Here is a 114,230-nt window from a genome sequence, read left to right as displayed (position 1 = left end):
ATGTTGAGGTAGACATGAACAACTGGATCAGCGCCCTCGCCAACCTGCAAAACCAGGGCGAACCCTGCGTGCTGGTGACCATCATCGAAGAGCTCGGCTCCACGCCGCGCAATGCCGGTTCGAAGATGGTCATCAGTGCCGCACACACGTTCGACACCATCGGCGGCGGGCACCTGGAATACAAAGCGATGCAGATCGCCCGCGACATGCTCGCCCGCGGCCAGCAACACAACCATCTGGAGCGTTTCAGCCTCGGCGCGAGCCTGGGCCAGTGCTGCGGCGGCGCGACCGTGCTGCTGTTCGAACCCATGGGCCAGGTGCAGGCACAGATCGCCGTATTTGGCGCCGGCCACGTCGGCCGCGCCCTGGTGCCGTTGCTGGCGAGCCTGCCGTGCCGGGTGCGCTGGATCGATTCGCGCGAGCAAGAGTTCCCGGAACACATCCCACAAGGCGTGCGCAAAATCGTCAGCGAAGAACCGGTCGACGAAATTGCCGACCTGCCCGCAGGCAGTTACTGCATCGTGATGACCCACAATCACGCGCTGGACCTGGAACTCAGCGCCGCCCTGCTCAAGCGCAATGACTTTGCCTACTTCGGCCTGATCGGTTCAAAGACCAAGCGCGTCAAGTTCGAGCACCGCCTGCGGGATCGCGGCGTCGACGCCGCACAACTGCAACGCATGCGCTGTCCCATGGGCCTTAGCGAAGTGAAGGGCAAATTGCCGGCGGAAATCGCCATCTCCATCGCCGGCGAAATCATCGCCACCTATAACGCCCATTTCGGCCAGCACACCGCGAGCGCCGAACCCATTGCCCAACTGCTGCCGGCTTCGCGTCGCAGCCAAGCTATCTAAATTGAGATCACCATGCCTTCGACTCGCAAAGCCTACCGCGCCGCCATCCTGCACAGCCTCGCCGACCCCGCTGAAGTGGGGATCGAGGCGTCCTATGAGTATTTCGAAGACGGCCTGCTGGTCATCGACAACGGCCGGATCAGCGCCCTGGGCCACGCCCACGACCTGCTGCCGCACCTGCCCGCCGAGGTCGAAATCACCCACTACCAGGACGCGCTGATCACCCCCGGGCTGATCGATACGCATATCCACCTGCCGCAAACCGGCATGGTCGGCGCTTATGGCGAACAGTTGCTGGACTGGCTCAACACCTACACCTTCCCCTGCGAACGCCAGTTCGCCGACAAGGCCCATGCCGAGGACGTCGCAGAGATTTTCATCAAGGAACTGCTGCGCAACGGCACCACCACCGCGCTGGTGTTCGGCAGCGTGCATCCGCAATCGGTGCAGGCATTCTTCGAGGCCGCCGAAAAACTCGACCTGCGCATGATCGCCGGCAAGGTGATGATGGACCGCAACGCCCCCGACTACCTGACCGACACCGCCGAATCCGGCTACCAGGAGAGCAAGGCGCTGATCGAACGCTGGCACGGCAAGGGCCGCCTGCACTATGCGGTGACGCCGCGCTTCGCACCCACCAGCACGCCGCAGCAATTGGCGCTGGCCGGGCAACTGCTGGGCGAATACCCCGACCTGTACATGCAGACGCACATCAGTGAGAACAAGCAGGAAGTCGAGTGGGTCAACGAGCTGTTCCCCGAGCGCAGCGGCTACCTGGATGTGTACGACCACTACCAGCTATTGGGCGAACGCTCGGTGTTTGCCCACGGCGTGCATCTGTGCGATGACGAATGCGCGCGGTTGGCGCAGACCGGCTCGGCAGTCGCATTCTGCCCGACCTCGAACCTGTTCCTCGGCAGCGGGCTGTTCAACCTGCCGATGGCCGAGAAGCACAAACTCAACGTGGGCCTGGGCACTGACGTCGGCGGCGGCACCAGCTTCTCGTTGCTGCAGACGTTGAACGAAGCCTACAAGGTCATGCAACTGCAAGGCGCGCGACTGAGCCCGTTCAAGTCGCTGTACCTGGCCACCCTGGGCGGTGCGCGGGCGTTGCGGTTGGAGGACAAGATCGGCACGTTGCAGCCGGGTACCGATGCGGACTTCCTGGTGCTGGACTACAACGCCACGCCACTGCTCAGCTATCGCATGAAGCAGGCCAAGGACATTGCCGAGAGGTTGTTTGTATTGATGACGTTGGGGGATGACCGGGCGGTGTTGCAGACCTATGCGGCCGGTAATCTGGTTCACCAACGCTAATTTCAGATATGCCACAAACCCAAATGTGGGAGGGGGCTTGCCCCCGATTGCAGTGGTTCAGTCAAAGCATCCAGTGACTGATACACCGCAATCGGGGGCAAGCCCCCTCCCACATTTTTTGATCGGGCTTAGAGTTTGACCGAAGAGCGCCCCGGCTTCTTGCTCTGCAACAAATGCGAGAACACCGCATGCAAATCATCCGACGCGCTTTCCTCGTCGAGGTTGAGCTTGCTGTCGATATGATCCATGTGATGCATCATCAAATTCACTGCCAGCGCCGCGTCCCGGGCTTCGATCGCATCGATCAACTGGCTGTGTTCATCGTAGGAACAGTGCGAGCGGTTGCCGCTTTCGTACTGCGCGATGATCAATGAGGTCTGGGACACCAGGCTGCGCTGGAAGCTGATCAGCGGCGCGTTTTTTGCCGCTTCGGCCAGCTTCAGATGGAACTCGCCGGAAAGGCGGATACCGGCACCGCGATCGCCGCGGGAGAAGCTGTCGCGTTCGTCGTTGACCATCTGCCGCAGCTCGGCCAACTGCTCCGCCGTGGCGTGCTGCACCGCCAGTTCCGTGATCGCCCGCTCGACCAGGCGCCGGGCCAGGAACACCTGGCGCGCTTCTTCGACACTCGGGCTGGCCACCACCGCGCCGCGATTGGGCCGCAGCAGTACCACGCCTTCATGGGCCAGGCGCGACAACGCGCGGCGAATGATGGTGCGGCTCACGCCAAAGATTTCGCCGAGTGCCTCTTCGCTCAATTTGGTACCGGGTGCCAGGCGTTGTTCGAGAATCGCCTCGAAGATATGCGCGTAGACGATATCGTCCTGGGTTCCGCTGCGGCCGGTCTTGCTGGCTCGCGGTTGTTTCTTGAGAGGTTGCAACTGTTCGTTCATGGGCACTCGGATCGGGAGAACGGCGGCGAATTAACGGTAATACGGCAACAAAGAGGCGCTGGCAAGTATCAGCTAAAATCAGCGCACATTGTACACAACCCCATGCGCCAACACACTGTACGGCTGTTTGCGAGCCCGGCTGTACTGCAATGAGTCGTTACGTTTGAGTTTAGGCTTGAATCTGCGCCTTCACTGGCAAACTCCCAGGTAAAAGGAACACCTCGCCATGACCGACGCCACCCAAGCGCCCTTGCGCCCACTGGCCGACACTTCTCCCTCGGCCATCGTCGCCGGTTTCATCGCCATGATGACCGGCTATACCAGCTCCCTGGTGCTCATGTTCCAGGCCGGCCAAGCCGCCGGTTTGACCAGCGCGCAGATTTCCTCGTGGATCTGGGCGATTTCCATCGGCATGGCGGTGTGCAGCATCGGCCTGTCCCTGCGCTACCGCACACCGATCACCATTGCCTGGTCGACACCCGGCGCAGCGCTGTTGATCACCAGCCTCGGCGGCGTCAGTTACGGCGAAGCCATCGGCGCCTACATCACCTGCGCGGTGCTGGTGACGCTCTGCGGGCTGACCGGCAGCTTCGAAAAACTGGTCAGACGCATCCCGGCGTCGCTGGCGGCGGCCTTGCTGGCGGGGATTCTGTTCAAGATCGGCAGCGAGATTTTCGTCGCCGCGCAGCATCGCACCGGCCTGGTGCTGGGGATGTTTTTCACCTACCTGCTCATCAAACGCCTGTCGCCGCGGTATGCGGTGCTCGCCGCGCTGGTGATCGGCAGCGTGCTGTCCGGGCTGATGGGGCTCCTGGATTTCAGCGGTTTTCACCTGGAAGTGGCAACGCCGGTCTGGACCACGCCGCACTTCTCGCTGGCGGCGACCATCAGCATCGGCATCCCGCTGTTCGTGGTGGCGATGACCTCGCAGAACATGCCGGGCGTCGCAGTGTTGCGCGCCGACGGCTACAACGTGCCAGCGTCGCCGCTGATCACCGCCACCGGCCTGGCCTCGCTGGTGTTGGCGCCGTTCGGCTCCCACGGCATCAACCTGGCGGCGATCAGTGCGGCGATCTGCACCGGGCCCCACGCCCATGAAGACCGTAACAAGCGCTACACGGCGGCAGTCTGGTGTGGCGTGTTCTACGGCATTGCCGGGGTGTTCGGCGCCACATTGGCGGCCTTGTTCGCAGCCTTGCCCAAGGAACTGGTGCTGTCGATTGCGGCGTTGGCGTTGTTTGGCTCGATCATCAATGGCTTGAGCATCGCCATGAATGAGCCGAAGGAACGGGAAGCGGCGCTGATCACCTTTATGGTCACCGCGTCAGGCTTGACGTTGTTTTCCATCGGGTCGGCGTTCTGGGGGATCGTGGCGGGGGTGTTGACGCTGCTGATTCTGAACTGGCGCAAGGCATAAAAAAACGGCGACCCTCAGGTCGCCGTTTTGTTTAGTATCACTTAGCCGCGTTGATCGGCTTTTCCGGATACCACACGTCCATCAACGGGCTGACTTCAGCCTTGGTCAGCTCGGAACGGGTTTTCAGCCAGGCGTCAACGGCAGCACGCTGCTCTTCGGAGACCGAGCCACGCTTCTGCAGGCAAACCAGACCGTAGTCATCGCCGCCGACATAGCCCAGACCGTTGGCTTCCATGGCTTCTTTGATGAATGCTTCGAGGAAAGCGTCGATAGCTTCTTCACTCAGGCCTTCGTTGAAGTCCAGGTTCAGTTCGAAACCCAGCTCTTGAAATTCATCAACGCACAGTTTTTTGCGCAGACGCTGGGAACGGTTAGTCGCCATTGGAACAATCCTCATAAGTAATAACGGGCGGCACTTTAGCAGCTTAAGGCAGCGATTGCCCGACTCTCTGGGACAGGCGGCGAAATGCCTGGAAAAAAAACCCCGATTAGCAGCTATCGTTCAGCTACAAGTGGTTCCAGCTTGGGGCATAATGCCGACACTTTCATGACTACTGAGGGATTTTCTTACATACCCCTCGCCTTTTTCACCCTCCTCAGCAGTAGGGTTTTATTCCTTATGATCAAATCTTTGCGTCCATTGCTCCTTGCCGGCGTTCTCCTGCCGCTGGCTTTTTCCGCCACCGCCGCCCCGATCAATAACACCCTGCCACCCAACGTCGCACAGGCCCTGCAGAAGGCCAAGTTGCAGAACACCGCATTGTCCCTGGTGATGCTGCCGTTGAACGGCCCCGGCACCCCCACCGTCTTCAATGCCGACGTCTCGGTGAACCCGGCCTCCACCATGAAGCTGGTCACCACCTACGCAGCCCTGGAAATGCTCGGCCCCAACCACCAGTGGAAGACCGAGTTCTACACCGACGGCACCCTCAGCGGTGGCGTATTGCGCGGCAACCTGTACCTCAAGGGCGGCGGCGACCCCAAGCTGAACATGGAAAAACTCTGGCTGCTGATGCGCGACCTGCGGGCCAATGGCGTGCAGCAAGTCACCGGCGATCTGGTGCTGGACCGTGGCTTCTTTATTCCGCCGCAACTGCCGGAGTTCAATGACGACGGCAATGACGAGAACAAACCGTTCCTGGTCAAGCCCGATGCCTTGCTGGTCAACCTCAAGGCCCTGCGCTTCGTGACCCGCAACGATTCCGGACGCGTGATCGTGTCGGTCGAGCCGCCGATCGCCAGCATTCGCATCGACAATCAGGTCAAGGCGTCCAACGCCAAGCAATGTACCGGCGACGTGCGCTACAACCCGGTGACGGCGGCGGATGGCAGCATCACCGTGACCGTCAGCGGCCAGTTGGGCGATGGCTGCAGCTCGCAGACCTACTTGTCGTTGCTCGATCACGCCACGTATACCGCCGGCGCCGTGCGGGCGATCTGGCAGGAATTGGGCGGTACCATCCAGGGCCGTGACATCCAGGCACCGGTGCCCAAGGACGCCAAGGTACTGGCGCGGGCCTTCTCGCCGGACCTGGCGGAAATCATCCGCGACATCAACAAATACAGTAACAACACCATGGCCCAGCAGTTGTTCCTGAGCCTGGGCGCGCAGTTCCGCAACGACGCCGACGGCGACGATGCCAAGGCCGCGCAACGCGTGGTACGCCAGTGGCTGGCGAAAAAAGGCATCACCTCACCGCACCTTGTGATGGAGAACGGTTCGGGCCTGTCCCGTGCCGAACGCGTCAGCGCACGCGAGATGGCGGCCATGTTGCAAGCCGCGTGGAGAAGCCCCTACGCCGCGGAATACATCAGCTCGATGCCAATCGCCGGCACCGACGGCACCATGCGTAAACGCCTGAAGACCACCGCCATGCGCGGTGAAGCCCACGTCAAGACCGGCACCTTGAACACCGTGCGCGCCATCGCCGGGTTCAGCCGCGACAACAACGGCAATACCTGGGTGGTGGTGGCGATCCTCAACGATCCGAAGCCGTGGGGTGCGTCGTCGGTGCTCGACCAGGTGCTGCTGGACCTGTACCGCCAGCCAAAGCTGGCGGCAGCGGCGCCAGTCCTCTAGACACCGCCATAACCTGTGGGCAAGCCCGCGCCCACAGGTTGTGTACGACGTCGACATTCACACCGGCAAGCGTTCCGCTTCGACCCGATCCCTGCCCGCCTGCTTGGCCACGTACACCGCCGAATCCGCGCGCAGCAGTAACCCGTCGATCCCCTCATCGACCCGCCAACTGGCCACCCCGAAGCTGGCGGTGACGACTCCCACCGTCCCCATCGGCGCATCGCGCAGCGCCCGCCAAAGCTCCATCGCCAAACCGTAGGCCTGGGCGCCGTCGGTGTTGGGGCACAACACCATGAACTCCTCGCCACCCAGGCGACAGAACACATCGGTGCGGCGCAAGCGCTGGCTGATGCGCTTGCACAGTTCCTGCAACACCGCGTCGCCAACCGCATGGCCGTACTGGTCGTTGATACGCTTGAAGTGATCGATATCCAGCATGATCACCGACAACGCCCCCGAGGTGCGATTGAGGCGGACCATCTCAGCCTTGAGACGATCCTGGAAATACCGACGGTTATGGATCCCGGTGAGGGCATCGGTGATGGACAGCGCGCGCAGTTCTTCTTCCACGCGCTTGAGATCGGAAATGTCCGACACATAGCCGTGCCACAGCGTACCGCCGCCCGACAGTTCTTCCGGCGTGGCCTCACCGCGAATCCAGCGCAGGCCCCGTTGCGGCAGTTGCACGCGGTACTCTTCGCGCCAGTGGCTCAATTGCAGCGCGGATAAGCGGATCGACGCACGCACTCGCTCGACATCCAGCGGGTGGATGCGCTCCAAGACCTGCGTTGCATCCCGTTGCAGCACCCCTGTGTCGATCTCATAGATATCGCGCATGCCATCGCTGGCGTAGACAAACCGCCACTTGTCCTGGGGTTCCAGAGTGAATTGGAAGATCCCGCCCGGGACATGGGCGCTGAGCTTTTTCAGCAGACGGTCGCGCACGGCCAGGGCCTCATAGGCGCGTTTTTGCTCGGTGACATCCAGGTACATCGCCAGGTGCCCGACCCATAAGCCATGGTCATCCAGCAACACGGTGCCCAACATATTCACCGTCAAACGGCTGCCATCCTCGCGCACCAAGGTCCACTCGCGCGCCTCGTGCGGGCTGCCCGGGCTCTCCACCAGCATCGCCTGGCTCGGCGGGATTCGCCGGCCCAACGCAATGCTCAGACTCGCCGCACGCACATCCAGCTCCGCCGCCACATGCAGGCTCTCCAGGGTCGAGCGGCCGAGTATGTGCTCGGCCTTGAACCCCAGCATCTGCTCGGCACCGGCGTTGAAGGTGTTGATCACGCCGTGCAAGTCGGTGGCAATGATCGCAACCTGCGTCGCGGCGTTCAGCACACTGCGTAACTGGCCATGGGCGCTGCGCAGTTCCTGCTCGCGCAGGCGTAGCTGCACGGTACGCTGCTCCACCAGTTTCAAGGCGCGCTGACGCTGGCTGACCAACATATAGAGCAAGACACTGAGCAACAGGCTGAAGAGCCCGCCCACGGCCAGTATCGGGACCAACGACGAGCCGTTGCCCTGTTCGAACACCTGGCTGGGGCGCAGGTTCAGGGCGTAGACATGATCGCCGAGGGTGAGGCGACGCGCGGCGACCAGATCGCTGTCGGCCAGGGCATTGCTGGATTCGTACAACAGGCGCCCTTGCTGGTCGGAAGTGTCGACGATCTGCGTCACCAGATTATCGCGATCCGACTTGGGCAAGCCGTCGGCCATCAACTGGCGCATGCTGATCACGGCCATCACAAAGCCGTAGGGTTCTGTTCCGCCCGGGGAGACGACCGGCGCGACCAATAACACGCCGGTGGCATAGGCCGGCTCCACCCCCACCAACTGCATGGGCTGGGACACGGCCAGCTTGCCGCTCGCTTGTGCGCGCTCCAGGGTCGAGCGCCGCAGCGGCTGGGCCAGCAGGTCAAAGCCCAGCGGCGAACCGAGCAGGCTTCGGGTCTGGCTGTACAGGACCGGCACGTATTCATCGCGCTCCACCGCCGGGGCCAACTCACCGTGTGAATTCAGTTCCCGTATGCTGAACGGCAGACCGCGCTGGCGCGATACGTCCTGTTCAAACTGAGCGCGCTGATCACGCATAACCCGCGGCGCCCAGGCATAGGCCCGGGAACGCAGCAGCAAAGGCTGGGCGAAACCGTCGAACTCGTCGCGGGACACATTATTGGAATTGACGAAGAAGCGTTGCAGGCTGGTCAGGCGTTGCTCCTGATCCTCGAAACGCTCCTGCAGACGGGTGAATCGCTCATTGACCAACAGCTGGAAACGCTGGCGCCCCTGCTGTTGATAGAGGTCGGATGTCGCCCAGGCGACGATGATCGTCAAGGCGCTACCGCCCAGAAACACCAGCAATGCCATCAACCAAGCCGATACCTGCTCATTGATAAAACCTAGGATCTTCGGGCGAACGGCTTGCAACGGCATAGGCAACACTCACAACGCCAGCGTGTGGGGGGATCACTTTGGCCGGACATTTAGTTATAGCGAGCGGCCCTCCGTTTGACCAGCGTAAAAAAGCCGCAAGACCGGATAATTCCAGGCTTGCGGCTGATGGGTGGAGCAATCAGCGAGCAGTGATTTTCCAGGCCCGATGGATCTTCGCGTTACGCGCAAAATCCGGGTCGAGGGTCTTGTCGCTGATCTCCTCGACCGCGTAGCGTTCGCTGAGGTTGTCCTCAAGCACGAACTTGCGGAAGTTGTTCGAGAAGTACAGCACGCCGCCTGGCGCCAGGCGCGCCATGGCGAGGTCGAGCAGTTGCACGTGGTCGCGCTGCACGTCGAAGATCCCTTCCATGCGCTTGGAGTTGGAGAAGGTCGGCGGGTCGATGAAGATCAGGTCGAACTCATCGCGACTGGCTTCCAACCACGCCATCACATCACCCTGCTCCAGGCGGTTCTTGTCGGAGAAACCGTTGAGGGAGAAGTTGCGGCGCGCCCAGTCCAGGTAGGTCTTGGACAGGTCGACGCTGGTCGTGGTGCGCGCGCCGCCCTTGGCCGCATGCACGCTGGCGGTGGCGGTGTAGCAATACAGGTTGAGGAAACGCTTGCCGGCCGCCTCTTTCTGGATACGCATACGCATCGGCCGGTGGTCGAGGAACAGGCCGGTGTCAAGGTAGTCGGTGAGGTTGACCAGCAGCTTCACGCCGCCTTCGCTGACCTCGGTGAACTTGCCCTGGGCGCTCTGGCGTTCGTACTGCTTGGTGCCGCTCTGACGCTCGCGGCGCTTGACCACCACGCGGCTCTTGTCGATGTTCAGCGCCTGGGGAATGGCCGCCAATGCGTCGAACATGCGCGCGGAGGCTTTTTCCGGGTCGATGGATTTCGGCGCGGCGTATTCCTGCACGTGGACCCAATCGTGATACAGGTCGATGGCCATGGAATATTCCGGCATGTCGGCATCGTAGACGCGGTAGCAATCCACGCCCTCACGCTTGGCCCACTTGCCCAGTTGCTTGAGGTTCTTTTGTAGGCGGTTGGCAAACATCTGCCCGCCTTCGCTCAGGCGCGCCTGTTCGACCACGGGGGCCGGCGCCGGTGCAGGTTTGATCGGGTTGCCGTTCTTGTTGTACTGACGCTCTTGCGGCTCGGTCGGGGCCTGGTCGTAGGCGGCTTGTTCACGTTCGGCCTGGCGCTGCTCCGGGGTGCGGCGCTCGCCGGTGACGAACTGGTCCGGGTTGACCTTGATCAGCAGCAATTTGCACGGCAAGGCGCCGTTCCAGAACGAATACTGCTTGTGACTGCGGATGCCCATGCGCTTGCCCAGGTCCGGCGCGCCGGTGAACACCGCCGCCTCCCAGCCCATGCATGCCTGGCGCAGACGCTCGCCGAGGTTCTGGTAGAGGTACAACAGGCTCGCTTCGTCGCCCAGACGCTCGCCGTAGGGCGGGTTACAGATCACCAGGCCTTTCTGGTTCTGGTCCGGACGCGGCTCGAACGTGCCGACTTCGCCCTGGTACACCTTGATCCAATGGCTGAGACCGGCACGCTCGATGTTGTTGCGAGCAGGCTGGATCAAGCGCGGATCGGCTTCGTAGCCACGAATCCACAACGGCGGCTTGTTCATGCCGATGGCAGCGCGCTCGCTGGCCTCGGTGTGAAGTTTCTTCCACAACGCCGGGACGTGACCGAGCCAGGTGGTGAAACCCCACAGTTCGCGATTGAGGTTGGGCGCCATATCGGCGGCGATCATCGCGCCTTCCACCAGGAAGGTGCCGACGCCGCACATCGGGTCGGTCAACGCGCCGCCTTCCGCGGCGATGCGCGGCCAGCCGGCACGGATCAGGATGGCTGCAGCGAGGTTTTCCTTCAATGGTGCGGCGCCCTGCTGCAGGCGGTAACCGCGCTGGTGCAGGCTGTGGCCGGACAGGTCGAGGGAGAGAATCGCTTCGCCACGGTCCAGGCGCAGGTGGATGCGCAGGTCCGGGTTGATCTTGTCGATGGACGGACGCTCGCCGGTCGGGGTGCGCAGCTTGTCGACAATCGCATCCTTGACCTTCAGCGCGCCGAAGTGGGTGTTGTCGATGCCCGAGCCGTGACCGCTGAACTCCACCGCCAGGCTGCCGTCCGGGACCATGTGATCGGCCCAGTCGATATCCAGCACGCCATGGTAGAGGTCTTCGGCGTCCTTCATCGGGAAGCGCTTGAGGACCAGCAACACGCGGTTGGCCAGGCGCGACCAGAGGCACAGGCGGTAGGCGGTTTCCATGTCGGCCATGCCGCGCACGGCCGAGGTGTGCTCGCGGGCTTCCTCAAGGCCAAGCCCGACGGCTTCCTCGATCAGCAGGCCTTCGAGGCCCTTGGGGCAGGTGAGGAAGAGTTCAAAACGGTCCGACATGGGCAATCCAGGCTTTTCAGCAATAAATGAACGGGCGACGCATCGCCGGCTCGGTTTTCAATCAAGCACTTTTCTTGAAGAGTGCCCGCGTGGCACGAATGTGCCGTCCCACCCCGTCTGGCGGGCCTGTGGGCCTTGATTGACGGGGCAGAGAGATAAGTGATGCAACAAAAAGAAATATTCAGACCCTTCGTCGAATAATAACCGACTGCAACGGGCGGGCTTTTTCAGCAAGGGATTAAGCCATTCTCTTCGTAAGGCACATCATAGCCGGCTTTGCCCAATAAAAGGGGCGAAAAGCCATCCCAGCTTATGGCTATAACATCGTTATTGTTACGTGCTTATGACAAAACGATCATTGAATCCATGTGACCTATTGGTTAGAACTCAACACAGGTCAGCGCCACAACGACGCTGGCACATTGGCTCGCCACGCCGGCAGCGGGCCGCACCAACGGCAGAAAAACTCTGCCCGGCCTCAGACGAGGCCGAAGGATATCAAGACAGTCAACAAGTGAGGGAAACACCCTATGAGAAGACTTAAGCGTGATCCGTTGGAAAGAGCATTTTTACGCGGATATCAATACGGCGTTCATGGCAAATCCCGTGAGCTTTGCCCATTTACTCTACCGTCGGTACGCCAAGCCTGGATCAACGGCTGGCGAGAAGGACGCGGCGACAACTGGGACGGTATGACAGGCACTGCGGGCATCCACAGACTCAACGAACTTCACGCGGTCGGCTAATCAAGGGCATTCAATTCCGACACCAGCACGAATATAGCTAACGACTTAACCACGCACGCCCTATCCAGGCGGCGGGCTTCGGCCCAGGGGCTCCTCTTGAGGAGCCCTTTTTATTGGGCATGTGTCAGGCCTTTTTGGGCAATGCCGCGATCGCGTCCACCGCCTCGCGAATCAGCGCCGGGCCCTTGTAGATAAAGCCGGAATACAGCTGCACCAGGCTCGCACCAGCGGCGATCTTCTCGGCCGCGTGCTTGCCTTCGGTGATACCGCCGACCGCGATGATCGGCAAACGCCCGGCCAGCTCAGCGGCCAGCACCTTGACGATGTGCGTGCTCTTGTCACGCACCGGAGCGCCCGACAAGCCGCCCGTTTCGTCGCCATGGGCCAGGCCTTCAACACCGACACGGCTGAGGGTGGTGTTGGTGGCAATCACCGCATCCATGCCTGACTCCACCAGGGCCTGGGCGACCAGCACGGTTTCTTCATCCGTCATGTCCGGGGCGATCTTGATCGCCAACGGCACACGCTTGCCATGGCGCACGGCGAGGTCTTCCTGGCGCAGGCGCAAGGCTTCGAGCAATTGCTTGAGGGAATCACCGAACTGCAGGCTGCGCAGACCCGGGGTGTTGGGCGAGCTGACGTTCACCGTGACGTAACTGGCGTGGGCGTAGACCTTGTCCAGGCAGATCAGGTAGTCATCCACCGCGCGCTCCACCGGCGTGTCGAAATTCTTGCCGATATTGATCCCGAGGACGCCCTTGTACTTCGCCGCCTGGACCCGCGACAGCAGGTGATCGACACCGAGGTTGTTGAAGCCCATGCGGTTGATGATCGCCTCAGCCTCCGGCAGGCGAAAGATGCGCGGCTTGGGGTTGCCTGGCTGAGGGCGCGGGGTCACGGTGCCGATTTCGACGAAACCAAAACCCAACTGCGCAAAGCCATCGATGGCCGTACCGTTCTTGTCCAGGCCGGCAGCCAGCCCGACTGGGTTGGGAAAGTCGAGCCCCATCACCGAAACCGGCATTTTCGCCGGTGCCTTGCATACCAGGCCATTGAGCCCCAGGCGGCCACCGGCACCGATCAGGTCCAGGGACAGATCATGGGAAGTCTCCGGGGAGAGTTTGAACAACAGCTGGCGGGCCAGGGTATACATGGGCGGGCTAGACTCGGATGGCGGCGATAAGTGGCGGCGATTATAGCCGGGCTGGCGGCCTGCGTGCGAGGCGTGCCGCCCAATCGTCAGTAGCGATGCGCGACCAACGCTTCATAGCGGGCCCAGACCTTCTGTGCGTACTGCAAGCGCAACGCCTCACGCTGTGGACCAGGCCCCGGGCCTGCGTTGTAGGCGCCGATGGCCGTCCAGTTATAGCCGAAGCGCTGAACGAACTCGGCAAGAATCGAGGCCCCGACCTCTACTGACAGGCACGGCTCACTCAACAGTCGGTCTTCGGTGATGCCTCGTTTGAGCAAGCGGGGCAAGTGAATGCTGTTGATCTGCATCAGACCGATATCGCGGGTGCCGTTGCGATTGTTGTAATTCATCGCACCCGCACGGTAACCCGACTCTACGGCGGCAATGGCCTGCAGCAATTCCGGCTCAAGATCGTAGCGACTGGCCACCTCATCCCAACAATACGCCAGCGCCTTATTGCTGCCCATCAGCACTGCCAGTAACAGGCCCTTGCGCCACGCATTGCGCATCCCGGGGCTACCTGCCACAGGCCGAACAAACGGCGATGGGCGGCAACGAGGCGCGCTCGGCTGGCCGCACCGGGCATGTAAAGCGATAGCCCCTGCCATAGATCGTCTTGATAAACCCTTTGTCGGCGCGCAGATGTTTACGCAACGAATAAATGCAGCGCGTCAGCGACTCCTCCGACACCTCTCCCTGGCGCCAAGCCATTTCAAGCAAACAGTCTTTGGTCATCAGCGCACCACCGGACACCAACAACAAGCGCAGCACTTGCCATTCCTTGGGCGGCAACTGGATATCCACGCCCTCGCCGGTCAAGCGTCCATCGCCATGCAGGGTCCAGCGGCCAAAGACCAGGGAAATCGTCATCCCTCCATCATTCACCACGGCCATACACACCTCTGCATCCAACCACTGACATTGAAATCCTGATTTCCAGAAATGGCGCATACGCCGACCGCACGACTATAAAAAAGGCCTCCCCGAGCCACCCTAGGAGAAAGCCCATATCAGCAGGGCTTTCCGGAAGCGCCTTGTAAGAAATCTCACTGGAACTGATAACTAAGGCGATACCCACTCCTGGTAGACCTCAAGCAGCTCAACCCCCAGGCGGTCTTCCAACTGCACCAATTCGCCCAGAGCCAGTAACTGGCCGTTGACGCGCACTTCCACGCAATGGATGACCTCCGGTGCCAGCGGCAGCACTTTCCCCGGTGCAAACAACGCCAGCCGCTTGCGCGTGATCAGTTGTTCCTGCAAAAGAATTTCCAGATGCATGACGAGCGCCTACCTCATTGATCGACATCGCGAATCGACCGCACAAACGCACGTTGCACCCGTTCGTATTGCGGCTGAGTCAGCGGTGGCGGCCCGACGGTGCCATCCAGGGTCTTGAGCTCGTTGCCCACGGCCCGGGCCTGAATCACAAACAGCCGTACTTCGGCACGCTGGCCACGCGCAGTGGCACGCCCCTGCGCATCAACATCCCGGCGAAACCCGCCCAACCACAGGCGTTTCCCCTGCGGCATCCGAACGACACTGCTGACGCTGACCCTCCCGACCGCGGTCATTTTCTGACGCCGCCCCGCCTCGCCCATCTGGCGGTCATCCTCAAGGCTCAGCAGCATCTCGATCTCGTTCGCCTCGGCAAACCGCGGCAACGCGCTGACCTGGGTGCCATAGCGTATGGGTTTCCAGTCGGTGCGAGCGACGGCGGGCCCCGGCACGTAGAGTGTGTGGTTATCCTGGAACACCGCAGGAACGTTCTCCTGGGTGAGAATCACCGGCAGTGTCACCACCCGCGCGCGCCGTCGTCGCTCCAGCACGGCGATCTGCGCCATCAGGCGATTGTCCTCCAACGGCTCCAGCACCCGGGTCGCCGAAGTTGATGTGTGGGTTTCCTCGGCCCAGGCCTGGTCGATTTTCTTCAGTTCGTCACGGTCCACGTCCACCAGCCACAGCGAAACCTCGATCGCGCGCTTGGGCACATCCAGCTCCGCCACCAATTGCTCGATAAAACGCACCTGAGCAGGCTTGCCCTTGATCAGCAGGCTGTTGGTATCCGGGTAAGGAATCACGGCCAGGCTCTTGTCGGCCAGCAAGCCGGGCGGCCGTTGCGCGGGGGCCTGTTGTTCGCGGGAAAGCACGGTCTCGATCAGCGACGCCATGCCCGGCACATTGACCTTTTCCTCGCCCATCACGTACTCGCGGTCCGCCACATGGGTATTGAGCACCTGCACCACGCCAAACGCCTGCTGGCCCACACGGAGCGCGGCCCGCTGGCGGTCCATCAATTGCGTAAGGTGCAGCACCTGGTCGACATAGTTCGCCGGCCCGGACACATAGAACATCCGGCCCCCGCTCTCCCGCAGCGGGTAGCGGGACTCATCGAGCCCCGAGCGACGCATGAACTCGCGCAGCCTTGAGACGGAAATATGCCGCAGCGTCACCGCCGAGCTCTTCGCTTCATCTGCTGCGTAGAGGTAGAGCACCTGCCCGTCGCTGTACCAGATCAGGTGATGCTGCTCGGCTACCGCCTCCAGCACCTGCTGTGCCCGGCTGAAATCGTAGGTTCCGTCAACGCGTTGCCGAGCCGCCGACCGGCTGACAACGACCGGCAGGCCGAGAGGCAGCGACAACGCGCTGAAAAACGTGTGCAGGCTTTCGTCCCGCGCCTGGTAAGTCTCACCCCGGGCAGACGCACAGCCCAGCATCAACACCGCGTAAAACAGCCAGCGGCACAGCCGATGGGCGGCCATCGTTGTCGGAGAATCAGCGTACACCGTGGGGTTTCCTGGGCAGTCTGGCATAGGGAAGCGGCCATACTGAAAGCCTGTGGCGTTTCAATCTTGATGGAAAGTTGACGGCGTAGCGCGCCGTTCCGCCCGTGGCATGTGCCTTGCTATGCACTCTGTATCAGAGCGCGCGCCAACGTCGGAGCGGGCTTACGGACAAAGGCGTCGTTACCCGCAATGGCTCGCGCCGCCATCTGAGGGAGCGACGCTTTTTTTTGAACGAAAAGGTAGGTGTTGATGAACGATTCGGACGGCAACAGCCCGATAAACGACCCGCTGGCTTGGGTCAACGGCAGTGACGCCCCGGAAAAGAGCAGCCTCGACCTGGGCTTCATGGCCTTGAGCGATTGCGCCTCGCTGGTGGTCGCGGCCACCCAGGGCTTCGCGCAACCCTATGGCTTGACACTGAACCTCAAGCGTCAGTCGTCGTGGGCCAACCTGCGCGACAAACTGGTCAGCGGCGAACTGGATGCCGCCCACAGCCTGTATGGGCTGATCTACGCCGTACACCTGGGCATCGGCGGCGTGGCCGCCACCGATATGGCGGTACTGATGGGGCTGAACCAGAACGGGCAGAGCATCAACCTGTCCCACGACCTGCAACAGCAAGGGGTGGTCACTCCTGAGGCACTGGATCGCCACGTGCACCAAAGCCGAACAAAACTGACCTTCGCCCAGACGTTTCCCACAGGCACCCACGCCATGTGGCTGTATTACTGGCTGGCGAGCCAAGGTATCCATCCATTGCAGGATGTGAACAGTGTGGTGGTACCGCCGCCGCAAATGGTGGCGCACCTATTGGCTGGGCGCATCGACGGTTTTTGTGTCGGCGAACCCTGGAGCGCCAGTGCAGTGAAGCAGAACCAGGGCTTCACCCTGGCGACCAGCCAGGCGATCTGGCCGGACCACCCGGAAAAGGTGCTCGGCTGCACCCAAGCGTTCGTCGACCAATACCCCAACACCGCCCGCGTACTGGTGATGGCGATTCTGGAGGCCAGCCGCTTTATCGAGGCGAGCCACGAAAACCGCCGTTCCACCGCGCAGCTGCTCAGCGCCCGCGAGTACCTCGACGCGCCACTCGACTGCATCGAGCCGCGTCTGCTCGGGACTTACGACGATGGGCTTGGCAACCAGTGGCAAGATCCCCACGCACTGCGCTTTTTCGCCGATGGCGAGGTGAACGTGCCCTACCTCTCCGACGGCATGTGGTTCATGACCCAGTTTCGCCGCTGGGGCCTGTTGCGCGAAGACCCGGACTACCTCGGCATTGCCCGCCAAGTACAGCAACTGGAGCTGTATCGCCAGGCAGCCGATGCCGTCGGCGTCACCGCGAACGCCCAGGACATGCGCAGCAGCCAACTGATCGACGGCAAGATCTGGGATGGCTCCGCCCCCGCCGCCTACGCCCGCAGCTTCCGCCTCCATGCCCTGGCCGACCACACCAGCCGCCACGCCTTGCGCTGACAGGAGGACCGATATGTTGCGAATCCTGTTGATCAACGACACACCGCGCAAGGTCGGGCGCCTCAAGGCGGCACTGACCGAGGCCGGGTTTGAGGTGATCGATGAGTCGGGCCTGACCATCGATCTGCCTGCGCGCGTCGAAACGGTGCGGCCGGACGTAATCCTGATCGATACCGAGTCACCCGGCCGCGATGTGATGGAGCAAGTGGTGCTGGTCAGCCGCGACCGACCGCGTCCGATCGTGATGTTTACCGACGAACACGACCCGGACGTCATGCGCCAGGCCATCAAATCCGGCGTCAGCGCCTACATTGTCGAAGGTATCCAGGCCCAACGCCTGCAGCCGATCCTCGACGTGGCCATGGCCCGCTTCGAAAGCGACCAGGCCCTGCGCGCCCAGCTGCAGGCCCGCGATCAACAGCTGGCCGAGCGCAAGCGCATCGAACTGGCCAAAGGCATGCTGATGAAAATGAAGAACTGCAACGAGGAAGAGGCCTACACCCTGATGCGCCGCCAGGCCATGAGCCGCCAGCAGAAACTGATCCAGGTGGCGGAGCAGATCATCGCCATGAGCGAGTTGCTGGGCTAACCCTCCTCGACAGCGGCTACGGCAGATTGGCCCGGGACTTGCTAAGTATTCAACACAGGTAACCAACGGCGGTTGCCCCTTCACGACAAAGACGTCGCACACCCGGTTTGCCCTCGCGGACCCGGTGGCGGCGTTTTTTTGTTTTGGCCCTTTGACACGGGGCCGGTGGGGCGGCCGTAGCCGGCTGTTCCATCACCAGGCCTTCTTACAAGACTCCCAACCGTTGAGGTGCGTGATGAAATCAAGCTTCTGGAAATCCGGGCACACCCCGACCCTGTTTGCCGCGTTCCTGTATTTCGACCTGAGCTTCATGGTCTGGTACCTACTGGGCCCGCTGGCGGTGCAGATCGCCGCCGACCTGCACCTGACCACGCAACAACGCGGCCTGGTGGTGGCGACTCCCATCCTGGCAGGCGCGGTGCTGCGTTTTCTGATGGGCATGCTGGCGGACAGACTCTCGCCCAAGACCGCCGGGCTGATCGGCCAGGTGATTGTGATCGCCGCACTCTTCGGCGCCTGGAAACTCGGCATCCACAGCTATGAACAAGCCCTGTTGCTGGGGTTGTGCCTGGGGATGGCCGGAGCGTCCTTCGCGGTCGCCCTACCGTTGGCGTCCCAGTGGTATCCCGCGGAGCACCAGGGCAAAGCCATGGGCATCGCCGGCGCCGGCAACTCGGGCACTGTGTTCGCAGCCATATTGGCACCGGTGCTTGCAGCGGCGTTCGGCTGGAGCAATGTGTTCGGTTTCGCCCTGATTCCGTTGATCCTGACCCTGATCATCTTCGCCTGGCTTGCGCGCAATGCCCCCGAACGCCCGAAGGCCAAATCCATGGCCGACTACTTCAAGGCCCTCGGCGACCGTGACAGCTGGTGGTTCATGTTTTTCTACAGCGTGACCTTCGGCGGCTTTATCGGCCTGGCCAGCGCCCTGCCCGGCTACTTCAACGACCAATACGGCCTGAGCCCGGTGACCGCCGGCTACTACACCGCCGCCTGCGTGTTCGGCGGTAGCCTGATGCGCCCACTCGGCGGCGCCCTGGCCGACCGTTTCGGCGGGATTCGCACGTTGCTGGGCATGTACAGCGTGGCGGCGATCTGCATCGCTGCGGTGGGTTTCAACTTGCCCAGCTCCTACGCGGCCCTGGCACTGTTCGTCTGCACCATGCTCGGCCTTGGCGCCGGTAATGGCGCGGTGTTCCAGTTGGTGCCCCAGCGTTTCCGCCGTGAGATCGGCGTAATGACCGGCCTGATCGGCATGGCCGGCGGTATCGGCGGTTTCGCCCTGGCAGCAGGCATGGGTGCGATCAAACAAAGCACCGGCAGCTATCAACTGGCCCTGTGGTTGTTCGCCAGCCTTGGCGTACTGGCCTGGTTCGGCCTGCACGGCGTCAAGCGCCGCTGGAGAACCACCTGGGGCTCGGCTGCCGTGACCGCCGCGCGCGTCTGATGAGCCTGCACCTGAGCGTCGCCCAGGCCAGCGCCATCGGCCCGCGCGCCGAGAACCAGGACGCCCTGCGCGTGGTCACGCCCCTGGCGGAGCTGGCCGCGAGCAAGGGTTACCTGTGCGCCATCGCCGACGGTGTCAGCCAATGCGCCGACGGCGGTCTGGCCGCACGCTCGACCTTGCAGGCGTTGGCCCTGGACTACTACGCCACACCGCAAACCTGGGGTGTGGCCCAGGCGCTCGAACGTCTATTGCTGGCGCAGAATCGCTGGCTGCGGGCCAATGGCGGTGGCCAGCCGTTGCTGACCACCCTCAGTGCCCTGGTGTTTCGCGGGCAACGCTTCACCTTGGCCCACGTCGGCGACTGCCGGGCGTATCGCTGGCTGGACGGCGAATTGCAGCGCATCAGCGAAGATCATGTATGGGAACAGCCGGGCATGCAGCATGTGCTCAAGCGCGCGCTCGGCCTGGATCAACACCTGGTGCTGGATTTTCTCGACGGCCAATTGCGCGAGGGCGAATGCTTCCTGCTGCTCAGCGATGGGGTGTGGGCGACTTTGGGTGATCACAGCATCAGTGCGATCCTGCGCGAGCAGACCGACCTCGATCTGGCGGTACACACCCTGGTCACCGCCGCACACCTGGCCGGCAGCCAGGACAACGCCAGTGCCCTGCTGGTACGCATCGATAAACTCGGCGCCGCGACCCTGGGCGACGCGCTGGTGCAATTGCAGCAATGGCCGCTGCCACCCGCGCTGAAAGCCGGGCAACAGTTCGAAGGCTGGCAGGTGGAAAGCGTATTGGCGCAAAGCCGCCAATCGTTGCTGTACCGGGTCCGCGATGCCCAGCAGCAACCCTGGTTGCTGAAAACCCTGCCTCTCAGCCGTGACGACGACAATGACGCCGGTCAAGCCTTGCTGTCGGAGGAATGGTTTCTGCGGCGGGTGGCCGGGCGCGCGTTTCCTGAAGTCCACGCGGCCAGCGGGCGTCAGCACTTGTACTACGTGATGCGTGAATATCCGGGGCAAACCCTGGCGCAATTATTCCTGCAACAGGGCCCATTGCCCCTGGCGCAATGGCAATTCGTGGCCGAACGCTTGCTGCGGGCGGTGGGCCTGTTGCATCGTCGGCAAATACTGCACCGTGACATCAAACCGGAGAACCTGCTGCTAGGTGACGATGGTGAGTTGCGCGTACTGGATTTCGGCCTGGCCTACTGCCCGGGTCTCTCCGAGGATCGCGCGCATATACTGCCCGGCACACCAAGCTTTATCGCGCCCGAAGCGTTCCAGGGCGACCGTCCCACAGCCCAACAAGACTTATACAGCGTAGGTGTCAGCCTCTATTACTTGCTAACTGGGCATTACCCCTACGGTGAAATTGAGGCTTTCCAACGGCCCAGATTCTCCCAACCGGTCAGCGCCAGCCGCTACCGCCCCGACCTGCCGGACTGGTTACCGCTCAGCCTCGAGCGCGCGGTGGCGGCTCAACCTGCACAACGTTATGAAACCGCCGAAGAATGGCTGCTGGTGCTGGAGCAGGCAGACCGACGGGAACTGAGTGTCCGCCCCCGGCCGTTGCTGGAGCGGGAACCCTTGAAGGTCTGGCGCACCCTGGGGTTGCTCTCGATGCTGATCAATCTGGCGCTTCTTTACTTACTCTTTCACCGCTGACGTCATCTCTAGACGAGGGAAAACACATGAACGCAAAAGTCTGGCTGGTGGGCGCGGGCCCTGGCGACCCGGAGCTGTTGACCCTCAAGGCGGTTCGGGCGATGAACTGCGCCGATGTAGTGCTGATCGATGATCTGGTCAACCCGCAGGTACTGGAACACTGCGCGGCAGCGCGGGTGATCACCGTCGGTAAACGTGGGGGCTGCCGCTCAACGCCGCAGGACTTCATCCACCGCCTGATGTTGCGCTACGCCCGCCAGGGCAAGTGCGTGGTACGGCTCAAGGGCGGCGACCCGTGCATTTTCGGGCGCGGTGGCGAAGAGGCGATGTGGCTGCGCGAACGCGGCGTCGAAGTCGAGTTGGTCAACGGGATCACAGCCGGGCTGGCGGGCGCGACGAACTGCGCGATTCCACTGACCTTGCGTGGTGTCAGCCGCGGCGTGACGCTGGTCACAGCGCACACCCAGGACGACAGCAGCCTTAATTGGCGCGCGCTGGCGGAAGGCGGGACGACGCTGGTGATCTATATGGGAGTGGCGAAGCTGGAAGAGCTTCGTCAGCAGTTGCTGGAAGGCGGGATGGCCGCGGATATGCCCGTGGCGATGATCGAAAATGCCTCATTGCCGCAGCAGCGGGAGTGCCGTAGCCATTTGTCGCAGATGCACGAGGATGCGCAGGCGTTCGCCCTGAAGAGCCCGGCGATCCTGGTGATCGGCAGTGTCGCCGCCACCTCGCAAGCAGCGAGCGTCGCAGCGGCAGCCAGCGCCTGAGGCAAACTCCAGGCGAAAAAAACCCGGCCGAAGCCGGGTTTTTTTCTACTACTCAGTAATTACTGAGCAGCTTGAGCTTCAACAGCAGCTTCTACGCGACGGTTGATAGCGCGACCAGCTTCAGTTGCGTTGTCAGCAACTGGGCGGGATTCGCCGTAACCTACCGAGGTGATGCGGCTAGGTGCTACGCCGTCTTTAACCAGAACTTGCTTAACAGCGTCAGCACGACGCTGGGACAGCTTCTGGTTGTAGGCGTCTGGTCCCACGGAGTCAGTGTGACCAGCCACTTCTACGTGGGTAGCTGGGTACTGAGCCATGAAGTCAGCCAGGTTTTTCACGTCGCTGTAGCTGTTAGGCTTAACAACCGACTTGTCGAAGTCGAACTTAACGTCCAGCTCAACACGAACAACCTGAGCAACCGGAGCTTCTGGCTCTGCAACTGGCTCTGGAGCTGGTGCTGGGGTAGGAGCTGGAGCAACTGCGCCAGCGTTACCGCCGAAGTTCACACCCAGGCCGACCAGTGCGGAGTAATCCCACTTGCCGTTGTCCAGTGCGTAGTCAGCTTCAACACCGGCACGAGCGTACAGGTTGTTGGTGAAGTAGTACTTCACGCCAGTACCAGCGATGAGCTGGGTAGTTTGGTCGCGACCGCTGTGGCCATCAGCACGAACGTTGCCACGGCTCTGGTGACCGACACCGCCTTCTACGTATGGACGCAGGGAGTCGACGCCAGCTTGACCGAAGTGATACTGGGCCACGAGGCTGCTGGTATCGCCTTTGATCTTCTGGCTACCGGTACCGTCGTTCGAACGGGTGTGGTTGGTCTTGTCGTAGGACAAGTTCAACGACAGGTCGTCGGTCAGGAAATAACCAATGCGAGCGCCTGGGTTGAAGCCGTCTTCGATATGTTTGACGCTATCGTTGTACTGCTTCTTGTAGAACAGCTCGCCTTCAACTGCGCCTTGGCCTTGTGCCAGAACGCCGAAAGAAGTAGCGGCAATAAGAGAACCAATGGCCAAGCCCAAGGTGTTTTTCAGTTTCATCCGTTAAATCCCCATCTGGTGATTGTAAAGCAGTCCCACAAACCGGGGGACAACTCGGCGACAAGTCTAACAGAACTTGCCTACACGTAAGAGATATTTGCCACGCACTAAGTTTCAGTCTCGCCCGCAAATTTCTCACGTAATTTATCAAGAGCACGTTTGTAACGCATTTTTGTAGCACTCAAACCCATATGCATGATGTCAGCGATTTCCTGAAATTCCAGCTCTGCGACAAAACGTAGCACCAGAATTTCGCGGTCAATCGGGTTCACATGCACCAACCAGCGATCAAGTCCGCCCTTCTCCTCGGGTGCCGGCGTCTTTTCTTCAGACGCCTCCTCAAGGGGGTCCAGACTCAAGGCGTCCATCAAGCGACGCTTTCGCCGTTCCTTACGATACTGCGTGATGCACTCGTTGTACGTGATGCTGTAGAGCCATGTCTTGAACTTCGATTTGCCCTCGAAGTTCTTCAGGCCATACAACACCTTGAGCATCACTTCCTGACAGACATCATCCGCATCTCTATCGTTCCCTAAATACCTTGAACAAACGTTGAACAGAGTGCGTTGATATCTGCGCATCAATTCTTCGTACGCGCGTGTTACGTGAAACAGCTCCGTGTGTGCGCGCGCGACCAACTCCTCATCAGAGAGCTCACGGGGGTCATAGCGCGTGGACAGCGTTTGGGCTTTATTCAAAACAAGTCGTGCCGACAGTCAGGTCAATGTCCGCCACAGCCCGGTCACCCGGGTTCGCGGCGGCGTACATTAGCAGGGTTTGCCGGGTTAGCGGCTACTGACCTGCTGCTCCAGGAGAATCCGATTGGACAGCGACACCAGGTCGCCGTCATCGGTCAGCACAGTTGTCTTGACCGTACCGATCTCCTCGATTTGCCCCTCGACCTCGCCCACACGCACGTGCTGCCCTACCTGATACAACTCACGCACATAGATTCCCGCCAGAATCTGACCGGCAATTTCCCGACTTCCCAGACCCATGGCCAGCGCAACGGCCAGACCAACGGTAATCAAAACAATCACAATCACGTGGTTGAGCAGGTCAGTCTTGACCTCCAACTGGCTGATCGCGACGGAAATACTGATGATGATCACCAGCCCCTGAGCGATTCGCCCCAGGCCTGCTGCGTAGTCCAGCCCGACGCCTTCAGCGGCCCCGCGTACCAGCCCGTTGGCCAATTGCGCAAGCAGAACGCCGACGAGAAGCACCAGCGCGCCGCCGAATACTTTCGGTAGATACAGTGCCAGCATGTCCAGCGTAGCTGAAACTCGCTCAAGGCCAAGGGATTGAGCCGCAGAAACCAGAAAAATCAACAAAACGAACCAGTAAACGATCTTGCCGATCAAGGTCGAGATCGGCACCTGCAGCCCGGCGCGGCCAAGCAGCTTGGTCAGGCCGGTGCCTGCCATCAAGCGGTCCAGACCGAGTTTGGCGAGCAGCTTGGACAGCAGGGTGTCGAGCAGCTTGGCCACGACAAAACCCAGCAATACCAGGACCAGCGCCCCAAACAGGTTGGGAATGAAATTCGCCACCTTGGTCCACAATGCGGTCATCGCGGTGACCAGGCTCTGGGTCCAGAGATCAAGTTCCATATTCAATCAGCCTTATCAGCAGTGCGAGCAAGAGGTTTACGACGGGAAACCGGCGAGACGTGGGCCGAACCATTGTTCAGGGCCATCATCAACGCCGGCAGCCAACGACCGAGCAGACCGAACAGATCCCCCGCCCCGACCTGACGGTTGGCGGTTTTCAACACGCGGCCCAGGCAGGCATCGTCATCCCGGTTGGATGGCGAAGCATTGAGCATGTCACGCAAAGACTGTTCGAACGGATCGTGCATAAAGACCTCTCGCAAGTGTTTTAAAAGACGAGGGTTAAATTCCTGAGGTCACATCGGCCCCTTCCTACGTTCAGGTCATATTCAGCTCAAACCCAGCGCAATCGTCGAAATAGCCACCATTGTCCGAGCGCCACCGAGACCATCAACAGGCAGGCAATCACAAATCCATAAGGACTGGCGGAGAACGGTATGCCCCCCACATTGATACCTAACAAGCCGGTCAGAAAACTCATCGGCAGGAAGATCCCGGTGATGATCCCGAAGCGGTACATTGTACGGTTCATGCGTACGCTCAAGCGCCGATCTTCGGCCTCCAGCACAAGCCCCACGCGCTCCCGGGTCAATTCGAGTTCTTCCAGGTAGCGGGTCAGGCTGTTGTTCAATTCGTTCCAATAGTCGGCATCGTCATCACAGAACCACGACAATTTGATCCGCGTCAGTTGGGCAAAGATATCCCGCTGCGGCGCCAGGAATCGCTTGAGCCCGGCCGCTCGCCGACGGATCTGCAAAATGCTGCCATGCTCCGGGGTATACCGTTCGTCGGTATCGAGTTTTTCTTCCTCTACGTCGACGATTTCAGACAGGTCGGACACCAGGTCCTGGACTTTGTGCGTCAGGTACTGCGCCATATACAGGATGAGTTCAGACGCGGTTTTTGGCCCCTTGCCATCCGCCAACTGCACCAGCAACTCATCGGTGGCGCGCAACGGGCGCAAGCGCAGGGAAATCACCCGGCTGGCAGCGGCGAAGATACGCACCGAAACCATGTCTTCCGGCTCAGCGCCAGGGTTGAGGTTGACCCCGCGCAGGAACAGCAGGAGTTCCGCGTCCGGCAACGGCAACAGGCGCGGGCGGGTGTTCTCCTCCAGCAGCAGGTCACAGGCGAACTCACTCAAGCCACTGGCCTTGCGCAGCCAGGTCTGGGTTTGCGGGTGGCTGCGATCCCAATGCAGCCACAGGCTTTCCTGGGGCTGCAGTTGCAATTGGTCAAGCTCAGTTCGGGCAATCGAACGCGCACCGCCTTTACCATCCAGCACCAGGGCATGCACCAGGCCCCACTGCGCGTTTTCTTCCTCGAACATCCTCACCCCTGTCGGTTATTGCGGTTTATTCGGGCATTTTCAGCGGGCTGGGCGACACGATCACGCCATTATTGTCGGCGTAGATGTATTCACCCGGACGGAATGTCACACCGGCAAAGGTCACTGCCACGTTCAAATCGCCAATGCCGCGCTTGTCAGTCTTCATCGGGTGGCTGGCCAACGCCTGCACGCCGAGGTCGGTCTGGGCGACGACGTCGACATCCCGGATGCAACCGTAGATCACCAGCCCTTCCCAACCGTTTTTCGCGGCTTTCTCGGCGATCATGTCGCCCAGCAGCGCGCGACGCAGGGAGCCACCACCGTCGACCACCAGCACCTTGCCGGCGCCTGGCTGGTCGGCCTGCTCCTTGACCAGGGAGTTATCTTCGAAGCATTTGATGGTGACGATCTCGCCGCCAAAGGAATCGCGGCCGCCGAAGTTGCTGAACATCGGCTCGGCCACCTGCACCAGTTCCGGGTAGGCGTCGCAAAGATCGGGAGTGACGTAGTGGTTCATTGAAAATTTCCTTTCTGTCAAAGACGTGTCTTTCGAAAGAGGCGCCGGCCGAAGCAGCAGCAAAACATCCCATCCGTTTCGCCGTTACGCAATAGCCACTGCGCGACTGAATATGACCAGAAGCATTTAACGCGTCATATCTTAGCCGCAACCAAAGACGAGCGAAACGCCCTTGGCAGAGCGCTGCGTCAAACTACGACCAATGCATCAGCCTGAGCACCCAACAATGGTGTCAGCGGATCTTTCAGCCATTGCGCCACCAACGGCCAGACCTCGGCCTGGGCCGCTTTGCTGACCAACATCTCCACATGCCCGAAATCCCCGGTAAAACCTTGTTGGCGCCCCAGGCGCAGGTATTGCCGCGGCGCCGAGCCGACTTGTTCGTACAGCTTGCGGCAGGCCCAGTCCGGGTCCTGCTGGTCGCCGGCGGCACTGACGACCAGCAGCGGCACGTCGACTTCCGCCAGGCCTTTCCACCAATCACGGCCGGCCTCGCCAAACCGGCCGAAGAGGCCATGCCAGCGCATGCTCTCGATCATCACGCCCACCGGCTCGTCCTCGGGGCCGCGCTTGAGCCGCGGGCCGGACAACTGGCCAAAGCGCTTCAGGAGCAAGCGAGCGCCCCACTCCAGCGGTGGAATTTTCAACGGCCAGTAGGTGCGACTGACCTGGCTGCCGAACAGCGCCACTGAAGCCACCGCCGGCGCACCGAGGTACTGGCCACCCAAGGCCGCCGCCAGGGTGGTGCCGCCAAGGGAATGCCCGATCCAGTGGGGAATCTGCGCGCTCTGTTCGCGCACGAACGCACCGATGGCCGGCAAATCGTAGCGGGCGTAGTCCGCGACCCGATTGCGGGTGTAGTCCTGGTTGCGCTTGGACAGGCCGTGGCCGCGCATTTCCGGTATCCACACATCGAACCCCTGGCGTGCCAGGTAGGCGCCCAGGCCGACACCTTTGGGCGAGTACCAGAAGCGCCGGTTGGAAAAGCTGCCATGTAACAAAATCACAGGGATGCCGCGGTTTTGCGCGACATCGGCCAGGCCCAGACGCGTCACGGCCAGCTCGACGGTGCCGTCGGGGCTGTTGCCGGGTTTGAGCCGGTACACATCTTCACTCAGGTCGCCACGACGTTCAGCGCTGATCAGGGCGACGGGAAACAGGTTGCTGCTGCTTTGCATAATGCTCTTGCACAAAAAAGGGCGGCGTCCGGAAGGAGTTCCGCCCTGTACAGATAAGAATGCCGGCCAACCTGACGATTGACCGGCACTTTTGACGCGTCGACCTTAGGCGGACGCTTGGCCTTCCGCCAGGAAGAACCAGGTTTCCAGCACCGAATCGGGGTTCAGCGAGACGCTTTCGATGCCCTGCTCCATCAGCCATTTGGCCAGGTCAGGGTGATCGGAAGGGCCTTGGCCGCAAATGCCGATGTACTTGCCGGCCTTGTTACAGGCCTGAATGGCGTTGGCCAGCAGCTTCTTGACCGCAGGGTTACGCTCATCGAACAAGTGCGCGATGATCCCCGAGTCGCGGTCCAGGCCCAGGGTCAGCTGGGTCAGGTCGTTGGAGCCGATGGAGAAACCGTCGAAGAACTCCAGGAACTCTTCGGCCAGAATGGCGTTGGATGGCAGCTCGCACATCATGATCACGCGCAGGCCGTTTTCACCACGGGACAAGCCGTTTTCGGCCAACAGGTCCACCACCTGGCTCGCTTCGCCCAGGGTACGGACGAACGGCACCATGATCTCGACGTTGGTCAGGCCCATCTCGTTGCGCACGCGCTTGAGGGCGCGGCACTCGAGTTCGAAGCAATCACGGAACGCTTCGCTGATGTAACGCGAGGCGCCACGGAAGCCCAGCATCGGGTTTTCTTCTTCCGGCTCGTAAAGCTTGCCGCCGATCAGGTTGGCGTATTCGTTGGACTTGAAGTCCGACAGACGCACGATGACCTTTTTCGGGTAGAACGCCGCGGCCAGGGTGCTGATGCCTTCCACCAGCTTCTCGACATAGAAGCCCACCGGGTCGTTGTAGCCGGCGATGCGCTTGTCGACGCTGTCCTTGATTTCCGGCGGCAGGCCGTCGTAGTTCAACAGGGCCTTGGGGTGGACGCCGATCATGCGGTTGATGATGAATTCCAGGCGAGCCAGGCCCACACCAGCGTTCGGCAGTTGCGCGAAGTCGAAGGCACGGTCCGGGTTGCCGACGTTCATCATGATCTTGAACGGCAGGTCAGGCATCGCATCGATGGAGTTTTGCTTGATGTCGAAGCCCAACTCGCCTTCGAAGATAAAGCCGGTATCGCCTTCGGCGCAGGATACGGTCACACCCTGGCCATCCTTGAGCAGTTGGGTGGCGTTGCCGCAACCGACTACCGCAGGAATCCCCAGTTCACGGGCGATGATCGCCGCGTGGCAGGTGCGCCCGCCACGGTTGGTGACGATGGCGCTGGCGCGCTTCATCACGGGTTCCCAGTCCGGGTCGGTCATGTCGGAGACCAGCACGTCACCGGGCTGGACCTTGTCCATCTCGGACACGTCCTTGATGATCCGCACCTTGCCGGCGCCGATGCGCTGACCGATGGCGCGGCCTTCCACCAGCACAGTGCCGGTTTCCTTGAGCAGGTAGCGTTCCATGACGTTGGCCGAAGTGCGGCTCTTCACGGTTTCCGGACGCGCCTGCACGATGTACAGCTTGCCGTCGTCGCCGTCTTTGGCCCACTCGATGTCCATCGGGCACTGGTAGTGCTTCTCGATGATCATCGCCTGTTTCGCCAGCTCGCTGACTTCAGCGTCGGTCAGGCAGAAGCGCGCGCGCTCGGCCTTATCCACGTCGACGGTTTTCACCGAGCGACCGGCCTTGGCCTCGTCGCCGTAGATCATCTTGATGGCCTTGCTGCCCAGGTTACGGCGCAGGATGGCCGGGCGACCCGCTGCGAGGGTGCCCTTGTGTACGTAGAATTCATCCGGGTTTACCGCGCCTTGTACGACGGTTTCGCCGAGGCCGTAGGCACCGGTGATGAACACTACGTCACGAAAGCCCGATTCGGTATCCAGGGTGAACATCACACCGGCGGTGCCGGTTTCCGAACGCACCATGCGCTGCACGCCGGCAGACAGGGCCACCAGCTTGTGGTCGAAACCTTGGTGTACGCGGTAGGAAATGGCGCGATCATTGAACAACGAAGCGAACACTTCCTTGGCTGCGCGGATCACGTTTTCCACGCCGCGGATGTTGAGGAAGGTCTCCTGCTGGCCCGCGAAAGAGGCGTCGGGCAAGTCTTCGGCGGTGGCCGAGGAGCGCACGGCGACAGCCATGTCCGGGTTGCCGGCCGACAGCGTGGCGAACGCCGTGCGGATTTCTTCGTTGAGTTTCTCGGGGAACTCAGCTTCCATGATCCACTGACGGATCTGGGCGCCGGTCTTGGCCAGGGCGTTGACGTCATCGACGTCCAGAGCGTCCAGCGCGGCGTGGATCTGGGCGTTGAGGCCGCTCAGTTCGAGAAAATCACGGTAAGCCTGGGCGGTGGTGGCAAAACCACCTGGCACCGAGACGCCAGCGCCTGCAAGATTACTGATCATCTCGCCGAGGGATGCGTTCTTGCCCCCTACGTGCTCCACATCATGGACGCCGAGCTTATCGAGGGAAACTACGTACTCTACCAAGGTGATCTCTCCACTTTCTGTATTGGAAAAGCTCAGGACGCCGGCTGCTCAGTAGGAGCATTCGCCAGCGCTTGTGGCCTGGACCTGGAAAATAAGTGAGAATGCGGCCCACAGAGGGACGGCAAAATCGCGCCTATCATATCCAAGATTCGCCATCAGCTTAAGGCCCAGGGCTCAAATGAAACGATCTGCTTTCTTTATTTCCGACGGCACCGGCATCACAGCCGAAACACTGGGCCAAAGCCTGCTCGCGCAGTTCGAAAACGTTACTTTCGCCAAATTCACGCGGCCGTATATCGACAACGCGGATAAAGCGCGGGCCATGGTACAACAAATCAATCTGGCGGCAGAAAAAGACGGCTTTCGTCCGATCATTTTCGACACCATCGTCAATCAAGACATTCGTGAGATCCTTGCTACGTCCAATGGTTTCATGATCGACATTTTCTCGAGCTTCCTGGCGCCGCTGGAACAAGAGTTGAGTGAACATTCCTCCTATTCCGTCGGAAAGTCCCATTCCATTGGGCATAACTCCAACTACATGGAGCGTATCGAGGCGGTGAACTTCGCCCTCGACAACGACGACGGAGCCCGCACCCACTACTACGACAAGGCCGACATCATCCTGGTGGGCGTGTCGCGCTGCGGCAAGACCCCGACTTGTCTGTACATGGCCATGCAATTCGGCATCCGCGCGGCCAACTACCCGCTGACCGAAGACGACATGGAACACCTGACGCTGCCGACCGCCCTGCGCACGCATTCGCACAAGCTGTTCGGGCTGACCATAGACCCGGACCGCCTGACGGCCATCCGCAACGAGCGCAAGCCCAACAGCCGCTACTCCAGCTATGCCCAGTGCGAATTCGAAGTGCGCGAAGTGGAAAACCTGTTCCGTCGAGAGAACATTGCGCACATCAATTCCACGCATTTCTCGGTGGAAGAGATCTCGGCGAAAATTCTGGTGGAGAAAGGCGTCGAACGCCGCTTTAAATAATCTGCTTATCTGAACCGACGCCATCGCGAGCAAGCCCGCGCCCACAGGAAAATGCATTCCAAAGGTGGGAGCGGGCTTGCTCACGATGAACGATAATTCGGTGAACGCGCCTAAAGGTGGAAGCGCCCACCGCCCTGCCCCAACGCAGTGGCCAGCGCATCAAACCCCGCCCGCAACAACTGATCATCTCCCGACGTATTGCAGATACTCGCCCGGATAAACTGCGGCACTGCGGTCTGCCCCACGGCAAACGCCTCGGCGGTGGCGATCAGGTAATTATTCTGCTTGAGTTCGGCCTCGATTTCCGACGCTCGCCAAGGCTCCGGGACTTCAATCCAGAAGTGCGGGCTATTGAGGTGCGTGCGGTATTCCAGGCCGGCCAACAGGCCCTGCACCAACGCCTTGCGCCGGCTGATCTCGTTGATCTGCTGGCGCAGCAGGTATTCCGCCGTGCCGTTCTCGATCCACTGGGTCGCCAGTTCCAGGGTCACTGGCGTGGCCATCCAGCAAGTCGAACGCAGCGCCGCCGAAATACGGCTGACCAATGCCGGCGGCGCATGCACATAGCCGACACGCAGCCCCGCCGACACGGCCTTGCTCAAGCTGCTGATCAAAATCGTACGCTCGGGCGCGAAATAGCTCAGGGGCGGCGGTCGGTCTTCCACCAGCACACCGTGGGCTTCATCCTCAAGAATCAGCAGGTTGTGCTCACGACAGACTTTGACCAGCGCCTCGCGGCGTGCGACCGATAACACTGCAGTGGTCGGGTTCTGGATGGTGGGCGTGCAGTACAACGCCGAAACCCGGTGATTGCGACAGACTTCATCGAGTGCCCCGGGAAGCACACCTTCTTCATCCATCTCCAGGCCGATCAGGCGCACACCGAGCATGCGCGCGGCGGTGATCAGCCCTGGATACGTCAGTTGCTCGGTGACCACCGTGTCGCCGGCGCGCAGCAGCGCCATCATCGCGCAGAGCAACCCGTGCTGGCCGCCGTTGACGCAAATGACCTGCTCGGGGATGGGATGAAAATCGCGCTGCACCAGCCACTGCGCGCCCGCTTCGCGGTAACGCGGCAGGCCGGCGTCCGGCGTGTAGGCACTGATGTCCTGGAGAAACTTGGCGTTGGTCGACAGGGTCTGGAAACTCTTCGCCAGGAACACCGTCTCCTGCCCCGGAATATGCATGTTGCGGCTCATGTCGAAGTATTGGCGCGGCTCCTCACTGAAGTTGCGGAAACCTTCATCCCGTTGGCGCTCCATCCCACGCTTGCGCACGAACGTGCCGTCACCTACCCGTGCCACCACCAACCCCAGGCGTTCCAGCTCGCCGTAGGCCCGGCTGATGGTGCCGATGGTCACCCCCAGATTGTCGGAAAGTACCCGATGGGGCGGCAGTTTCCGTCCCGGTTCAATCAAGCCCTCGAGGATGCCCCGTTCCATAACATCGGACAGGCGCTTGTACTTGACGCCCTGCCCATTGGACAACCCCTCACGCATAATTGACACCATGTCAATATTTGTTTTGACAGCCATCTTTAGCCCTAATAGTGTGCTTTTACGGGTTCAATCGCCGAAAAAAATAACTCATTACAAGTTCAATATAGAGTTCAATTCCGGCTCAGGGAAGCAATAAACGATGCCAATGTCCGCCGTTCTCGAAAACGCTGCAAAAACCAAAACTCAAAAACAGTGGTTGGCCGGCCTGGTGACCAGTGTGATGTTTCTCATCGTTTGCCTGAGTTGGGGTACCACTTGGCTCGGCATCAAAATCGCCGTGGAGAGCGTGCCGCCGCTGACCTCCGCCGGCTTGCGCTTCCTGATCGCGTTCCCGCTGTTCCTGTGTTTTGCCATGGTGCGCCGCGAGCCGATCCTGTTCCCCCGGGAAAGCCGTTGGTTCTTCGTGTTCGTGACCCTGTCCTACTTCAGCGTGCCCTATTACCTGCTCAACTACGGCGAAATGCATGTTTCGTCCGGCCTCACCGCGCTGCTGTTCAGTTGCATGCCGGTGTTCATCCTGATTTTCTCCGCGCTGTTCCTGCGCGAGCGCATCTACTTTTCCCAGGTGGTCGGCATCGGTATCGGCTTCGGCAGCCTTTACATGATCATCAGGAGCCAGGGCCTGCACCTGGACCATGCCGAGTTCTTCGGGGTACTGGCGATTCTGAGCGCCGCGATCATGCATGCCTTGTGCTACGTCATTACCAAGCAAAAAGGCAGCGCGATCAGCGTGATCACTTACAACACACTGCCCATCGGGATCGCCGGGCTGATGCTGTTCGTAGCCGGCCTGTGGTTTGAAACACCGACTTTCGAAGCCATCACCCTGCGTTCGTGGGGCGCCCTGTTCTACCTGGGCCTGGTCGCATCGGTGGGCGGGTTCATCGTGTATTTCATGCTGCTCAAGCGCCTGAGCCCGATCATCCTCTCGTTCGTGTTCATCATCTTCCCGGTGTTCGCGGTGATCATCGGCGCCTGGTACGAAGGCGTGGCGATTTCCCGCGACCTCATGCTGTATTCGGCCATTCTGCTGGCCGGTTTTGCGATCACCAAGTTGCCCATCGAAAAACTCATGGCCAAGAAAAATTGAGCCTCTTTGAACGCGAGAGAAACATGGACGTCCTCCGCCCAGAAGCCCTGGAACAGATCTATGCCCACGCCAGCCGCAGCTACCCCGAGGAATGCTGTGGCTTCGTCTTCGCCGACGGCAGCGTGTACCTGGGCCGCAATATCCAGAACGAGCTGCACCGCAAGAACCCCGAGATGTACCCGCGCAGCGCGGCCAATGGCTACACCTTTTCCGTGGCTGACACGCTGCTGCTGAACAAGGCACTTCGCAGCGACAACCCGGTGGTGGTGATCTACCACTCCCACCCTGATGTCGGTGCCTATTTCAGCGACGAAGACCAGGACAAGGCGCTGTTCATGGGCGAGCCGATCTACCCCGTCAGCTACCTGGTGGTGGATGTTCGCCAGGGCCAGGCCCTGGGCTCGAAGCTGTTTGCCTGGGATGGCAAGCATTTCGCCCTTCAACCCCTCAACGACCTGCACACGGAGTTGTCCATGAACGCTGTCTCTTTCCCCGACATTCTGGTTCGCGTGGCCAAGCTGCCGGAATCGACCCTTGAGGGCACCGGATCGACATTGCGCGAAGTCATTGAAAACCTCTGCGACAGCCACCCGCAGTTGCGTATGCACCTGTTCCACGAGAACAACAACCAGCTCAAGGAACACTTCCTGTTTACTGCTGAGGAAGCATTGATCGAGGCGGACGACCGGCTACCGGAAAAGGCCAGAATCGAAGTGTTGCTCGCCACCTCCGGCGGCATTGACGTCGACGGCCTGAGCAATGAAGAAGTGCAGCGCTACGTGCGCCATATCACCCTGCCCGGCGTCGGTCGCGAAGGCCAGTTGAACCTGAAAAAAGCCAAGGTGCTGATCATCGGCACCGGCGGCCTGGGCTCGCCCATCAGCCTGTACCTGGCGGCAGCCGGCATCGGCACCCTGGGGCTGGTGGATTTCGATGTGGTCGAGAGCAGCAACCTGCAACGCCAGATCGTCCACGGCAACAGCACCCTGGGCATGTCCAAGGTCGCGTCCGCCAAGCAACGCTTGCAAGACCTCAACAGCCACATCCAGATCAATGCCCACGACACCGCGCTGACCGCCGACAACGCCCTGGAATTGGTCGGCGCCTACGACCTGGTGATCGATGGCACCGACAATTTCGACACGCGCTACCTGGTCAACGACGCCTGCGTGCAGTTGGGCAAACCCCTGGTGTTCGGCGCCATCTACCGTTTCGACGGGCAGATCAGCGTGCTCAATTACAAAGGCGGGCCCTGCTACCGCTGCCTGTTCCCCAAGGCGCCACCAGCGGAACTGGCGCCCAATTGCAGCGCCGGCGGAGTGATCGGCGTGCTGCCGGGGGTAGTCGGGATGATCCAGGCGACCGAGGCGATCAAGTTGCTGATCGGCATCGGCGAACCCTTGTCCGGCCGCTTGATGCGCTTCGATGCACTGGCGATGAAATTCAGCGAGATCCGCTTCAAGCGCCGCGCCGACTGCCCGTGCTGTTCGGAACTGCGCCACAGCGCCCCCCTCGCGCCGACAGTCTGCGCCGACGCCGTACCGAGCAAGCCCAGCCTGGCCGAAGAGCGCTACATCAAGCCGCGGGTACTCAAACAACTGCTCGAACGCCACAGCAGCGCCGACGTACTGCTGGACGTGCGCGACGCCAGCGAACTGGAGGTCTGCAAGTTGCCGGGCGTGGTGCATATCCCCCTCGCCGAACTGGACGGTCAGCTCGACAGCCTCAGCCGAGACAACACCCACTACCTGATCTGCTACGCCGGAACCCGCGCCGAGCAAGCGGCCAGCACCCTGCTGGCGGCCGGCTTCGCCAACACCAAAGTTCTGCAAGGCGGCATGAAACATTGGGTTCGCGACGTCGAACCCGATATGCCTTTGTACTGATCACGGCCCTGGGTAACGACCTGATGCTGCATAACTCAATTCTCGACGCCATCGGCCACACACCGATCGTGCGCCTGGCGCAGTTTTCCGAAGACCTCGGCATCGAGGTCTACGCCAAACTGGAATCGCTCAACCCCGGCGGCAGCCACAAGGCGCGCATCGCCTTGGGCATGATCCTCGACGCCGAGCGTCGCGGCGTGCTGATGCGCGACTCCGGGCAAACCATTATCGAACCCAGCGGCGGCAACACCGGCATTGGGCTGGTGATGGCTGGCAACGTGCTCGGCTACAAAGTGGTGCTGGTGATCCCGGATAACTACAGCCCCGAAAAGCAGAAACTGCTGCGCCTGTATGGCGCCAAGGTGGTGCTGTCGGACAGCCGCCTCGGCAACAATTCCCATGGCGAGAAATGCATGGAGTTGCAGTTGGAAAACCCCAACTACGTGATGCTCAACCAGCAACGCAACGGCGCCAACCCGCAGACGCACCGCGACACCACCGCGCCGGAGATCCTCAGCGCCTTCGGTGAGCAGCGCGTGGATTACTTCGTCAGCGGCATCGGCACCGGCGGCCATATCACCGGCATCGGCGAAACCCTCAAGGCCGCCTGGCCGGCCCTGCGCGTGATGGGCGTGGAACCGGAGGAATGCGACCTGCTGAAAAACCAGCACGCACCCCACCATATCCAGGGCCTGTCGATCGGCTTGATCCCCAGCATCCTCAACCTGGACGTGCTGGACGGCATGCTCAAGGTGTCGCGCGTGGAATGCCTCGACATGATGAAACGCATCATGCGTACCGATGCCATCAGCCTGGGCCTGTCCTCGGCCGCCAATATGGTGGCCATCGCCAAGCTCGCCCCGGAGTTACCGCCCGAAACGGTGGTGTTGACCATGGTCTACGACAATGCCGACAGCTACCTGCCCAGTTTCGAATAACCGGTTATCCAACCATCCAGAATGCGGGGGTGCCTCCATGGGCGGCTTTATCGACATGCAACATCTGCACGATGAATTGCTTACCCACCTCATCAAGACCCTGACGCCCACGCAGATGAAGCAGCTGGAGCCGCACTTGGCGCCGTTGGTCCAGAGCGCCGCCCAGGCGGTGGCCGAGGACCTGATTGCCTACGCCTACCGCGACCCGGCGTCGCGCGGGCGCGGCGAGTTGATCCTGGAATCCTATGCCTCATTCAAGGCGGTGCTGTTCTACCGGCTGGCGCACCGGGTGTGGCATTTTCCCGACCAGACCAACGGGATGTTTTCGCGCATTGCCCTCAAGCTCAGCAACCAGGGCAAGATCCTCTCCGGCGCGGAGATTCACCCGGCAGCGCGCATCGGTCGGCGCTTTGTGCTCGACCATGGCTACGGCACGGTGATCGGTGAAACCTGCGAGATCGGCAACGACTGCTACATCCTCTGCGGCGTGACCCTCGGCGCTCGCGGCATTGCCAACAACCCCGACGGCAAGCGCCACCCGCGCCTGGGCAACAACGTCGAAATCGGCTCCGGCGCCCGCGTGCTGGGCTACGTGCAGATCGGCGACAACGTGTTCATCAGCCCAGCGTGCGTGATCACCCAGGACGTACCGGCGGGGACCAAGGTCAAGGTGGTCAACCAGATCCAATTGCAAAAGAACGACGAATCGGAGCACAGCAGCTACCTCGGCGCCTTCGCTCTCGATGAGCGCCTGCACGTGGTCGGCGAGATCAATGCCAGCCACAAGGTCACGGTGCTGGACGCCGACTTTCACCCGTTGCAGGGGCTGATGCTCGAACCCACGGTGAAAGAACGCCATCACCTGCAATTTCGCCTGCGCCACATCGAAATGGGCGACCGTCTGCCACGTCTGCCGCTGAACCTGAAAGTCTGCGGGCCGGAATTTGAAATCACCCTGCTCTCCCCCCCTGGCTTGAGCGCAATGGTGCGTCACCTGCTGCAAGCCAGCCCATTGATTGTCGGAGGTTGAACATGTCTGTGCACACCATGGAAACCCTGGCGCTGTTTGACAGCGCGCCCTACCAGAACGCCTTCAGCGCCCGGGTGATTGCCGTCAGCGAACACGGCATCGCCCTGGAGCACACGCTGTTCTACCCTACCGGCGGCGGGCAACCCGGCGACAGCGGCCACTTCACCCTGGACGACGGCACGCGCGTGGACATCCTCGGCACGGTGCGCGACCCGGTGCAGCGCTCGATCATCTGGCACCAGGTGGAACACTGTCCCGAGCAGTTGAGCGCCGGGGTCCAGGTGGATGCCAGCCTCGATTGGGAGCGGCGCTACCAGCACATGAAAATGCACACCTGCCTGCACCTGCTGTGTTCGCTCATCGACGCCCCGGTCACCGGCTGCAGCATCAGCGCCGACAAAGGGCGACTGGATTTCGACCTGCCGGAAATGACCCTGGACAAAGACAGCATCACCCGCGATATCAACGCACTGATCGAACAGGCTCATCAGGTGAAAACCCTGTCGATGCCCGCGTCGGAGTACGCAACCCTGCTGCAGATCACCCGCACCCAAGCGGTAGCTCCGCCCGTGATCCAGGGCTCGGTGCGCGTAATTGAAATTGCCGGAATCGATATCCAGCCATGCGGCGGCACCCATGTGATCAACACCGAAGAAATCGGCCGGGTGTTTTGCGAGAAGATCGAGAAGAAGAGCAAGCATAACCGTCGGGTTATTTTGCGCTTTGAATGAATGTTCAGCAGAACGGGGTCGATGCAGGTGCGGGCTTACCGCCCCACATTGACCCGTTTTTCTATCGCTGAACTTAACCCTTCAGCGCTTTGATCTGGTTATTCAGCTGCTCGATTTGCTTCTGCAGTTCGGAAATCACCTTGGAAAATTCAGCCATCATCTGGTCGATGCGTGTGCGAAGTTGCTCATTGTCGCGTGCGAGATCCTCGAGGGTACGAGGCGCCTGGTTTGATTCATCGGACCGGGCCGACGGGTTGCTTTCGTTGGACTGCGCCGCGCCTTGCTTGCCTTGACCCGAAGAAGCACCTTGATTGGCCTGACCCTGACCCTGCGCCGCACCTTGCTTGCCTTGACCGGAAGAAGCACCCTGATTGGCCTGCCCCTGACCCTGACCCTGCGCTGCGCCTTGCTTGCCCTGGCCGGAAGAAGCACCCTGATTGGCCTGACCCTGACCCTGCGCTGCGCCTTGCTTGCCTTGACCGGAAGAAGCACCCTGATTGGCCTGCCCCTGACCCTGCGCCGCGCCTTGCTTGCCCTGACCGGAAGAAGCTCCCTGATTGGCCTGCCCCTGCCCCTGCCCCTGCGCTGCGGGAGGCATCCGGGTCTGGGGAGTATCCGCGCCCAACCTCTTACTCAAATCACCGATCTGGTCTTGAAGCCCTTTAACGACCGAATTGAAACCGGACTCCAACTTATTGAGCCTATCGCCCAGTTGCTTATTTTCGGCAGTCAAGCGCTCAAGGGAGGGAGGAGCATCCCGCCCGGCCCCTTGTGTATTGTCCATACGGCCGCGCGCTTCAGGCGACGTGCCGTTCTGCTTCGCCGCAGGATCACCACGAGTACTGGGGTTCGACGGTGCCGCCTCTTTTCCAGACGCTGCCTTCACCTTGGGGTGCTGCGCAAGCTGGTTCACTTGCTCCTGAAGCTTCATGATTTGCGGCGTTAACTTGGCGACCATCTGATCATATTTTTCGGCCAACTGTTTGTTCTGGCCAGAGAGGTGTTCCAGATGAGCGGGTACCGCGTTTTTTGCCGCAGACGACGCCTTGGCCAGAGGACTGTCAGGTACTCTGAGGCTCTCGTCGGCGCGACGGAGCCTGGCGTTCGGCGACATGTCATAGCCGACGGTGTTGGGCATTGGCGGGCGATTGTTTACGCTATTCATAAAAGGGCCTTTTCAGATTCAGGTGTTTGATCCACAAGCATCGCTTGCCAGATGACCCGCGCCTGCAGGGCATCTGACACCTGATTGGCTTCTATCTGAAAACGGTTCCGAAGATGTAGGACGCATCAATCGCAAAGTATGTCTGTGTCAAAACCTGCCCTTCGCGAGCGTGCGCAACCACGGCGCGGTCATATCACCCATAAATCCACAAAGCGATTCACCGGCGTGGCTTCAAGCCGCGCCTGATCCTTGCACAACGCAAAAATCTCGGCACTGCGCTGGGCCGTAAAGCGCGTCGCCAGGTTGGCCTTGAACTTGTCTTCCAGCAACGGAATACCGTCCACCCGGCGCCGACGATGCCCAATCGGGTACTCCACCGCGACCTGCTCGGTGTGGGTGCCATCGTTGAAGAACACCTGCACCGCGTTGGCGATGGAACGTTTGTCCGCCTCCAGGTATTCGCGGCTGTAGCGGGGCTCTTCGACGATCACCATCTTTTCGCGCAGCTCGTCGATGATCGGGTGCGCAGCGTGGAACTCATCTTCGTACTGCTCGGCCACCAGCGTGCCGAAGGCCAGCGGCACGGCGGTCATGTATTGCAGGCAGTGATCGCGGTCGGCCGCATTGGCCAATGGGCCGACCTTGGAAATGATCCGAATCGCCGACTCATGGGTGGTGATCACGATGCGTTCGATGTCGTGCAGGCGATCGACAACCTGCGGGTGCAAGGTCACCGCAGCTTCGCAGGCGGTTTGCGCGTGGAACTCGGCGGGAAAGCTGATCTTGAACAGCACGTTTTCCATCACATAGGTGCCGTAGGGTTGGGACAGGCTGAAGGTGCGCTTGCCTTCGGGCTTGAGCGCCAGGTCTTTGTTGGTGTGGCTGAACAGCACATCGTAGAAGCCCCATTGCGGCGCGCTCAACACCCCGGGGATGCCCATCTCGCCGCGCAGCGCGATGTCTGCCAGCCGCACACCGCGACTGGAGGCATCGCCCGCCGCCCAGGATTTGCGCGAACCGGCATTCGGTGCGTGCCGATAGGTGCGCAATGCCTGACCGTCGACAAAGGCGTGGGACAGCGCCGACAGCAGTTGCTCGCGGTTGGCGCCCATCAGCTTGGCGGTGACCGCCGTCGAGGCGACTTTCACCAGCAGCACATGGTCAAGGCCGACACGGTTGAAGGCGTTTTCCAGGGCAATCACACCCTGGATCTCGTGGGCCATGATCATCGCTTCCAGCACTGCGCGCACGGTCAGCGGCGCGTCGCCATTGGCCACGCGTCGTTGCGAGAGGTGATCGGCCACGGCGAGGATGCCGCCGAGGTTATCCGAGGGGTGGCCCCATTCGGCGGCGAGCCAGGTGTCGTTGTAGTCGAGCCAGCGCACGATGCAGCCGATGTCCCAGGCGGCCTTGACCGGGTCGAGCCGGAACGACGTGCCCGGCACCCGCGCGCCGAACGGCACCACCGTGCCCTCGACCAGCGGCCCCAGGTGCTTGGTGCATTCCGGGAACCGCAGCGCCAGCAGGCCGCAACCGAGGGTGTCCATCAGGCAGTTGCGCGCAGTGTCCAGCGCGGCTGGGGAGTCGATCCGGTAGTTGAGGACGTAGTCAGCGATGTCCTGCAAAACCTGATCGTAGTCGGGGCGGGTGTTCTGGTCGACGTTGGCGCTCATGGCTGTTCTCCAAAGTGGGTGGGGGGTCAGTCCTCGGGCTCACGGTTACTGGAAGCAGATCTTCGATGCCTGCCTTGGAATAGAGATCCCTTGTGGGAGGGGGGCTTGCCCCCGATGACGGTGGGTCAGTCAATGAATGTGTCGACTGGTACACCGCTATCGGGGGCAAGCCCCCTCCCACATTGGATGTGTATCGAGCCTTAGAAGGCGTCGCCTGGGACGCGTACAAAGCCTTCCATCAACACCCGCGCGCTATGGCTCATGATAGCCTTCTTCACCACCCATTCGCCGTTGACCTGGGTGGCTTCAGCGCCGACCCGCAAGGTGCCGGACGGATGCCCGAAGCGCACCGCGTTGCGTTCCACGCCGCCAGCGATGTCCTGCAAAACCTGGTCGTAGTCGGGGCGGGTGTTCTGGTCGACGTTGGCGCTCATGGCTGTTCTCCAAAGTGGGTGGGGGGTCAGTCCTCGGGCTCACGGTTACTGGAAGCAGATCTTCGATGCCTGCCTTGGAATAGAGATCCCTTGTGGGAGGGGGCTTGCCCCCGATGACGGCGGGTCAGTCAATGAATGTGTCGACTGGTACACCGCTATCGGGGGCAAGCCCCCTCCCACAGGGGATTGGTGTTGGGTTTTAGAAGGCGTCGCCTGGGACGCGCACGAAGCCTTCCATCAACACCCGCGCGCTACGGCTCATGATGGCCTTCTTCACCACCCATTCGCCGTTGACCTGGGTGGCTTCAGCGCCGACCCGCAAGGTGCCGGACGGATGCCCGAAGCGCACCGCGTTGCGTTCCACGCCGCCCGCCGTCAGCGATGTCCTGCAAAACCTGGTCGTAGTCGGGGCGGGTGTTCTGGTCGACGTTGGCGCTCATGGTTGTTCTCCAAAGTGGGTGGGGGGTCAGTCCTCTGGCTCACGGTTACTGGAAGCAGATCTTCGATGCCTGCCTTGGAATAGAGATCCCTTGTGGGAGGGGGCTTGCCCCCGATGACGGCGGGTCAGTCAATGAATGTGTCGACTGGTACACCGCTATCGGGGGCAAGCCCCCTCCCACATTGGATGTGTATCGAGCCTTAGAACGCGTCGCCTGGGACGCGTACAAAGCCTTCCATCAACACCCGCGCACTACGGCTCATGATGGCCTTCTTCACCACCCATTCGCCGTTGACCTGGGTGGCTTCAGCGCCGACCCGCAAGGTGCCGGACGGATGCCCGAAGCGCACCGCGTTGCGTTCTACGCCGCCCGCCGCGAGGTTGACCAAGGTCCCGGAAATCGCCGCAGCCGTGCCGATCGCCACCGCTGCGGTGCCCATCATCGCGTGGTGCAACTTGCCCATGGACAAGGCACGCACCAGCAGGTCGATATCGCCGGCCTTGATCGCCTTGCCGCTGGAAGCCACGTAGTCCGCAGGCGGCGCCACGAAGGCCACCTTCGGCGTGTGCTGACGCTGGGCGGCTTCGTCCAGATGCTTGATCAGGCCCATGCGCAACGCGCCATAGGCCCGCACCGTCTCGAACATCGCCAGGGCTTTCGGGTCGCCGTTGATTGCGCCTTGCAGCTCGGTACCGGTATAACCCAGGTCTTGCGCGTTGATGAAGATTGTCGGGATACCCGCGTTGATCAGCGTGGCCTTGAAGGTGCCGACGCCCGGCACCTCCAGGTCATCGATCAGGTTGCCGGTGGGGAACATCGAACCGCCGCCGCCCTCTTCTTCAGCGGCCGGGTCCAGGAACTCCAACTGCACTTCGGCGGCCGGGAAGGTCACGCCGTCCAGTTCGAAGTCGCCGGTTTCCTGCACCGCGCCGTCGGTGATCGGTACGTGGGCGATGATGGTCTTGCCGATATTGGCCTGCCAGATCCGCACCACGGCCACGCCGTTGCGGGGCACGCGGGCCGGGTCGACCAGGCCCGCGCTGATGGCGAAGGAACCCACCGCCGCCGACAGGTTGCCGCAGTTGCCGCTCCAGTCGACGAACGGTTTGTCGATGGCGACCTGGCCGAACAGGTAGTCCACGTCATGCTCGGCGCGGCTGCTCTTGGCCAGGATCACGGTTTTGCTGGTGCTCGACGTGGCGCCGCCCATGCCGTCGATCTGCTTGTCGTAGGGATCGGGGCTGCCGATCACCCGCAACAGCAGGGCATCGCGTGCGGCCCCCGGGACCTGCGCCGACTCGGGCAGGTCCTGGACGCTGAAAAACACACCCTTGCTGGTGCCGCCACGCATGTAGGTGGCGGGGATCTTGATTTGCGGTACGTGTGACATGGTTATCCTCTTCAGGCGGTCGCCGCCGATTCCAGGAAGTCCTGGGCAAAACGTTGCAACACGCCGCCCGCCTCGTAGATCGACACTTCTTCGGCGGTGTCCAGGCGGCAGGTCACCGGCACTTCGACACGTTCGCCATTCTTGCGGTTGATCACCAGGGTCAACTGCGCGCGCGGGGTGCGTTCGCCGACCACGTCATAGGTTTCGCTGCCGTCGATCTTCAACGTATGACGGTCGGTGCCCGGCAGGAACTCCAGCGGCAACACGCCCATGCCCACCAGGTTGGTGCGGTGAATGCGTTCGAACCCTTCGGCGGCAATCGCTTCCACACCCGCCAGGCGCACGCCCTTGGCCGCCCAGTCGCGGGACGAACCCTGACCGTAGTCGGCGCCGGCGATGATGATCAGCGGCTGCTTGCGCTCCATGTAGGTTTCGATGGCTTCCCACATGCGCGTGACCTTGCCTTCCGGCTCGATGCGCGCCAGGGAACCCTGCTTGACCTTGCCGTTTTCGACGACCATTTCGTTGAACAGTTTCGGGTTGGCGAAGGTGGCGCGTTGCGCGGTCAGGTGGTCGCCGCGGTGGGTCGCGTAAGAGTTGAAGTCGACTTCCGGCAGGCCCATTTTCGCCAGGTATTCGCCGGCGGCGCTGTCGAGCATGATCGCGTTGGACGGCGACAGGTGGTCGGTGGTGATGTTGTCCGGCAGCACCGCCAGCGGGCGCATGCCCTTGAGCGGCCGCGCACCGGCCAGCGCACCTTCCCAGTACGGCGGACGGCGGATATAGGTGCTTTGCGGGCGCCACTCATACAACGGCGCGACTTTCGGGCCGGTGTCTTCGTGGATCGCGAACATCGGGATATACACTTTGCGGAACTGCTCTGGCTTGACCGACGCCTTGACCACCGCGTCGATTTCTTCGTCGCTCGGCCAGATGTCTTTCAGGCGGATTTCCTTGCCGTTGGCGTCGAGGCCCAGTACGTCCTTCTCGATGTCGAAACGGATGGTGCCGGCAATCGCATAGGCCACCACCAGCGGCGGCGAAGCCAGGAACGCTTGCTTGGCATACGGGTGGATACGCCCGTCGAAGTTGCGGTTACCCGACAACACGGCGGTGGCGTACAAGTCGCGGTCAATGATCTCTTGCTGGATCACCGGGTCGAGCGCACCGGACATACCGTTGCAGGTGGTGCAGGCGAAGGCCACCACACCGAAACCGAGTTTTTCCAGTTCGTGCCCAAGGCCGGCTTCTTCGAGGTACATGGCCACGGTTTTCGAACCGGGCGCCAGGGACGACTTGACCCACGGCTTGCGGCTCAGCCCCAGCTTGTTGGCGTTGCGCGCCAGGAGGCCGGCGGCGATCACGTTGCGCGGGTTGCTGGTGTTGGTGCAGCTGGTGATCGCGGCAATGATGACCGCACCGTCGGGCATTTGCCCCGGTACTTCTTCCCACTGGCCGGAGATGCCTTTGGCGGCGAGGTCGCTGGTGGCGACACGGGCGTGCGGGTTGCTCGGGCCGGCCATGTTGCGCACGACGCTGGACAGGTCGAAGGTCAGGCCGCGCTCGTATTTCGCGCCCTTGAGGTCGTCGGCCCACAGGCCGGTCTGGCGTGCGTATTGCTCGACCAGGGCGACTTGTGCGTCTTCACGGCCGGTGAGTTTCAGGTAGGCGATGGTCTGCTGGTCGATGTAGAACATCGCCGCGGTGGCGCCGTATTCCGGGGCCATGTTGGAGATGGTCGCGCGGTCGCCCAGGGTCAGTGCCGATGCACCTTCGCCGAAGAACTCGAGCCATGCGCCCACCACTTTCTGTTGACGCAGGAACTCGGTCAGCGCCAGCACCATGTCGGTGGCGGTGATACCGGGTTGCAGCTTGCCCGTCAGCTCCACGCCGACGCTTTCCGGCAGGCGCATCCACGAAGCGCGGCCGAGCATCACGCTCTCGGCTTCGAGGCCGCCGACGCCGATGGCGATCACGCCGAGGGCATCCACGTGCGGGGTGTGGCTGTCGGTGCCGACGCAGGTATCGGGGAACGCCACGCCGTCACGCACCTGGATCACCGGAGACATTTTCTCCAGGTTGATCTGGTGCATGATGCCGTTGCCCGGCGGGATCACGTCGACGTTCTTGAAGGCTTTTTTGGTCCACTCGATAAAGTGGAAGCGGTCTTCGTTGCGGCGGTCTTCGATAGCGCGGTTTTTCTCGAACGCGTCCGGGTCGAAACCACCGGCTTCGACGGCCAGGGAGTGGTCGACGATCAGTTGGGTCGGCACCACCGGGTTGACCTGGGCCGGGTCGCCGCCTTGCAGGGCGATGGCATCGCGCAGGCCGGCGAGGTCGACCAGGGCGGTCTGGCCGAGGATGTCATGGCACACCACCCGCGCCGGGAACCAAGGGAAGTCGAGGTCGCGCTTGCGCTCGATCAGTTGGCTCAGGGAAGCATTGAGGGTGGCCGGGTCGCAACGACGCACCAGGTTTTCCGCGAGTACGCGGGAGGTGTAAGGCAAGGTGGCGTAGGCGCCGGGGGTGATTGCATCGACAGCCGCGCGGGCGTCGAAGTAATCGAGGCGGCTGCCGGGGAGCGATTTGCGAAATTCAGTGTTCATCGTCAGGACTCGGTCACGGTGATTACAAAAGGAACCCACTGATCCAGATTTGAAATGCGATTCAAATGTGGGAGGGGGCTTGCCCCCTCCCACCTTTTGACCTCATTTCAATCCTGGAATCGTCGGCCTTCAGCGACGTTCGATTGGCACGAACTTGCGCTGTTCGACGCCGATGTACTCAGCGCTTGGACGGATGATGCGGTTGTTGGCGCGCTGTTCGAACACATGCGCGGCCCAGCCGGTGAGGCGCGAGCACACGAAGATCGGGGTGAACAGCTTGGTCGGGATGCCCATGAAGTGGTACGCCGAGGCGTGGTAGAAGTCGGCGTTGGGGAACAACTTCTTCTGCTCCCACATGACCTTGTCGATGGCTTCGGAGACCGGGAACAACACTTTGTCGTCCACTTCTTCGGCGAGCAGTTTCGACCAGCCCTTGATGACCTCATTGCGCGGGTCGCTGTCTTTGTAGATCGCGTGACCGAAGCCCATGATCTTGTCCTTGCGCGCCAGCATGGCGAGGGTGCCGTCGACGGCGTCCTCGGCCGACAAGAAGCGCTCGATCATTTCCATCGCCGCTTCGTTGGCGCCGCCGTGCAGCGGGCCGCGCAGCGAACCGATGGCGGCGGTGATGCACGAATACAAGTCAGACAGGGTCGACGCACAGACACGCGCGGTAAAGGTCGACGCGTTGAATTCGTGCTCGGCGTACAGGATCAGCGACACGTTCATCACTTTGACGTGCAACTCGCTCGGCGTCTTGCCGTGCAGCAGGTGCAGGAAGTGACCGCCGATGGAAGGTTCGTCGGTCACACAGTCGATGCGTTTGCCGTCATGGCTGAAGCGGTACCAGTAGCACATGATCGCCGGGAAGGCAGCGAGCAGACGGTCGGTGACATCGCGCTGTACGCTGAAGTCCTGCTCCGGCTCGAGATTGCCGAGGAACGAGCAACCGGTACGCATCACGTCCATCGGGTGGGCGTCGGCCGGGATGCGCTCGAGCACTTCCTTGAGCGCCTGGGGCAGGTCACGCAGCTTGCTCAGCTTGGCGCTGTAGGCAGCCAGTTCGGTCTTGGTCGGCAATTCGCCGTACAGCAGCAGGTAGGCGACTTCTTCGAACTGCGCATCAGCGGCCAGTTCGCGCACGTCGTAGCCGCGATAGGTCAGGCCGGCACCGGCCTGGCCCACGGTGGACAGTGCGGTCTGCCCGGCCACCTGGCCACGCAGGCCAGCGCCGCTCAGTACTTTTGCTTCAGCCATGGTTACTCTCCAATTTTGTAGTTATCCGGGAGGCGCGTTCGTTACTTCTTGGCGGCGAACAGCGCGTCGAGCTTCTGCTCGAAGGTGTGGTAGTCGATGCGATCGTAAAGCTCCATGCGGGTTTGCATGGTGTCGATCACGTTCTGTTGGGTGCCGTCGCGACGGATCGCGGTGTAGACGTTTTCGGCGGCCTTGTTCATGGCGCGGAAGGCCGAGAGCGGGTACAGCACGATGGAAACATCGGCAGATTTCAGTTGATCGACGGTGTACAACGGGGTTGCACCGAACTCGGTAATGTTAGCCAGGATCGGCGCCTTTACCTTTGACGCGAACAGCTTGTACATGTCCAGCTCGGTGATGGCTTCCGGGAACACCATGTCGGCGCCGGCCTCGATGCAGGCGGCGGCGCGATCCAGGGCGGATTCCAGGCCTTCGACGGCCAGCGCATCGGTACGCGCCATGATCACGAAGCTGTCATCGGTGCGCGCATCCACGGCGGCCTTGATGCGGTCGACCATTTCCTGCTGGGACACGATTTCTTTGTTCGGGCGATGACCGCAGCGCTTGGCGCCGACCTGGTCTTCGATATGGATGGCAGCGGCGCCGAACTTGATCATCGACTTGACGGTGCGTGCCACGTTGAACGCCGAGGAGCCGAAACCGGTGTCCACGTCCACCAGCAGCGGCAGGTCGCACACGTCGGTGATGCGGCGCACGTCGGTCAGCACGTCATCGAGGCCGGTGATGCCCAGGTCCGGCACGCCGAGGGAGCCCGCGGCCACCCCGCCACCCGACAGGTAGATCGCCTTGAAACCGGCGCGCTTGGCCAGCAGTGCGTGGTTGGCATTGATCGTGCCGACCACCTGCAATGGGTGTTCGCTGGCGACCGCGTCACGGAAACGCTGGCCTGGAGTGCGGTTGTTATTGGAACTCATGACTCACCTCGCTGAGTGGCTGTCTGGGGAGCACCGCCTGGGAAGTGGCGGGCGATATTGCGTTTGGAGGCGCCGATGTGACGACGCATCAACAACTCGGCCAGTTCACCGTCGCGATCGGCGATCGCGTCAAGAATACGGTGATGCTCGGCAAAGGCCTGGCGTGGACGATTGGGGGTTGCGGAGAACTGGATGCGGTACATACGCACCAACTGGTACAGCTCGCCGCAGAGCATTTGGGTCAAGGTGCGGTTGCCCGCGCCCTGGATGATCCGGTAATGAAAGTCGAAGTCGCCTTCCTGCTGGTAATAGCCGACACCCGCCTGGAACGCCGCATCCCGTTCGTGGGTGTGCAGCACCTGGCGCAGTTCTTCGATCTCCGCATCGGTCATGCGCTCGGCGGCCAGGCGGCACGCCATGCCTTCGAGGGATTCGCGGATTTCATAGAGTTCGATCAGTTCGGCGTGGCTCAACGACACCACGCGAGCGCCCACATGGGGCACGCGCACCAGCAGGCGCTGGCCTTCGAGACGGTGGATCGCCTCACGCAACGGGCCGCGGCTGATGCCATAGGTGCGCGCCAGTTCCGGCTCGGAGATCTTGCTGCCGGGGGCGATCTCGCCTTTGACGATAGCGGCCTGTATACGCCTAAAGACATTCTCCGACATTGTCTGGGATTCTTCCGGGGAGACCACCGGAGCTTCCGATTGATCCAGCATATTGTCGACACCTTTAAAAGCAATGCCGCAAAAACTAGCCAATAAGCCCTACTTAGTCAAAGAATAAATCAACATTGTCGACAATCGTCTAATAACCGTCGTTGTAAGCAACAAGGACATGGCCGCCTGCCAGCGCTGGCGCCAAAAAAGCATCATGTTAGAATAGACGCCGCTTTTGCCTGACATCTCTTGATGAAACGGCGCACGAGGGAGCTTGCGCAGCAATGCCAGTCGCCTTGAATTGAACATCGCACTGCACCGCCTCAGGATTTATGAGACTCAAGCCCTTCCCCCGTTTGTTTTGCCTACTGTTCATACCAGGACTTATGCCGGGGCTATGCGCTGCCGCCGAGAAGACCGTGTATGGCCTCAACGAATACGCCAAGCTGGCGGATATCGACCTGGAAGTGGCGGCCAAACTCGACACCGGCGCCAAGACCGCCTCGTTGAGCGCCCGCGATATCAAACGCTTCAAGCGCAACGGCGAATCCTGGGTACGCTTCTACCTGGCCATCGACACCGCCCATTCCCACCCCATCGAACGCCCACTGGCCCGCGTCAGCAAGATCAAGCGCCGCGCCGGTGACTACGACCCCGATGAGGACAAGAACTACACCGCCCGTCCGGTGATTGCCCTGGATATCTGCATGGGCAGCGCTTTACGCAGCATCGAAGTGAACTTGACTGACCGCAGCGCTTTCCAATACCCGCTGCTGATCGGCTCCGAAGCGTTGAAACGCTTTGATGCGCTGGTCGACCCCAGTCTTAAATACGCAGCGGGCAAACCTGCCTGCGCCGCCGACGCTCATACCGCCGAGTAAACCGAATGCGCTCTCTGACCCTGCACCTGAAAATCCTCATCACCCTCCTGGTGGTGCTGGGTATTTCGGTCACCGCCTACCAGATCTTCGTGCTGGGCATTCCCGTCACCGAGGACGCCACCGACGACTTGTGGAACATCGACGCCAAGGTCGAGTTCGTCGCCAACCCGAAAGACCCGGTGAAGATCCAGATGTTCGTGCCGCCCCTGAGCCGCGACTTCGTCAGCCTCAATGAGAGTTTCATCTCGAATAACTACGGGGTCAGCGTCAACCGCATCGATGGCAACCGCAAGGTCACCTGGTCGGCGCGCCGGGCCAAGGGCAAGCAGACCCTGTATTACCGCCTGGTGCTGACCAAGCGTTACAGCGGTGAAAAGGTCAAGATCAAGGGCCCGACCTTCCGCGACAGCATCGCCGTGGAAGGCCCGGAAAAAATCGCCGCCGAAGCCCTGCTCGCGCCGATCCGCCAGCACTCGGCCGATGTGGAAACCTTTATTACCGAAGCCATCAAGCGCACCAACAACCTCAACGACGACAACGTCAAGCTGCTGCTGGCGGGCGACCCCTCGACACCGCACAAGGCCAAGATCGTCGAACTGCTGCTGTCCATCGCCCACGTGCCGGTGGAAAAGGTCCACACCATCCGCCTCGTCGCCGACCAGCCGCAAACCCCGGAACTGTGGCTGCGCAGCTTCAATGGCAATGACTGGCTGTACTTCAACCCGGAAACCGGCGAACCAGGCCTGCCCGCCGACCGCCTGTTGTGGTGGACCGGCGATGAAAACCTGATCACCGTCGATGGCGGCAAGAAAGCCATGGTCACCTTCAGCCTGAACAACAGCGAAATGAACGCGATCCGCCTGGCCAAGCTGACCGACGAAAACACCGACGCCAACTTCCTCGAATACTCGCTGTACGGCCTGCCGCTGCAAACCCAGCAGACCTTCATGATCATGGTGATGATCCCGATCGGCGTGCTGGTGATCCTGATCCTGCGCAACCTGATCGGCCTGCAGACCCTGGGCACGTTTACCCCGGTGCTGATCGCCCTGGCGTTCCGCGAGACTCAGCTGGGCTTCGGGATTGTGCTGTTTACGATCATCACCGCGCTGGGCTTGTCGCTGCGCTCGTACCTGGAACACCTGAAGTTGCAGATGCTGCCGAGGCTGTCGGTGGTGCTGACCTTCGTGGTGGTGCTGATCGCGGCCATCAGCCTGTTCAGCCATAAACTGGGGCTGGAGCGCGGGCTGTCGGTGGCGCTGTTCCCGATGGTGATTCTGACCATGACCATCGAACGCCTGTCGATCACCTGGGAAGAACGCGGCGCCAGCCATGCGCTGAAAGTGGCGATCGGCACGCTGTTCGCGGCGTCCCTGGCGCACCTGATCATGAGCGTGCCGGAGCTGGTCTACTTTGTGTTCACCTTCCCGGCGATCCTGCTGATCCTAGTGGGCTTCATGCTGGCCATGGGGCGTTATCGCGGCTACCGCCTGACCGAGCTGGTGCGCTTCAAGGCCTTCCTCAAGGCTGACTCGTAATGTTCGGCTTCTGGAAGACCTGGAAGGCCCTGGAAGCGCGGGGCATCATGGGCATCAACCGGCGTAATGCGGACTACGTGCTCAAGTACAACAAGCGCAGCCTGTACCCGATCGTGGATGACAAGATCATCACCAAGGAACGCGCGCTGGCGGCTGGCATCCATGTGCCGGAAATGTACGGGGTGATTTCCACCGAGAAGGAAATCGACAAGCTCGACGAGATCATCCAAGGGCGCAGCGACTTCGTGATCAAACCGGCCCAGGGCGCTGGCGGTGACGGCATCCTCGTCATCGCCGACCGCTTTGAGGAGCGTTATCGCACGGTCTCCGGCAAGATCATCAGCCATGAGGAAATCGAGCATCAGATTTCCAGCATCCTCACCGGCCTGTACTCCCTGGGCGGCCACCGCGACCGCGCGCTGATCGAGTACCGCGTGGTGCCCGACCAGATTTTCAAGAGCATCAGCTACGAAGGCGTGCCGGATATCCGCATCATCGTGCTGATGGGCTACCCGGTGATGGCCATGCTGCGCTTGCCGACCCGCCAGTCCGGCGGCAAGGCCAACCTGCACCAGGGCGCGATCGGCGTGGGCGTCGACCTGGCTACCGGCCTGACCCTGCGCGGCACCTGGCTGAACAACATCATCACCAAACACCCTGACACCACCAACGCGGTGGATGGCGTGCAACTGCCCAACTGGGACGGTTTCATGAAGCTCGCCGCCGGCTGCTATGAGCTGTGCGGGCTGGGCTACATCGGCGTGGACATGGTGCTGGACCAGGAAAAAGGCCCACTGATCCTCGAACTGAATGCGCGGCCGGGGCTGAATATCCAGATCGCCAACGACTGCGGCCTGACCCTGCGCACCCATGCGGTCGAGGCACGACTGGAAACCCTGAAAGCTGCCGGCGTGACGGAAACGCCGGAAGAACGGGTGAAGTTCGTGCAGGCCATGTTCGGGCACATCCCCGCCGTCGAAGGCTGAGCCGGCCTTCGATCTGTCTATCCCCGACATCCCCCCTAGGACCAAATCCTACGGGGGTCTACAATCTCCTCCCCCACGCCATCAGCTGATCCACCCCGCATGTCGACCTGTTCCGTACACCCACTGCCCTACCGGGCCAACCCCGCCGAGTATTTTGCGGCGATTCGCCATGCCCCTGGCGCGGTGCTATTGGACAGCGGCCGCCCGACCGCCGAGCGGGGCCGTTATGACCTGCTCAGCGCCTGGCCCGAAGCGACGTTGGCGGTGCGGCCTGACGAGAGCGGCAGCGAGTTCCTGCAACGCCTGCGGGAAAACCTTACACAGTTGGGTGAGGCGGCATTGCCGGCCGGCTACGAGTTACCGTTCGTCGGCGGCCTGATCGGTTACCTGAGCTACGATTTCGGCCGGCACCTGGAACAGTTGCCGCACCGCGCGGTGGACGATCTGCACCTGCCGGACGCACGTTTTGGGCTGTACGCCTGGGCCCTGGTCAGCGATCACCAGGCGCAGACCAGCCAGTTGGTGTTTCACCCGACACTGGCCGATGGCGAGCGGCAGCGACTGATCAAGCTGTTCAGCCAGCCAGCCGCCGAGATAGCCGCCAACTTCAAGCTCCACGGCCCCATGACCCCCGACATCAGCGCCCAGACCTACGCGCAGGCCATCGCCCGCATCCACGACTATATCCGCGCGGGCGACTGCTACCAGGTCAACTTCACCCAGCGCTTTCGCGCAGCGTGCAGCGGCGATCCGTGGGCGGCCTACTGCGCCTTGCGCGAAGCCTGCCCGACGCCATTTTCCGGGTTCCAGAGCCTGCCGGATGACGGCGCGGTACTGAGCCTGTCGCCGGAACGTTTCGTCAGGATCAGCCAGCGCCAGGTCGAAACCCGCCCGATCAAAGGCACCCGCCCGCGCGGCCTGACGCCTGAAGAAGACGCCGCCAACGCCGCCGAACTGCTGGCCAGCCCCAAGGATCGTGCCGAGAACCTGATGATCGTCGATCTGTTGCGCAACGACCTCGGGCGCACCTGCCGCACCGGCTCGGTGAAAGTGCCGGAGTTGTTCAGCCTGGAAAGCTACCCCAACGTGCATCACTTGGTCAGCAGCGTCACCGGCGAATTGGCCGACGACAAGGACGCCCTGGATCTGATCGCCGGCAGCTTCCCTGGCGGCTCCATCACCGGCGCACCGAAGATCCGCGCAATGCAGATCATCGACGAACTGGAGCCAACCCGCCGCGGGCTGTACTGCGGCTCGCTGGTGTACTTGGACGTGCGTGGCGAGATGGACAGTTCCATCGCCATCCGCAGCCTGCTGGTCAAGGACGGCCAGGTGTGCTGCTGGGGCGGCGGCGGGATCGTCGCCGATTCGCAATGGCAGGCGGAATATCAGGAGTCGCTGACCAAGGTGCGGGTATTGTTACAAACCCTGGAAAGCTTGTAACGCAGCGCCCTTCCTGGCGTTGGGAGGCAACCCCGGCCGCGGAAAAAACCTGAATCAGAACCGCTGTGGACGGCCTGTGAATCGGAGGATAGCGTGCGGTTTCGACCGTCCACCCGCCATCTGTGAAGGATCACATGAAGCGATTGCTTACTCGTCAGAAAATATTTCCAAGATTGCATCTGCACTTGCCAGAGCCTAACATCTCCCAAATTGGGAGGTTAGGATCATGCGGATAATCGCGTTCTCGACCTTACGTCTCTTCTGGGAGAGCCACCCAGCTTGTATCGACGCCAAAACACCGCTGGTCGAGTTGTATCGCCATATGGAGAAGGCTGCATACCCAACGCCGCAAGCGCTCAAGGCGGAGCTCGGAACCGCGAGCATCCTCAAAGGCAGCAGGGTTGTATTCAACGTGGGCGGCAACCGGTATCGAGTGATCATGGCGATCAATTATCAGCGTCAGCTTGGGTTCATACGTTTCGTGGGAACCCACGCACAGTACGATCAGATCAACGCGGAGACCGTGTGATGAACATCAAACCCATACATTCCCAAGAAGACCTCACCGCCGCGCTCGCACGCGTCGAACAGATATGGGAAGCGCCAATCGGCTCGCCTGAGGGCGATGAGCTGGAAATTCTTGCGGTCCTCATTGAAAAGTATGAGGCCGAACATTATCCGATGCCGCCGTCGGACCCGGTGGAAGCCATCCGCTTTCGCATGGAGCAACTCGGCATGACGGCGCGCGACCTGGAGGCCTTCATCGGCACCAGCGGCCGGGTGTCCGAAGTGCTCAACCGCAAGCGCAAGCTGAGCCTGTCGATGATCAAGCGCCTGCATGAAGGCTTGAGCATCCCGTATGAGCGGTTGCTGGCAGGGGCTTAAGAACTCAGGCGGCTGTAAGCCCGCGCCCACATTCGACCGCGCTTCCAGAGGATAAACGCGGTCGAATGTGGGAGCGGGCTTGCTCGCGATGGGGCCGCCAACTGCGCGGAACGACTTACAGGCTCAACGGCCGGTTCGAAGCCTTGATGAACTCGTTCTTCAGCTCTTCAAACGTATGCACCGCCGGGAACTGCGGGAACTCGCGGATCACATTCTCCGGCGCATGGAACAGAATCCCGCGGTCGGCCTCGCCCAGCATGCTGGTGTCGTTGTACGAATCGCCGGCAGCGATCACGCGGTAGTACAGGCTCTTGAACGACAGCACCGACTGGCGCTTGGGGTCTTTCTGGCGCAGTTGGTAACTGACCACGCGGTCGGTTTCGTCAGTGATCAGGCGGTGGCACAACAGGGTCGGGAACCCCAGCTGGCGCATCAGCGGCTGGGAGAATTCGTAGAAGGTGTCCGACAGGATCACCACCTGGAAGCGCTCGCGCAGCCAGTTGACGAACTCGATGGCACCGTCCAGCGGCTTGAGGGTAGCGATCACTTCCTGGATATCGGCGAGCTTGAGCCCGTGTTCGTCGAGGATGCGCAGGCGTTGCTTCATCAGCACGTCGTAGTCGGGAATGTCCCGGGTGGTCGCCCGCAGGGATTCAATACCGGTTTTTTCGGCGAAGGCGATCCAGATTTCCGGAACCAATACCCCTTCCAGGTCGAGACAGGCAATTTCCACGAGACACTCCTATTTGTATTGTTCAAGTCGAGCGAGCAAAAAGACTGCCGAACTCTAGCGATTCAAGGCGGCGGCCGCAACGCAGGGCGGATTTTGATACCATCGCTCTCCTATAGAGCGCTCAGCGCCACTGACCTGTAGGAACCGTCCTGATGAACCAAGCCTTCGATGTCGTTGAACTCGCCACGACCTATGCCAACAAATCTGCCCAGGACATTCTCAAGCTGGCGTTCAGCCAGTTCGGCGATGACCTGTGGATTTCCTTCAGCGGTGCAGAGGATGTGGTGCTGGTGGACATGGCCTGGAAGCTGAACAAGAACGTCAAGGTGTTCAGCCTCGACACCGGCCGCCTGCACCCGGAGACCTACCGTTTCATCGAACAGGTGCGCGAGTTCTACAAGATCGACATCGAGCTGATCTCGCCGGACCAGAGCAAACTGGAACCCTTCGTCAAAGAGAAAGGCTTGTTCAGCTTCTACAAAGACGGCCATGGCGAATGCTGCGGTGTGCGCAAGATCGAGCCGCTGCGCCGCAAGCTCTCCGGCGTGCGCGCCTGGGCTACCGGCCAGCGCCGCGATCAGAGCCCCGGCACCCGCAGCCAAGTGGCTGCGCTGGAAATCGACACGGCCTTCTCCACCCCGGAGCGCACCCTGTACAAGTTCAACCCACTGGCGCAGATGACCAGCGAAGAGATCTGGAGTTACATCCGCATGCTGGAGCTGCCGTACAACAGCCTGCACGAGCGCGGTTTTATCAGCATCGGCTGCGAGCCCTGCACCCGCCCGGTGTTGCCGAACCAGCACGAGCGCGAAGGCCGCTGGTGGTGGGAAGAAGCCACGCAGAAGGAATGCGGGCTGCATGCCGGGAATCTCATCAGCAAGGCCTAAGCGCTGACGCAGTCAACCATGTGGGAGGGGGGAGCAAGCCCCCTCCCACATTTGTTTTGTGCCGAGCGTAAAAATGTACACACAAATGTAACCATCGGTGCCATTTATGTGTGCAATCCACCGACCTGCGCACCAAAACGTAACATCTCCTCTCTGCCGCTGTTTATCCTCTAAACAGAGGTTCTGCCCCGTCAAAAATAAATACCTGTTCAAACGGTCAATTTATATCGCTTTGAATTCAGTCAGTTATTTATAGAACCTATAAAAACGAAATTAACCAAGGTTTTCATAGATCGAAAACTGGCACGTATGTGGCTTAAGGTGAAGTACTCTTTGTATACAATAAATACAAAACATACATACACTTTCCCGCTGCGGCTTTGCTGCAGCAGTGCTGGAGCCTGCCGGAATGCGTACACGCCTCTCGAACACCCTCGCACTGGATCTGCCCTCCTCCGCCCTCAACCCCGAGGCCGCGAGCCCCGGCCCGCTGGTACTCAGCCCGCGCCTGCACAACCGGGACCTGGCGCCGACCAAGGTCGAAGGCCGACGCTGGGGGCGCTACAGCATCTTTGCGTTATGGACCAACGACGTACACAACATCGCCAATTACTCGTTCGCCATTGGCTTATATGCGCTGGGCCTGGGTGGCTGGCAGATTCTGTTATCCCTGGGGATCGGCGCGGCGCTGGTGTACTTCTTCATGAATTTGTCGGGTTATATGGGGCAGAAGACCGGGGTGCCGTTTCCGGTGATCAGCCGCATCAGCTTCGGCATTCACGGCGCACAGATTCCGGCCTTGATCCGTGCGGTTATTGCGATTGCCTGGTTTGGTATCCAGACCTACCTGGCCTCGGTGGTGTTCCGAGTATTGCTGACGGCGATTCATCCGGGGTTTGCCGACTATGACCACAACTCGATCCTGGGCCTGTCGAGCCTGGGCTGGGCGTGCTTTGTGACGATCTGGTTCGTGCAACTGGTGATCCTGGCCTACGGCATGGAGACCGTGCGTCGCTACGAAGGCTTCGCCGGGCCGGTGATTTTGCTGACCGTCGCTTCGCTGGCCGGTTGGATGTACTTCCAGGCCGACGGCCACATCGCCTGGTCGATCCGCGAGCCGCTCACCGGTGGCGAGATGTGGCGCAATATCTTTGCCGGCGGCGCGCTGTGGCTGGCGATCTACGGTACGTTGATCCTCAACTTCTGCGACTTCGCGCGCTCTTCGCCGTGCCGCAAGACCATCCAGGTCGGCAACTTCTGGGGCCTGCCAGTGAACATCCTGGTGTTCGCCGCCATCACCGTGCTGCTCTGCGGCGGGCAGTTCCAGCTCAATGGCCGGGTGATCGAAAGCCCGACCGAGATCATCGCGGCGATCCCCAATACGTTCTTCCTGGTACTCGGCTGCCTGGCGTTCCTGATCGTCACCGTGGCGGTGAACATCATGGCCAACTTCGTCGCCCCGGCCTTTGTGCTGAGCAACCTGGCGCCCAAGTACCTGAACTTCCGCCGCGCCGGGTTGATCAGCGCTGCCGTGGCGGTGCTGATCCTGCCGTGGAACCTCTACAACAGCCCGCTGGTGATCGTGTATTTCCTTTCCGGCCTGGGCGCGCTGCTCGGGCCGTTGTACGGGGTGATCATGGTCGATTACTGGCTGATCCGTAAAAGCCAGGTCGATGTGCCGCAACTGTACAGCGAAGACCCGAATGGCGTTTATTACTACAGCCGTGGCGTGAATATGCGCGCGGTGGCGGCATTTATTCCTGCGGCGGTGATCGCCATCCTGCTGGCGCTGTTGCCGGGGTTTGCCAGTGTCTCGCCGTTTTCCTGGTTGTTTGGCGCCGGTATTGCAGGGCTGTTGTACCGGCTGATCGCCAAGCGCCAAGCGTTCTACGCTGATGTCAGCGGTGAAAGCATTGCAGTCGATAACGTCAGTCATTAAAAAGGACATTCCATGCGTATCCTCGTGGTCAACGTCAACACCACCGAATCCATCACCCAGACCATCGCCGAGCAAGCGCGGTCCGTGGCCTCGCCGGGCACCGAGATTGTCGGGCTCACGCCGTACTTCGGCGCCGAATCGGTGGAAGGCAATTTTGAGAGCTACCTGGCGGCCATCGCGGTGATGGACCGCGTGATGGCCTACGACCAGCCGTTCGATGCGGTGATCCAGGCCGGGTATGGCGAACATGGGCGCGAAGGCCTACAGGAATTGTTGAATGTGCCGGTAGTGGACATCACCGAAGCGGCAGCCACCACCGCGATGTTCCTCGGCCACGCCTACTCGGTGGTGACCACCCTGGACCGCACCGTACCGCTGATCGAGGACCGCCTGAAACTCGCCGGCCTGTATCAACGCTGCGCCTCGGTGCGGGCCAGCGGCATGGCGGTGCTGGAGCTGGAAGAACACCCGCTGGCGGCCATGGAGGCCATCGTGCGGCAGGCGGAACTGGCGATCCGCGAGGACAAGGCCGAGGTGATCTGCCTGGGATGCGGCGGCATGGCCGGGCTGGACGAACGCATTCGCCAGCGCACCGGGGTGCCGGTGGTGGACGGGGTAACGGCGGCGGTGACGATTGCCGAAGGGTTGGTGCGATTGGGGTTGTCGACGTCGAAGGTCAGGACCTACGCCACCCCGCGGCCGAAGACTGTCATCGGCTGGCCGCGCAGCCGATAGAACAGGTCGCGGCGATCAAATCGCGCTGAAGCGCTGCGCCAGTCCCGCGATTAAAAACTGCTCGAGGATGAAGTCGACAAACGCCCGGGTCTTGCCGGGCAGCAGTTTGTGTTCGGCGTAGTAGAGGGAGATGTTGCCGTCGTCGACGTACCAGTCGGGCAGCACCCGCACCACCGCGCCACTGTCGAGGAACGGCACTGCCATCGGCATGCTCACCAGCGCAATGCCCATCCCCTGGGCGCTCGCGCAACAGGCGGCCTCCGAGTCGCTCAGGGTCATGCGCGGCTTGAGCGCCAACGGACGCTGTTCGCGCTCGCGGCTGGTCAGTTGCCAGGAACGCACGCGGCCGGTTTGCGGGGAGCGGATCAGGATGCCCAGGCAGCGCGCCAAATCCTCGGGCGCCAGTACCGGCGGGCGTTGCGCCAGGTAATCCGCTGACGCCACCAACACCCGGTGCGCGGGCGTCAGCTTGCGTGCAACCACGCCCTGGGGCAGCTCAAAACCACCGCCGATGGCCGCATCGAAGCCCTGGCCGATCAGGTCGACCTGGCGGTTGTCAAAATGCCAATCCGGGCTGATATCCGGAAAACGCCGGACGAATTCCCCCAGCAACGGCATGACATAACGATTACCGAACACCGTGCCCATACTGACCTTGAGCGTCCCCACCGGCCGCCCCTCGGCGCTGGCCAGGTTGGCCACGGCGTTCTGAATGGTGATCAGGCTGTCGCTGACTTCGGCGAGGAACCGTTTGCCGGCTTCGGTCAGGGTCAGGCGCCGGGTGCTGCGCTGGAACAGCCGCACCCCCAGCCGCGCTTCCAGCTTGGCGACACTTTTGCCCACCGCCGCCGGGGTCAGGCTCAAGCGCCGGGCCGCTTCGGCAAAGCTGCCGCCTTCGGCGCTGCGCACAAAGCATTCGATACTGCCGAAGCTCTCCATATCCGCCCACTCTAAACTTTTGGTTTACACAGACTATAGCAATCCGGGTCTACCGACAGCGGCGGGTGAGGTCGATACTCGGCTGCATCCACAAGGCATCCCGCCTTGAACAGTGAGGAGATCAACATGACTACCCAGAACCTCAGCGGCAAAGTTGCCTTGATTCAAGGCGGCTCACGCGGCATCGGCGCCGCCATCGTCAAGCGTCTTGCAGCACAAGGTGCGGCCGTCGCCTTTACCTACGTCAGTTCCGCCGCCAAGGCCGCAGAACTGCAGAACAGCGTGATCAGCGCCGGCGGCAAAGCCCTGGCGATTCAGGCCGACAGCGCCGATGCCACGGCGATTCGCAACGCGGTCAACGCCACGGTCCAAGCCTTTGGGCGCCTGGATATCCTGGTGAACAACGCCGGCGTGCTGGCCATCGCGCCGCTGGAAGACTTCAAACTGGAGGACTTCGACCAGACCCTGGCAATCAACGTGCGCAGCGTATTCATCGCCACTCAGGAAGCGGCCAAGCACATGGGCGAAGGCGGCCGCGTGATCAACATCGGCAGCACCAACGCCGAACGCATGCCCTTTGGCGGCGGCGGGCCGTATGCGATGAGCAAGGCGGCGCTGGTCGGCCTGACCAAGGGCCTGGCGCGGGACCTGGGGCCACGTGGCATCACCATTAACAACGTGCAGCCAGGGCCGGTGGACACCGACATGAACCCGGCGAACAGTGAGTTCGCCGAGAGCCTGATCGGGTTGATGGCGGTGGGCCGTTATGGCCATGTCGAGGAGATCGCCAGCTTTGTGGCCTACCTGGCCGGGCCGGAAGCGGGTTACATCACCGGGGCCAGCCTGACCATCGACGGTGGCTTCAGCGCATAACCGCCTGTAGGCGCCGGGTCAGGACATGGGCGGCAGGCCGTAGGCGGCGAGGTCGAAGTCCGCGAGTTTGCGGATGATCTGGTCGGCGTGGTGGTACTTGCTGTCGGCCATGGCTTCGTCGGGCACGGCGATGGCGGTCATCCGGGCCGCCTTTGCTGCGGTGACGCCGAACGGTGAGTCTTCAAACACCAGGCAATCTTGCGGCGCGATGCCCAGGCGCCGCGCGGCGGTGAGGAAGATGTCCGGCGCGGGTTTGGCGGCACCGACTTCCGGGTCGTCAGCCGTGACGATGGTGCCGAACAGGCCAAACCATTCGCGGTGCAGCGTGGTCTTGTGGCCAAAGGAGTTGCGCGACGAACTGGTGCCCACCGCAATCGGAATATTGTGCGCGTTCAGGTGCCGTACCAACGCTTCGGCGCCGGGCATGCCCAACGCCCTGGGGAAACGCTCGCTCATCAGCGGCTCACGGATTTCGAGGAACTCAGCCGCCGTGATCGGCAGGTCCAGCGCCTTGACCACGTAGTCGGCCAGGTCCTGGGCCCCGCGCCCGATGATGTGCTGTTTGATCCCCCAGTCATAGGTACGCCCGAAGCGTTCGGCGATGATCTGCGTCACTTCGGTGTAGATGCCTTCGGTATCCAGCAACAAGCCGTCCATATCGAAAATCACGGCCTTGATCGGACCGACTGCGCTACGCGGTGCATTCATCGTGACGAAACCCTGGAGGTAGGACTAAAAGGATTCAGCACAATAACGGCCACGCTTGTCGGCAGGCAACCCTTTAGGCTGTACGCCTGATCAGGCCGGCGTGGGCAGGCAGCCCAGGCGGGTCAATGCGGCCTCCACCGCGTGCTCCAACGGCGTATGGGGTTCGTGGCCCAGGGCCGCAAGCAAGCGTTGGTTATCCATACGCAAGGGGGTTTGCCACAGATAACGCATCTCCTGTATCTCGCGAAAGGTCACGACAAACGGCGCAGCCAACGTCAACAGCCACCAGGGAAATACGCCTACACGCGGTTGCAGGCCCGTCCTGCGTAACACTACGCGCTGGATCGCCTGGCTCATCTGCGTGCCATCACTGTCCACGTGCCCGGCCATATGAAAGCAGGCAAAAGCGTCGAGGGCGGCGCGGCGCTCAATCAACTCGAGCATGGTGCGCGCCACATCCGGCAGGTAAGCCCATTGGTGGGCGACGCCTGGCGCACCTGGGGCGCTGACCGCGCGCACCGGTTTACCGGGTTTGACCAGGCCTTGGGAGAACCAGTTGTTGGCCGCTCCGGCGCCGAAAAAATCCCCGGCACGCACGATCACTACACGAGCGCCCTCGCGGGAAGACTGAAGCAAGCGCTGCTCCAGTTGCACACGTATCGCGCCCTTGCGGGTCAGCGGGTGCTGGGGTGAGTCTTCGGAAAGCACCGGGAACGCATCCGGCCCGAAGTTGTAAAGCGTGCCGGGCAACACGATGGTCGCGCGCTCGGCGATGGCGGCTGCAATGGTGTTGTCGATCATCGGCAACACCTGCTCGGCCCAATTGCGATAGCCCGGCGGGTTCACCCCATGGACGATCACCGCGCAGCCACGGGCGGCAGCGATGACGTCCTGGCGATTGAGCGCATCGCCTTTGAGCCAGGTATAGGCGGCATTCTGGCTACGGGCCTTGGCGACATCCCGGGTCAACGCACACACCTGCCAGCCCGCCACGCTCAACTGTCGCGCCACTTCGCCGCCGATACCGCCGGTTGCACCCAATACCAGTACCTTGCTCATCACCCGCTCCCACATTGGTTGGAGCGGCCATTCTGTTCGTAGCCTGGTTATAGAGGAATTGCCGAAGACCATCCAGACGCTATACATTTACGCATGGCATTGAACATTGGTTGGGAGCTTTACCGATCGTTTCTTGGCGTACTCAAGGAAGGATCGCTGTCAGGGGCCGCACGGCAGCTCGGCATCACACAGCCCACCGTCGGTCGGCACATTGCCGCGCTGGAAACGGCCCTGGGCGTGGTGCTGTTCACTCGCTCCCCCACCGGCCTGCTGCCGACGGCAGTGGCTCACACCATGAGGGCCCACGCCGAGACCATGGAGCGCATGGCCGCCGCCCTGGAACGCAGCGCCTCCTCCCAGGGCGACAAAGTGCGCGGCGTGGTGCGTGTCTCCGCCAGTGAAGTGGTCGGCGTGGAAGTACTGCCACCGATCATCACGCGGTTGCGCCAACAGCATCCTCAGCTCAAGGTCGAACTGGTCCTGACCAACCGCCTGAGCGACCTGCTGCAATTGGAAGCCGACATCGCCGTGCGGATGGTCCGCCCCAGCCAGGAGCAATTGCTGGCACAGCGCATCGGCCTGATCGAAGTCGGCCTGCACGCCCGCGACGATTACCTGCACCAGCACGGTACGCCGCAAGAGTTGAAAGACCTGAGCGACCACGCGGTGATCGGCTACGACCGGGAAAACGCGTTTATCCGCAGCCTGGCCGTCAAAGGCTTCGAGCGCGGCACCTTCGCCCTCAGCAGCGACAGCGACCTGGCGCAACTGGCGCTGATCCGTGCCGGCGCCGGCATCGGCGGATGCCAGGTCAAGCTGGCCCAACAAGACACGCGCCTGCGTCGGGTGCTGCCGGAGGCATTCGCGCTCAAACTCGACACCTGGGTCACCATGCACGAAGACCTGCGCAACAGCCCGCGCTGCCGGGCGACGTTTGATGCGCTGGTGGCGGGTTTGCAACGTTACATACAGGATTGAGACAGCTTCGCTGAGGAACAATGAAAATCCCTCAATCCCTTCACAGCCGCCGCCATGACCGAAGCCTTCGAAGTCCCCAGCCCCCACGAAAAACACATCGAACACACCACCGAACATGCCCACGCGCGCGGCGACAATTTCGCCAGCCGCATTGCCGTGATGACCGCGCTGATGGCCACCCTTGGCGCCATGCTCAGCTACCAGGCCGGCTCCACCGAAAGCGAAGCGGCGATGGACAAGAACAACGCTGCCATTTTCAAGACCGAAGCCGCCAACCAGTGGAACTACTACCAGGCCAAATCCAGCCGGCAAAACCTGGCGGAACTGGCTACCCATATTCCCGGTGTGGACGCCGCGCATTACAAGGATGAGAGCGAGCGCTACAAGGGCCAGAAGGAAGACGTGCGCAAACAGGCCGAAAAGCTGGAGGCAACCTCACGGGAATGGGATCAGAAATCCGAAGAAGCCCTGCACCAGCATCACCGCTGGGCCCAGGCAATGACGGCGATTCAGATCGCGATTTCGTTGGCGGCGATCACGTTGTTGACGCGCAAGGAATGGTTGAAGCGCCTGTCGTATACGGCAGGCGGTGTGGCCTTGGTGCTGGGTGGCCTGGCGGGGTTGCATTTCTGATAATTTCGCTTGGGCGCCCAACACCTGTCGCTATATAGTAAACTGCATAACGCTAGCCACCGCACAAGGAGATACCGGTGTCCGCACAACCCAAAGAAGCCGTGGGCGCCGCCTACAGCATCGAATCCATGCGCTATGCCCAGGCCATGACCTGGCAGGCCATCGAACAACTGGCCCAACGCATCCGCCCCGGCATGCTCGAATCCGAAGCGCGCGAGTTGGGCAAACACGTCCTCGCCGACCTCGACATGCAGCGCATCTGGCACCCGCTGCTGGTGCGCTTCGGCGCCAATACCCTCAAGACCTTCAAGCAACGCTCCGACGGCGACCCGGTACTGGGTGAAAACGACATTTTCTTCATCGACATGGGCGCCGTCTGGCAAGGTCACGAAGGCGACGCGGGGGCCACCTTCAGCACCGGCACCGACCCGGACATGATCGCCTGCGCCAACGCGGCCAAAGCGCTGTTCGACCGCGTGCAAGCGCGCTGGAAAAACGACCAGGTCATCGGCCTCGAACTCTACCGCTACGCCGAGGCACAAGCCCAGGCCATGGGCTGGCAGTTGAACCTCGACATCAAGGGCCACCGCGTCAGCGACTTTCCCCACGCGATCCATCGTGGCGGCGACCTCGGCGACTTCGAGCACTACCCGAATGCAGGGTTGTGGATTCTGGAGATTCAGATCGCTCACCCGAGCAAGCCGTATGGCGCATTCTATGAAGACCTCCTCGCTTAATCGTTCAAAGGAACCAGAATGGAACGCTACACCGAATTTCCCGTGCTGTTGTTTTCCTACGGCACCCTCCAGGACAAAGCCGTCCAACTCGCCAACTTTGGCCGAGAGCTGACAGGCCAGCACGACGCCATGTTGGGCTACTCAAAAAACTGGGTAGAAATTACTGACCCGCAAGTGCTGGCCACCAGTGGCAAGACCCACCACCCGATCGTCGCGCCGAGCACCGAACAAGGCGCCAGCGTTGAAGGCATGGTGTTTCAGATTAGCGAGCAGGAGTTGGCGGCGGCGGATGCGTATGAAGTGTCCGACTACAAGCGAGTCAGCGTGGCGCTGGCATCGGGCCTCACAGCTTGGGTGTATGTGCAGGCCTGAACGATGGGCGATTGATTTCAATATGTTACAGGAGCGTTTAGAGTATCGCCCCCCGAGAATTGAATCTCGGGATTCAGTCCATGGAGTTACTCAGTGAAGTACGTCAGTAAAGTGGTTGCAGCAGCTGTTCTCGGTTTCACCCTCGCCGGCTGCACCGGCACCGCCATCAAATCCCCGCAATACGACAGCAGCCAATACACCGTGCTGGGTCACAGTGAAGCCAGCGCCACCGGCATCATGCTGTTCGGTGTTATCCCGATCGGCCAGAACAGCCGTTTCGTCCGCGCCCAGACGGCTGCCATCCAGGCAAAAGGTGGCGACGCGCTGATCAATACCGAAGTCCAGGAAAAATGGTTCTGGGCTTGGGTGCTGAGCGGTTACACCACCAAGATCTCCGGTGATGTGGTCAAGCTGAAAACTGCACACTAAGCCGGACGTTGCTCTATTTGCGCGGGATTTGACCTGAGCAAGCGACGTATCATGGGCCAACCTTTCGAGGATGGCCCATGAACCTCAGTATCCTTTACGCACTCGCCGCCGCCGCGCTGTTCGGCGCCAGCACCCCGCTCGCCAAAAGCCTCGGCCTGGGCCTCTCGCCCGTGCTGCTCGCAGGCCTGCTTTACCTCGGCAGCGGTGCCGGACTCGCCATCGTGCGCCTGATCCGCGATCGCGGCTGGACCCCCACCGGCTTGACCCCCTCCGAATGGCCCTGGCTGCTCGGCGCCATTGCGTTCGGCGGCATCCTCGGGCCCGTGGCCCTGATGTTCGGCCTGACCCGCACCTCGGGCGCCACCGCATCGCTGATGCTCAACCTTGAATCGGTATTGACCGCGTTGATCGCCTGGCTTGTGTTCAGGGAAAACGCAGACCGTCGCATCGTCCTCGGGATGATTGCGATTGTGCTGGGTGGCGTGGCGTTGTCATGGCCCCAAGGCGGCGCCGACAGCCACGATTGGACCGGGCCGCTCGCCGTGGCGGTGGCCTGCCTGTGCTGGGGCATCGATAACAACCTGACACGCAAAGTGTCGGCCTCGGACGCATTGTTTATCGCTGGCGCCAAAGGCTTGATCGCGGGCGTGGTCAACTGCAGCCTGGCGCTGTATCTCGGCGCGCAGATCCCCGGCCTGGCGCAGCTCGTGCCGATCTTGCTGGTCGGGTTTCTCGGCTATGGCATCAGCCTGGTGCTGTTTGTGCTGGCCTTACGCGGGCTGGGCAGTGCGCGTACCGGCGCTTATTTCTCTACCGCGCCGTTCCTCGGCGCCGCGCTGGCCTTGCTGGTGCTGGGCGAGTCGGTGACCGGCGCGTTCTGGATTGCAGCAGCGCTGATGGCCGCCGGGGTGTGGCTGCACCTGACCGAGCGCCACGCCCATGCACATCAGCATGAGGCGACGGAACACGGGCATCGGCATGTCCATGATGAGCACCATCAACATGAACACCCGTTCGAGTGGGACCCGGCGATGCCGCACAGTCACCTGCATACCCATAGCCCGATCAAGCATAGCCATCCACATTTTCCGGATATTCATCATCGGCATCGGCATTAAAGGCTTGACCCGATAGCCACAGCCTCCCATCGAGCCTGCTCCGCTACCACCCGATTACGCCCGCTTTGCTTGGCCTGATACAAAAGCTGATCAGCCCTCTCCAGCACAGCGGATATCGAATCGCCACCGGGATGCCATAGCGCGACGCCCAGCGAAACGGTGATGTGCCCGACCGTTTCGATGTTGGCGGCATCGATCGAGGCACGCAGTCGCTCGGCGACATCCGTTGCAACCTGAAGTGAACTATTGGGTAACAACAATACGAACTCCTCGCCACCGACCCGACAAGGCAGGTCGTTGGACCGTGAATTCTGCTGCATGAGCCTCGCAATGGCGCGCAGCGTTTCATCGCCCACACCATGGCCAAATGTATCGTTCACGCGCTTGAAGTGATCGATGTCCATGGACACGACCGCGAACGCCTTGTAGGCATCCTGCCAGCGCAACAGAACGTCCTGCATCGCCCGGCGATTGGCCAGCCCGGTCAACGCGTCGGTTTGCGCTTGCTGGTTGAGTTTGCCGATCTTTTCCTGCAGCAGGGTGGCGCCGAGCAGCAGCGCTCTGCGAATCTGCCAGCTTTCGAAATAGCGCGTCGGGATTGCGCTGATACGTTCGTAGCTGTCCGGTGAGTCCAGCCGTTTGGCGCAATCGGCAAGCCTGGACAACGGCACCGAGATTCGCGCGCCCAGCCACCAGATCAACACGATTCCGAACAGCGCCAGCGGCGCGATGCCCTGCGCCACCTTGGCCATGGTGTGTCGCAGGATGGCTTGGATGTTATCGAGCGGCTGCTGCGAGATCACCCCCCAACCGCTGATGGGCACCCTGGCGAAACCGGCGAGCATTTGCACGCCATCGGCATCTATCGCCTGCAATGTTCCCCCATCGTGACTGAGCGCCGCGTCGTCGATCAACCCCTTTCCTGCGACTGTCCCGATGTGCTCGGGATCGGAGTGATAGAGCACCCGGCGGGCGCTGTCGACAAGATAGACATGCGCCCCGTCCTTGCGCACATTGGTGTCCATCAGCGCCTGGAGCGTATTCCTCTGCTCAAGTCGGACACTGCCCCCGATCAACCCCAGGTACTCTCCTTTCGCGTCGAATATGGGGTGGCTGACAAAGACCACCAGATTGCCAGCCATGGACTTGAACGCGTTGCTGATTATCGGCACGCGAAGGCTGAGAGGCTCGCGGTGTTGCAGCGTGCGCCCATCGAGGTGGAGGTTTTCGGGAGCCGAGGCAATGATTGTCCCCGCAGCATCGGCGATCAACACGGAGTTGAAACTGGCGTCTTGCCCAAACAGTCGCTGGACTTCCTCCGTCAAATTCTGCTTATCGCCAAACGCTTTGCCAATGACGAACGAGCTGTATTTCAATTTATCGAGGTCGGAATTGAGTACCTGCTCCACACTCCGAGCGATCCGAGAGGCGTAGGCCTTGTTCACTTCCAGCGCATTCTCGATCAACTCCTGCTTCTGAATCGTGAACGTCACCCAAAAACTGTTGGCCAGGGTTGCGATTGCCGAAAGCATTACAAAGATAAGAATCAGAATACGAAGGTTGAGTTTCGGCTTCGGTCGGGTGGTCATATTACGCAGTCCGGATGGGCGGAAGAATTGCAAACGATTCGATGCAGGATGAATCGTCCTTGTTTTCGCAGGCACCTCTTCGACCATCGTTGACCGAAGCAGCCCGCTTAACCAGCCTGGAAGCCCACCTGCCAATTCTGAACGCGCCGAGCGGGCGTGTCCGAAGGCTGACGGAAAAAAACAGCGTCAGTCCCACATTGGGCCTATATGGCCTTTTTTTCAGCCGCAAGAAACCACAAACCCCCGACTTTCTCTAGGAAAATCAGGGGTTTGTGTTTGCAGAATGTGGCGGTGAAGGAGAGATTCGAAACTACCCGCGAGCGGCATCCTACACACCCCCCCCCGGTTTACAAGGGCTGCAGCCCTGCTGCTCTTGGAAAAAATGGGTATCGCCAGTCCCATGTCAGTCCCATGGGTTTTGCGCCAGGTTGGTGCGAGAGAAGACAAGCACTGCATCTGCACCGATTTATATTGAGGAATGGGAAAAAGGTAATTTTGGTAATGTTCTGCGAAAAATCGGATAAACCCTAATAAAATCAAGTAGTTGATATAGTTTTATAGAGGTAATAATTAGGTAAGTAAGTGGTTAGAAAATTACTTTCAGAGCTAGTAATGCCAGTCAGCCGCCAAACCCAGTAAAATGGGGACTTGAACAAAATATTACCTCTCTCGTTACCTTATATTACCCTCCAAGGTAATGGCTGAAAGCCACGTCCTATAAGGGCTCCAGCCCATTCTGACTTACCGATTACTAAAATTACCCTTTTCCCATCCCGCGCCTGGAAAATAGCCATGCGCCCATCGTTTCGGCGTGTTTTTCCACACACTCTTGATTGGTACTGACGGCCTAAAATTGATGGTGATGCCGTGAAATGCCTCAGAATGCTGGAAACCCGGACAGGCTGGGTCTTACAGTCGTTTTTGCGTAGGGTTCGACAGCGGCGGGTTGACCCTTGATATAAACGGTTCCGAAAACGAAAACACCGCTTGCCGCAGGTTTTCACAACCATAGTCCCCGTAAACCGGGCACCTCGCCTGGGTGACCACTCCCCTGCTGCCCCGTGACGCATGTGCAAGACCACTGCATTTTTTTGCAAAGCCTTGCACTCTGTGCAATTGCGAAACAGCCCCCAGACCCCGCAGCGGGCTTGGGCGGGGGCACCGTTTGCACCCCACTCCCCATTTGCACAAAAAAGGGACACAAAGCCCGTCGGCGGGAGGGGGATAAGTGCTTTTCCTGGAGTTTTTTTCTTCTCCCTCTGCCTTTTAGCACTAGCTCGGTTAACATTTCATCTGACTGCTGAACCAAGATCTCACTACTCCAATACTCTGGTTAAAAAACAGCCTCATAGGCAAACAGAAGCGGTCCTAAATGAGCCACACCTCAGATACCGCAAAAAGGGAATTGCACATGGCATCCGAATTTGAACTAGCTCCAATCTTTAAAAGCGCCGGAGAGATCACCTCCCCGTACTTCACGGCTTTAAAAAATAAATTATCCAAACTTTTACCCGCCTACAGCTACTACTTTAACTCACTAAGCGTAGAAAAATTCAACGCAACCAACCAACAATTAACAAAACTAGAACTCAGTTACAAAGCCATTGACAGCAAAACTTTAATTTCCACATGTAGCTCCGCATACCTAGATCTCGACCATCTATCAACCACCTTTGCACAACAAGCTTTTTTGGATCTTGTCGCGACAAAATTAGAATACCAGCACTTAGCAGAGCATTTTTTTGAGCTGCTCTCTGGAGTATATCGCGATACACGAATTACAAAAAATTCAGACCATATAGTTATTAACTACTCAGAGGCTAATTTTAACCAGGCGAGTTCAATATTCGCGGCAACACTTAATGAAAACTCGATCATATTTCTACCGGATAACGCCGAACAGAGTGAGTTCACATATAAAAGCAACAGGGTAGGAAAAGTCATGTATGTTTGCAAAAACTCAACGCATGCATTTAATAAGCGAAACCTTATGGGAATGCTAAAACTAGAGCCAGCATTCTCCCATAGCACTTTTATATATTTGAAATCTCTAAAAATAAAAAACAAGAAAGTTTTTGCGATAATTGACGAACTGCGCTCCGGTGAGGCGACGACACCTTACATACTCAAAAAAAACTTGGTGAATTTACCGCTATCTACTGGAGGGGCATTTGAAGCGCTGAGCATCGAAATATTAAACTTCATATTCGCCTCAGAATATGAAGACTTCAAGCTAATGGAACAGATACCAAACTATAGCAGCGTTAGAAGAAGAGACTTCATAATAGACAATAGAGCTCCAAAGCATAGATTCTTGAGCGACCTACTTAAGCGCGGAAGCAAATACATATTGTTCGACGCAAAAAATTATGCGGACGAGCTATCGATAAGTCACTTAGATACTTTTTATAGCTACATACAAGAGCAAAAATATTTCGGACGTTTCGGAATCATTCTTTCGCGAAAAGGAGCAAAAACAAATGCTCACCGGCACATCTATCATCGAATGCTAAGCAAGCATGAAGAGATAATAATACTAGATGAAAATGATATCTTGCAGCTTATTGACCTTAGAGCAACGGGGCGCGACCCGCTTTCTTACATCGACGACAAACTTAGAGCACTTCAACTCCAAGTTTAGCGCACAAGCACATCAATTACGGCAATAATGCCTTTCTGCCCTCAGAATACTAAAGGTATTTTAGCATCCAGAGTCGGCTGCCGAAAAAGCTACGTCAGCCTGTAATAGTTTTCAATTTTTCGGATTGTCAGTTGGCGGTAGCTGACGCCATAGTGAATACCGTGGCGTTGCCGGGGGGGTGATTTGGTGCATGGATGTGTATGGCTATTTGAGTATTCATCTGCTCTACCAAGTCCAGCAAATCACACAACACCTGCAGCACGTTGGTTCCTTCGGACCCCAGCCAAGTCTTAGGCGCCACCAGCCGCTGGCTGACCGCCGCCACACTCTCACGCATCCCCTCAATCCTTTCCTCCATATCCCCGCCCACCGTGGCGTTGTGCTTCTGTCCCACCACCAGGTTCAAGTCGCGCCCGGTCGCCTGGTGCAGATCATCCACCGCAGCCAGGCTTGCAGATCCACCCGACAGCAGCTTGAGAGCGCCCAGCGCCTCGATCGTCTTGATTCCACCCACTGACTCAGTGGAATGGTCGTCCACCGTCCTGGTGTGATTCTGGAACGTCTCAATATTCCCCATAGCCTCTACTTCCCGCTCGATCGCCTTGTCCCGGATCTTGCCGTCAGTCTGGCGCAGCCAGTTGCCATCGGCGTCAACGCGCTGCTGACAGGCTTCGCTGTGCTGCCACACCTGGTCGCCCTTCGGCACGCTGGGCATGCTCAACCCGTGGGGCAGGATCGTTTGGATATAGGGCTTGTGCGGCAGGCCGTAGGCAAAGCACACCACAACTTGGGTGCCCTCTTCCGGAAAGGCATAGATGCCCATCTCTTCGCCACCGGTGGGCAGCGGCAACTGGACGCCATCAACCAACTCAAGACTGTGGACACGGTCGATGTCGTCGAGCGGGACAACAAGACCATTCGCAAGCACAAGCTGCACTTCGTCTTCCTGAACACCAAGAGCGGCCTGCCACACGTCAGCGACTTTGTCGTGAGGGACAGGTTCTTCAAAGCGCACTTGAAAGCGGCCGGCGTTCGTTATCGCGGTCCTGGCCAGTGCCGACACACCTACGCCAGCCAGTTGCTCACCACCGGTGTGGCATCGGTTGACTGGATCGCGGAGCAGATGGGCCACACCAGCGCGAACATGATCCGCCAACACTATGGAACCTGGATTAATGAGGACGGACCAGACGTAGTTGGTATGCTGCAGTTAGCGCTCAAGCTCTAAGAAAAACGAGTCAATAACAGCTAGTGAGCGAGAAAACTGAGACAGTCACTCCTATACTGAAATTTCTAGATATACCTGTCCAAAATCACCTAGCCGGTGTTGTAGAATCTCGAGACACAGCCTAAAAACTCACTAGTAAAGGCCCAATTTAGATGGACAAAAAAAACGCCGCACCGCCGGAAACAACGTCAAAAAAGCTGTTACTTTCTGATCTTATACCTGAAAAATCAGAAGTTAAGACATCGCTGGGACCGTTATATGTCCGAAGTGCAAATCGCGGCGACTGGAAGCATTTCGATAGTAATAAACCAATGGAACTAGGAAGAATTGCTCTACAAAGACTAGTAAGCCGTGAACAAAGCAAGCTAGTGAACGCCACACTATCAGATGAAGACTTTGAGAAATTAATAGATACTGATCTTTTCGCGCTAAACTCGATGATTGCTAAGAAAAGTGAATTGAGGGATTTACCTGCACAACCGGGACTCATAGAACTTGGAGGTGCAGTGCAGATCGGCAAGGAAAAAGAGGCTCTACGCAGCAAAAAAGTACTCGATGAAATGCGCAAATCCATTGACAACAGTTATAGTTTCCTTGGACAAAGCGCGGTAAAAAAGCTCCAAGAGCAAATGTCTGCACTGACAGACATTCGCGAATCTATTTCCGCGTCTGAAACTCTAAGAACTGCAGCTGAACTGTCAGACTTCAACGTATCATCTGACCTAAAGAGAGTTGCAGATACATTACGACCACTTGCTGAAGATTACACTCTCGGCCGGCTAGGCTCCGCCCATAAAACATTCGAACCCTATATTACGTCCCCAGAGGAAACGGTGCTTGGAAGGGCTACGCTAGAAAGTGTGGAGAATTCACGTGATACCAACATTCGCATAAATGCGCTGCTCGAAATCGTTAGTGGGCTTAACCAGACAATAGTAGCCGACATTCTTCCAGGCTGGATTCAAAAGGCCAAAGACGATCAGAACCATGCAAATAAATCGTTCGACCAGGCTAAAAGAAGCCTGAACTGGACAAAATGGACGGTCATACTATCAGCGATAATTTCGTTTGCAGCAACTTGGTGGCAAATCTCAGCATCGCAAAGCATCGATGATGGAAACTCAACATCTCAAAAAATAACTGAGAATTTGCTACGCGAACAATTATCTGTTCAGCGAAAATTATCTGAACAACAAACCAAAGAGACAGCGCAACTGAAGCTCCTTCTTGAAAATCAATCGATAGACGCAGAAAACTTGCGAATGATGATAGAGTTAAGTCTACCTACCCCTAGCCATAACTGGTATCAACTCACGGTTCCCTTGTCAGATTGAATTCCGTCAACAGAGCCCACCAACAAGAAGGAAAAATATGTTTTCGGATCGCGATTTTATCCCATCTTCATTTCGCACTCTACTTCTACACAATGAATCTTTGTCCTAACCAAGAGTTTAATACAAAATGGGAAAATTTTTCACGGACCACCTAGCTGATATTGGAACTATTGCCACTATTCTTTCGCTGCTAATAGCCGTGGGTGTCCTTGCGTTTTCGGCGTTTAGATATGTGACTGTTCAAAGAGATGAGCTGCGCAACCATCGATACGAGCGATATCACCACCTTCTACGAACCATCAGCAGTGGTTCGGATGCCGCTGGTCAGCTAAAACGCGTAAGTCAACAAGCCTACATTTATGAGCTGCGCCATTTCCCAGAATACAAACACCTAACCATTCGCTTGTTGAGGTCACTGCTGGAGGAGTGGAGTAAAAACAGCGGAGCCAAAGACCCTGTGCTTGAGGCAGAAGTAGCTGAAACGATAGCTGCATTGAAATGATAACCGTTAGAAGGGCTCTTTCTTCAAGGTACATTTGAGACCCGAGGGAGTTGGCTATCGCAGGCCAGGCCAATACCGCCACGCCTGCACAAGCCAGTTACTGACCGCCGGAGTGGCCCTGGCGGACTAGATCTCCGAGCAAATGAGCCACATCAGCGCGAACATGATCCAGTTGCACTACGGCATGTGGAGTAAGAAGGACGGCACACACGTTATCGGCATGCTGCAGCAAACTCTGGGCTTGCAGTCACCCGTTGGTGACGAAGCCCCTTAATGGGGCAAGCGCGAGCAATCCAGCAGCCCATATTCCCATGGATGTTCCCATATGGGCCTTTTTTGCCACCCTAAAAACACAAAACCCCCGAAAACTTTAACGTTTTCAGGGGTTTAGTCGTTTCAAATTTGGCGGTGAAGGAGAGATTCGAACTCTCGATACAATTTCTTGTATACACACTTTCCAGGCGTGCTCCTTAAGCCACTCGGACACTTCACCGTATCTCGTCAAACCAGTTCAGTCTGTCGAGGCGCGCTAATGTAGTCGAAAGACTTGCTGATGGCAAAGGTTTTTTTCAGAATTTTCATGCGGTTAGACCGGTATTCCGTGACGGGCCAGGCGAGGGCGATGATTCTGCCATTCTCAGGCATCGGCGGCACGCGTCTGGGACGGTTGCTGCGCCCTGCCCCGGGCGGTTTACCGCCGGGTTATAGAAGGAAAGCCTGACTGGCCAGTCAGTCACAGCGCTTTACCAGGCCGGGCGTGGTGAGTAACGTCTGCGCATGCACCTCTATAACAAGTCCTACAAGGAACCACGTCATGAGTGAGTTGATCTCTTACCACCTGGAAGACGGTATCGCGACCCTGACCTTGAGCAACGGCAAGGTGAATGCCATTTCTCCGGCGGTGGTCAGTGCATTTAATGAAGCGCTGGATCAGGCCGAGAAGGATCGGGCGGTGGTGATCATCACCGGAACGCCGGGGATTCTGTCGGGTGGCTATGATTTGAAAGTGATGACCGCCGGTCCTAAAGAGGCGATCGGCCTGGTGACGTCGGGCTCGACGCTGGCGCGGCGCCTGTTGGCGCATCCGTTCCCGGTGATCGTCGCATGCCCTGGGCATGCGGTGGCCAAGGGCGCGTTCCTGCTGTTGTCGGCGGATTATCGGATCGGGGTCGAGGGCCCGTTCAGCATTGGCCTGAATGAAGTGGCGATCGGCATGACCATGCACCATGCGGGGATCGAATTGGCGCGCGATCGTCTGCGCAAGTCGGCGTTTCAGCGTTCGGTGATCAACGCCGAGATGTTCGACCCGCAAGGCGCATTGCAAGCCGGTTTCCTCGACAAGGTGGTGGCGCCGGAAGCGTTGCACACGGCGGCACTGGAAGCGGCGCGGCAGTTGAAGAAGCTCAATATGAACGCCCACAAGCAGACCAAATTGAAAGTGCGCAAAGCCCTGCTCGAAGCCTTGGATGAAGCAATCATCCAGGACCAGGGCCATATTTTGAGCTAAGCCGCCTGCATGTGCCGTATCAAAGCCCGACCTTGAGTCGGGCTTTTTCTTACAAAAACAACCGACTAATCCTTGGCCGCTCTAGTCTGCCCCTGCTGGCACTTATTGAAACATGTACTTAAACATCGCCTATCTCCTACCTCTATCGGGGCAATTGCCGAATACAGTGTACATCCGTACACTGCGCCACCTTTTGTCTCGATGGTGCCGTGTCGATGCTGTTTCTGTTGCGTATGTCGTTGATGGGCCTGCACTTTATCCTCGCCGGCGGCTTGGGCGTGTTGCTGGGGATCTGTCGGCCGTTCAACCCGGACAACAGCCGTCTGTGCGCGCGCCTGTATGCGCTGCCGGCGATGCGAATACTGGGGCTGCGCGTCAAGGCCGATGTCGATTCGCTGCGCAACAAACCCGGCAGTTGTCTGATCATCGCCAACCACCAGTCCAACTATGACCTGTTTGTGCTGGGCACCGTGGTGCCGCACCGCACCGTGTGTATCGCCAAGAAAAGCCTGAAATGGGTGCCGTTGTTCGGCCAGTTGTTCTGGCTGGCGGGCAACGTGCTGATCGACCGCGGCAATGCGTACAAGGCACGCCGCGCGATGCTCACCACCACCCGGACGCTGCAGCATAAGGACACGTCGATCTGGGTCTTCCCGGAAGGCACGCGCAACCTGGGCAAGGGCCTGCTGCCGTTCAAGAAAGGCGCGTTCCACATGGCGATTGCCGCCGGCGTGCCCATCGTGCAGGTGTGCGTGAGCAATTACGTCACCCATATGCAACTCAATCGCTGGAACAGTGGCGATGTACACATACGCTCGCTGCCGCCGATTCCTACCACCGGCCTGACTGTGGATGACATCCCGGCGTTGATGCAAGCCTGCTACGCGCAGATGGATGAATGCATCAAGGCGATGGACCACGAACTGCAAAGTGCCATAACAATAGAACTCGCTTCCAGCTAAGCTGCCCAACATCTGTTCCCCTGATAAGAAGTGATCGGCACCATGGGTAGAGTTGTTGCGGCCGCTGTTTACAGCGCCGGAAAGAAAGTTACCGATATCACCCTCGACGAAGGCGCGGCCTGGGCCGCCAAACCCGGGCATTTTGTCTGGATCGGCCTGGAAGAGCCCGACGCTCGCGAGCTGGGCAACCTGCAACGCCAGTTCAACCTGCATGAACTGGCCATCGAAGACGCCCTGGAAAAACACAGCCGCCCCAAGCTGGAAACCTTCGGCGACGCGCTGTTTATCGTCACTTATTCTCCGGTGCGCGAGAACGGCAAGCTGGTGTTTATCGAAACCCATATCTTTGCCGGCAACGGCTACATCATCACGGCGCGCAACGGGCACTCGGCGTCCTACGGTTTGGTGCGCCAGCGCTGTGAGGCACGGCCATTGTTGCTGGAGCATGGGGAAGATTTCGTACTCTATGCACTGCTGGATTTCGTCACCGAAAACTATCAGCCGGTCAGCGAGGCGATCCACGCCGAGATCGATGAGCTGGAGCGCAACGTGCTGTGCAGCTCACTCAATGAGCACGATATCCAGAACCTCCACAGCCTGCGCCGTGACGTGCTGAGCCTGCGCCGCTACGTGGCACCGATGGTGGAGATCAGCGAAGAGCTGCAGAAGCTGAGTTTTCCATTCATCGACAAGAACATGCGCCCGTATTTTCGTGATGTACAAATCCACGTCACACGGCAGATGGAAGACCTGGCCACCCTGCGCGACATCGCCAGCCAGACCATCGAGATCGGTGTGTTGCTGGAGGCGTCGCGCCAGAGCGTGGTGCAGCGCAAGTTCGCCGCGTGGGCAGCGATCCTGGCGTTCCCCACGGCGGTGGCGGGGATTTACGGGATGAACTTCCAGAACATGCCCGAGCTGCAATGGCATTACGGTTATTTTGGCGTGCTGGGGTTCATCGCCGTAGGGTGCAGCGGCTTGTGGGCCAGCTTCAAGCGTTCGGGCTGGCTTTAACCTTGGCTTCAGGCTTGTGCGCGACGAAGCGCATCATCCACTCCGCCACGGTCACACCGTGGTGGTCGCGCTCGAGGCTAGCCACGCCATTCTTGTAGACCTTCTCGCCCAAGGTCGTCTGAAGAATCTCCAACAGCTCGCGGGAATAGTCGTGGATGAACTCGGGGTGCCCCTGGAAGCACAGCACCTGATCGCCGATGTGGTACGCCGCAAACGGGCAAAACTCGCTGGAAGCGATGACCGTGGCATTGTCCGGCAAGGTGGTCACCTGGTCCTGGTGGCTGATCAACAACGTCAGCTCCGGTACCTCAGGGCTCATCCACGGCGCCTTGGCATCGATTTTGTAATCGTGGATGCCCATGCCCCAGCCCTGGCCGGCGCGCTCGGTCTTGCCGCCTAGCAGCAACGCCAACAATTGGTGACCGAAACAGATGCCCAACAACTTGTCGCCGCGCTCATAGCGGTTGAGCAGGTAGGTTTTGAGCGTCTGAATCCAAGGGTCGGTGCCAAACGAGTCGGCCTTGCTGCCGGTTACCAGATACGCGTCAAACACCTCGTCATCCGACGGGTATTCACCCTGCACCACGTTGTACACGACAAACTCGGCCGGGATCGGCTGCTTGGAGAACAGGCGCTTGAACATCTGCCCGTAACCTTGGTACTGATCGATCAAGCCTGGACGCAGGATATCGGTTTCCAGGATGCAGACGCGTAGCGACATAAAAAATACCTGACACGGCGATGGGAATATTGAACACCTCCAGAGCCTGCCTTGAAATGTACCTGCAAAGCAAGCCCCGCATCGATCACCGAAATACTTCACCCTGTGCGGCTTTCTGCAGCAACAACGCCGGCGGCGAGAAGCGCTCGCCATACTGCTCGGCCAGGTAGCGCGCCCGTGCAATAAAGTCGTTCAAGCCGTACTGGTTGATAAATTGCAAAGCGCCACCACTCCACGCCGCAAAGCCGATACCGAAGATCGAACCGACGTTGGCGTCCGCGGTGGACATCAACACGCCCTCCTCCACGCAGCGCACGGTTTCGATGGCCTGGATAAACAACAAACGGTCGCGCACGTCCTGCGCTGAAATGCGTTGGTCGGGGCGTTCGAAGCGGCTTTTCAGTTCCGGCCACAAATACTTCTGCCCACCTGCGGGGTACTCATAGAAACCGCCCCCCGCCGCCTTGCCCATGCGCTGGTATTCGTTGACCAACAGATCAATCACCTGCGTCGCCGGATGGGTTGGCGCGGCTTTACCTTCGGCCTGCAGATCCTTGGCTGTCTGCTGTCGGATATGGCTCATCAGGCTAAGCGACACTTCGTCAGACACCGCCAGCGGCCCCACCGGCATACCGGCCTTGCGCGCTTCGGTCTCGATCATCGGCGCAGCCACGCCTTCGCCGAGCATGGCAATGCCTTCGTTGGTGAACGTGCCGAACACCCGCGAGGTGAAGAAGCCGCGACTGTCGTTGACCACAATCGGGGTTTTCTTGATTTGCAGGACGAAGTCGAAACCACGGGCCAGGGTTTCGTCCGAGGTCTGTGTACCCTTGATGATTTCCACCAGGGGCATCTTGTCCACCGGGCTGAAGAAATGCAGGCCGATGAACTTGGCCTGATCCGGCACCGCCGTGGCCAGGCCACTGATAGGCAAGGTGGACGTGTTGGAAGCGATCACCGCGTCCGGGCCGACCACGTTTTGCGCGGCCGCAGAGACCCTGGCCTTGAGCTCACGGTCTTCGAACACCGCTTCGATGATCAAGTCGCAGCCGGCCAGGTCGGCGTCAGACTGCGTAGGATGGATACGCGCCAAGGTGGCTTCGCGCTGCTCGGCGGTCAATTGCCCACGACTGACCTTCTTGTCCAACAGTGTGGCCGAGTGCGCCTTGCCTTTCTCGGCGGCTGCGAGGTTGATGTCCTTGAGCACCACCTCAACGCCTGCACAGGCGCTGACATAGGCGATCCCCGCGCCCATCATCCCGGCACCGAGCACGCCGACCTTGCGCGTCAGGTAAGGCGCAAAACCCTCAGGGCGCGAACGCCCGGCGTTGATGTCATTGAGCTGGAACCAGAAGGTGCCGATCATGTTTTTCGCCACCTGCCCGGTGACCAATTCGGTGAAGTAGCGGGTTTCGATCAGGTGCGCGGTGTCGAAATCCACCTGGGCACCTTCCACCGCCGCGCAGAGAATTTTCTCCGGCGCCGGCAAGCAGCCATTGGTTTTGCTGCGCAGGATCGAGGGCGCGATGGCGAGCATCTGCGCGACTTTCGGGCTGGACGGCGTGCCTCCGGGGATCTGGTAAGCCTTGTTGTCCCAAGGCTGCGCGGCCTCGGGATGGGCGAGAATCCAGGCGCGGGCCTTGGCCAGCAGTTCGTCGCGATCCGCTGCCAGCGCGTCGATCAAGCCCGCTTGCAGGGCCTGCCGTGGGCGGATCTTCTTACCTTCGAGCAAATACGGCAGGGCTTTTTCCAAGCCCAACAGGCGCACCATCCGCACCACGCCACCGCCGCCCGGCAGCAGGCCCAGGGTGACTTCCGGCAGCCCTAGTTGTAGCGACTGGTCGTCCAGCGCGACCCGGTAATGACACGCCAGGCAAATCTCCCAGCCACCGCCGAGGGCCGCGCCATTGATGGCGGCGACCACCGGTTTGCCAAGGGTTTCCAGGCTGCGCAGTTGCGCCTTCAGTACCCGCACACTGTCGGAAAATTCCTTGGCGTGGGCCTTGTCGACCTTGATCAGTTCATTGAGGTCGCCACCGGCAAAGAACGTCTTCTTCGCCGAGGTGATGACCACGCCGGCGATCCCGTCCTTTTCCGCTTGCAGCCGCGCCACGGTGGCCGCCATAGCCTCGCGGTACACAGCGTTCATGGTGTTGGCGCTCTGGCCAGGCATGTCGAGGGTCAGGACCACGATCTGGTCCTGGCCTTTTTCGTAACGAATGGCTTGGGTCATGACAATTCCTTGGGCTCAGAGGCGTTCGATAATGGTGGCGATGCCCATGCCACCGCCGACACACAGGGTGGCCAGGCCGTAGCGTTGTTGGCGCACTTCCAGTTCGTCGAGCAAGGTGCCGAGGATCGCGCAACCGGTAGCGCCCAGCGGGTGGCCCATGGCGATCGAGCCGCCGTTGACGTTGACCCGGGCGGCGTCGATGCCCATGTCCTTGATGAACTTGAGTACCACCGAGGCGAACGCCTCGTTGACCTCAAACAGGTCGATGTCCTCGACGCGCAGCCCGGCCTTGGCCAACGCCTTGCGCGTGGCTGGCGCCGGGCCGGTGAGCATGATGGTAGGGTCGGTGCTGGTGACCGCCGTGGCGACAATCCGCGCCCGCGCTTGCAGGCCCAGCTCGCGGCCCTTGGCCTCGGAGCCGATCAACATCAACGCGGCACCGTCGACAATACCGGAGCTGTTGCCGGGGGTGTGGACATGGTTGATCCGCTCGACATGGCTATAGACCCGCAGCGCGGTGGCGTCGAAGCCCATCTGCCCGATCATCTCGAAGCTGGGCTTGAGCTTGCCCAGGCCTTCGAGGGTGGAGTCGGCACGGATAAATTCATCGTGGTCCAACAGCACAAGGCCGTTCTGGTCCTGCACCGCGATCAGCGACTTATTGAAGGAACCGTCTGCGCGCGCCCGGGCCGCTTTCTGCTGGGAATGCAGGGCGAAGGCGTCGACGTCCTGACGACTGAAGCCTTCCAGGGTCGCGATCAAATCCGCGCCGATGCCCTGGGGCGTGAAATGGCTGTGCAGATTGGTTTGCGGATCGAGCACCCAGGCGCCGCCATCGCTGCCCATGGGCACGCGGGACATCGACTCGACGCCACCGACCACCACCAGGTCTTCGAAGCCGGAACGCACTTTCATCGCGCCCAGGTTCACGGCCTCCAGGCCCGAAGCGCAGAAGCGGTTGACCTGGACACCGGCGACGCAGACGTCCCAGTCCGCCACCAGCGCGGCGGTCTTGGCGATGTCGGCGCCCTGGTCGCCCACGGGGGTGACGCAGCCAAGGACGATGTCATCGACCTGACGGGTATCAAGGTCGCTGCGCCGGGCCAGCGCCGTCAACAAACCCGCCACCAGGTTTACCGGCTTGACGCTGTACAAGGCACCGTCGGCCTTGCCTTTGCCCCGGGGCGTGCGTATCGCATCAAAGATCAAAGCTTGGGTCATGACATCCTCGAACCGCTGTGCATGTGTGCCCTTACCTTAGGCCCGATTGACACGGTTTCAATGACGGATGCGCTCATTGCGTTTGACCCCCTCGCTCGGACGAACGGTAGCAGATGAGTGCAACCGTTTGATTAATCGTTTTAGCGGTCTAGCCAAGGCATTGGCGCCAAGATGGCGATAGGCCTCATACCTCTTTCAGTAAAAAATATGACAAGTTGATATGAAATGGATCTAAGCCACGCAGAACGAGGGCTCTAAGGTTCACTCAGTAGGAAGTTGCTGCCGGGTTTTGCTGGAGCAGCTGTAAGAAAAGCGACACGTCACGTTGCGATACTGAAATAAACCGGCACGCATTTGACGCTCAGGAATAACAACAAAAGGCAGTCAGCCATGTTCAAGCATTCGAAAATACGTCAGGCGGGACTTATTCTGTTCGCCACCACACTGATTCTGATCTTGCCCAACCTGACCAAGGTGCTTGGGTGACGAATCACACGCGCCATTCTGTACATCAGGCTTGCAGTTTTTGGCAGCTCCTGCGGGGACATTGCGTATAGCGGTCCCGTTGCAGGGGCTGCCGTTTTGCCTGGGAATTTTCCGGTATCTTAGGCGCCACTTCTTCTCGCACCGGGCTTCTCTCTTGAAATCGATCCTCGCCCTCTTCGCCTTGTTCCTCGCCCTGCCCGTTGCCGCCGCGCAGTTGACCATCGAGCTGGACCACACCAGCAAGACCTGGCAGACCGAAGACCTGCTCAAGCACCCCGATGCACAGACGGTGCATATCGTTGATGACGTTTCCTACAAGCGAAGCATGACGTATCGCGCAGTCCCGCTGGCGGTACTCCTACCGGGTCTGCAGACGGAAAACCATCTGCAGGCCATCGCGCTCGACGGGTTCGCCGCCGAACTGAGCGCCGCGCCTTTGCTGGAAACACACGGCGCCCGCGCCTGGCTGGCGGTGGAAGATCCCAGCGATCCGTGGCCCGCGCTGGCCGCCGACAAGCCGAGTGCCGGGCCGTTCTACCTGGTGTGGACGAACCCTCAGGCCGGGCACATCAGCCCCGAGCAATGGCCGTTCCAGATCTCCGGGATCAAGCAGTTGAAGACGGTTGCCGAGCGTTTTCCGGCGTTGCTGCCCGATCCGAAGCTGGGTGCGAATGATCCGGTCAACCAAGGTTTTGCGCTGTTCCAGAAAAACTGCCTGGCCTGTCACCGCCTCAATGGGGCTGGCGATGCACAGGTAGGGCCAGACCTGAACATTCCCTACAACCCCACCGAATATTTCAGCGGCGATTTTCTCAAGCGCTATATCCGCGACCCACAAAGCCTGCGGCGCTGGCCCCAAGCGAAAATGCCGGCCTTCGCCGTCGGCGTGTTGCCCGAGAGCGAGCTGGCGTTGCTGGTGGAGTATTTGAAGCATATGGCCGGGCGCAAGCAGCAGCCCTGAGCTATTGCTGCTGCACCGAAACCAGCGGCGTCGGCGCCACCGACACCTTGGCATGCATCTGCTCATGCCCGCCGCCGCGCCGCATGCCGCGTACCGGGCAGGCGTCCAGATAATCCAGGCCCACGGCCAGTTTCAGGTGCCGCTCCGGCCGCGCCAGTTGGTTGGTCACGTCAAAGCTGTACCAGGCGTCGTCCAGCCAGGCTTCGGCCCAGGCGTGACTGGCCAGGTGCGTGCTGTCCTCGGTGTACAAATACCCCGACACATACCGCGCTGGAATCCCCAGGCTGCGCGCGCAGGCCAGGAACGCGTGGGTGTGGTCCTGGCACACCCCCGCACGCCCCGCGAAGGCCTGCGCGGCGCTGGTGTCGACCTCCGTGGCGCCGGGCGTGTAGACCATCGAGTGGTTGAGCGCGTGCATCAGGTCGATCAAGGCGCTGCGGTCGCGGCGCTGATGGCAATGCTGCTCGGCAAAGCGGCGCAGGGCTTCGTCGGGCTCGGTCAGCCGCGTACTGCGCAGGAACGGGTAGGCGGACTGGCTCTCGTGCTCAGCCTCGCGCAACTCGTCGATATCGACCTGGCCACGGGCACCGATGATGATGGCGTCGTGAGGCTCGTCCAGGGTCAGCACATGCAGGATATTGCCGAACGGGTCGACCTGGGCGCGCACCGGACGCGGTAGATCCAGTTGCCAACTGAGTACGTGCTGGCGTTCGCTGTCGTGGGGCGTAAGGCGCAGGTACTGGATGCTGGCGCGCACCTGATCGTCGTAGTGGTAGGTGGTTTCGTGGCTGATGGAGAGTCTCATGCCGCCTCCAGGTAGGAACTGTAGATGGCGTCGCCCAACTGGCGGACCAAGGGAATAAAGTCGGTCAGCCAGGCATGCAGGCCTTCCTCGAGGATTTCGTCGATGGCGGTAAAGCGCAGGCGTGCATCCATTTCGGCGGCCAGGCGCTGGGCCGGGCGGCCGTTGAGGCCGGGCAGGCTGGCGAGGATCTGGTCGATCTCTTCGCTGCAGGCCCGCAGTGAACGCGGCACATCGGCGCGCAACAGCAACAGCTCTGCCACTTGCCGGGCGCCGGGGGCGTCGCGGTAGATCTCGGTGTAGGCCTCGAACGACGACAACGCGCGCAACAAGGCACTCCACTGGTAGTACGCGTGGGCCGTGCCATCGCTGACCGCTTCGGCCTGGTCGCCAGCCATTTCATAGCGTGCGTCCAGCAGCCGCAGGGTGTTGTCGGCGCGCTCGATGAAAGTGCCCAGACGGATAAAGCGGAAAGCATCGTTGCGCATGATCGTGCCGTAGGTGGCGCCGCGAAACAGGTGCGAACGCTCCTTGACCCACTCACAGAACCGGCTCATGCCGTAGCGGCTCAAGCCTTGCTGGGCGATGTCGCGGATATCCAGCCAGGTGGCGTTGATGTTTTCCCACATGTCGGCCGTGATTCGCCCACGCACCGCATGGGCGCTGGCCCGCGCAGCACCGAGGCAGCTGTAGATGCTGGCCGGGTTGGCCGCGTCCAGGGCGAAAAAGTGCAGCAGGCGTTCGGCGTGCAGCTCACCGTGTCGCGCGTGGTAGTCGTCCAGCGTGCCGGTGATCAGCAACGGCATGGCCAGTTCATGCAGGCCGTCGCCGCGCCCGTCCTGGGGCATCAGCGACAGCGAATAGCTGACGTCGAGCATGCGCGCGAGGTTTTCCGCGCGTTCGAGGTAGCGCGACATCCAGTACAGATCCGAGGCAGTTCTACTCAACATGGCATCAGTCCTCAACCACCCAAGTGTCTTTGGTGCCGCCGCCCTGGGACGAGTTGACCACCAGTGAACCTTCGCGCAGCGCCACGCGGGTCAGGCCGCCGGGCACCACGCGGGTTTCCTTGCCGGACAACACGAACGGGCGCAGGTCGATATGGCGCGGGGCGATACCGTTTTCGACGAAGGTCGGGCAGGTGGATAAACACAGGGTCGGCTGTGCGATATAGGCGTGGGGCTTGGCCTTGATACGCGCGCGGAAGGCTTCGATTTCCGCCGCCGTGGAAGCCGGACCGACGAGCATGCCGTAGCCGCCGGAGCCTTGGGTTTCTTTGACCACCAGGTGCGGCAGGTTAGCCAATACGTGGGACAGTTCGTCGGGCTTACGGCATTGGAAGGTCGGAACGTTCTTCAAGATCGGTTCTTCATCCAGGTAAAAACGGATCATCTCGGTGACAAAGGGGTACACCGACTTGTCATCCGCCACCCCGGTGCCGATCGCGTTGGCCAACACCACATTGCCCGAACGATAGGCGGCAAGCAGGCCGGGGACGCCGAGCATGGAGTCCGGGTTGAAGGCCAGCGGGTCGAGAAACGCATCGTCGAGGCGGCGATAGATCACGTCCACGGCCTTGGGGCCGTCGGTGGTACGCATGAAAACGCGGTCATCGCGCACGAACAGGTCGGCGCCCTCCACCAGTTCCACGCCCATTTCCCGGGCGAGGAAGGCATGCTCAAAGAACGCACTGTTGAAACGCCCGGGGGTCAACACCACCACGCTGGGGTTATCCAGGGGGCTGGCGCTTTTCAGGGTGTCGAGCAGCAAGTTGGGGTAGTGGTCGATCGGTGCGATACGCTGGGCCGCGAACAGTTCGGGGAACAGGCGCATCATCATCTTGCGGTCTTCGAGCATGTAGCTGACGCCGCTGGGCGTGCGTAGGTTGTCCTCCAGCACGTAGTAAGTGCCGTCACCATCACGCACGAGATCGACACCGGAGATGTGGGAATACAGATCGCGGTGCAGATTCAAGCCCTGCATAGCCAACTGATACTGCTCGTTGGCCAGCACCTGTTCGGCGGGAATGATCCCGGCCTTGATGATGCGTTGTTCATGGTAGAGGTCGGCGAGAAACATGTTCAGCGCCTTGACCCGCTGAATGCAGCCACGTTCGACAATCCGCCATTCACTGGCGGGAATGCTGCGCGGGATGGTGTCGAAGGGAATCAGGCGCTCGGTGCCCTGCTCATCCCCGTAGAGGGTGAAGGTGATCCCGGCGCGGTGAAACAGCAAATCGGCTTCACGCCGGCGCTGGGCCAGCAGTTCAGCGGGGGTTTCGGCCAACCAGCGGGCGAACTCGCGGTAATGAGGGCGAACCTGCCCTGCCCCATCGTACATTTCGTCGTAATAAGTGCGGATCATGCCGTACTCCTTGTCACCCGGACGCAAGAATCATCGCAAGGCCCGTGCCAGCGGCATAAACACTTAAAAATCAGTGAGTTAAATAATAGCGGGGAGTTAAGCGCACCATCCTGGTGCGCGGAATGCCCGGTGTCTTGTCGCGCGCTTCATCACAATGCGGGCTTTGACTATCAACAGCATAGCCAGTGTTGATTTCACTGCCCGCCCCCCGGTGCGGATAATCACCGTCATCTGCTGAACAGGACTCGTCCTACAGCCTTACCCATCGAGCAATCGGTACCGTGTGATCTCGTGTATCGACCGACTCCTCCGGTCTTCCCTTTCGACCACCCCACTCGGGTGGTTTTTTTTGCCTGGAAATACAGCGCGAGTTGCGTCTGATTTCAGACGCCACAAACAAAATCGGCCGACCCAAAGGTCAGCCGATACGCTGTGTTTCTCATACTGCTACATGGGTAACCCACGCACCTCCTGCTTGACGCCCCATCCTTCGATGATCCCGCCCAGCGGCTCGACCACCGCTTCAAAGTCTTGCTCGAAGTCTCCTATGCCGTCGTAGGTTGCAAACATGATCTTGCTCAGTTCCAGGTACCAGGCGCCATCGTCGCGCGCGCTGACCTGGGCATTCAGGGATTCGCCACGAAACCGACCCGCAGCCCTGCGCGCCCGTTCCTCGTCCGGGAAAATGGCGTAGAACTCGATGGGGTGGAACCGTGAAAAATCGAAGCCGCCTTCTTTCATGCGGCGCAGAACGTTGGTGCTGATGTCTTCTTGATAGGCTGTGCTCATGAAACGTCCTCCTCAAACCGATGGATAGACTTTCCGTGCTTCCCGAAGCCCACGCCTTACTGGCGCGGGTACTACGGCAATGACATCACCGCTGGAAAACAAGCATGTAGCTGACAAGACCAGACCTTAGCGATTCATTCGCTGATCTCACTTGCAGAGTAGCGCGAAGCTATCACCTCCACCAGAGGCGCTTGAATGGCAGACAGGGAATGTTCAGACGACGGGAGAGATGTCGAGGATCTGGATACTGTTCTGGTCTTTGAGGATCTTGACCGTCGGTTCGGGTTTACGGCCTTCCAGGTCATTGAGGTCCAGTTCGGCGGCCACCGGCACCAGCTTGTCGCGAATCAAGTGTGCCGCATCTTCGAGGCTGGGCTTGCGCTCGCAGGTGAACTGCTCCACGGACTGCACACCGTGATCATCAACGAAGGTAATCTGCCACTTTTGCATCGGTGCCTCCTCGATAAAGCCCGCGTGTGGGCTTACCTCTATCTGGACCTTGAGGGCTCGCTAAACGTTCCACTCAAGGTCGCAGGCACCGGGTCTGCCGCGCTTACTTCTCGGCGCGTTCCCTGAGGGCTTTCAAGGTGTTGAACGGGGCGTCCACCACGAACTTGTTGGCCAACCACGAAGGCACGCTGCCGCCTGGCTCGGTGTGTACCTGGTAGGTCACTTCGGTTTCGTTGGCACCTTTAGGCACCAGTTTCCAGAAGCCGTCGACCTGGGCCACGCGCACATAACCCTTCACTTCCGGCTGATAGGTCGGCACTTCCAGCAGGGTGCGGGTCACGCTGCCGTCGGCGGCCTTGGCCGTAGTGATTTCCAGGATCGAATCGCGGTCGGTCACTGGGAACGGGGCCTTGAATTGGGTGTAGGTCCAGCTCTTGACGCCCTCCTGCTTGAGCAGTTTTTGCGACTTGCAGTCATGAATCCAGGCGCAGGCACCGACCGCATCTTCCTGCAAGGCCTCGATCTTGGCCACGGGGGCCTTGATCACTGTCACACCGCGATACGCCTTGTACTTGGAACCGGCGACTTCGCTCAGCGACACCTTGATCCCGTCTTCATCCTTGGCGACTTGCCAATCCTCAGCCTGAGCAGTGGCAGCAAACAACACCGTAAAACCGCACAACACAGCCATTCGTTTCAGCGAAACCATTGTTGTATTCCTTATTGTTGAAGTTCCGATAGTAAAGCCATCAAGCCGCCGTCATCTGCTCCCACCAGCCGATCAACCTGATCGCATCGGCCTGGTCGGTGCCGCAGACCTCGATATCCGCCTTGAAATCACTGCACACCGCCGGCCGTTCCGGTTGCCCGAACAGCAGGCATAACTGTTCGACCGACAGGTGCAGGCAGCGTTCGCCCGCGGGTTTGCCGTGGGGCATTCCCGGCAGCGGTGAACTGATGGAGGGGGCGATGCAGCAAGCGCCACAGCCTTCACGGCATTTCATGAGCAACAGGTCCTCGACGGCTCAATAGGGACGGCCGGGCTAGAGTACGCCCTTAAACAGCCGTTTTAAAATGGTCTAACAGGGGTTTTTCGCAGAAAATAAAAGTGACTGACCAGTCTGCGACAGATGGTTGAGTGTCGACGTCACCTTCGCCGGAAAAGTTTATTGCTTGAATTCGAAATCCAGCGCCGCGCCTTCCACGTCACGCCGTTCTTCGTTGCGCAGTTGCAGCTTCATCTCATTGCTGAGCAGGCGACCGTTGATCTGGAATGCACTGTTGTCAGTCGGCTTTTCACCAAACATCGGCGGCAACAACGGTACGTTTTTCGGCGCCGGCATACTGCCGATGGGCTGCAGGTGCCTGACCATGTCGGAGGGCAGGGACAAATCCAACTGTGCCGGTGGCAAGTGGGTCTGGGCCACTTCGTGGGCGGACTTGGACGTGCTCGCAACCGGCGCGCGTTTTTTTGCCGATGCGTTTTTTTTGTTGGTCGCCGGGGCTTTTTTCGCCGGGGTCGGTTTTTTTGCGGGGGTTGTGTGCTCGGTAATCGCGGTCGGTGCGGGGTCCGCCACAGGCGTCGCCGCCAGCGTGACGCCGACGTGACTCAGGCTGAGCAGGCTAATCACTAAAACAGCGCGAAAAATAGAAGTCATATTGCCAACAGCATTAACGGCAGAAGGCCATATGCTCGCTTGTTGAAGGCAGCATGACAAGCGCGGTGATTGGCCAGCTATCAGAACTGGCTACTTGGCGAGCCTCACAAGCCGGCCGCTGTCTCCAGGCATAACTGACTGGCGAGCATCCCCAAAGTCATCAGCGCCCGCTCTGCCTCGCGATTCCACGGCGTGCCGCAGTTAAGACGAATACAGTGGTTGAACTGTTCCGTATTACTGAAGATCAACCCCGGTGCGATGCTGATGCCCTGCTGCAATGCACGCACGTGCAGTTCCTGGGTATTGACCCGCCCCGGCAAACTGACCCACAGGATAAAACCGCCGGTCGGACGGGTCATCTGGGTGCCTTCGGGAAAATACTGCTGAACCGCCAGTTGGAACGCGCTGAGGTTCTTACGGTACTCCTGGCGGATGTAACGCAGGTGCCGATCGTAACCGCCGTTCTCCAGGTACGCGGCGACGCCCATCTGGGTGACGCTGCACGCCGAATGGGTGCTGAACATCTGCAAACGCTGGATTTCCTGCTGATACTTGCCGGCGATCATCCAGCCGATACGCACGCCGGGTGACAGGGTTTTGGAAAAGCTCGAGCAATAAATCACGCGGTCGAGGCGATCGTAGGCTTTCAGGGCTTTGGTGCGCCCCAGTTCGAACATCAGTTCGCCGTAGATATCGTCTTCGACGATCTGGATATCGAAATCCGAGGCCAGGCGCAGCAAGTGTTTCTGCCGCTCCTCGGGCATGGTGCCGCCCAACGGATTGCTCAGGCGCGTGGTCAGCACCAGGGCTTTGATCGACCACTGGTTAGCGGCCAATTGCAGGGCTTCCAGGCTCATGCCGGTGGCGGGGTCGCTGGGGATTTCGATGACCTTGAGGCCCAGCAGATCCGCCAATTGCAGCAAGCCGTAATAGGTCGGCGACTCGGCGGCGATCAGGTCGCCCGGCCGCGTCAGCACCCGTAACGACATCTGCAGGGCATCGACGCAGCCGTGGGTGATCACCACTTCGGACGGGTCCACCACCACGCCGGCATCGCGCATGCGGATCGCCACCTGGCGGCGCAACGGCTCGAAGCCGGGGCTGAACATGTAGCTGAACGCCCGCGGGCTCTGGAAGCGCGTGACCTTGGCCAACTGCTGGTGCAGTGCGCGTACCGGCAAGTAATCCACACTCGGCACGGCCGCGCCCAGCGGGAATACGCCTTCGCGACGCGACTCCACCAACACTTGCTGAATGATGCTGCTGCGCGTCACCAACCCCGGGCGCTCGACCCGGGCGATATCCGGCGTCGGCGCCGTCAGCGCCGGTGTCTGGTGTACGTAATACCCGGACTGCGGCCGCGCGCGAATCAAGCCCTGATCTTCCAGGTTGGCGTAGGCCTGCAACACCGTGGCATGGCTGACGTTGAGCTGGGAGCTCATCTTGCGCACCGAAGGCACGCGCTCACCCGGTTGATAGACACCGCGCCGGATATCCTCAGCCAGTTGCTGGGCGATACGTTGGTAAAGCAACAGATTGGTCATGACGCAGCACTCGATTTCACGGCTATTTTATTTTTGTGTGAAACATACCGGCACAGTTTAGAAGTGTACGGGGACAGTTGCCACAATAGTCGAGCGCGAGCGGCAGTGATAGAAAAAACTGTAAGGGTGGCCTGAGGCGTTTCGGGCCCCCCCGAAAAAAATGTGGGAGGGGGCCCCCCTCCCATATTTTGCTTGCGCCAGGCTCCTAGCGGGCGGCGCCCAACTGGCCCTTCGCGTCGGAGAACACGATCTCTACCCGGCGGTTCTGCGCACGGCCGCGCTCGGAAGCATTGGCCTCCACCGGGTACTGGTCGCCATAGCCTTCGACCTGGATGCGCTTTTCGTCGATCCCCAGGTCCACCAGCACATCCGCCACCGATTGCGCGCGGTCGCGGGACAGTTGGAGGTTTTCCTGCTCGCCGCCGGTGCTGTCGGTGTAACCCTCGATACGCACGATGCGCTTTGGGTTCAGTTGCAGGAACTGGACGATTTTCAGCACGGTGCGGTTGGCCGAGTTTTTCAGTTCGGCTTCACCGGTGTCGAACAACACGTCGCCCAGGGTCATCACCAGGCCGCGATCGGTCTGGGTGGTGGCCAGGCTGGCGATCTGTTCCTCGAGCCATTTGCCCTGCTGTTGCACGCTGACCAGCTTGCTCTCGCGCAGGGCCAGTTGCAGGCGCTGGCGTTCCAGTTCGAGTTTGGCACCACGTTCCTGATTGAGCGCCTGCTCGGTGTGTTCGCGGGCGATCGCGCTGTAGCGCTGGCTGAGGTAGGCGTAATGCACCACGTCGGCACCGCTGCCCCAATAGCTGGACAAGCGATCGGCACGGGCCAGGGACTCTCCGGCGCGGATCACGTCCTTGGGCGCGAAGCGCAGCACGTTGGCGTCTTCCTTGACCTTCTGGAAGTCGCTACCCGCCTGTTGCAGGGCCTGCTCGCCATTCGGGTGGCTGGCGCAACCGCCCAGGGCCGCGCTGCCCAGCAGCACGACGCAACTCAAACCACGGATCATCGGGCTCATTGGGCTTCTCCCAGCTGCAATTGCTTGCGCAGGCGGGTGATACGGGTATTGAGCACGTTCAGTTGTTCCTGGCTCTTGCGGGTCAACACTTGGGCTTCGGCGAGACGCGCATCCAGCTCGGCCTGTTCGGCCCGCATGCGCGCGTTCTTGTAGGACTGGTCGGCCATATCAGCCTGAGCCTGGGCGAATTTACCTTCAGCCAGTTTCAGTTCGGACGATTCATCGGAGTTGGCACCCACGGCGTTGGCTTGTTCCAACGCTTGCTGGGTGAGGCGTATTTGTTCATTCGGCGCAGGATCGGCTGCACATCCCGCCAGAGCAACGACGGCGAGGGCCGCTAAAAAAGGTCGAAAAATCACTGAAAATCCCTACTTTGTTGGGGTGCCGACGGGTTGTTGCAATTGCGCTTTCCAGCGCTCCAGATTGCGCTGCAGCGCAGCTTGCGCCACACCAGACCCGGACAATTCTGTCATCTTTTTCGCCAGCTGTCCGCGCAGCCAGGGGTCATTGCACGCGGAGTTGTGGGAAATCGCCAGGTACAGGCCAGGCTGATCGACGGGCACGTCGCGGGCGAACAGGTCATTGCTCATGCCCAGGGTCTCGGCCATGGCCATGCCGGAGTAACGCCCGGCGAGTACGTAGTCCACTTCCCCCAGCAGCAGTTTCTGAAACGCTGGAGTCAAGGTGGGCAGGCGTTGCAGGGTCAATTGCTGGGCGGCGAAGGTTTCAAAGTCGTGGCTCAACCGCGCCCGTTCCGACACCGCGCCCTGATGGCCGTGCAGGTCGGCGGCCGTGGCATAGGCCAGCGCCGAGTCCTTGCGGGTCCAGACCAGATAGTCGATCTGCACCAGCGCCGGGTGGAGGTAGTCGAGGGTTTCCAGCTCGCCGATATTCAACGGCGCATCGGCCAGCAGATCCATGCGCCCGCTGCGCACTTCATCCAAGGCCTGGGAACGCTTGCCGCCATAGAGCAGGTCGATTTTCAGCCCGAGGTCCTGGGCCACTTGCTGCAACATGTCGGCGGTGGCGCCGATCAAGTGCGTGGGGTCCTGTGGATCGCGCCAGAGCAAAGGCGGAGCGTCCGGGCTGCCGGTAGCCACCAGGCGCTCGCATTTGCCGGCCGCCATCGACAGGGTCGGTAGCAACAGTGTGAAACCCAGCAGTGTGGCCCAGGGGCGCAATTCCATGGCAAGGTGCTCCGATAATAAAAAGCCCGGTCAAAAGACCGGGCTCTTTATAAGTGAAGCGACTGGATTAGACCAGCTTCTCCAATTCAGGTACGGCTTCGAACAAGTCCGCCACCAGGCCGTAATCAGCCACCTGGAAGATCGGTGCTTCTTCGTCCTTGTTGATCGCCACGATCACCTTGGAGTCTTTCATGCCGGCCAAATGCTGGATCGCGCCGGAGATACCGACGGCGATGTACAGCTGTGGCGCAACGATCTTGCCGGTCTGGCCGACCTGCATGTCGTTGGGCACGAAACCTGCGTCGACCGCAGCGCGGGAAGCGCCGACGGCAGCGCCCAGCTTGTCGGCCAGGGCGTACAGGTGCTTGAAGTTGTCGCCGTTCTGCATGCCACGCCCGCCGGAAACGACGATCTTGGCAGCGGTCAGCTCAGGACGATCCGACTTGGCCAGCTCTTCGCCGACGAAGCTGGAAATACCCGCGTCGTGGGCCGCGGAGACGGCTTCAACGGCGGCCGAACCGCCTTCGGCGGCAACCGGGTCGAAACCGGTGGCGCGCACGGTGATGACCTTGACCGCGGCGGTCGATTGCACGGTGGCAATGGCGTTGCCGGCGTAGATCGGACGCTTGAAGGTGTCGGCGCTTTCGACCGAGATGATCTCGGAGATCTGGTCAACGTCCAGTTGCGCGGCAACCCGCGGCAGGATGTTTTTGCCGTTGGAGGTGGCAGCGGCCAGGATGTGGCTGTAGCCAGCACCCAGCTCGGCGACCAGAGGCGCGACGTTTTCCGGCAGTTGGTGAGCGTAAGCGGCGTTGTCGGCCAGCAGTACTTTGCTCACGCCAGCGACTTTCGCCGCGGCTTCAGCCACGGCGCCAGCGCCCTGACCTGCAACCAGCACGTGGATGTCACCACCGATTTTCGCCGCGGCGGCCACGGTGTTCAGGGTGGCCGGAGCCAGTACCTTGTTGTCGTGTTCAGCGATTACCAAGATAGTCATGATTAGATTACCTTCGCTTCGTTTTTCAGTTTCTCGACCAGTTCAGCCACCGACTTGACCTTGATGCCCGCGCTGCGTGCAGCCGGCGCTTCGACTTTGACGGTCTTGTTGGTAGAGGCGGTGGAAACGCCCAAAGCATCCGGAGTCAGCACTTCGAGAGGCTTCTTCTTGGCTTTCATGATGTTTGGCAGAGACGCGTAGCGCGGCTCGTTCAAACGCAGGTCGGTGGTGACGATGGCCGGCAGTTTCAACGAAACCGTCTGCGCGCCGCCGTCGATTTCGCGGGTCACGGCAACGCTGTCGCCGCTCACTTCGACTTTCGAGGCGAAGGTGCCCTGGCCGTAACCGGTCAGTGCAGCCAGCATCTGGCCAGTCTGGTTGTTGTCGCTGTCGATGGCCTGTTTGCCGAGGATCACCAGCGATGGCTGTTCCTTGTCGACAACGGCTTTGAGCAACTTGGCCACGGCCAGGGAGGTCAGTTCTTCAGCGGACTCGACCAGGATGGCGCGATCGGCGCCCAGGGCCAGGGCGGTACGCAGCTGCTCTTGAGCAGTGGTCGGGCCGATGGTAACCACGACGATTTCAGTCGCCACGCCTTTCTCTTTCAGGCGCACGGCTTCTTCCACGGCGATTTCGCAGAAAGGGTTCATCGACATCTTGACGTTAGCGAGGTCGACGCCGGAATTGTCCGCCTTGACGCGAACTTTCACGTTGTAATCGACAACGCGTTTGACAGCTACAAGAACCTTCATGGATTCCTCGTTACTCTCCGGTGAAAAGAAAGTCGCCTAGGCGAACCTGGCGGTTGATGCTCATCGGCACACAAGGGCACCTTCAAAACCTTCGGCAAGTGACGCAGCGATGGAGAGTGATGACCGTTCGTCAGTGGTGACTGGGAGGTCATTCATGATCGCGACGTGTAAACTGCGCGCCAGCATTGGGCACGCGTCACTCTTTTTCGCCTTCGCCTGTCTTTAAAGGTGCTCTTGAAACCTACAGTCAGCCTACGGCGAGCGCAAAACCGACCGTATCTTGACCGGAACGCCTATTCTGGTCAATACGGCAAAATGGCCAGTCATAAGCCCCGTTGCTTTGATTTACCTAGCTTCCAAGCAATTCAAACAAACGTTTGTATTGGACGCTGAGAGTGGTGTAGATATAATGCGCCACCTAGAGAGAAAGGTGGTCATCCGCCTGCCCAGTGAACGCAGCGATGACGCTTACGACACCCAACCTCCACCCATTAGAAAAAAAGCCTGTGAGCCTGAGTAGGAGATAGCCTGTGGAACGCGAATACATGGAATTCGACGTGGTCATCGTCGGCGCTGGCCCGGCGGGCCTGTCTGCCGCCTGCCGACTGAAGCAGAAGGCCGCCGAAGCCGGTAAGGAAATCAGCGTCTGCGTGGTCGAGAAAGGCTCCGAGGTCGGCGCACATATCCTTTCCGGTGCCGTGTTCGAACCACGCGCCCTGAACGAACTGTTCCCGGACTGGAAAGAACTCGGCGCTCCGCTCAACACCCCGGTGGTGCGCGATGACATCTATGTGCTGCGCAGCGCCGACACCTCGACCAAGGTGCCTGACTTCTTTGTGCCCAAGACCATGCACAACGAAGGCAACTACATTATCTCCCTGGGCAACCTGTGCCGCTGGCTGGCCCAGCAGGCCGAGAACCTCGGCGTGGAAGTCTACCCAGGCTTCGCCGCGCAGGAAGCGCTGTTCGACGAAAACGGCGTGGTGCGCGGGATCATCACCGGCGACCTCGGCGTCGACCGCGAAGGCAAGCCGAAGGAAGGCGTCTACACCCCCGGCATGGAACTGCGCGGCAAGTACACGCTGTTCGCCGAAGGCTGCCGTGGCCATATCGGCAAGCAACTGATCCAGCGCTTCAAGCTGGACAGCGACGCCGACGCCCAGCACTACGGCATCGGCCTGAAGGAAATCTGGGAAATCGACCCAGCCAAGCATCAACCCGGCCTGGTGGTCCACACCGCCGGTTGGCCGCTGGACATCATGAGCAACGAGAACACCGGTGGCTCGTTCCTCTATCACCTGGAAAACAACCAGGTGGTGGTCGGCCTGATCGTCGACCTGTCCTACAGCAACACTTTCCTGTCGCCGTTCGATGAGTTCCAGCGCCTCAAGCATCACCCGGTGCTGGCCCAGTATCTGGAAGGTGGCAAGCGCGTCAGCTACGGCGCGCGCGCGCTGGCCAAGGGCGGCATCAACTCGTTGCCGAAGATGGTGTTCAAGGGCGGCGCATTGATCGGCTGTGACCTGGGCACCATGAACGTGGCCAAGATCAAAGGCAGCCACACCGCGATGAAGTCCGGCATGCTCGCCGCCGACGCCGTGGCCGAGCGCCTGTTGGCCGACGCCGAAGGCGGCGACGAGCTGACCAACTACGTCGACGCGTTCAAAGCCAGCTGGCTCTACGAAGAGCTGTTCGCCACCCGTAACTTCGGCCCGGCGATGCACAAGTTCGGCCCGATCATCGGTGCCGGCTTCAACTGGTTCGACCAGAACATCCTCGGCGGCAAGATGCCGTTCACCCTGCACGACACCAAGCCGGACTACGCCTGCCTCAAGCTGGCCAAGGACTGCCAGAAGATCGACTACCCCAAGCCCGACGGCAAGCTGAGCTTCGACAAACTGAGCTCGGTGTTCATCTCCGGCACCAACCACGAAGAAGAACAGCCGTGCCACTTGAAACTCAAAGACCCGAGCATCCCGATCGGCACCAACCTGCCGCTCTACGATGAACCGGCGCAGCGCTACTGCCCGGCCGGTGTGTATGAAGTGGTGACCAAGGAAGACGGCGAGAAGCGCTTCCAGATCAACGCCCAGAACTGCGTACACTGCAAGACCTGTGACATCAAAGACCCTTCGCAGAACATCACCTGGGTCACGCCGGAAGGCGCGGGTGGGCCGACTTACCCGAATATGTAAAAGGGTTGCATGACCCAGGAGGCTCCCAGATCGGGAGCCTTTTTTGTGGCTGGCATCAACTCAATGTGGGAGGGGGCTTGCCCCCGATAGCGGTGGAACAGTCAGCACATCGATGGCTGACCCACCGTCATCGGGGGCAAGCCCCCTCCCACATTTTTAATCCCGTTGAGCCAGGGAGAATCAGGCAGCGCGCTCTTCGCCCGGGTTGCGTTCGAAATAGCGCTTATATTCGCGGCTGAACTGCGACGTACTCTGATACCCCACCCGATGCGCCGCCTGTGCCACGCCCATGCCTTCCACCAGCAACAACTGCTGCGCCTTGAGCAAACGCAAACGCTTCAGATACTGCACCGGCGACAACAAGGTGCAGCGCTTGAAGTGTTCATGAAAGGTCGACGCACTCATGTGCGCGTAACCTGCCAACGTCTCGATATTCAGCGGCTCGGCGTAATGAGCATGCAGGTGATTCAACGAGGTGGCGATCCGCGAGAACTGCCCCTGCTGTTCCACCAACGCCCGCAACACATCGGCCTGGGGCCCGCGCAAGGCGGTGAAGAGTAATTCGCGCACACGCGCCGGGCCCATGATCCGGCTTTCCAACGGATCGTGCAGGCATTGCAACAGGCGCTCGACGCAACCGCGCATGGCGTCATCCAGCACCACCGAACTCATCGACTCCAAAGTCTGCGCCGTCGGCGGCGGCCCGGCCTGCATGCCCATGGCCATCACCAATTCGCCCAGCACCACCCGGTCAATGCCCACCGTCACCCCCAGCAGCGGTGCGTCGGGCGCCAGGGCGAACGTCTCGCACTCGAACGGCACCGGCATCGCCTGGATCAGGTAGTGCCCCGCGCCGTACTCCAGGGTACGCGGGCCCAGGTACGCGACTTTGCTGCCCTGGGCGACGAACATCAGGCTCGGCTCATAGATCTGCGGCCCGCGTGCGACGTCGCAACTGGCGCGCAGCACCTGCACGCCCGGCAGGTGGGTCGGGGAGAAACCGTCGCAGGGCGTCAGCCGCTCGATCAAGGAAACCAGGGTGGCGTTGGCGTCGAGATGGCGGGTCAACAACATGGCAAAAAACTTCGCGAATAAGGGATGAGAGCATCATCGCAGGTCTGGCGCGCCGTGCATCCAAACCAGGCGTACTGCCGGACGAATAGGCATGAGACTCGGAGCAATCGCCATGGCCGCCTCCGGGGTCGGCGCGGAAAATGGCCCACCTCACTTGTCACTGCTTCTGCGAGGTTCACTCATGTACACCGCTATCGGTTATGCCGCCCAGTCGGCCACCACTCCCCTCGCCCCCATGTCGTTTGAACGCCGCAGCCCGCGCGTCGATGACGTGGCGATCGAAATTCTGTACTGCGGCGTCTGCCACTCTGACATCCACCAGGCCCGCAACGAATGGGGCATCGCCGTGTACCCGCTGATGCCGGGCCATGAGATTGTCGGCAAAGTCACCGCCGTCGGCGCCAGCGTCACCGCGCATAAAGTCGGTGACCTGGTCGGCGTCGGCTGCATGGTCGACTCGTGCCGCCATTGCGACGCCTGCCAAGCGGACCTAGAGCAATACTGCCTCGAAGGCCCGACCATGACCTACGCCACCCCGGACCGTGTGGACGGCAGCAACACCATGGGCGGCTACTCCGACAGCATCGTGGTCAGCGAACACTTTGTGGTGAAGATCCCGGCCAAGCTCGACCTGGCCAGCGCCGCACCGCTCCTCTGCGCCGGCATCACCACCTACTCGCCACTCAAGCACTACGGTGTGAAGGCCGGCGATAAAGTCGGGATTCTCGGCATGGGCGGCCTGGGCCATATGGGCATCAAGTTCGCCAAGGCGATGGGCGCCGAAGTCACGCTGTTCACCCGCTCCGCGAGCAAGGCCGAGGAAGGCCGCCGCCAGGGCGCGGATCATGTGATCGTGTCCACCGACGCCGCGCAAATGCACGCCGCCGCCGGGCACTTCGACTTCCTGCTGGACACCATCCCGGTGCAGCACGACCTGAACCCCTACCTCGATGTGCTGCGCTTTGACGGCGTGCATATCCTCGTTGGCCTGATCGAGCCGGTGGACCCGCCCGTCAACGCCGCCAAGCTGGTGCTGGGGCGTAAAATGCTCGCCGGTTCGCTGATCGGCGGCATCGCCGAAACCCAGGAAGTCCTGGATTTCTGCGCCGAGCATGGCATCACCTGCGACATCGAAATGCTCGACATCCGTCAGATCAACGAGGCGTTCACGCGCATGATCGCCGGCGATGTGAAGTACCGCTTTGTCATCGACATGGCGACCTTGAAGGCCTGATCAGGCCTTCGCGCCCAACTCCGCGGACAGCCGCGCCGCAACCTGTTTGATCACAGGAATCAGCTCGGCCATTTTCTCCAGCGGCATGTAGGGCACGGTACTGGCGATGCTGATGCCGGCGACGATTCGCCGGCTGGCATCGCGCACCGGTGCCGCCACGCAGCGGATCGACGGTTCGTTGTCTTCCAGGTCGAACGCATACCCGCCCAGCACATACTCATGCATGCGCTGCTCGAACTGCGCCCACGATTGCTCGGGGTGTTGCGGCCACTGCAGGTGTTTCCCTGCCGCCGGCTGGCTGACTTCGTACAGGCGCTGCCACTCTTCGACGCTGTCATCCAACAGCAGCGCCTTGCCGATGCCGGTCCGCGCCAGCGGCATGCGATGGCCGACCCGCGAGCGCATTTCCGGACCGTTGCGCCCGGGGTTCTTGTGCAGGTAGAGCACGTCGTCGTCTTCGCGAATCGCCAGGTGGATGGTGTCACCGGTCAGCGCCGACAACTCATCCAGGTACGGCACCGCCAGGGTCACCAACGGCAACTCTTCGCGCGCCTGAAACCCCAGCTCGATCAGCTTCGGCCCCAGCAGGTAACCGACTTGCGGCACCACGCGCAGGTAGCGCTCCTCCACCAGGCAACTGGCCAGGCGGTGCGTGGTGCTGCGGGTGGTGCCGATGCGCCGGGCGATCTCTTTCAGATCCCGCGCACCGGCCGCCACCGCCTGCACCACGCCCAAGCCACGCAGCAAGGTCTGGGTGCCAGTGGGGGCGGCGTCTTTGACGGGGGTGTGGGCGGTTTCCTGCATATCGGGCCTATGTGGTGGTACGAAAACGAGCGGCATTATGGCAAATACCGAACCTCAATACAGTTGAGATCCAAATGTGGGAGGGGGCTTGCCCTCGATAGCGGTGTGCCAGTCTGCACATCTGTTACTGATAGACCGCCATCGGGGGCAAGCCCCCTCCCACACTTAGATCTTCACATGGCATGAATTCAGCGTTGTTTCATGCGATCGATCACCACCGCCAGCAGCAGGATCGAGCCGCGGATCACGTACTGGTAGAAGGTGTCAATGTTCTTCAGGTTCATCGCATTCTCGATGATCGCCAGGATCAGCACCCCGGCGATCACATGGCGGATCATGCCGATGCCGCCGCTGAGCGACACCCCGCCCAGCACGCAAGCGGAAATCACCGTCAGCTCGAAGCCCTGGCCGATCATCGGCTGGCCCGAGGTCATGCGTGACGCGAGGATCACCCCGGCCAACGCACCGATCAGGCCATGCACGGCAAAGATCAGGATCTTCGTGCGGTCCACGTTGACCCCGGCCAACAGCGCGGCTTCCGGGTTGCCGCCGATGGCCATGGTGTTGCGCCCGTAGGTGGTGTAGTTGAGCAGCCAGCCGAAGAACACAAAGCAGACGATGGTGATCAGGATCGGCACCGGCACGCCCAATAACTGGCCGTTGCCGAACACGAAGAACTGATCCTGGGACACTCCTACCGCCTTGCCGTCGGCAAAGATATAGGCCAGGCCGCGCACGATCTGCATGGTCGCCAAGGTGGTGATCAGCGCATTGACCCGCAGCTTGGCGATGACGATGCCGTTGATCAGCCCGACGATCAGGCCCATCAGCAGCGCCGCGCCGATGCCCAGCATGACGCTGTCGGTGTCGCGCATCACAATCGCGGCCACCACCCCGGCGCAGGCGATCACCGAACCCACCGACAAGTCGAAGTGCCCCGACGCCAGGCAGAACAGCATGGTGCAGGCGGCGATGCCCACGGTGGAAATCGCCAGGCCCAGCCCGCGCATGTTCAGCGGCGAGAGGAAGTTGTCGATCAGCAAGGCACACAGCAGGAAAATCGCCAGCGCCGCGAGCAGCATCGCCCAGTTGTCGAGCAGCGCGCGCAGGTCCACGGGTTTGCGTGCCGTCGGCAACGCGTTGTGTTGGGTCGTCATAGTCGTCTCTCAGTTCGCCAGGCCACGCGGCAAGGCCAGTTGCAGCAAGTTGGATTCAGTGGCGTGTTCGCGCCGTTGTTCGCCGCGCAAAGCGCCTTCACACAGCACCAGAATGCGATCGGAAACCCCCATCACCTCCATCAAGTCGCTGGACACCACAATCACCGCGATGCCGCTCGCCGCCAGGTCATGGATGATCTGGTAGATCTCCGACTTGGCGCCGATGTCGATGCCCCGCGTCGGCTCGTCCAGCAGCAGCACCTTCATCGGCATCGACAGCCAGCGGCCGAGAATGGCCTTCTGCTGATTGCCGCCGGACAGGTACATGATTTTCTGCGCGGCGCTCGGCGTCTTGACCTTCATCCCGCGGATTTGCTGCTCGGCGTTGCCCTGCTCCCAGCCCTCGCGCAGCAGCCAGCCGAACCGGGAATGGGCGCCGCGTGCGCTGATGTTGATGTTCTCGGCCACACTGCCCAGCGGGATGATGCCCTCCTTCTTGCGGTCCTCCGGGCACAGCAGCACGCCAGCGGCGATGGCGTCGCGCGGCGAGCGCAATTGCAGCGCTTGCCCGCACAATTCCAACTGCCCCGCCGTGGCGCGCTGCAAGCCGCTGAGCAGGCGAAACAACTCGGTGCGCCCGGCGCCGACCAAGCCGAACAGGCCGAGGATCTCGCCCTTGCGCACCTCAAAGCTGACCGGTTCGCGCAAGCCCGGGCCGAGCAAACCGTCGACCTTGAGCGCCACCTCGCCGTGCTCGCGCGGCCGATAGTCGTAAATGTCCTGGATATCGCGACCGACCATGCAGGTGACCAACTGGTCGTGACTCAGCGCACGCATGTCGTCGAAGGTACGCACGTAGCGGCCGTCCTTGAACACCGTGACCGCGTCGCAGATGCGGAACACTTCTTCCATGCGATGGGACACGTACAGCACCACTTTGCCCTCGTCGCGCAGGCGCGTGATGATCGCCATCAGCCGGTCGATCTCACGGGCCGACAGGCTGCTGGTCGGTTCATCGAAGGCAATCACATGCGCGCCACGCGACAGCGCCTTGGCGATTTCCACCAGTTGGCGCTGGCCCAGGGACAGGCGCCCAAGCTTTTCCTGCGGGTCGATTTCATCGGCCAGGCCCTTGAGGCACGCCAGCGCCCGCTGGCGCAGTTGGCTGCGGTTGACCACGCCGAAACGCGCCGGCAAATGCCCGAGGAACAGGTTCTCGGCGACGCTCATTTCCGGCACCAGATGCAGCTCCTGGTGGATCACCGCGACGCCGCTGGCAATGCTGTCGGCCGCGCATTTGAAGGCCATGGTCTGCGCGCCGATCTGCACGCTGCCGCTGCTCGGGATGTAGGCGCCGCCGAGGATCTTCAGCAGCGTCGACTTGCCCGCGCCGTTCTCACCCATCAACGCGTGGACCTGCCCCGGGTGGGCGGTGAAACTGATGCTGTCCAGCGCCTTGACCCCGGGGAAGGTTTTGCCGATGCCGTCAAAGCGCAGTGCCGCTGCGGTCATTTCCACAGCCCGATCTTGGTCAGTTCTTCCTGGAAGTTGGCGCGGGTGATCAGCGTCACTTCGTCCATCGCGGTGTACTTCGGCGGTTCCTTACCGGTGGTGACCCACTCGTACATCATCAGCGCGGTGTTGTAGCCCTCGATGTGCGGGCTGGGCAGCATCGAACCGAAGAAGCCGCTGTTGGCTTTCTTCAACTCGCCAATGGCGTCGGTGCCGTTGATGCCGATGCCGATCACGTTGGCGGCTTTGAAGCCGGCGCTTTCGGTGGCGCGCACGCCGCCGAGCACGGTGTTGTCGTTCATGCCGCCGATGATCAGGTTTTTCGCGCCGCTGGGCAGCTTGACCAGCGCCGAGTTGGTGGCGTCCATGCTGCCGGGCACGTCGAGGGTCTTGAGCGCGGCGGTGAGGATATGGTCTTTGGGGATGCCGGCTTCTTCGAGGGATTTGATCGAACCGTCGGTGCGTTTTTTACCGGTGTCGAGTTCGTTGAAGGTGTTGATCACCGCGTAGGTATCCTTCCAATCCCAACCACGTTTCTTCGCCTCGGCGGCCATCGCCGCGCCTTGCTTCTGGCCGACTTCGAACGCGGCCATGCCCAGGTACGGCACGTCTTCCATGAAATTGCCCTTGGCGTCGACGAAGCGATCATCCACGGCCATGACTTTCAAGCCGTTGACCTTGGCCTTGGCGACAATGGCCGGGCCGAGGGACACGTCCGGCGGGCAGATCACAAAACCCTTGGCGCCGTTGGCGGCCAGGCTGTCGATGGCCGAGAGGGTCTTCTCGCCGTCGGGCACGGCGATCTTGATCACAGTGAAACCATGTTCCTTGCCGGCTTTTTCGGCGAAGGCCCATTCGGTCTGGAACCAGGGTTCTTCGGCTTGTTTGACCAAAAAGCCGATCTTCACTTCTTCGGCAACGGCCAGGCTGCTGAAGCCGCTTAACGCAATGGCGGCGGCGAGTACGCGGAGTGTTTTTTTCATGAACGGCACCTCTTGTTGTTATTGGAGAGTGACAAGTTCTAGTCGTGGTACATCACCGACCGTCCGCCATCGATCATCAGGCAGGTGGCGTTGATAAAGGGCGCCTCATCGGTGGCCAGAAACAGCGCGCTCATCGCCACCTCCACAGGCTGGCCGATGCGCTTGGGCGGGTGCAGGTCGAGCGCGCGCTGGCGCTCGGCGTGGGGGTCGGGGAAAGTGTTCCAGTAGTCGACGTTGAGTTGGGTTTCGATATAACCCGGGGCGATGGCATTTACGCGGATGCCCTTGGGCGCGTATTCGATGCCGAGGGCGCGGGTCAGGCCGAGCAGGCCGTGTTTGGCGACGGGGTAGGGAAAACAGCCGGGAATGATGTGGCTGGAATGGGTCGAGGCGATGTTGATGATGTTGCCGATGCCCTGCTCGATCATGTGCGGCAACACCGTGCGGCAGCCATACCAGGCGCCGTCGAGGTCGATGGCGAAGCAGCGCCGCCAGTCTTCGTCGGTCATCTGCAACGGGTCGCGGAACACGTTGACCCCGGCGCAGTTGACCAGCACATCGACACGGCCGAAGCGCTCGATGGCCAGGTTGACCAGCGCCTGCCATTGCGCCTGGGACGTGATGTCGACCGGTTGCGCGTAGATCTCGGCGCCGCGTTCGCGCCAGTGGGCGGCGACTTGCTCGACCTTTTCGCCCTGGATATCGGCGATCACCAAACGTGCCTGCTGCGCCTGGAAGCAGGCCACGATCGCCTCGCCAATGCCTTGGGCCGCGCCGGTGACGATCACCACCTTGTGCTTGAGCCGCTCGCCATAAGTCGGTTCGGGCACGGCGGGGAGTGACAGAGGTTGTGCCTGCATCGCTTCACCTGTTTTATTTTTGGTAGTGAGTGCTGATGCAGCCGACTATAAACCCAGACCTTGAAATATCTCAATATATAAATTTACATCCCATATAGTGAGAACACATATAAAAAAACCGGCGTCGGGACGCCGGTTTTCACCGGGTACTTGATCAGCCCTGGGCGAAATCCCGCAGCGCATCGCCCTCCATGCGGTAGCGCACCCACTCTTCCTGGGGCTGGGCGCCGATGGATTTGTAGAAGGCAATCGCCGGTTCGTTCCAATCCAGCACGCTCCATTCGAATCGCCCGCAACCGTTGTCGCAGGCGATCTTCGCCAGGTGGCGCAGCAACTTCTTGCCGGCCCCGCCACCGCGTTGCTCGGGGTTGATGTAGAGGTCTTCGAGGTACAGACAGTTGCTGCCCAGCCAGGTGGAATAGCTGAAAAAGAACACCGCGAAGCCGATGGGCAAACCGTCGCGCAGGCAGATCAGCCCATGGGCGGTGGCGCCCTCGCTGAACAGGCTGCGCTCGATATCCGCCACACTGGCGATCACTTCATGACGGGCTTTTTCAAACTCGGCCAACTCGGTGATGAAAGTCAGGATCTGCGCAGCATCGCTGGGCACGGCGGGGCGAATCTCGATGGTCATGGGCGCGCCTTGGGCAAATTCAAAGGCCACATACTAAGACGGTTTGATGACAGATTGCAGTGCAATTTCGGGATCGCCAAGCCACCTTACTCCGTTGCGGGCTAAAGCAAGCACCAGCAACCACAGAACAATCCGCCCTGACACGCATGGTAGAACGTGGCCATAACTCCAACGATTCCAAGGCGTGCTCATGAACTCCACACCTCCGGTGGGCGGAAAACTATTCGCCCTGTTTTGCCTTGCCAGCTTCCTGTTGTCCTTGTCCTACGGCTCGACGTTTCTGCTGTCGTTGCTGATTCACTCGCGCGGTGGGAATGAGCATGACGCCGGCAGTGTGATTTCCACGGCGATGCTCAGTACCTTCGTCGCGGTAGTGCTCTCCGGGCATTTGGCCGATGCATTGGGCGCGGCACGGGCGATTGCGGGAATGGGCGTGTTGCTGGTGGTGGCCTGCCTCGGTTTTGCCCTGACACCGGGGTTTGGCCAAGGCTTGATGCTGTTCGGGCTGGCCCTCGGCTTGGGTTGGGGCGTGTTCTACACGCTGGGCCCGATCATCGTGACCTTACTGGTCGAGCCCAGGCAGCGGGCCAAGTATTTTGCGCTGCTGTCGGGCAGCATGTTGAGCGGGATCGGTTCCGGGCCCTTGCTCGGACGAGCCACCAGTGCGCTGGACCTGCCCCTGACGACCGCCTTCTATATCGCTGGGACGGCCAGCCTCGTTGGGGTGCTGATGTTCTGGCGACTGGGCGCACAACTCAAGCACCATGCGAATGCACCGACGTCGAGGATTTCCCTGGCTGCCAGCCGCCGGGTGCTGTCGTCCAGGGCGGCGTTCGCCATCCTCATGGTCGGCCTGGGCGGTTGCGTGTTTGGCGGGCTTTCATCGTTCCAGACCAGCTACGCGGCCGCGCATGGTTTGGATTATTCGCTGTTCTTCGCGGGGTTCCTGAGCGCCGCGATCACCAGCCGTCTGTTGATCGCCGGCTTCGTGGTCAAGCGTGATGCCTACCGGGCCGCCTGTGTGTTGTCCGGGATCATGCTCGGCTCGATTGCACTGTTTGCTTTTGGTGTGAGCGGTAACCTCAGCTACCTGCTGGCGGCTGCCACGCTGGGGGTGGGTTACGGCCTGACGTACTCGGTGATCAATGGGCTGGTCGCCCACGAAGCGCCGTCCGGCACGACGTCCCAGGCGTTGCTGCTGTTCAGCCTGGCGTATTTTGTCGGCGTCTTCGGGTTTCCCTGGCTGGCGGGCAGGATCATCGTCGACTACGGCCTGTCGACATTGATGATGGGCGTACTGGCCATCGCTGCACTGAACTGGATGATCACCGTGGCACGCCTGATAGCGCGCCAGTTCGCGGCGCACAAAACCTTACAGGTGTCCTGATACCGCTCGTCGGCATCCAGGCACGAACCCCACATGAGGGCTGACCAATAAAGGGTAAGGACATTAACCCTAATGGAGACACCCTCATGAAGCATTCCAAGTGTGCTGCCCTCGCCTTCACGGCGCTGCTGTCCGCTGCGTCGCTGAGCGCTTTGGCCGCGTCCTCGTCCACCGGCAAGACCGATCCGGTCGGCACCCCGCCGAGCCCGGCGACCCAGGAATCCCAGGACTCGATGGGCACCGGCCTCGACACCAATGGTGGCGCGATCATCGACAACGGCGCCGACCCGCGCACCCGAGGCAACGACACCCAGCGCCAGACACCCGCCGCCGTCGGTAACGGCAAGATGGGCCCGGGGGTCAATCAGCCCGGTATCAACAAGGGCGACGACTCGAACATCCCTGGCGCACCGAAACAGCCTGCGCCGTGAAGCATCGAAATAGCGGGTTAGTCGGCGCCAGCCTATGAGTCAGGGCAAGCCCTAGCGCCTATGCGGGGCTTATCCAGCGAGGAATGCGTCGACTTCCGCGGCGCCGGGAGCCGTCGCCGGCCCCCAGCGCGTCACCGCCAGGGCCGCCGCCGCATTGGCACGGCGCGCCGCGTCGAGCGGTATCAAACCATTGGCCAAACCGGCGATGAACACGCCGGCGTGGGCGTCTCCGGCGCCATTGCTGTCGACCGCCTGCACCTTGAAGCCGGGCACAGGCTCAAGCGCATTCGCCCGCCCGACCCAGCAACCGTTCGGCCCATCGCGCACCACCCGCAGTGTGTCGGCGGGCAGATACCGGTTGAGCTTGATCAGCGCCTCGGCCATATCCGCCGCGCCGGTGAACGCCAGGACTTCCGGGCCGTTGCTGGTCCAGATGTCGATACGCGGCAGCAGCGCGCGCATCAACGCCGAGTCGGGCGCCTGGACCAGCGGGCCCGGGTCGAACACCACCGTAATCGCCCGTGGCAGCGCCAGTAGCCAGTCGATCAGCGCCTGGGCCTTGCCGTCGAGAAGCAGGCTGTAGCCACTCACGTACACGTAGTCATCGGCACGTGGCGCGACGTTGGCCAAGTCCTCGGCGCTCAGCTCGCCCTCGGCGCCCAGATGGGAGATGAAGGTGCGCTCGCTGCTGGCTTCGGTCAGCGCCACGCACAGGCCGGTGTCCTTGCCGGCGCTGGCGGGCAGCGCGATGTCGATGCCTTCGGCGTGCATCGCCGCACGGGCCAGGTCGCCGAAACGGCCGCTGCCGTGGCGCCCCAGATAGACCACCGGCAAGCCGTTGCGCCGCGCCGCTGCCATCACATTAAAACCGCCGCCGGCTTCGAAACGGGCCGATTGCGCCAGCACGTCGCCGCCGCTCGCCGGCAATTGATCGAGGGCCATGACTAGGTCGACGATGACCTGGCCGGTGTGCAGCAACCTAGGCATTGGCACGCTCGACCAATGCCGGACGCCGGTCAGCCGCGCCGCCGAGCAATGCATATATCCCGCCGGCCACCACGAAAGTCACGATCCAGCCCAGGCCGTTGTGGCCCAGCCAGGAATCGGACAACGGCCCGGCGAACCAGATGTTGTCGGCGGTGGTGCCGATGGTAGTGAAACTGAACCCCAGCCCGATCGCCACGGCCCACGCCCCCAACGCGCGCCATTCCACGCCGCCGCGATACCAGTAGGCGCTGCTTGGGCTGACGTTCAGCAGGTCGTCGGGGCTGTAGTAATGACGGTGAATCAGGTCGACCACGAAGATCCCCACCCATGCGGTGATCGGCACCGCCAGCAACGAGATGAAGGTGATGAACGGGCCGTAGAAACTGTCGGCGATCAGCATGAAGTAGATCGAACCGGCGAAGATCGCCACGATATCGACGATCACCGCGTACACGCGCTTGACCTTCAAACCGAGGGTCAAGGTAGTGAGGCCGGCCGAATACACCGACAGGTTATTCGACAGCAACAGCCCGCCAAACGCGGTGATCAGGTACGGCACGGCCATCCAGGTGGGCAGCATGTCGCGGATCGCGACGATCGGGTCGGTCGCCGCCGCCAGGTCGTTGTTGCCCACCGACAGCAGGCCGCCGAGGGTGATCAGCAGCACCAGTGGAATGCCCGCGCCAAACGCGGCAGACGCCACCAGGCGCACGGCCGTGACGCTGCGGTGTTGGTAGCGCGACATGTCGGCGCCGGCGTTGGCCCAGCCGATCCCGGTGCCGGCGGCCATGGTGCCGATGCCGATGAGCATCGCGCTCAAGGGCGCCGGGGTGGCGTTGAACACCGCGCTCCAGTCGATGGTGGCGCAGAGGAAGCCGCCGACCAGGAGATTCAAGGCGCCGAACACGTAGGTCGCCCACTTCTGGATCACCAGCAAAGTCGCATGGCCCAGGCCGGAAACGGCCAGGGTCAGCAGTACGAAAATGGCGATGAACAGCAGCGTCAGCAGCGGCGCACTTTTCGCCGCGACCGGGGTGTGGAACAGCAGCGTACACAACGACAGCAGCACGAACGCAGCGGTGGTGGTGTTGACGGTCTCCCAACCGAGCCGCGACATCAGCGACACCAACGTCGGCCCGATATTGCCGCGCACGCCGAAGATGGCGCGGGACAGCGTCAGGCTCGGCGCCCGCCCGCGCCGCCCGGCGATCGAGATAATGCCCACCACCGCGAAGGAGCCGGCGGCACCGAGGATGGCGACGATGACCGCCTGCCAGATGGCCAGGCCGCGAAACGCAACCAGGGTGGCGCCCAGCGGCAACCCCAGGATGCTGATGTTCGCGGCGAACCACACCCAGAACAGTTGCAGCGGATGGCCGTGGCACTCGCCTTCGGGGACCGGTTCGATGCCGCGCGTTTCCAAGCGCCCGGCGCTTGGGCCGGAAGTGGACGTACTCATGTGCGGGTGCTCCTGGTGCCAGTATTGTTAGGGTTGTGGCAAATTCGCAAATCGCAATGTTGACTCGGTCAGTGCGCGAGCGCGCTGGCCGGTGGCGCCTGGCGCAAGCTGAGCAGGCCTTCAACCAACGGCTGCAACGCCAGCCCGTTGACCCGCTGGACCTGTTCGATCATCGCCGCCGGCCAGCATTGCATCCCCAGGCACGCGCCCAGCATCGCGCCGAGGATCGCGGCGATGGTGTCGGTGTCGCCGCCCAGGCTGGCGGCCACGCACAAGGCCTCGAAGGCGTTCATCTCGCCCACCGCCACTTGCTGCGCGAGGGCGAACGACACCACCACCGATTCCTGGGAAGCGACCGAGGTACCAATCAATTCATAGAGCAGGTCGGCGAACAGCGCCTTGTCGCCACTGGCGACGCTCAAGGTCCGCGCCCAACCGATGCGCGTGGCAATACGGCCGCCGGCCACCCAGTGTCCATGGCGTTCGGCCTGCTGGGCGATCTGGCTGCCGATGTTCAGCGCTGCGCCCAGGTCCGCGCCGTTGATCCCGGCCGAGACCACTGCCGCCACTGCCGCGGCGCTGGAGATGCCCAGGCTGGTGTTGTGGGTCACCTGGCACGCCTGGATCACCGCACGGATGAACGGCGCGGGGTCGCTGACATCGGCGGCAATCCCCACCGGCGCGATACGCATCGCCGCACCGTTGGTGGTGCCGTAGCGCCCGGACTCTTCAGGCGTATGCCCGGCGAGGATCATGTCGATGGCGCGCTTGGTCGACGGGCCCAGCAGGTCCTGGGAGCCTTTGGCGCGCATTCGCGCTTCCCAGTCGATCAGGCGTCGCGCAAGTACGCTCGGCTCGATCGTGCCCTGGCCTTCCACCAGCAACTCGCCGACGAGGATCGCCTGCTCGGTGTCATCGGTGATGGAGCCGGCGGGCATGTTCGGTGCGATGGGTTGGTCGGCGTCGGCATCTTCCAGGCCGGTGATGGCACCGAAGCGCGCCCGGACCTGCTCGCGGCTCAAAGACTGGGTGGGCATGCCCAGGGCATCGCCCAACGCCAGACCATAGAAGGCGCCGAGGGCACGATTGTGCGCGCTCATTTCGTCGCGCCAAACTGCAAGTGCAGACGAAAATGCAGCGGGTCGAGCAGACTCTCCACGTATTCCATGAAGCGTTCGCGCCGGTCGTAAGTGGTGCGCGACGCCTTGAGAAACACCGTGCCCACCGGGCGCTCGAGCAGCTCGGCGTCTTCATCGGTCAGAGGCTCGGCGCCGATCCATTGATCGCCTTCGGCGCCGACGTAACCGTAGGCGGCCAGGGTGATGGTCAGGGAGTTGTCGATCAACCCGACCCGGGGCAAGCCTTCCAGGCCTCCGGAGGCCGGCATCAGCGAGCGCTCCAAAGACACGGCGCGGCCATCGGCGGCGCGGCGGCGACGGTCGAGGGCGATGAATTGGTCGCTGCCGAAGCGGCTGAACAGGTCCGGGCGGGTCACGGCTTCGAAGCGCAGGATGTCGGTGCTGACCAGGGCGCCGGTGTCGGCCAGGGCCTGGGCCCAGCCATTGCGTTGGTCGAGCACCATGCCGTCATAGGTGACGATGGAGCCGACGCCGCCCTGGGTGGCGATGTAGTTGCGGCGCTTGAGCTCGGCCAGGGCTTCGCGCAGCGTGCCGCGACTGACCGCAAACTCTTCGGCCAGTTGATGCTCACCCGGCAGCAGGAAACCATCGGCCATCACCCCACCTTCGATACGGCGGATGAGTTCGTCGACGACGCGTTTTTTCTTATCGAATCGGACATGTCTAATCATGTACAAATTGATAACCGAAAGCAGCCGTTTACAGCAAGCGAATTATTTCAGGGAGAGGAAAAAAAACCTTCTCAGGGCTCCAGGCCAATCGGGAAGAACGTCCCGCCGCTCCACACGCCGAGCCAGTTCTGACCGTCGATCGGACGGCTCACCGCCAGCTCGACCAATTGGTAGAACACATTGCGATGCACCAGGGCTTCGAGGTTGGCGCGCACGCGCAGATAGGGCGAAGGCTCCTCGGTGTCGGGGTCGATCACCACCCGCAGCGGGTGTTCAAGATCGGCCTCGACCTGCTCGTCGACTTGCGTGGTGAAGCGCAGCCGCTGGCTTTCGCCCTGCCCTTCGACTTCGAGGGTGACCGCGACAAACGGCGCATCCTCGACGGTGATGCCGACCTTTTCCACGGGGGTGACCAGAAAGTACTCATCGCCATCGCGGCGGATGATGTTGGAGAACAACTTGACCATCGGCTTGCGCCCGATCGGCGTGCCCTGGTAATACCAAGTGCCGTCGCGGGCAATGTGCATGTCGATGTTGCCGCAGAAGTCCGGGTTCCACAGATGCACCGGCGCCGGCCCCTTGCCCTTGGGCAGTTGGGCCAATAGATCATTGGCCTTGGCGGAATCGGTCATGGGCTTCTCCTCTGGCTTACTGATCGCTCATGCCCAGCAGGCCTCGGGCGTACTGCGCCAGCGGGCGGGCGATCAGATCTTGGGGCGTATTGTCGTGGAACGTCAGTAAACCGCCACGACTGCGAATCCGTGCAGTATCAATCAAATACTGGGTGCTGGTCTCGATCAACATGATCTGGATAACGCCGCTGTCCAGGCCGACACGGTCGAGGGCCTGCTGATCGGTCCACTCATCGGCGTTGCCGATGCGGTCATCCGCCTTGGCGAAGCGGCAGTACAGCAAGTAGTGAGCGCCGGCCGCACGGGCTTCGGCCATGGCTTGTTCGAGGCTTTCGGGCTGGCGGGCGCGGCGCACCATGGGGAAGTATTCGACGAAGCCGTTGAAGGCTTCTTCGGCGACCACGTTCGGGCGCGGATAGGCGCTGCCGGGCGGCACGAAGGCGCCCTGGGCGATGAAGACAAAGGAGTCCGGCTGCACGCGAATCGACGCGGAGCGCCGGGTGTCGCTGTGGTCCAGCAACCCGGCGTCGCTCATCTGATAACGGGTGCCTTCGGCCATATCGCTGACGGTCATGCAACCACTCAGCGTCAACGACGCCAGCAACAAAACCAGACTACGCATCCTAATCCTCCAGAAGCCGGTGACGGAAAACCGGCGAATGGGCATGAGATGCAGAATCCGCGCCATTTGGGGAGGGGGCTTGCTCCCGATTGCGGCGAGTCTGTCAGATTATCTGGGACTGACACATTGCAATCGGGGGCAAGCCCCCTCCCACACTGGATTGTGCGCAATCTTGAAAACCGGGTTAGCCGCCGATGATTTTCATGATGGTCGCACCACCGGAGAACGCCACTTCCTGTTTGTCGCCCAGAGCCTTGATCAGCAAGCCTTGCAAGGCCGGCAGCGCCTGGTGGCGAGGTTTATCCAGCAGGTCGCCGACATAGTGACGATTGCTCGACGACAGGCAGCCATGCAACCAACCGGTGGACGACAGCCGCAACCGTGAACAGGTGCGGCAGAACGGCACGCTTTCGTTGGCGATCACCCCAAAGAAACCCTTGCCCGGCACTTCGTAGCGCACCGCCGTGGCGTCCACGGGAGCGTTGGCTTGCAGGTATTCGTGGTGTTCGCCGATCAGGCTCAGCAGTTGCTGAAGGCTGACGAATTGCTGCAGGAAGGCATTGGAGTCCTTGGCCAGGTGGCCCATTCGCATCAGTTCGATAAAGCGCAGCTCGTAGCCCCGTTCCAGGCAATAGTCGAGCAGCGGCATCACCTGATCGAGGTTCTGGCCGCGCAACGGCACCATATTCACCTTGATCTTGATCCCGGCCGCGCGCGCCTGGTCCATGCCATCGAGCACCGTGGCCAGGTCGCCGCCACGGGCGATGCTGCGGAAGGCCTCGGCGTTCAGCGTGTCGAGGGATACGTTGATGCGCCGAATGCCGGCGTCCACCAGCAGCGGCAGTTTGCGCGCCAGCAGTTGGCCGTTGGTGGTCAGGCTGATCTCACTGAGGCCCATCCCGCCCACGGCGCCCATGAAGGCTTCCAGCTTGGGGCTGACCAACGGCTCACCACCGGTGATGCGCAGGCGCTCGATACCGGCGGCTTCGATCAGGTAAGCCACGCCACGGGCCATGGCCTCGGCCGAGAGTTCGTCCTGGGCAGCCACCAGCCGCTTGCCGTTAGGCACGCAATAGGTACACGCGTAATTGCAGGCTGAGGTCAGGCTGATCCGCAAATTGCGAAAACGCCTGCCTTGACGATCAACGATCATGGATCACTCCGGCAGAGGATAATTCAGACGCAGCAAAAGCTGACTCATAAATCAGCTTTTGGCAATAGCCTTACCTGAGTATATTCCTGGGTTACTGCACCTGGCAGCAAATCATTACGCGGCAGGTGTGCCAGCAGGTGCAGCGTCAACGGGTGGCAGCTCGCTGCTGTGCTTGCGCTTGTTGCCCATACGCACACCGATGTCCATCAGGAACTGGAAGAAACCCTCCTGATCTTCCAATACATTGCTCCAGAACGGCGAGTGGTACAGCGCCACCGCGCCATGCACCAACGCCCAGGCGGCGCAGTAGTGGAAATACGGCGGCACGTCTTCCAGCTTGCCTTCGCTGATGCGGCCCTTGATCAGCAGGGTCAGGCGTTCGAAGTTCGAGGCGCGGATCTTGTGCAACTCCTCGACCATTTCCGGCACCTGATGGCCCTTGACCACCTTCTCTTCCAGGCGGTCGAACAGGCGGTAGCGCTGCG

106 protein-coding genes, 1 tRNA gene and 2 pseudogenes (1 of these 109 cut by a window edge) are annotated in these 114,230 nt (G+C 60.8%); 43 read left to right on the top strand and 66 right to left on the bottom strand.

What is annotated here, in order from left to right; translation table 11 throughout:
• Positions 1–14 precede the first annotated feature (14 nt).
• Both xdhC and guaD read left to right on the top strand, forming a co-directional pair.
• Complete coding sequence (gene xdhC, locus C5F70_RS02200) at positions 15–854, top strand: xanthine dehydrogenase accessory protein XdhC (protein ID WP_104902646.1); 840 nt, start codon at positions 15–17, stop codon at positions 852–854.
• Positions 855–866: 12 nt separating this feature from the next.
• Positions 867–2,171, top strand: coding sequence for a guanine deaminase (gene guaD, locus C5F70_RS02195; protein ID WP_057003812.1), 1,305 nt, complete (start codon positions 867–869; stop codon positions 2,169–2,171).
• A gap of 128 nt (positions 2,172–2,299) precedes the next feature.
• Here guaD and C5F70_RS02190 read toward each other — a convergent pair whose 3' ends face one another.
• Positions 2,300–3,064 (bottom strand): GntR family transcriptional regulator, encoded by a 765-nt coding sequence (locus tag C5F70_RS02190; protein WP_046382440.1) that lies wholly within the window; start codon positions 3,062–3,064, stop codon positions 2,300–2,302.
• Positions 3,065–3,290: 226 nt separating this feature from the next.
• On the opposite strand from C5F70_RS02190, the gene C5F70_RS02185 reads away from it, so the two are divergent.
• Positions 3,291–4,481, top strand: coding sequence for a benzoate/H(+) symporter BenE family transporter (locus C5F70_RS02185; protein ID WP_046489409.1), 1,191 nt, complete (start codon positions 3,291–3,293; stop codon positions 4,479–4,481).
• 37 nt (positions 4,482–4,518) lie between these two features.
• On the opposite strand, the gene C5F70_RS02180 is transcribed toward C5F70_RS02185, so the two are convergent.
• The gene (locus C5F70_RS02180; RefSeq protein WP_017845225.1) at positions 4,519–4,863 is read right to left on the bottom strand and encodes a YggL family protein; all 345 of its coding nucleotides are present in this window, start codon (positions 4,861–4,863) and stop codon (positions 4,519–4,521) included.
• Between the two features lie 237 nt (positions 4,864–5,100).
• Here C5F70_RS02180 and dacB point away from each other — a divergent pair, with 237 nt between their 5' ends.
• Positions 5,101–6,561, top strand: coding sequence for a D-alanyl-D-alanine carboxypeptidase/D-alanyl-D-alanine-endopeptidase (dacB, locus tag C5F70_RS02175; protein WP_017845224.1), 1,461 nt, complete (start codon positions 5,101–5,103; stop codon positions 6,559–6,561).
• Positions 6,562–6,618: 57 nt separating this feature from the next.
• On the opposite strand, the gene C5F70_RS02170 is transcribed toward dacB, so the two are convergent.
• Both C5F70_RS02170 and rlmKL read right to left on the bottom strand, forming a co-directional pair.
• Positions 6,619–9,003 carry a diguanylate cyclase gene (locus tag C5F70_RS02170; protein ID WP_104902645.1) on the bottom strand — a complete coding sequence of 795 codons (2,385 nt, stop codon included), beginning with the start codon at positions 9,001–9,003 and terminating at the stop codon, positions 6,619–6,621.
• A 139-nt stretch (positions 9,004–9,142) separates the two neighbouring features.
• Positions 9,143–11,413, bottom strand: coding sequence for a bifunctional 23S rRNA (guanine(2069)-N(7))-methyltransferase RlmK/23S rRNA (guanine(2445)-N(2))-methyltransferase RlmL (gene rlmKL, locus C5F70_RS02165; protein ID WP_017845222.1), 2,271 nt, complete (start codon positions 11,411–11,413; stop codon positions 9,143–9,145).
• A 530-nt stretch (positions 11,414–11,943) separates the two neighbouring features.
• Here rlmKL and rmf point away from each other — a divergent pair.
• The gene (rmf, locus tag C5F70_RS02160) at positions 11,944–12,159 is read left to right on the top strand and encodes a ribosome modulation factor (protein WP_002553055.1); all 216 of its coding nucleotides are present in this window, start codon (positions 11,944–11,946) and stop codon (positions 12,157–12,159) included.
• A gap of 124 nt (positions 12,160–12,283) precedes the next feature.
• On the opposite strand, the gene C5F70_RS02155 is transcribed toward rmf, so the two are convergent.
• From C5F70_RS02155 to sctC, 5 genes are all read right to left on the bottom strand, one after another.
• A complete protein-coding gene (locus C5F70_RS02155; protein ID WP_017845221.1) occupies positions 12,284–13,312 on the bottom strand; it encodes a quinone-dependent dihydroorotate dehydrogenase in 1,029 nt (342 codons plus the stop codon).
• 86 nt (positions 13,313–13,398) lie between these two features.
• Positions 13,399–13,860, bottom strand: coding sequence for a transglycosylase SLT domain-containing protein (locus C5F70_RS02150; RefSeq protein WP_017845220.1), 462 nt, complete (start codon positions 13,858–13,860; stop codon positions 13,399–13,401).
• Between the two features lie 7 nt (positions 13,861–13,867).
• A complete protein-coding gene (locus tag C5F70_RS02145) occupies positions 13,868–14,245 on the bottom strand; it encodes a winged helix-turn-helix domain-containing protein (protein ID WP_026139810.1) in 378 nt (125 codons plus the stop codon).
• Positions 14,246–14,413: 168 nt separating this feature from the next.
• Positions 14,414–14,629, bottom strand: a complete 216-nt coding sequence (locus C5F70_RS02140; RefSeq protein ID WP_017845218.1) for a FliM/FliN family flagellar motor switch protein — start codon at positions 14,627–14,629, stop codon at positions 14,414–14,416.
• A gap of 14 nt (positions 14,630–14,643) precedes the next feature.
• Entirely contained in the window at positions 14,644–16,110 is a 1,467-nt protein-coding gene (gene sctC / locus C5F70_RS02135) for a type III secretion system outer membrane ring subunit SctC (RefSeq protein WP_102617610.1), read from the bottom strand.
• A 273-nt stretch (positions 16,111–16,383) separates the two neighbouring features.
• Here sctC and C5F70_RS02130 point away from each other — a divergent pair, with 273 nt between their 5' ends.
• The 5 genes from C5F70_RS02130 (at position 16,384) to cobA (ending at position 22,086) form a co-directional block, all read left to right on the top strand.
• Complete coding sequence (locus C5F70_RS02130) at positions 16,384–17,610, top strand: CmpA/NrtA family ABC transporter substrate-binding protein (RefSeq protein ID WP_079444505.1); 1,227 nt, start codon at positions 16,384–16,386, stop codon at positions 17,608–17,610.
• A 13-nt stretch (positions 17,611–17,623) separates the two neighbouring features.
• On the top strand, positions 17,624–18,199 hold the full coding sequence (locus C5F70_RS02125; protein WP_017845215.1) for an ANTAR domain-containing response regulator: 576 nt from the start codon (positions 17,624–17,626) through the stop codon (positions 18,197–18,199).
• Positions 18,200–18,434: 235 nt separating this feature from the next.
• Entirely contained in the window at positions 18,435–19,646 is a 1,212-nt protein-coding gene (locus tag C5F70_RS02120) for a NarK/NasA family nitrate transporter (RefSeq protein ID WP_017845214.1), read from the top strand.
• The gene (locus C5F70_RS02115) at positions 19,646–21,316 is read left to right on the top strand and encodes a bifunctional protein-serine/threonine kinase/phosphatase (RefSeq protein ID WP_104902644.1); all 1,671 of its coding nucleotides are present in this window, start codon (positions 19,646–19,648) and stop codon (positions 21,314–21,316) included. The genes C5F70_RS02120 and C5F70_RS02115 overlap by 1 nt, the downstream gene beginning before the upstream one ends.
• A gap of 26 nt (positions 21,317–21,342) precedes the next feature.
• Positions 21,343–22,086, top strand: coding sequence for a uroporphyrinogen-III C-methyltransferase (gene cobA / locus C5F70_RS02110; protein ID WP_104902643.1), 744 nt, complete (start codon positions 21,343–21,345; stop codon positions 22,084–22,086).
• 59 nt (positions 22,087–22,145) lie between these two features.
• Here the strand turns inward: cobA and C5F70_RS02105 are convergent, their stop codons facing one another.
• The 8 genes from C5F70_RS02105 to ppsA form a co-directional block, all read right to left on the bottom strand.
• Positions 22,146–23,129 carry an OmpA family protein gene (locus C5F70_RS02105; protein WP_017845211.1) on the bottom strand — a complete coding sequence of 328 codons (984 nt, stop codon included), beginning with the start codon at positions 23,127–23,129 and terminating at the stop codon, positions 22,146–22,148.
• Between the two features lie 107 nt (positions 23,130–23,236).
• The gene (gene sigX, locus C5F70_RS02100) at positions 23,237–23,827 is read right to left on the bottom strand and encodes an RNA polymerase sigma factor SigX (protein WP_017845210.1); all 591 of its coding nucleotides are present in this window, start codon (positions 23,825–23,827) and stop codon (positions 23,237–23,239) included.
• Positions 23,828–23,914: 87 nt separating this feature from the next.
• Positions 23,915–24,739 (bottom strand): mechanosensitive ion channel domain-containing protein, encoded by an 825-nt coding sequence (locus tag C5F70_RS02095; RefSeq protein WP_017845209.1) that lies wholly within the window; start codon positions 24,737–24,739, stop codon positions 23,915–23,917.
• A gap of 2 nt (positions 24,740–24,741) precedes the next feature.
• On the bottom strand, positions 24,742–24,987 hold the full coding sequence (locus C5F70_RS02090) for a hypothetical protein (protein ID WP_005790375.1): 246 nt from the start codon (positions 24,985–24,987) through the stop codon (positions 24,742–24,744).
• An 86-nt stretch (positions 24,988–25,073) separates the two neighbouring features.
• Positions 25,074–26,069, bottom strand: coding sequence for a zinc transporter ZntB (locus C5F70_RS02085; RefSeq protein WP_017845208.1), 996 nt, complete (start codon positions 26,067–26,069; stop codon positions 25,074–25,076).
• A gap of 25 nt (positions 26,070–26,094) precedes the next feature.
• Positions 26,095–26,586, bottom strand: coding sequence for a ribonuclease E activity regulator RraA (gene rraA, locus C5F70_RS02080; RefSeq protein ID WP_017845207.1), 492 nt, complete (start codon positions 26,584–26,586; stop codon positions 26,095–26,097).
• A 188-nt stretch (positions 26,587–26,774) separates the two neighbouring features.
• The gene (locus C5F70_RS02075; RefSeq protein WP_046382424.1) at positions 26,775–27,764 is read right to left on the bottom strand and encodes an alpha/beta fold hydrolase; all 990 of its coding nucleotides are present in this window, start codon (positions 27,762–27,764) and stop codon (positions 26,775–26,777) included.
• Positions 27,765–27,869: 105 nt separating this feature from the next.
• Positions 27,870–30,245, bottom strand: coding sequence for a phosphoenolpyruvate synthase (gene ppsA / locus C5F70_RS02070; protein WP_026139809.1), 2,376 nt, complete (start codon positions 30,243–30,245; stop codon positions 27,870–27,872).
• Positions 30,246–30,423: 178 nt separating this feature from the next.
• Here ppsA and C5F70_RS02065 point away from each other — a divergent pair, with 178 nt between their 5' ends.
• Entirely contained in the window at positions 30,424–31,242 is an 819-nt protein-coding gene (locus C5F70_RS02065) for a pyruvate, water dikinase regulatory protein (RefSeq protein WP_017845204.1), read from the top strand.
• 110 nt (positions 31,243–31,352) lie between these two features.
• Here C5F70_RS02065 and C5F70_RS02060 read toward each other — a convergent pair whose 3' ends face one another.
• Positions 31,353–32,777: a PLP-dependent aminotransferase family protein gene (locus tag C5F70_RS02060; protein WP_104902642.1), complete on the bottom strand. Its 1,425-nt coding sequence runs from the start codon at positions 32,775–32,777 to the stop codon at positions 31,353–31,355.
• A 160-nt stretch (positions 32,778–32,937) separates the two neighbouring features.
• On the opposite strand from C5F70_RS02060, the gene C5F70_RS02055 reads away from it, so the two are divergent.
• From C5F70_RS02055 to C5F70_RS02035, 5 genes are read left to right on the top strand one after another with little or no spacing between them, the layout of a single operon-like run.
• Positions 32,938–33,831, top strand: coding sequence for a DMT family transporter (locus C5F70_RS02055; protein WP_162231523.1), 894 nt, complete (start codon positions 32,938–32,940; stop codon positions 33,829–33,831).
• A gap of 23 nt (positions 33,832–33,854) precedes the next feature.
• Positions 33,855–35,717, top strand: a complete 1,863-nt coding sequence (gene moeB / locus C5F70_RS02050) for a molybdopterin-synthase adenylyltransferase MoeB (RefSeq protein WP_102617604.1) — start codon at positions 33,855–33,857, stop codon at positions 35,715–35,717.
• Between the two features lie 23 nt (positions 35,718–35,740).
• The gene (locus C5F70_RS02045; RefSeq protein WP_104902641.1) at positions 35,741–36,655 is read left to right on the top strand and encodes a PLP-dependent cysteine synthase family protein; all 915 of its coding nucleotides are present in this window, start codon (positions 35,741–35,743) and stop codon (positions 36,653–36,655) included.
• Positions 36,656–36,692: 37 nt separating this feature from the next.
• Positions 36,693–37,685 (top strand): serine O-acetyltransferase, encoded by a 993-nt coding sequence (locus C5F70_RS02040; RefSeq protein ID WP_017845199.1) that lies wholly within the window; start codon positions 36,693–36,695, stop codon positions 37,683–37,685.
• Positions 37,686–37,687: 2 nt separating this feature from the next.
• The gene (locus C5F70_RS02035) at positions 37,688–38,416 is read left to right on the top strand and encodes an alanyl-tRNA editing protein (RefSeq protein WP_104902640.1); all 729 of its coding nucleotides are present in this window, start codon (positions 37,688–37,690) and stop codon (positions 38,414–38,416) included.
• 73 nt (positions 38,417–38,489) lie between these two features.
• Here the strand turns inward: C5F70_RS02035 and C5F70_RS02030 are convergent, their stop codons facing one another.
• The 9 genes and pseudogenes from C5F70_RS02030 to C5F70_RS01990 form a co-directional block, all read right to left on the bottom strand.
• Positions 38,490–39,581, bottom strand: a complete 1,092-nt coding sequence (locus C5F70_RS02030; protein WP_158683832.1) for a hypothetical protein — start codon at positions 39,579–39,581, stop codon at positions 38,490–38,492.
• 188 nt (positions 39,582–39,769) lie between these two features.
• On the bottom strand, positions 39,770–41,254 hold the full coding sequence (prpD, locus tag C5F70_RS02025; protein ID WP_057003803.1) for a 2-methylcitrate dehydratase: 1,485 nt from the start codon (positions 41,252–41,254) through the stop codon (positions 39,770–39,772).
• 200 nt (positions 41,255–41,454) lie between these two features.
• A pseudogene (locus C5F70_RS02020) lies at positions 41,455–41,628 on the bottom strand (PrpF domain-containing protein); the annotation flags it as partial.
• Between the two features lie 259 nt (positions 41,629–41,887).
• Positions 41,888–42,070 (bottom strand): annotated as a pseudogene (locus C5F70_RS02015) (PrpF domain-containing protein); the annotation flags it as partial.
• Positions 42,071–42,327: 257 nt separating this feature from the next.
• Positions 42,328–43,518 (bottom strand): 2-methylaconitate cis-trans isomerase PrpF, encoded by a 1,191-nt coding sequence (prpF, locus tag C5F70_RS02010; protein ID WP_017848471.1) that lies wholly within the window; start codon positions 43,516–43,518, stop codon positions 42,328–42,330.
• Between the two features lie 11 nt (positions 43,519–43,529).
• Complete coding sequence (acnD, locus tag C5F70_RS02005) at positions 43,530–46,124, bottom strand: Fe/S-dependent 2-methylisocitrate dehydratase AcnD (protein ID WP_046489377.1); 2,595 nt, start codon at positions 46,122–46,124, stop codon at positions 43,530–43,532.
• 129 nt (positions 46,125–46,253) lie between these two features.
• Entirely contained in the window at positions 46,254–47,381 is a 1,128-nt protein-coding gene (gene prpC / locus C5F70_RS02000) for a 2-methylcitrate synthase (protein WP_017848473.1), read from the bottom strand.
• A 41-nt stretch (positions 47,382–47,422) separates the two neighbouring features.
• Positions 47,423–48,316, bottom strand: a complete 894-nt coding sequence (gene prpB, locus C5F70_RS01995; protein ID WP_017848474.1) for a methylisocitrate lyase — start codon at positions 48,314–48,316, stop codon at positions 47,423–47,425.
• Positions 48,313–49,035, bottom strand: a complete 723-nt coding sequence (locus C5F70_RS01990) for a GntR family transcriptional regulator (protein WP_046382415.1) — start codon at positions 49,033–49,035, stop codon at positions 48,313–48,315. Before C5F70_RS01990 ends, prpB begins: the two co-directional genes overlap by 4 nt.
• Before the next feature lie 272 nt (positions 49,036–49,307).
• On the opposite strand from C5F70_RS01990, the gene C5F70_RS01985 reads away from it, so the two are divergent.
• The 6 genes from C5F70_RS01985 to C5F70_RS01960 all read left to right on the top strand — a co-directional run bounded on the left by C5F70_RS01985 (position 49,308) and on the right by C5F70_RS01960 (position 54,708).
• Positions 49,308–49,856, top strand: coding sequence for an ATP-dependent zinc protease (locus C5F70_RS01985; protein WP_026140213.1), 549 nt, complete (start codon positions 49,308–49,310; stop codon positions 49,854–49,856).
• A 5-nt stretch (positions 49,857–49,861) separates the two neighbouring features.
• Positions 49,862–51,394 carry an inactive transglutaminase family protein gene (locus C5F70_RS01980; RefSeq protein ID WP_046382414.1) on the top strand — a complete coding sequence of 511 codons (1,533 nt, stop codon included), beginning with the start codon at positions 49,862–49,864 and terminating at the stop codon, positions 51,392–51,394.
• On the top strand, positions 51,394–52,380 hold the full coding sequence (locus tag C5F70_RS01975; RefSeq protein WP_017848478.1) for an alpha-L-glutamate ligase-like protein: 987 nt from the start codon (positions 51,394–51,396) through the stop codon (positions 52,378–52,380). The genes C5F70_RS01980 and C5F70_RS01975 overlap by 1 nt, the downstream gene beginning before the upstream one ends.
• 99 nt (positions 52,381–52,479) lie before the next feature.
• On the top strand, positions 52,480–53,823 hold the full coding sequence (pabB, locus tag C5F70_RS01970; RefSeq protein WP_046489374.1) for an aminodeoxychorismate synthase component I: 1,344 nt from the start codon (positions 52,480–52,482) through the stop codon (positions 53,821–53,823).
• Positions 53,824–54,049: 226 nt separating this feature from the next.
• On the top strand, positions 54,050–54,352 hold the full coding sequence (locus C5F70_RS01965) for a type II toxin-antitoxin system HigB family toxin (RefSeq protein ID WP_046382411.1): 303 nt from the start codon (positions 54,050–54,052) through the stop codon (positions 54,350–54,352).
• Positions 54,352–54,708, top strand: a complete 357-nt coding sequence (locus C5F70_RS01960) for a type II toxin-antitoxin system HigA family antitoxin (protein ID WP_017848481.1) — start codon at positions 54,352–54,354, stop codon at positions 54,706–54,708. Before C5F70_RS01965 ends, C5F70_RS01960 begins: the two co-directional genes overlap by 1 nt.
• A gap of 115 nt (positions 54,709–54,823) precedes the next feature.
• Here C5F70_RS01960 and thrH read toward each other — a convergent pair whose 3' ends face one another.
• On the bottom strand, positions 54,824–55,441 hold the full coding sequence (gene thrH / locus C5F70_RS01955) for a bifunctional phosphoserine phosphatase/homoserine phosphotransferase ThrH (RefSeq protein ID WP_017848482.1): 618 nt from the start codon (positions 55,439–55,441) through the stop codon (positions 54,824–54,826).
• A gap of 152 nt (positions 55,442–55,593) precedes the next feature.
• On the opposite strand from thrH, the gene C5F70_RS01950 reads away from it, so the two are divergent.
• The 3 genes from C5F70_RS01950 (at position 55,594) to C5F70_RS01940 (ending at position 59,002) form a co-directional block, all read left to right on the top strand.
• On the top strand, positions 55,594–56,328 hold the full coding sequence (locus C5F70_RS01950; protein WP_017848483.1) for a phosphoadenylyl-sulfate reductase: 735 nt from the start codon (positions 55,594–55,596) through the stop codon (positions 56,326–56,328).
• A gap of 409 nt (positions 56,329–56,737) precedes the next feature.
• On the top strand, positions 56,738–58,267 hold the full coding sequence (locus C5F70_RS01945) for an NCS1 family nucleobase:cation symporter-1 (RefSeq protein WP_057003799.1): 1,530 nt from the start codon (positions 56,738–56,740) through the stop codon (positions 58,265–58,267).
• Positions 58,268–58,279: 12 nt separating this feature from the next.
• Positions 58,280–59,002 (top strand): aspartate/glutamate racemase family protein, encoded by a 723-nt coding sequence (locus C5F70_RS01940; RefSeq protein WP_017848485.1) that lies wholly within the window; start codon positions 58,280–58,282, stop codon positions 59,000–59,002.
• A 15-nt stretch (positions 59,003–59,017) separates the two neighbouring features.
• On the opposite strand, the gene C5F70_RS01935 is transcribed toward C5F70_RS01940, so the two are convergent.
• Positions 59,018–59,941: a LysR family transcriptional regulator gene (locus tag C5F70_RS01935; protein ID WP_017848486.1), complete on the bottom strand. Its 924-nt coding sequence runs from the start codon at positions 59,939–59,941 to the stop codon at positions 59,018–59,020.
• 126 nt (positions 59,942–60,067) lie between these two features.
• Between C5F70_RS01935 and C5F70_RS01930 the strand changes: the two genes are divergently transcribed.
• Complete coding sequence (locus C5F70_RS01930) at positions 60,068–60,814, top strand: 3-oxoacyl-ACP reductase family protein (RefSeq protein ID WP_017848487.1); 747 nt, start codon at positions 60,068–60,070, stop codon at positions 60,812–60,814.
• An 18-nt stretch (positions 60,815–60,832) separates the two neighbouring features.
• On the opposite strand, the gene C5F70_RS01925 is transcribed toward C5F70_RS01930, so the two are convergent.
• Both C5F70_RS01925 and C5F70_RS01920 read right to left on the bottom strand, forming a co-directional pair.
• A complete protein-coding gene (locus C5F70_RS01925; protein ID WP_017848488.1) occupies positions 60,833–61,522 on the bottom strand; it encodes an HAD-IA family hydrolase in 690 nt (229 codons plus the stop codon).
• A gap of 90 nt (positions 61,523–61,612) precedes the next feature.
• Positions 61,613–62,581, bottom strand: a complete 969-nt coding sequence (locus C5F70_RS01920) for an NAD-dependent epimerase/dehydratase family protein (protein ID WP_104902638.1) — start codon at positions 62,579–62,581, stop codon at positions 61,613–61,615.
• A gap of 93 nt (positions 62,582–62,674) precedes the next feature.
• Between C5F70_RS01920 and C5F70_RS01915 the strand changes: the two genes are divergently transcribed.
• From C5F70_RS01915 to C5F70_RS01890, 6 genes are all read left to right on the top strand, one after another.
• Entirely contained in the window at positions 62,675–63,559 is an 885-nt protein-coding gene (locus tag C5F70_RS01915; RefSeq protein WP_104902637.1) for a LysR family transcriptional regulator, read from the top strand.
• A 54-nt stretch (positions 63,560–63,613) separates the two neighbouring features.
• Positions 63,614–64,192 carry a DUF4337 domain-containing protein gene (locus tag C5F70_RS01910; protein ID WP_017848491.1) on the top strand — a complete coding sequence of 193 codons (579 nt, stop codon included), beginning with the start codon at positions 63,614–63,616 and terminating at the stop codon, positions 64,190–64,192.
• 77 nt (positions 64,193–64,269) lie between these two features.
• Positions 64,270–64,929 carry a M24 family metallopeptidase gene (locus C5F70_RS01905; protein ID WP_046489354.1) on the top strand — a complete coding sequence of 220 codons (660 nt, stop codon included), beginning with the start codon at positions 64,270–64,272 and terminating at the stop codon, positions 64,927–64,929.
• An 18-nt stretch (positions 64,930–64,947) separates the two neighbouring features.
• Positions 64,948–65,301 (top strand): gamma-glutamylcyclotransferase family protein, encoded by a 354-nt coding sequence (locus C5F70_RS01900; protein ID WP_017848493.1) that lies wholly within the window; start codon positions 64,948–64,950, stop codon positions 65,299–65,301.
• Between the two features lie 93 nt (positions 65,302–65,394).
• Entirely contained in the window at positions 65,395–65,730 is a 336-nt protein-coding gene (locus tag C5F70_RS01895; RefSeq protein WP_046382401.1) for a hypothetical protein, read from the top strand.
• 77 nt (positions 65,731–65,807) lie between these two features.
• Positions 65,808–66,848, top strand: coding sequence for a DMT family transporter (locus C5F70_RS01890; RefSeq protein ID WP_104902636.1), 1,041 nt, complete (start codon positions 65,808–65,810; stop codon positions 66,846–66,848).
• Here C5F70_RS01890 and C5F70_RS01885 read toward each other — a convergent pair.
• Positions 66,845–68,437 carry a sensor domain-containing diguanylate cyclase gene (locus C5F70_RS01885; RefSeq protein WP_104902635.1) on the bottom strand — a complete coding sequence of 531 codons (1,593 nt, stop codon included), beginning with the start codon at positions 68,435–68,437 and terminating at the stop codon, positions 66,845–66,847. The two genes, C5F70_RS01890 and C5F70_RS01885, sit on opposite strands and share 4 nt — an antisense overlap.
• A 1,411-nt stretch (positions 68,438–69,848) precedes the next feature.
• Between C5F70_RS01885 and C5F70_RS01880 the strand changes: the two genes are divergently transcribed.
• On the top strand, positions 69,849–71,078 hold the full coding sequence (locus C5F70_RS01880) for a hypothetical protein (RefSeq protein ID WP_104902634.1): 1,230 nt from the start codon (positions 69,849–69,851) through the stop codon (positions 71,076–71,078).
• Positions 71,079–71,205: 127 nt separating this feature from the next.
• Here C5F70_RS01880 and C5F70_RS01875 read toward each other — a convergent pair whose 3' ends face one another.
• Positions 71,206–72,210, bottom strand: a complete 1,005-nt coding sequence (locus tag C5F70_RS01875; protein WP_256588342.1) for a hypothetical protein — start codon at positions 72,208–72,210, stop codon at positions 71,206–71,208.
• Between the two features lie 248 nt (positions 72,211–72,458).
• Here C5F70_RS01875 and C5F70_RS30465 point away from each other — a divergent pair, with 248 nt between their 5' ends.
• On the top strand, positions 72,459–73,640 hold the full coding sequence (locus C5F70_RS30465) for a hypothetical protein (protein WP_158683830.1): 1,182 nt from the start codon (positions 72,459–72,461) through the stop codon (positions 73,638–73,640).
• 127 nt (positions 73,641–73,767) lie between these two features.
• The gene (locus tag C5F70_RS01865; RefSeq protein ID WP_104902633.1) at positions 73,768–74,142 is read left to right on the top strand and encodes a hypothetical protein; all 375 of its coding nucleotides are present in this window, start codon (positions 73,768–73,770) and stop codon (positions 74,140–74,142) included.
• 403 nt (positions 74,143–74,545) lie between these two features.
• Here the strand turns inward: C5F70_RS01865 and C5F70_RS01860 are convergent.
• Positions 74,546–74,635, bottom strand: a tRNA-Ser gene (locus C5F70_RS01860).
• Between the two features lie 321 nt (positions 74,636–74,956).
• On the opposite strand from C5F70_RS01860, the gene C5F70_RS01855 reads away from it, so the two are divergent.
• The 3 genes from C5F70_RS01855 to C5F70_RS01845 all read left to right on the top strand — a co-directional run bounded on the left by C5F70_RS01855 (position 74,957) and on the right by C5F70_RS01845 (position 77,625).
• A complete protein-coding gene (locus tag C5F70_RS01855) occupies positions 74,957–75,649 on the top strand; it encodes a crotonase/enoyl-CoA hydratase family protein (protein WP_017848500.1) in 693 nt (230 codons plus the stop codon).
• A 215-nt stretch (positions 75,650–75,864) separates the two neighbouring features.
• Complete coding sequence (locus C5F70_RS01850; protein ID WP_017848501.1) at positions 75,865–76,611, top strand: 1-acyl-sn-glycerol-3-phosphate acyltransferase; 747 nt, start codon at positions 75,865–75,867, stop codon at positions 76,609–76,611.
• Between the two features lie 42 nt (positions 76,612–76,653).
• Positions 76,654–77,625 carry a magnesium and cobalt transport protein CorA gene (locus C5F70_RS01845; RefSeq protein ID WP_026140214.1) on the top strand — a complete coding sequence of 324 codons (972 nt, stop codon included), beginning with the start codon at positions 76,654–76,656 and terminating at the stop codon, positions 77,623–77,625.
• Here C5F70_RS01845 and C5F70_RS01840 read toward each other — a convergent pair.
• The 3 genes from C5F70_RS01840 to C5F70_RS01830 form a co-directional block, all read right to left on the bottom strand.
• Complete coding sequence (locus tag C5F70_RS01840; RefSeq protein WP_104902632.1) at positions 77,603–78,346, bottom strand: amidotransferase; 744 nt, start codon at positions 78,344–78,346, stop codon at positions 77,603–77,605. The genes C5F70_RS01845 and C5F70_RS01840 overlap by 23 nt on opposite strands.
• 85 nt (positions 78,347–78,431) lie before the next feature.
• Positions 78,432–80,579: a 3-hydroxyacyl-CoA dehydrogenase NAD-binding domain-containing protein gene (locus C5F70_RS01835; RefSeq protein ID WP_104902631.1), complete on the bottom strand. Its 2,148-nt coding sequence runs from the start codon at positions 80,577–80,579 to the stop codon at positions 78,432–78,434.
• Positions 80,580–80,594: 15 nt separating this feature from the next.
• Entirely contained in the window at positions 80,595–81,800 is a 1,206-nt protein-coding gene (locus C5F70_RS01830; protein ID WP_017848505.1) for an acetyl-CoA C-acetyltransferase, read from the bottom strand.
• A gap of 640 nt (positions 81,801–82,440) precedes the next feature.
• Between C5F70_RS01830 and C5F70_RS01825 the strand changes: the two genes are divergently transcribed.
• A complete protein-coding gene (locus tag C5F70_RS01825; RefSeq protein ID WP_104902630.1) occupies positions 82,441–83,247 on the top strand; it encodes a cytochrome c in 807 nt (268 codons plus the stop codon).
• Position 83,248: 1 nt separating this feature from the next.
• Here C5F70_RS01825 and C5F70_RS01820 read toward each other — a convergent pair whose 3' ends face one another.
• The 14 genes from C5F70_RS01820 to C5F70_RS01755 form a co-directional block, all read right to left on the bottom strand.
• On the bottom strand, positions 83,249–84,052 hold the full coding sequence (locus C5F70_RS01820; RefSeq protein WP_017848508.1) for a transglutaminase family protein: 804 nt from the start codon (positions 84,050–84,052) through the stop codon (positions 83,249–83,251).
• On the bottom strand, positions 84,049–84,999 hold the full coding sequence (locus tag C5F70_RS01815; protein WP_026140215.1) for an alpha-E domain-containing protein: 951 nt from the start codon (positions 84,997–84,999) through the stop codon (positions 84,049–84,051). The genes C5F70_RS01820 and C5F70_RS01815 overlap by 4 nt, the downstream gene beginning before the upstream one ends.
• Positions 85,000–85,003: 4 nt before the next feature.
• Positions 85,004–86,413, bottom strand: a complete 1,410-nt coding sequence (locus tag C5F70_RS01810) for a circularly permuted type 2 ATP-grasp protein (RefSeq protein WP_046382394.1) — start codon at positions 86,411–86,413, stop codon at positions 85,004–85,006.
• A 447-nt stretch (positions 86,414–86,860) separates the two neighbouring features.
• The gene (locus C5F70_RS01805) at positions 86,861–87,202 is read right to left on the bottom strand and encodes a ribonuclease E inhibitor RraB (RefSeq protein WP_003193463.1); all 342 of its coding nucleotides are present in this window, start codon (positions 87,200–87,202) and stop codon (positions 86,861–86,863) included.
• Positions 87,203–87,415: 213 nt separating this feature from the next.
• Entirely contained in the window at positions 87,416–87,652 is a 237-nt protein-coding gene (locus C5F70_RS01800; protein ID WP_046382393.1) for a hypothetical protein, read from the bottom strand.
• A gap of 103 nt (positions 87,653–87,755) precedes the next feature.
• The gene (locus tag C5F70_RS01795; protein ID WP_104902629.1) at positions 87,756–88,361 is read right to left on the bottom strand and encodes an START domain-containing protein; all 606 of its coding nucleotides are present in this window, start codon (positions 88,359–88,361) and stop codon (positions 87,756–87,758) included.
• Positions 88,362–88,401: 40 nt separating this feature from the next.
• Entirely contained in the window at positions 88,402–88,656 is a 255-nt protein-coding gene (locus tag C5F70_RS01790; protein ID WP_017848513.1) for a YkgJ family cysteine cluster protein, read from the bottom strand.
• A 162-nt stretch (positions 88,657–88,818) separates the two neighbouring features.
• Positions 88,819–89,310 (bottom strand): translation initiation factor 2, encoded by a 492-nt coding sequence (locus tag C5F70_RS01785; protein ID WP_104902628.1) that lies wholly within the window; start codon positions 89,308–89,310, stop codon positions 88,819–88,821.
• Between the two features lie 104 nt (positions 89,311–89,414).
• Entirely contained in the window at positions 89,415–90,854 is a 1,440-nt protein-coding gene (locus C5F70_RS01780; protein ID WP_017848515.1) for a PLP-dependent aminotransferase family protein, read from the bottom strand.
• A gap of 205 nt (positions 90,855–91,059) precedes the next feature.
• Positions 91,060–91,875 (bottom strand): OmpA family protein, encoded by an 816-nt coding sequence (locus C5F70_RS01775; RefSeq protein WP_046489324.1) that lies wholly within the window; start codon positions 91,873–91,875, stop codon positions 91,060–91,062.
• Positions 91,872–92,234, bottom strand: a complete 363-nt coding sequence (locus C5F70_RS01770; RefSeq protein WP_046382390.1) for a DUF4398 domain-containing protein — start codon at positions 92,232–92,234, stop codon at positions 91,872–91,874. The genes C5F70_RS01775 and C5F70_RS01770 overlap by 4 nt, the downstream gene beginning before the upstream one ends.
• 9 nt (positions 92,235–92,243) lie before the next feature.
• Positions 92,244–93,062 (bottom strand): ABC transporter substrate-binding protein, encoded by an 819-nt coding sequence (locus tag C5F70_RS01765; RefSeq protein WP_104902627.1) that lies wholly within the window; start codon positions 93,060–93,062, stop codon positions 92,244–92,246.
• Positions 93,063–93,129: 67 nt separating this feature from the next.
• On the bottom strand, positions 93,130–94,059 hold the full coding sequence (locus C5F70_RS01760; protein ID WP_017848519.1) for an electron transfer flavoprotein subunit alpha/FixB family protein: 930 nt from the start codon (positions 94,057–94,059) through the stop codon (positions 93,130–93,132).
• 2 nt (positions 94,060–94,061) lie between these two features.
• Complete coding sequence (locus C5F70_RS01755) at positions 94,062–94,811, bottom strand: electron transfer flavoprotein subunit beta/FixA family protein (RefSeq protein WP_017848520.1); 750 nt, start codon at positions 94,809–94,811, stop codon at positions 94,062–94,064.
• Positions 94,812–95,341: 530 nt separating this feature from the next.
• Between C5F70_RS01755 and C5F70_RS01750 the strand changes: the two genes are divergently transcribed.
• Positions 95,342–97,006: an electron transfer flavoprotein-ubiquinone oxidoreductase gene (locus C5F70_RS01750; protein WP_017848521.1), complete on the top strand. Its 1,665-nt coding sequence runs from the start codon at positions 95,342–95,344 to the stop codon at positions 97,004–97,006.
• Positions 97,007–97,186: 180 nt separating this feature from the next.
• Here the strand turns inward: C5F70_RS01750 and C5F70_RS01745 are convergent, their stop codons facing one another.
• Entirely contained in the window at positions 97,187–98,080 is an 894-nt protein-coding gene (locus C5F70_RS01745) for an AraC family transcriptional regulator (protein ID WP_017848522.1), read from the bottom strand.
• A gap of 181 nt (positions 98,081–98,261) precedes the next feature.
• On the opposite strand from C5F70_RS01745, the gene C5F70_RS01740 reads away from it, so the two are divergent.
• On the top strand, positions 98,262–99,314 hold the full coding sequence (locus tag C5F70_RS01740) for an NAD(P)-dependent alcohol dehydrogenase (protein ID WP_104902626.1): 1,053 nt from the start codon (positions 98,262–98,264) through the stop codon (positions 99,312–99,314).
• Here C5F70_RS01740 and C5F70_RS01735 read toward each other — a convergent pair whose 3' ends face one another.
• From C5F70_RS01735 to C5F70_RS01710, 6 genes are all read right to left on the bottom strand, one after another.
• Positions 99,315–100,118 carry an IclR family transcriptional regulator gene (locus tag C5F70_RS01735; protein WP_046489321.1) on the bottom strand — a complete coding sequence of 268 codons (804 nt, stop codon included), beginning with the start codon at positions 100,116–100,118 and terminating at the stop codon, positions 99,315–99,317. It lies immediately after the preceding gene.
• Between the two features lie 188 nt (positions 100,119–100,306).
• Positions 100,307–101,275 (bottom strand): L-arabinose ABC transporter permease AraH, encoded by a 969-nt coding sequence (gene araH, locus C5F70_RS01730; RefSeq protein ID WP_046489319.1) that lies wholly within the window; start codon positions 101,273–101,275, stop codon positions 100,307–100,309.
• A 9-nt stretch (positions 101,276–101,284) separates the two neighbouring features.
• Positions 101,285–102,787: an L-arabinose ABC transporter ATP-binding protein AraG gene (gene araG / locus C5F70_RS01725; protein WP_046489317.1), complete on the bottom strand. Its 1,503-nt coding sequence runs from the start codon at positions 102,785–102,787 to the stop codon at positions 101,285–101,287.
• Positions 102,784–103,770, bottom strand: coding sequence for a substrate-binding domain-containing protein (locus tag C5F70_RS01720; protein ID WP_104902625.1), 987 nt, complete (start codon positions 103,768–103,770; stop codon positions 102,784–102,786). The genes araG and C5F70_RS01720 overlap by 4 nt, the downstream gene beginning before the upstream one ends.
• A 38-nt stretch (positions 103,771–103,808) precedes the next feature.
• Positions 103,809–104,630, bottom strand: a complete 822-nt coding sequence (locus C5F70_RS01715) for an SDR family oxidoreductase (protein WP_104902624.1) — start codon at positions 104,628–104,630, stop codon at positions 103,809–103,811.
• A gap of 154 nt (positions 104,631–104,784) precedes the next feature.
• Positions 104,785–105,264 carry a GNAT family N-acetyltransferase gene (locus C5F70_RS01710; RefSeq protein ID WP_057005494.1) on the bottom strand — a complete coding sequence of 160 codons (480 nt, stop codon included), beginning with the start codon at positions 105,262–105,264 and terminating at the stop codon, positions 104,785–104,787.
• A 190-nt stretch (positions 105,265–105,454) separates the two neighbouring features.
• Here C5F70_RS01710 and C5F70_RS01705 point away from each other — a divergent pair, with 190 nt between their 5' ends.
• Positions 105,455–106,651 carry an MFS transporter gene (locus C5F70_RS01705; RefSeq protein ID WP_104902623.1) on the top strand — a complete coding sequence of 399 codons (1,197 nt, stop codon included), beginning with the start codon at positions 105,455–105,457 and terminating at the stop codon, positions 106,649–106,651.
• Between the two features lie 86 nt (positions 106,652–106,737).
• The gene (locus C5F70_RS01700) at positions 106,738–107,082 is read left to right on the top strand and encodes a hypothetical protein (RefSeq protein ID WP_046382380.1); all 345 of its coding nucleotides are present in this window, start codon (positions 106,738–106,740) and stop codon (positions 107,080–107,082) included.
• A 69-nt stretch (positions 107,083–107,151) separates the two neighbouring features.
• Here the strand turns inward: C5F70_RS01700 and C5F70_RS01695 are convergent, their stop codons facing one another.
• The 8 genes from C5F70_RS01695 to C5F70_RS01660 form a co-directional block, all read right to left on the bottom strand.
• The gene (locus C5F70_RS01695) at positions 107,152–108,069 is read right to left on the bottom strand and encodes a PfkB family carbohydrate kinase (RefSeq protein ID WP_104902622.1); all 918 of its coding nucleotides are present in this window, start codon (positions 108,067–108,069) and stop codon (positions 107,152–107,154) included.
• Positions 108,062–109,528, bottom strand: coding sequence for a cytosine permease (locus C5F70_RS01690; RefSeq protein WP_046489304.1), 1,467 nt, complete (start codon positions 109,526–109,528; stop codon positions 108,062–108,064). The genes C5F70_RS01695 and C5F70_RS01690 overlap by 8 nt, the downstream gene beginning before the upstream one ends.
• Before the next feature lie 68 nt (positions 109,529–109,596).
• Positions 109,597–110,628: an ADP-ribosylglycohydrolase family protein gene (locus C5F70_RS01685; protein ID WP_104902621.1), complete on the bottom strand. Its 1,032-nt coding sequence runs from the start codon at positions 110,626–110,628 to the stop codon at positions 109,597–109,599.
• Positions 110,625–111,338 (bottom strand): GntR family transcriptional regulator, encoded by a 714-nt coding sequence (locus C5F70_RS01680; RefSeq protein ID WP_046382376.1) that lies wholly within the window; start codon positions 111,336–111,338, stop codon positions 110,625–110,627. The genes C5F70_RS01685 and C5F70_RS01680 overlap by 4 nt, the downstream gene beginning before the upstream one ends.
• A gap of 71 nt (positions 111,339–111,409) precedes the next feature.
• Entirely contained in the window at positions 111,410–111,970 is a 561-nt protein-coding gene (locus tag C5F70_RS01675; RefSeq protein ID WP_046489303.1) for a DUF1285 domain-containing protein, read from the bottom strand.
• A 16-nt stretch (positions 111,971–111,986) separates the two neighbouring features.
• Positions 111,987–112,592, bottom strand: coding sequence for a DUF4823 domain-containing protein (locus C5F70_RS01670; protein ID WP_046382374.1), 606 nt, complete (start codon positions 112,590–112,592; stop codon positions 111,987–111,989).
• A gap of 184 nt (positions 112,593–112,776) precedes the next feature.
• Positions 112,777–113,745, bottom strand: coding sequence for a GTP 3',8-cyclase MoaA (locus tag C5F70_RS01665; RefSeq protein WP_102618412.1), 969 nt, complete (start codon positions 113,743–113,745; stop codon positions 112,777–112,779).
• Between the two features lie 114 nt (positions 113,746–113,859).
• Positions 113,860–114,230, bottom strand: the 3' portion of a protein-coding gene (locus C5F70_RS01660; protein ID WP_046382372.1) for a TetR/AcrR family transcriptional regulator. The gene runs 298 nt beyond the window's last position; 371 of the gene's 669 nt are visible here — the last part of the coding sequence; its start codon lies off the right edge, out of view; it ends in the stop codon at positions 113,860–113,862.

The sequence above is a fragment of the Pseudomonas sp. LH1G9 genome (assembly GCF_002949975.1).
Taxonomy (GTDB): domain Bacteria; phylum Pseudomonadota; class Gammaproteobacteria; order Pseudomonadales; family Pseudomonadaceae; genus Aquipseudomonas; species Aquipseudomonas veronii.
Note: the sequence above shows the minus strand (reverse complement) of the source record. Positions and strands in the feature narration are given on the sequence as shown.

Excerpts from the sequence above, each read along its gene's own strand:
- xdhC (WP_104902646.1), top strand. The coding sequence starts at position 15 with ATGAACAACTGGATCAGCGCCCTCGCCAACCTGCAAAACCAGGGCGAA.
- guaD (WP_057003812.1), top strand. The coding sequence starts at position 867 with ATGCCTTCGACTCGCAAAGCCTACCGCGCCGCCATCCTGCACAGCCTC.
- C5F70_RS02190 (WP_046382440.1), bottom strand. The coding sequence starts at position 3,064 with ATGAACGAACAGTTGCAACCTCTCAAGAAACAACCGCGAGCCAGCAAG.
- C5F70_RS02185 (WP_046489409.1), top strand. The coding sequence starts at position 3,291 with ATGACCGACGCCACCCAAGCGCCCTTGCGCCCACTGGCCGACACTTCT.
- C5F70_RS02180 (WP_017845225.1), bottom strand. The coding sequence starts at position 4,863 with ATGGCGACTAACCGTTCCCAGCGTCTGCGCAAAAAACTGTGCGTTGAT.
- dacB (WP_017845224.1), top strand. The coding sequence starts at position 5,101 with ATGATCAAATCTTTGCGTCCATTGCTCCTTGCCGGCGTTCTCCTGCCG.
- C5F70_RS02170 (WP_104902645.1), bottom strand. The coding sequence starts at position 9,003 with ATGCCGTTGCAAGCCGTTCGCCCGAAGATCCTAGGTTTTATCAATGAG.
- rlmKL (WP_017845222.1), bottom strand. The coding sequence starts at position 11,413 with ATGTCGGACCGTTTTGAACTCTTCCTCACCTGCCCCAAGGGCCTCGAA.
- rmf (WP_002553055.1), top strand. The coding sequence starts at position 11,944 with ATGAGAAGACTTAAGCGTGATCCGTTGGAAAGAGCATTTTTACGCGGA.
- C5F70_RS02155 (WP_017845221.1), bottom strand. The coding sequence starts at position 13,312 with ATGTATACCCTGGCCCGCCAGCTGTTGTTCAAACTCTCCCCGGAGACT.
- C5F70_RS02150 (WP_017845220.1), bottom strand. The coding sequence starts at position 13,860 with ATGCGCAATGCGTGGCGCAAGGGCCTGTTACTGGCAGTGCTGATGGGC.
- C5F70_RS02145 (WP_026139810.1), bottom strand. The coding sequence starts at position 14,245 with ATGGCCGTGGTGAATGATGGAGGGATGACGATTTCCCTGGTCTTTGGC.
- C5F70_RS02140 (WP_017845218.1), bottom strand. The coding sequence starts at position 14,629 with ATGCATCTGGAAATTCTTTTGCAGGAACAACTGATCACGCGCAAGCGG.
- sctC (WP_102617610.1), bottom strand. The coding sequence starts at position 16,110 with ATGGCCGCCCATCGGCTGTGCCGCTGGCTGTTTTACGCGGTGTTGATG.
- C5F70_RS02130 (WP_079444505.1), top strand. The coding sequence starts at position 16,384 with ATGAACGATTCGGACGGCAACAGCCCGATAAACGACCCGCTGGCTTGG.
- C5F70_RS02125 (WP_017845215.1), top strand. The coding sequence starts at position 17,624 with ATGTTGCGAATCCTGTTGATCAACGACACACCGCGCAAGGTCGGGCGC.
- C5F70_RS02120 (WP_017845214.1), top strand. The coding sequence starts at position 18,435 with ATGAAATCAAGCTTCTGGAAATCCGGGCACACCCCGACCCTGTTTGCC.
- C5F70_RS02115 (WP_104902644.1), top strand. The coding sequence starts at position 19,646 with ATGAGCCTGCACCTGAGCGTCGCCCAGGCCAGCGCCATCGGCCCGCGC.
- cobA (WP_104902643.1), top strand. The coding sequence starts at position 21,343 with ATGAACGCAAAAGTCTGGCTGGTGGGCGCGGGCCCTGGCGACCCGGAG.
- C5F70_RS02105 (WP_017845211.1), bottom strand. The coding sequence starts at position 23,129 with ATGAAACTGAAAAACACCTTGGGCTTGGCCATTGGTTCTCTTATTGCC.
- C5F70_RS02095 (WP_017845209.1), bottom strand. The coding sequence starts at position 24,739 with ATGGAACTTGATCTCTGGACCCAGAGCCTGGTCACCGCGATGACCGCA.
- C5F70_RS02090 (WP_005790375.1), bottom strand. The coding sequence starts at position 24,987 with ATGCACGATCCGTTCGAACAGTCTTTGCGTGACATGCTCAATGCTTCG.
- C5F70_RS02085 (WP_017845208.1), bottom strand. The coding sequence starts at position 26,069 with ATGTTCGAGGAAGAAAACGCGCAGTGGGGCCTGGTGCATGCCCTGGTG.
- rraA (WP_017845207.1), bottom strand. The coding sequence starts at position 26,586 with ATGAACCACTACGTCACTCCCGATCTTTGCGACGCCTACCCGGAACTG.
- C5F70_RS02075 (WP_046382424.1), bottom strand. The coding sequence starts at position 27,764 with ATGCAAAGCAGCAGCAACCTGTTTCCCGTCGCCCTGATCAGCGCTGAA.
- C5F70_RS02065 (WP_017845204.1), top strand. The coding sequence starts at position 30,424 with ATGAAACGATCTGCTTTCTTTATTTCCGACGGCACCGGCATCACAGCC.
- C5F70_RS02060 (WP_104902642.1), bottom strand. The coding sequence starts at position 32,777 with ATGGCTGTCAAAACAAATATTGACATGGTGTCAATTATGCGTGAGGGG.
- moeB (WP_102617604.1), top strand. The coding sequence starts at position 33,855 with ATGGACGTCCTCCGCCCAGAAGCCCTGGAACAGATCTATGCCCACGCC.
- C5F70_RS02045 (WP_104902641.1), top strand. The coding sequence starts at position 35,741 with ATGCTGCATAACTCAATTCTCGACGCCATCGGCCACACACCGATCGTG.
- C5F70_RS02040 (WP_017845199.1), top strand. The coding sequence starts at position 36,693 with ATGGGCGGCTTTATCGACATGCAACATCTGCACGATGAATTGCTTACC.
- C5F70_RS02035 (WP_104902640.1), top strand. The coding sequence starts at position 37,688 with ATGTCTGTGCACACCATGGAAACCCTGGCGCTGTTTGACAGCGCGCCC.
- C5F70_RS02030 (WP_158683832.1), bottom strand. The coding sequence starts at position 39,581 with ATGAATAGCGTAAACAATCGCCCGCCAATGCCCAACACCGTCGGCTAT.
- prpD (WP_057003803.1), bottom strand. The coding sequence starts at position 41,254 with ATGAGCGCCAACGTCGACCAGAACACCCGCCCCGACTACGATCAGGTT.
- prpF (WP_017848471.1), bottom strand. The coding sequence starts at position 43,518 with ATGTCACACGTACCGCAAATCAAGATCCCCGCCACCTACATGCGTGGC.
- acnD (WP_046489377.1), bottom strand. The coding sequence starts at position 46,124 with ATGAACACTGAATTTCGCAAATCGCTCCCCGGCAGCCGCCTCGATTAC.
- prpC (WP_017848473.1), bottom strand. The coding sequence starts at position 47,381 with ATGGCTGAAGCAAAAGTACTGAGCGGCGCTGGCCTGCGTGGCCAGGTG.
- prpB (WP_017848474.1), bottom strand. The coding sequence starts at position 48,316 with ATGAGTTCCAATAACAACCGCACTCCAGGCCAGCGTTTCCGTGACGCG.
- C5F70_RS01990 (WP_046382415.1), bottom strand. The coding sequence starts at position 49,035 with ATGCTGGATCAATCGGAAGCTCCGGTGGTCTCCCCGGAAGAATCCCAG.
- C5F70_RS01985 (WP_026140213.1), top strand. The coding sequence starts at position 49,308 with ATGAGACTCAAGCCCTTCCCCCGTTTGTTTTGCCTACTGTTCATACCA.
- C5F70_RS01980 (WP_046382414.1), top strand. The coding sequence starts at position 49,862 with ATGCGCTCTCTGACCCTGCACCTGAAAATCCTCATCACCCTCCTGGTG.
- C5F70_RS01975 (WP_017848478.1), top strand. The coding sequence starts at position 51,394 with ATGTTCGGCTTCTGGAAGACCTGGAAGGCCCTGGAAGCGCGGGGCATC.
- pabB (WP_046489374.1), top strand. The coding sequence starts at position 52,480 with ATGTCGACCTGTTCCGTACACCCACTGCCCTACCGGGCCAACCCCGCC.
- C5F70_RS01965 (WP_046382411.1), top strand. The coding sequence starts at position 54,050 with ATGCGGATAATCGCGTTCTCGACCTTACGTCTCTTCTGGGAGAGCCAC.
- C5F70_RS01960 (WP_017848481.1), top strand. The coding sequence starts at position 54,352 with ATGAACATCAAACCCATACATTCCCAAGAAGACCTCACCGCCGCGCTC.
- C5F70_RS01950 (WP_017848483.1), top strand. The coding sequence starts at position 55,594 with ATGAACCAAGCCTTCGATGTCGTTGAACTCGCCACGACCTATGCCAAC.
- C5F70_RS01945 (WP_057003799.1), top strand. The coding sequence starts at position 56,738 with ATGCGTACACGCCTCTCGAACACCCTCGCACTGGATCTGCCCTCCTCC.
- C5F70_RS01940 (WP_017848485.1), top strand. The coding sequence starts at position 58,280 with ATGCGTATCCTCGTGGTCAACGTCAACACCACCGAATCCATCACCCAG.
- C5F70_RS01935 (WP_017848486.1), bottom strand. The coding sequence starts at position 59,941 with ATGGAGAGCTTCGGCAGTATCGAATGCTTTGTGCGCAGCGCCGAAGGC.
- C5F70_RS01930 (WP_017848487.1), top strand. The coding sequence starts at position 60,068 with ATGACTACCCAGAACCTCAGCGGCAAAGTTGCCTTGATTCAAGGCGGC.
- C5F70_RS01925 (WP_017848488.1), bottom strand. The coding sequence starts at position 61,522 with ATGAATGCACCGCGTAGCGCAGTCGGTCCGATCAAGGCCGTGATTTTC.
- C5F70_RS01920 (WP_104902638.1), bottom strand. The coding sequence starts at position 62,581 with ATGAGCAAGGTACTGGTATTGGGTGCAACCGGCGGTATCGGCGGCGAA.
- C5F70_RS01915 (WP_104902637.1), top strand. The coding sequence starts at position 62,675 with ATGGCATTGAACATTGGTTGGGAGCTTTACCGATCGTTTCTTGGCGTA.
- C5F70_RS01910 (WP_017848491.1), top strand. The coding sequence starts at position 63,614 with ATGACCGAAGCCTTCGAAGTCCCCAGCCCCCACGAAAAACACATCGAA.
- C5F70_RS01900 (WP_017848493.1), top strand. The coding sequence starts at position 64,948 with ATGGAACGCTACACCGAATTTCCCGTGCTGTTGTTTTCCTACGGCACC.
- C5F70_RS01890 (WP_104902636.1), top strand. The coding sequence starts at position 65,808 with ATGAACCTCAGTATCCTTTACGCACTCGCCGCCGCCGCGCTGTTCGGC.
- C5F70_RS01885 (WP_104902635.1), bottom strand. The coding sequence starts at position 68,437 with ATGACCACCCGACCGAAGCCGAAACTCAACCTTCGTATTCTGATTCTT.
- C5F70_RS01880 (WP_104902634.1), top strand. The coding sequence starts at position 69,849 with ATGGCATCCGAATTTGAACTAGCTCCAATCTTTAAAAGCGCCGGAGAG.
- C5F70_RS30465 (WP_158683830.1), top strand. The coding sequence starts at position 72,459 with ATGGACAAAAAAAACGCCGCACCGCCGGAAACAACGTCAAAAAAGCTG.
- C5F70_RS01865 (WP_104902633.1), top strand. The coding sequence starts at position 73,768 with ATGGGAAAATTTTTCACGGACCACCTAGCTGATATTGGAACTATTGCC.
- C5F70_RS01855 (WP_017848500.1), top strand. The coding sequence starts at position 74,957 with ATGAGTGAGTTGATCTCTTACCACCTGGAAGACGGTATCGCGACCCTG.
- C5F70_RS01850 (WP_017848501.1), top strand. The coding sequence starts at position 75,865 with ATGCTGTTTCTGTTGCGTATGTCGTTGATGGGCCTGCACTTTATCCTC.
- C5F70_RS01845 (WP_026140214.1), top strand. The coding sequence starts at position 76,654 with ATGGGTAGAGTTGTTGCGGCCGCTGTTTACAGCGCCGGAAAGAAAGTT.
- C5F70_RS01840 (WP_104902632.1), bottom strand. The coding sequence starts at position 78,346 with ATGTCGCTACGCGTCTGCATCCTGGAAACCGATATCCTGCGTCCAGGC.
- C5F70_RS01835 (WP_104902631.1), bottom strand. The coding sequence starts at position 80,579 with ATGACCCAAGCCATTCGTTACGAAAAAGGCCAGGACCAGATCGTGGTC.
- C5F70_RS01830 (WP_017848505.1), bottom strand. The coding sequence starts at position 81,800 with ATGACCCAAGCTTTGATCTTTGATGCGATACGCACGCCCCGGGGCAAA.
- C5F70_RS01820 (WP_017848508.1), bottom strand. The coding sequence starts at position 84,052 with ATGAGACTCTCCATCAGCCACGAAACCACCTACCACTACGACGATCAG.
- C5F70_RS01815 (WP_026140215.1), bottom strand. The coding sequence starts at position 84,999 with ATGTTGAGTAGAACTGCCTCGGATCTGTACTGGATGTCGCGCTACCTC.
- C5F70_RS01810 (WP_046382394.1), bottom strand. The coding sequence starts at position 86,413 with ATGATCCGCACTTATTACGACGAAATGTACGATGGGGCAGGGCAGGTT.
- C5F70_RS01805 (WP_003193463.1), bottom strand. The coding sequence starts at position 87,202 with ATGAGCACAGCCTATCAAGAAGACATCAGCACCAACGTTCTGCGCCGC.
- C5F70_RS01800 (WP_046382393.1), bottom strand. The coding sequence starts at position 87,652 with ATGCAAAAGTGGCAGATTACCTTCGTTGATGATCACGGTGTGCAGTCC.
- C5F70_RS01795 (WP_104902629.1), bottom strand. The coding sequence starts at position 88,361 with ATGGTTTCGCTGAAACGAATGGCTGTGTTGTGCGGTTTTACGGTGTTG.
- C5F70_RS01790 (WP_017848513.1), bottom strand. The coding sequence starts at position 88,656 with ATGAAATGCCGTGAAGGCTGTGGCGCTTGCTGCATCGCCCCCTCCATC.
- C5F70_RS01785 (WP_104902628.1), bottom strand. The coding sequence starts at position 89,310 with ATGACTTCTATTTTTCGCGCTGTTTTAGTGATTAGCCTGCTCAGCCTG.
- C5F70_RS01780 (WP_017848515.1), bottom strand. The coding sequence starts at position 90,854 with ATGACCAATCTGTTGCTTTACCAACGTATCGCCCAGCAACTGGCTGAG.
- C5F70_RS01775 (WP_046489324.1), bottom strand. The coding sequence starts at position 91,875 with ATGAGCCCGATGATCCGTGGTTTGAGTTGCGTCGTGCTGCTGGGCAGC.
- C5F70_RS01765 (WP_104902627.1), bottom strand. The coding sequence starts at position 93,062 with ATGGAATTGCGCCCCTGGGCCACACTGCTGGGTTTCACACTGTTGCTA.
- C5F70_RS01760 (WP_017848519.1), bottom strand. The coding sequence starts at position 94,059 with ATGACTATCTTGGTAATCGCTGAACACGACAACAAGGTACTGGCTCCG.
- C5F70_RS01755 (WP_017848520.1), bottom strand. The coding sequence starts at position 94,811 with ATGAAGGTTCTTGTAGCTGTCAAACGCGTTGTCGATTACAACGTGAAA.
- C5F70_RS01745 (WP_017848522.1), bottom strand. The coding sequence starts at position 98,080 with ATGTTGTTGACCCGCCATCTCGACGCCAACGCCACCCTGGTTTCCTTG.
- C5F70_RS01740 (WP_104902626.1), top strand. The coding sequence starts at position 98,262 with ATGTACACCGCTATCGGTTATGCCGCCCAGTCGGCCACCACTCCCCTC.
- C5F70_RS01735 (WP_046489321.1), bottom strand. The coding sequence starts at position 100,118 with ATGCAGGAAACCGCCCACACCCCCGTCAAAGACGCCGCCCCCACTGGC.
- araH (WP_046489319.1), bottom strand. The coding sequence starts at position 101,275 with ATGACGACCCAACACAACGCGTTGCCGACGGCACGCAAACCCGTGGAC.
- araG (WP_046489317.1), bottom strand. The coding sequence starts at position 102,787 with ATGACCGCAGCGGCACTGCGCTTTGACGGCATCGGCAAAACCTTCCCC.
- C5F70_RS01720 (WP_104902625.1), bottom strand. The coding sequence starts at position 103,770 with ATGAAAAAAACACTCCGCGTACTCGCCGCCGCCATTGCGTTAAGCGGC.
- C5F70_RS01715 (WP_104902624.1), bottom strand. The coding sequence starts at position 104,630 with ATGCAGGCACAACCTCTGTCACTCCCCGCCGTGCCCGAACCGACTTAT.
- C5F70_RS01710 (WP_057005494.1), bottom strand. The coding sequence starts at position 105,264 with ATGACCATCGAGATTCGCCCCGCCGTGCCCAGCGATGCTGCGCAGATC.
- C5F70_RS01705 (WP_104902623.1), top strand. The coding sequence starts at position 105,455 with ATGAACTCCACACCTCCGGTGGGCGGAAAACTATTCGCCCTGTTTTGC.
- C5F70_RS01700 (WP_046382380.1), top strand. The coding sequence starts at position 106,738 with ATGAAGCATTCCAAGTGTGCTGCCCTCGCCTTCACGGCGCTGCTGTCC.
- C5F70_RS01695 (WP_104902622.1), bottom strand. The coding sequence starts at position 108,069 with ATGCCTAGGTTGCTGCACACCGGCCAGGTCATCGTCGACCTAGTCATG.
- C5F70_RS01690 (WP_046489304.1), bottom strand. The coding sequence starts at position 109,528 with ATGAGTACGTCCACTTCCGGCCCAAGCGCCGGGCGCTTGGAAACGCGC.
- C5F70_RS01685 (WP_104902621.1), bottom strand. The coding sequence starts at position 110,628 with ATGAGCGCGCACAATCGTGCCCTCGGCGCCTTCTATGGTCTGGCGTTG.
- C5F70_RS01680 (WP_046382376.1), bottom strand. The coding sequence starts at position 111,338 with ATGATTAGACATGTCCGATTCGATAAGAAAAAACGCGTCGTCGACGAA.
- C5F70_RS01675 (WP_046489303.1), bottom strand. The coding sequence starts at position 111,970 with ATGACCGATTCCGCCAAGGCCAATGATCTATTGGCCCAACTGCCCAAG.
- C5F70_RS01670 (WP_046382374.1), bottom strand. The coding sequence starts at position 112,592 with ATGCGTAGTCTGGTTTTGTTGCTGGCGTCGTTGACGCTGAGTGGTTGC.
- C5F70_RS01665 (WP_102618412.1), bottom strand. The coding sequence starts at position 113,745 with ATGATCGTTGATCGTCAAGGCAGGCGTTTTCGCAATTTGCGGATCAGC.